Source organism: Mycobacterium paragordonae, assembly GCF_003614435.1.
GTDB classification, from domain to species: domain Bacteria; phylum Actinomycetota; class Actinomycetes; order Mycobacteriales; family Mycobacteriaceae; genus Mycobacterium; species Mycobacterium paragordonae.
In genome coordinates this window covers 2,571,591-2,686,933 of record NZ_CP025546.1, presented here as the reverse complement: position 1 = coordinate 2,686,933, position 115,343 = coordinate 2,571,591, and the positions used below count along the sequence as shown (strand labels likewise).

Sequence of the window (115,343 nt, the reverse complement as noted above, 5' to 3'; positions counted from 1 at the left end):
CCGCCAACCACCGCCGGTACCGCGCCGCCGGGCCCAGTCCGGCTGACAGCGCCACCACGCTCGATTCGTCGATCAAGGCCACGGCCGCGTGCCACAGACTGTCGAGATCGCGCTGGTCGGGAACGATCGCCAGCACCGAGTGACCGGCCGCGACGGTTTGCGCGGCCGCCTCGGCCAACCGGTCCGCCCACTGCTCCCCCGGCAGCGCCTGCCACACCGCGCGAGCGGCCCGAGATTGCGCCAGCGCATCCAGAAATTGACCGCCGCGACCGTAGCCCTGCCAGCCTGCGGGGTCCACCGGCTGCACCACCGGCAGGGCCGGAACCGCGGTGAGCTCCTTCTCGACCCTGGCATGGCGGGCCGGCACCGCAAGGCGCAGCACGTCCGGCCTGGTGCCCGCGTAACGGGCGGCGACCGCTTCGACCAGTCGCCGGATCTCCGGAGTGAGGACCGGTTCGGCGGACACGACCCGGTCCAGCCAGCCGAGCTTTCCTTGATGATCGGTGTCGTTGCGTCGTTCCAGGACGAACGCGTCGACCAGCCGACCGTGGAAACGCACCCGCACCCGTACCCCGGGCTGGGCGTCGTCGGACTGCTCGGGTGGCACCAGGTAGTCGAACTCGCGGTCCAGGTGCGGCACCGAGAGCATCGGCAGCACCCGGGCGATCGGCTCGACCTCGGCCACCGCGCCGGCGCTGTGCCGAGTTGCGCCGCCAGTTGTGTTGTCAGACAGGCTTTTTCTTGTCACGGTGGGTCAACCGTAACCGCGGGCAGCGACAACTAGCTCTCGGCGGACGCGGCAACGTCGGTGCGACCGAAGAAGAAGCCGGCGGTGATCAGGATCTCGGCGGCGGCATACGACCACCAGATCGGCACTGCCAATGCCTCGTTGCCCAGGATGAACCGGCTGATTGCGATCATCGAATCCGACGCCGCGAAGCACACCGCTCCGACGGCGGTCCACATGGTCGGCAGCTTGGCCAGCAGCGCCGTGCACACCATCGCCGACAGGACGGTGATGTAGACCGTCACCGGCAGGGTCAGGTTCTCCTTGCCGTTGTTCAGATGGGGCCAGAACCAGATCAGCATCGACACCGACGCCAGCACCATCACCGAGGCGGCCGCAATCCGTGGCCGGGTCGGAGTGACGTGAGGCACCAGGGCACCCAGAAAACAGATGTGGGCCAACAGGAATGAACCGAGGCCGAGCACGAACGACATCGTCCACCACGGGATCGCCAGCAACCAGTCACCACCGGCCGAGAACAGCAAGGCCGGTACCAGCCAGCGCCGCTCGCGGGCGACGGTGTGCGCGAACGCGGCGACCATCAGCAGCAGCGCCATCGACGCCTTGAACGGCGGCTGCAGAATCCAGTGTCCGGTGAGTTCACTGCCGGGCGGCAGCCGCAGTGCGATGACCGTCAGATAGACGCCGTAGGCGATTCCCGCCCAGCCGGCCGCCACCCAGCCGCCGACCATCAGACGGGATGCGTACGGTACGTCCATGCCGAATTTCGACAACCCCGCCTTGCTTCGGGGTAACGAGAAGCCCGGAGTCGATCCCATCCTGCTGAAGGTACTGGATGCGGTTCCGTTTCGGCTATCAACCGACGACGGAATCGACGCCGTGCGACAACGGCTCCGCGACCTGCCGCGCCGCGCGGTACACCCCGAACTGCGCGTCGAAAACCGCGCGATCGACGGCCCAGGGGGACCCATTGACATCAGAATCTATTGGCCAACAACGGATTCGGTTGCGCCAGTGGTGCTCTTCTTTCACGGCGGCGGCTTCGTGATGGGCGATCTGGACACCCACGACGGCACCTCCCGCCAGCATGCGGTCGGCGCCGACGCGATCGTCGTATCCGTGGACTACCGTCTGGCACCCGAGCACCCGTACCCCGCCGCGGTCGAGGATGCTTGGGCCGCAACGAGATGGGTCGCCGAGTTCGGGTCCGAGATCGGCGCCGACACCAGCCGGATCGCCGTCGCGGGCGACTCGGCGGGCGGCACCATCGCGGCGGCAGTGGCCCAGCGGGCCCGCAATGAAGGCGCGCCGGATATCGCCTTCCAACTGTTGTGGTACCCGTCCACGATGTGGGATCAGTCGTTGCCGTCATTCACCGAGAACGCCAACGCACTCATCCTGGACACGAAGGCCATTGCCGACTTCTCCCGTTGGTACGCAGGCGAAGTCGACATGTCCAACCCTCCGGCCGCCATGGCACCGGGGCGGGCGGAGGATCTGTCGGAACTGCCGGCCGCCTACATCGCCGTCGCCGGTTTCGACCCGCTGCGCGACGACGGCATCAAGTACGGCGAGCTCCTGGCCGACGCCGGGGTGCCTACCGAGGTGCACAACGCCGAGACCATGGTGCACGGCTACGTCGGCTATGCCGGTGTGGTGCCCGCGGCCACCGCCGCCATGGCGCGCGGATTGGCCGCATTGCGCGTTGCGCTGCACGGATAGTTGCCTGCGTGCATACCCTAGTTCCATGACGGACCCGACAAATGCCCGACCGGAAATCGATCCGCTGCTGAAAATGCTGCTTGATGCCGTTCCGCTGACCTTCAAAGCGTCCGACGGTGTCGAGGTCGCCCGCGCTCAGCTTGCCGCACTGAAGGCGCCTCCAGAGTTGCTGCCGGATCTGCGAATCGAGGACCGCACGATCGGTTACGGCGACCGCACGGACATTCCGGTGCGGGTCTACTGGCCGCCCACCGCGGCGCAGGAGAATCTGCCGGTGGTCGTCTTCTACCACGGTGGCGGCTGGGCACTCGGCGACCTGGATACCCATGACCACGTCGCGCGTGCCCATGCCGTGGGCGCCGACGCCATCGTGGTGTCGGTGGACTACCGCCTGGCGCCCGAACACCCCCACCCGGCCGGGGTCGAGGACAGCTGGGCGGCGTTGCAGTGGGTGGGCGAGAACGCCGCCGAGCTCGGCGGCGACCCGAACCGGATCGCCGTCGCCGGTGACTCGGCCGGCGGCAATCTTTCGGCGATCATGGCGCACCTGGCCCGCGACCACGGCGGACCGTCGGTCGTCTTTCAGTTGCTCTGGTATCCGTCCTGCATCGGCGATCGGACGCTGCCGTCGTTCACCGAAAACGCCAACGCCCACATCCTCGACGACGACGTTATCGACGCGTTCCTGAGCTGGTACGTCCCGCACCTCGATGTCAGCGACCACACCACGCTGCCAATCAACCTGGCGCCCGGTAACGGCGTGTTGGCCGACCTCCCGCCGGCGTTCATCGGCACGGCACACCACGATCCGTTGCGCGACGACGGCGCGCTGTATGCCGAGTTGCTCAGCGCCGCAGGCGTTCCGGTGGAGTTGGTCAACGAGCCGAACATGGTGCACGGTTACGTCAGCTTCGGGCTGGTGGTGCCGGCGGCCGCCGAGGCGACGAACCGGGGTCTGGCGGCGCTGAAGAAGGCGCTGTATCCCTGAGGCGGCTCAGCGTGAATACCCGCTGGGCGCAACGCCGTACCAGCGTTTGAACGCGTGCGAGAAGGTCGAGACCTCGGTATAACCCAGCCGCCTGGACACCTCGTCCACGGTCAACCCGACGTTGCACAGCAGGTCCACGGCCACCGCCGAGCGCGCCTCGTTCAGCAGGTCGCGAAACGACGTCCCCTCGTCGGCCAACCGGCGCCGCAGCGTCCGCGGATGCATGTCGAGTTCGCCGGCGATGTCGGAAAGCGTTGGAAATGAACCGGAGTCGCGGAACAGCTTGGTGCGCACCAGTGCGGTGATGCCACGTCGCTGCTCGTTGCGCTGCATCAGCACGTCGCACTGCGCGATACACATCTCCAAAGTGTGCCGATCGGCCTGCGGCAACGGCTCGTCGAACATCGCACGCGGGAAATGCAGCCGGTTGTGCGCCCGGCCGAACGCGACGTCGTGCACCGGAATCACCCCGAGCAGCGGGCGCAACAGTTCCTCGTCGACGGCGAGTTCGGCCGACACCTGGTCGGCGTACTTCTCGGCCACGGACATCGCGAAGCTCGTTGTCGTGGTGAGGATTCCGGCGATGTCGCGTTCGATGAAGAAGGTGCGCACATCGTCGGGCAGATGGCTTGCGTCGAGTTCGATCAGGCAGGCGTCGGCGGTCTCGAGGAAGGTGATGCCGATATGCATGGTGGTCAGCGCGAAATAGCGCATCGCGATACTGAGCAGTTCGCGCAGCGTGCCGCAGGACATCACCGCGAAGCCGAACAGGCCGAAGTGGGTGAGCGTGAACCGGCTTCCCACATCGATTCCCAAGCCGGTTCGGTCGGGAAGCCGGCTCTGCACCCGCCGAACCACCGCGATCTCTTCGAGTCCGCTGACCACCGCGTCCGGATCCTCGAGATCCGCCGGCTCGATCGCCGTGCCCGCCAATACGTCATCGACGGGAACCCCCCGCTCGCGGGCGACCTCGCACAGCACCCGGGTCGGATACACCGGATGCCGTACCTCAGCGGGCGGTGGCAGGTGCTGCATGTGTCCTAAAATCCCAACTCTGTGTCCCATAGTCTCATTACGGGCCGCGGTGGCCGTCCCTAGGGTGGAGCCATGGCCATCCTCACCGCCGAGCGGCCCCTGCGGGGCCCGGCCAGAAGGCTGAACACCTGGACGATGACCAGGGAAGCCCTCACCATCGGATTCGATGCCGGCGACGGCTTCCTGGGCCGGTTGCGCGGCAGCGATATCACCAGATTCCGTTGTGGCGGGAGGCGATTCGTGTCACTCAGCCATCCCGACTACGTGGACCACGTGCTGCACGAGGCTCGATTGAAATACGTCAAATCCAACGAGTACGCGCCGATCAAGGCCGCCGCCGGCATCAACCTGCTGACCGACGAAGGTGACTCGTGGGCCGGTCACCGCGGCGTGCTCAACCCCACCTTCGCCCGTCGCCACCTCAACGAACTCGTCGACCTGATGATCGACCCGATCGCCGACGTCACCGCCGCGCTGCCGATCGGCGAACGGTTCGACATGCACGAAACCATGGTCGAGACGACGTTGCGGGTGGTGGCCAATGCCCTGTTCAGCCAGGACTTCGGCCCGCTGATCCAGAGCATGAACGACCTGGCCACCCGTGGACTGCGCCGCGCCGAGAAGCTGGAGCGCCTCGGGCTGTGGGGCCTGATGCCGCAACCGGTGTACGACGCCCTGGTGTGGTGCACCTATTCGGGCGTGCACCTCCCCCCGCCGCTGCGGGAGGTCCAAGAGATCACCCTCGAACTCGACCGCGCGGTCAATGCGGTGATCGACCAGCGCCTGGCGGCGCCGACCGACTCCGCCGACCTGCTGAACGTGTTGTTGCGGGCCGACGGGGGGACGTGGCCGCGGCAGCGGGTCCGCGACGAGGCGCTGACGTTCATGCTCGCTGGTCATGAGACCACCGCCAACGCGATGTCCTGGTTCTGGCACCTGATGACGCTCAACCCGTCGGCCCGCGACCGGATGCTCGACGAGGTCGACGACGTGCTGGGCACGCGGCGCCCGACCGCCGCCGACCTGGGCAACCTCCCGTGGACCACCGCGTGCCTGCAGGAGGCGCAGCGGTACTACTCGGCCGTGTGGATCGTCGCGCGTGAGGCCGTCGAGGACGACGTGATCGACGGGCACCACATCCGCCGCGGGACCACGGTCGTCATCCCGATTCATCACATCCACCACGACCCGCGCTGGTGGCCGGACCCGGATACCTTTGACCCCGGCCGCTTCCTGGGCACGCGCGCGGCGATCGCAAGCGCGGCCGGGTCCGCGCGCTGCGGGTCGCCGCCATCGGGCCCGACTCGCCCCCGTTCGGCCTACCTCCCGTTCGGCGGTGGCCGGCGCATCTGCATCGGGCAGAGCTTCGCACTCATGGAGATGGTGCTGATCGCTGCGATCATGAGCCAGCGGTTTACCGTGGTCGGGGTGCCTGGCCATCCGGTCGAACTCGAAGCAACATTGACCCTGCGCCCCAAATACGGGGTCCACCTCATCGCAGAGAGCCGTTCATGACAAACACGCCCGACCACGAAGTCCTGATCGTCGGCGCCGGCTTCTCCGGCATCGGCGCAGCCATCAAGCTCGACGAGGCGGGATTTTCCGACTATCTGATCGTCGAAGCCGGCGACGGCGTCGGCGGCACCTGGTACTGGAACACCTATCCCGGTATCGCGGTGGACATTCCGTCGTTCTCCTACCAGTTCTCGTTCGAGCAGAGTCCGGATTGGTCGCGCACCTACGCGCCCGGGCGTGAGCTACGGGCCTACGCCGAACACTGCGTCGAGAAGTACGCGATCCGGTCCCGCATCCGCTTCAACACCAAGGTGATCGCCGCTGAGTACGACGAGCAGCACAGCCTGTGGCGGGTCCAGACCGACCCGGACGGCGAAATCACCGCCCGCTACATCATCAGCGCCAGCGGTGTCCTGACGGTGCCCAAGCTGCCCGACATCGACGGGGTCGACTCCTTCGACGGCATCACCATGCACACCGCCCGCTGGGACCACACCCAGGACCTGACCGGCAAGCGCGTCGGGATCATCGGCACCGGCGCCTCGGCCGTCCAGATCATCCCGGAGATTGCGCCGAATGTCGCGAGCCTCACCGTGTTTCAGCGCACGCCCATCTGGTGCTTCCCCAAGTTCGACGTTCCGCTGCCCGCACCGGCGCGCTGGGCGATGCGGATCCCCGGCGGCAAAGCGGTGCAGCGAGTGCTCAGCCAGGCCTTCGTCGAAGCGACGTTCCCGATCTCGGCGCACTACTTCAAGGTGTTCCCCCTGGCCAAGTGGATGGCCGCGGCCGGACGGCGCTATCTGCGTCAGGAGGTCGAGGACCCGGAGGTGCGCGAGCAACTCACGCCGCAATACGCGGTGGGCTGCAAGCGCCCAGGCTTCCACAACACCTATCTGTCCACGTTCAACCGCGACAACGTGCAGCTGGTCACCAAGCCCATCGACAAGATCACCCCGTCGGCGGTCGCCACCGACGACGGCACCACCTTTGACGTCGATGTGCTCATCCTCGCCACCGGATTCAAGGTGCTCGACAGCGACGACGTCCTGACCTACGCCGTCTCGGGCGTCGGCGGGCAGTCGTTGAGCCGGTTCTGGGACGAGCACCGCACCCAGGCCTACGAGGGCGTCAGCATCCCGGGGTTCCCGAACTTCTTCGCCGTGTTCGGGCCCTACGGTTACGTCGGGTCGTCCTACTTCGCGCTGATCGAGACCCAGACCCACCACATCCTGCGTTGCCTGAAACGGGCACGCCAACAGGGCGCGACGCGGGTAGAGGTCACCGAAGAAGCCAATGACCGCTACTTCGCCGAGATGATGCGCCGGCGCTACCGCCAGGTGTTCTGGCAGGACAGCTGCCGGCTGGCCAACAGCTACTACTTCGACAAGAACGGCGACGTTCCGCTGCGTCCTACCACTACCGTCGAAGCCTATTGGCGCAGCAGGCATTTCGATCTCGATGACTACCGGTACACCGGATAGCCCGAGTAGCCGGGTTCATTTCCGCCCCTGCAGGATCGCTTCGATATTGCGTTCGGCCAGCGCGGTGATGGTCATGAACGGATTGCAGCCGAGGTAGCCGGGCAGCAGCGACGCGTCGTTGACGTGCAGCTTGGTGTACCCCTTCACCCTGCCGTAGCCGTCGGTGGCCCTGCCCCGCACCACCCCGCCCATCGGATGAACCGTGTTGGCGGTGAAGACTTTTCCCTCGAAGAGGTCATCGCGGTAGTCGACGCCGTTGGCGTGGGTCACCCTGTCGAACACCGACTGTGCCCGGACGCGCAGGTGTTCGGTGTAATCGTCGGGCCAGTTGATGGCAACGGCGTTGGTCGCCCAGTTGTAGACGATGTCGGCGCGGTCCCCGGTACGCACCATCACGTAATAGCCGAGCGCATACGTCTCGACCGGCAGCGGTAGCGAGAACATGCTGGCGTACACCGGGTTGACCGGATCGTCGCGTCCATCGAGGTTGATCATTCCCATCAGCGATTGCTGGGTGCCGGCGGGATGGCCGGGCTGGAGCATGTGGGCGACCATGATGTCCCCGTTGTTGCCGTAGCCTCGGCCGATCTCCTCGCTCAGATCGGGCAGTGTGCCGGTTTCGCGCGCCCTCAGCAGCAATTCGGTGGTGCCGAGTACCCCGGCGCTGAGGTACAGTTCGTCACAACCGATTTCGTCGCGCCGGAGTTCGGCGCCGAACCGGTCGATCTGGCGGGTGGAAATCACGTACTCCCCCGACCGCTCGCGGCGGATCCCGGTGACCTCGGTCAGCGGCCGCAGCGTGACGTGGCCGGTTTTCAGGGCGGCAGCGAGGTAGGTCTGGTCGACACTGCCGAACCTGCCGTAGTTGTTCCCATACTGCTGCTCAAAATCGAGTGACGAGCGCGGAACCTCGCCCGCTTCTTCTCTTTTCATGTAGTCGAACGAGTAGGCGCTGCCGTTGTAGTCGACGCGGTAGCCCGCCGCGTCGGCGTACTGCCGGCCGACTCGTGCATATTGAAACCACGGGGTCCGCTCGAACCAATCCATGTCGCGATAACTGATGCGCAGCATCGTCTTTGCGCGCTCGATGTAAGTGTCGAGGAAGACCGTGGGGTCGATGTCGGGGAAGGCCGCGCGAACCTGGGCGAGCGTCGGGATCGCGGCGATGGCGGCGTTGATCATCGATCCGCCGCCGACGGCGACTCCGCGAAACACGGTGTGCGCGCCGTGGACAACCTTGTCACAGATGCCGGCCTGCACGGGTTGCCTGGACGGCGCGTTCCTGGCCACTTGCTCCATCGACACCCCGCGGAACGAGGGCACCAGGCTGGGTGGGACCGCGGTGAACCAGCCCGCGCGATTATCCGCGGGAAGCATTCGGGAGAAACGCTTTCCGTCGTCGTCGGCGGCTTCCCAGAGCCTGCCCTTCTCCAGAATCAGGGTGTTCACCCCGGCCTCGCCAAGACGCAGTGCGGTGACACCGCCGCCATAACCACTGCCTACGACGATCGCCCGGTAGTGGCTCTTGGGCCGTGCCCCAACCTCGTCGCGTCGTAACCCGAGCTCGAAAACACCCGCGCCCAGGGCGCCCACCCCCAAGCCGGCGGCTGCGCCAAGGAACTGTCGACGCGACAAGATCGTTCGGCGCGCTCTGCTGTCCATGTCGAACCGGCCCCCCTGTTCGCAAACTGACGTTCATAAGAACTACATTTGAAGATACTATAAGTATGTGAACTAGGGAATCATGGGGTCGTCAGTTGGTATTCAGGCGAAGTTACAGCCATGTCAATTTGATTTCAGCGGCGTAAGGGCGCGGCTAGCGCGGGGACCACAAGCGAACTGGCCCTGGCGGGACCCGAAGCGGTATGTGTGGCTTCTCGGCGCCGTCGTGCCGGGGTTGGTCGCCGCCTCGTGGCTGTTGGTGCGGCTTACCGGGATCTGTGAACTCTGGTGGTCAGGGCCCCTCCTGGCCTTCGGAGCCATACCGGTCCTGGACCACCTGCTCGGTCCAGATCCGAGCAACCCGCCCGAGAGCGCGCTGGCCTGGCTCTCGGGAGATCGCCTATACCGTTGGGCCACTTACCTTTATCTACCGAATCAGTACGGATCACTGATGCTGGCATGCTGGTTCTGGGCGGGCGGTGGTTGGGTGACCATGACCTTCGCCGACAAGTTCGGACTGATGATGACCGTCGGCCTCATCGGCGGTCTGGCCATCAACGCCGCGCACGACTTGGGTCATACCCGGGAACAGTTCGAACGGCGGCTGTCCAAGATCGCGCTCGCTCAGACCTGCTACGGACATTTCTTCGTCGAACACAACCGGGGACACCACGTCCGGGTGGCCACGCCTGAAGACCCGGCAAGCGCGCGGTTCGGCGAGAACCTCTACGCGTTCGTGCCCCGCTCGGTCGTGGGCGGAATGCGGTCGGCGTGGCGGCTGGAGGCCGGGCGGTTGGCCGGCCTTGCCAAATCGCCCTGGACTCTTCGCAACAACGTGCTGAATGCCTGGTTGCTCAGCATCCTGCTGTTCGCCGTACTCGCCGTGTGGTTCGGGCCCGAGGTCCTGCCCTGGCTGATCGGGCAGGCAATTATCGGCTTCGGACTGTTGGAGACGGTCAACTATGTCGAGCACTACGGACTGCGGCGGCAGAAGTTGCCCAGCGGCCGATATGAACGGGTGCGGCCGTCACACAGCTGGAACAGCAACACCGTGGTGGCCAACGTCTTTCTCTTTCACCTGCAGCGGCATTCCGATCACCACAGCAATCCGCTGCGCCCGTACCAGGCGCTGCGGCATGTCGAGGAAGCGCCTCAGTTGCCCGCCGGGTACAGCACCATGCTGCTGCTGGCGATGGTCCCGCCGCTGTGGCACCGGGTGATGGACCCGCGCGTGCTCGACTTCTACCGCGGCGACCTGCGGTTGGCCGCACTCAAACCGGATCGACGGCGCGCCGTGTGCCGCAGGCTACGCTCTACCGATGGCGAAAGTGTTCTCCCGTATCGACGAGTCGCTCCGCGCGTTCATTGCCGAACAGGCCATGTTCTTCGTCGCCACCGCCCCGTCTGAGGGCGGCCGAATCAACCTCTCGCCCAAGGGATACGCCGACACCTTCGCGGTGCTCGATGACCACACCGTCGCCTATGTGGATCTGTTCGGCAGCGGCGTGGAGACCATTGCGCATCTGCGGGACAACGGCCGCATCACGCTGATGTTCTGCTCGTTCACCCGAAACTCCCGCATTCTCCGGCTGTTCGGCACCGGACGTGTGCTGCGCCCTGACGACGACGAATTCGCCCGTGTGCGAGCTCATTTCGGGGAGCTGCGGTCCGGGGTGCGGGCTGCCATCGTCGTCGAGGTGGAACGGATCGCGGATGCGTGCGGCTTCGCGGTGCCCTACTACGAACTCGTCGACGACCGGCCGGTGCTCGACAACTATCACAGCAAGCAACCGCACGAGGCCTACGCCGGCACCATCGGCCGCAATCAGCACAGCATCGACGGCCTGGCCGGGCTGGACCCGGACCACCCGCTGCCGCCACGGACCCAGTAGCGCGAGCTGGGGGCACCTCCCGCTTGCGGGGGCACGCGCCGAAACGCTAGATGGCGCGCTTGAGGTCGTCGACCTTGTCCAGCTGCTCCCACGGCAATTCGATGTCGGTGCGGCCGAAGTGCCCGTACGCGGCGGTCTGCGCGTAGATGGGGCGCAGCAGGTCCAGGTCGCGGATGATCGCGCCGGGACGCAGGTCGAAGACCTCCGGCACGATCTTCTCGATCTTGACCGGGTCGACGATCGCGGTGCCGAACGTCTCGATGAACAGGCCGACCGGGGCCGCCTTGCCGATCGCATAGGCGACCTGCACCTCGACCCGCTCCGCCAGCCCGGCAGCGACGATGTTCTTGGCTACCCAGCGCATCGCGTACGCCGCCGACCGGTCCACCTTCGACGGGTCCTTGCCGGAGAAGGCGCCGCCACCGTGCCGGGCCCAGCCACCGTAGGTGTCGACGATGATCTTGCGGCCGGTCAGGCCGGCGTCACCCATCGGCCCGCCCAGCACGAACTTGCCGGTCGGGTTCACCAGCACGCGGGTCGAGGACGAGTCCAGGGTCTCGTGGCCCAGCTCGTCGAGCACGGTCTGCAGCACATGCCGGCGGATGTCGGGGTCCAGCGTCTTGACCAGGTCGATGCCGTCGGCGTGCTGGGTGGAGACGACCACGGTGTCCAGCCGCACCGGGACGTCGTCCTCGTATTCGATGGTGACCTGCGTCTTGCCGTCCGGGCGCAAGTAGGGCAGGGTGCCGTTCTTGCGGACCTCGGTCAGCTTCCGGGACAGCCGGTGGGCCAACGCGATGGGCAGCGGCATCAGCTCAGGGGTGTCGTTGATCGCGTAGCCGAACATCAGGCCCTGGTCTCCGGCGCCTTGGGCGTCCAGCGGGTCCGCCGCACCCTCGACGCGGGCCTCGTGCGCCGTGTCGACGCCCTGGGCGATGTCCGGGGACTGGGCGCCGATGCCGATGTTGACCCCGCAGGAAGCGCCGTCAAAGCCCTTCTCCGACGAGTCGTAGCCGATGTCGAGGATCCGCGCGCGGACCGTATTGGTGATGTCGGCGAACGCCTCCTTCGCCGTGGTGGTGACCTCGCCCACCACGTGGACCTGCCCGGTGGTCACCAATGTCTCAACCGCCACGCGTGAGCGCGGGTCGCCCGCCAGCAGCGAGTCGAGGACCGAGTCACTGATGGCGTCACAGATCTTGTCTGGATGCCCCTCGGTCACCGACTCACTGGTAAACAGTCGACCGTTCTCGCTCACCCTCGTACGTCCTTCCGTCCATGCCCGCCCAACTGTTAGTTAGGCGAATTATTTTTCAGTGCCTCCAAGCAAACCGGACCCGGCGGCCAGTCTGCAAATTCTCGGGGGTTCCCGACGGGCTACGCTGCCCGGCACACGTTATCTGTTTCAGGCCCCGTCCCCATGCAGGAACGTGGCGATCGCATCAACGATACGGCTCGCCATCAGAGTCTTGGATCCGTGCTGCAGCGCCGATTCGGTTCCGTCGGCAGCCAGCAGCCAGCCGTCGTTGCTGTCCACCTCGAACGCCCTGCCGTCACCGACGGCGTTGACGACCAGCAGATCGCAGCCCTTGCGCCGCAATTTGGCGCGGGCGTGAAAAAGCACGTCCCCGTTAGCGTCACCGGTCTCGGCCGCGAACCCGACGATGGCGCGCATGTTGGGCAACTGACCGTGTGAGCGGGCCTGCACCGCGCCGGCCAGCACGTCATCGTTGCGGACCAGTTCGATGGTCGGCGGGCCCTGGTCGCTCTTTTTGATCTTCGCGGTGGCAACCTGGGTGGGCCGGAAGTCGGCCACCGCCGCCGCCATCACCAGCACGTTGGCTTCCGGAGCGTGCTTGGACACCGCGCTGCCGAGCTGCTCGGCGGAACTGACGTGCACCACGTTCACCCCGGCGGGGTCGATGAGTCCCGCGGTGTGCCCGGCGATGAGCGTGACCTCGGCGCCGCGCTGGGCGGCCACCCGGGCCACGGCATACCCCTGCTTGCCGGAGCTGCGGTTGCCGATGAAGCGCACCGGGTCGATCGCCTCGCGGGTGCCACCGGCTGTCACCAGCACCTTGCAGCCCGCGAGGTCGTAGGGCAACGCGTCGTGGCGCTCCAGCAGCAAGTGCGCCAGGGTGGTGATCTCTTCTGCCTCGGGCAGACGCCCGGCACCGCTGTCCGCGCCGGTGAGGCGTCCGGAGGCGGGTTCCAGCACCACCGCGCCGCGGCGGCGCAGGGTGGCGACGTTGTCGACGGTGGCCGGGTGCAGCCACATCTCGGTGTGCATGGCCGGCGCGAACATCACCGGGCAGCGGGCGGTGAGCAGCGTTCCGGTCAGTAGGTCGTCGGCTCGACCGGCAACGGCCCTGGCAAGCAGATCGGCGGTTGCCGGGGCGACGACCACCAGATCGGCCTGCTGGCCGAGCCGGACGTGCGGGACCTCGGGAACGTCCTGGAAGACGCCGGTACGTACCGGCTCGCCGGACAGCGCCTCGAAGGTGGCGGCTCCGACGAAGCGCAGAGCCGAGTCGGTGGGTATGACCCGGACGCGGTGGCCGGCTTCGGTGAGCTGACGGACAACGGTGCAGGCCTTGTAGGCCGCGATACCGCCGGAAACGCCGACGATGACGCGTTTGGAGCTGCGCTCACTGCGCTGTCCCTCCATGGCGCGCCGGACCCTGTTACTCGCCCTCGGTGTGTTCGAGCAGGTCGGCGTGGATCTCGCGCATCGCGATCGAGAGCGGCTTCTCCTGCAGGCCGGGTTCGACCAAGGGACCGACGTACTCGAGGATGCCCTCGCCGAGCTGGTTGTAGTAGTCGTTGATCTGCCGGGCCCGCTTGGCCGCGTAAATCACCAGCGCGTACTTGCTCGAGACGCGGTCCAGCAACTCGTCGATGGGCGGGTTGGTGATGCCCAGCGGGGTGTCGTAGGCGCCGGCGACACCGGCCGACGGATCGAGCTGATCCACGGCTGGGACGGCGGCCAACGACGTGTCGGACTGCGGAATGGTCACGTAGAAATTCTCCTGGCACTCGGACGTTCGTAGTGCGTTCAAACGGTTTTGAACGGCGAAAAACTCGATTTTGAAAAGTCCTGGATCCGCTAAACGGAGTCAGGGACGTTTCCCACCAGCAAGGATACCAATTCGGCGCACGCAGACTCTAATCGACTGTTCACCACCACCACGTCGAAGTCGCCCTGCGCGGCCAATTCGACGCGGGCGGTGTCCAGCCGGCGCTGGATGACATCGGGCGTTTCGGTGCCCCGCCCGATCAGCCGGGCCTCGAGATCTTCCCAACTCGGCGGGGCCAGAAACACGGTCAGCGCCTCCGGCATGGCGCGTTTGACGGCGCGGGCCCCGGCCAGATCGACCTCGATGAGTACCGGAAAACCGGCTGCCGTGGCTGACCGTACTGGTTCAGCCAGGGTGCCCGACCGGTGCAATCCCCCGTGGATTTCCGCCCATTCCAGCAGTTCATCCTGATCGATCAACTGCTGGAAACGGGCGGGGCTGACGAAGTGATAGTCGACGCCGTCGACCTCCCCCGGCCTTGGTGCTCGCGTCGTGGCCGAGACGCTGAAGTGCAGGTCCGGTATCCGCTCACGCAGACACCGGACCACCGTCGACTTGCCGACCGCGGAGGGACCGGACAACACGACTGTTCTTCCGACAGGCGTCGTGCACTCCGGTCCCCCGCCGGCGCTCACCGGCGCTCCTGGGTCGGTTGCCCGACTAGGAGCCGAACTTTTCCAGCAGGGCCTTGCGCTGACGGTCGCCCAAACCACGCAGCCGACGGGTCGGCGCGATCTCGAGCTCGGTCATGATCTCCTGCGCCTTGACCTTGCCCACCTTCGGCAACGCCTCCAGCAGCGCAGAGACCTTCATCTTGCCGAGAACTTCGTCGCTCTCGGCGTCCTTGAGCACCTGGGTGAGGTTGGTGCCGCCACGCTTGAGCCGATCCTTGAGCTCAGCTCGTGCTCGACGTGCGGCAGCAGCCTTCTCCAACGCGGCCGCGCGCTGCTCGTCGGTCAACTGGGGAAGGGCCACGATTCCTCCGTCTCTCGTCGATATCTTCTCGGATACCTATCGATCTTCATTGTCTCGGCCGGGTACTCCAGCCAGCGCAGACGACCGTACCCACGCTTCCTGACGAAATCTAACCCGACCCCCCGGTTTCGGGGTCATTTGTCCAGCTTGGCACCGCCGCGACGCGCCCGGCACCCCCGCTCCGGCTACCGCTCAGCAACGTCAACGAACCGTCATACCGCGGACTGCGCCGGGCGCACCCGACCCGGCCCCGCTCCGGAAAATCGCTCTCACCTGGGGTTTTCCGAGCTTTCGGTACGTCACATCGGCGGCGGAGGCTGGCTGCGGCGTCCGTCGCAGCAGACAACCGCAGGTCGCAGTGCCGTGAATCACGCATTTGCGTGCCGCTTCGCGCGTGTCGCGCCGTCAACCGGCGTTGAGGTACGCGACGGCGTCGAGCATGCGCTCGGCGGCGGCACGCAGCTCAGCCACGCCGGGACCGGCCCGCAGCACCTCGCGTGACACCGCGGGCCACAGCTGGTGCGACGCCGCACCGCCAAGGCCGGCCAGCGCCTCGGCACGGCCGCCCTGAGCCCCAACACCGGGTACCAGGACGGGCCCGCCCAACTCGCTCAGGTCGGGGGCCTGAAGCACCGTCGCGCCGACGACGACGCCGACGGAACCGGCGCCGGCCCCCTGCTTCGCCCCCTGATTCGCCATAGCGACGTGATCCACGATCAGCTGCGCCACCGTGCGCCCGCCGGCGTCGGCACGCTGCACCGTCGGTCCCTCGGGGTTGGACGTGGCCGCCAGGACGAACACTCCGCGGTCGTGTGCCGCCGCGACTTCCAGCAGCGGCCGCAGCGAGCCGAAGCCGAGGTAGGGCGACGCCGTCACGGCGTCGGCAGCCAGCGGCGACTCGCCGGCCCACGCCGTCGCGTAGGCGGCCATCGTCGACCCGATGTCGCCGCGTTTGGCATCGGCCAGCACCAGCACGCCGTTGGCCCGCAGCGCGGCGGTGGTGCGTTCGAGCACCGCGAAGCCGGCCGATCCGTATGCCTCGAAGAACGCCACCTGCGGCTTGACGATCGCGAACCCGGCGTAGGCGTCGACGCAGATGTCGCAGAATGCGGCCAGGCCTTCGGGCGTTGCCGGCAGTTCCCAGGCTCGCAACAACTCCGGGTGCGGGTCGATGCCCAGACAGAGCGGCCCGCGACTCGACCGCGCCTGCGCCAGCCGAGCCCCGAACCCGGTCACCTTCTGGTACCGATGGCGCGGTGCAGCTCCTGCAGAGACTGCACATCGATGTCGCCGCGGATCCCGGCTTCGATCCCTTGCACGGCGGCCGAGGCGCCCTGCACCGTGGTGATGCACGGGATGTTGACTGCCACCGCCACCGACCGGATCTCATAGCCGTCCACTCGGGGACCCGAGTTGCCGTAGGGCGTGTTGATCACCATGTCGACCTCGCCGGCCCTGATCGCATCGACCGCGGACATCGCCGGACGCCCTTCCTGTGGTGCCTCGAAATGTTTCCGCACTTCGTCGCATGGAATTCCGTTGCGGCGCAGCATTTCCGCGGTGCCTTCAGTGGCCAGAACCCGAAAGCCCAAGTCGGCCAAGCGTTTCACCGGGAATACCAGTGATCGCTTGTCCCGGTTGGCAACCGAGACGAACACGGTGCCCTGCGCGGGCAGTGAGCCGTAGGCGGCGGTCTGACTCTTGGCGAAGGCGGTGCCGAAATCGCGGTCGATGCCCATCACCTCGCCGGTGGACTTCATCTCCGGACCGAGCAGCGAGTCGATCGCCGCACCGTCAGCGCGCCGGAAGCGGTGGAACGGCAGGACCGCTTCCTTGACCGCGATCGGGGCGTCGGACGCCACGTTTCCGCCGTCACCGGATGCGACCAGCAACCCCTCCTCCCGAAGTTGAGAAATGCTGGCGCCCAACATCACTCGCGCGCATGCTTTGGCCAGCGGGACAGCCGTGGCCTTGGAGACGAACGGAACCGTGCGGCTGGCGCGCGGGTTGGCTTCCAGCACGTACAGCACGTCGTCCTTGAGGGCGTATTGCACGTTGAGCAGGCCCACCACGCCGATGCCGTGCGCGATGGCCTCGGTGGCCTTGCGCACCTTCTCGATGTCGCTGCGGCCCAACGTGACCGGCGGCAGTGCGCACGCCGAGTCACCGGAGTGGACTCCGGCTTCCTCGATGTGCTCCATGATCCCGCCGATGTAGACCTCGGTGCCGTCGCACAGCGCGTCCACGTCGATCTCGACCGCGTCCTCGAGGAAGCGGTCGACCAGCACAGGATGTTCCGGCGAGAGTTCGGTGGCCCGGGTGATGTAGCCCTGCAGGGTCTCCTCGTCGTAGACGATCTCCATGCCGCGACCGCCGAGCACGTACGACGGCCGCACCAACACCGGGTAGCCGATGTCGGCGGCGATGCGGCGAGCCTGCTCGAATGTGGTTGCCGTGCCGTACTTGGGCGCGGGCAGACCGGCGGTGTTCAGCACATCACCGAACGCCCCACGGTCCTCGGCCAGGTCGATGGCTTCCGGCGGGGTGCCGACGATCGGCACTCCGGCGTCGGCGAGCCGTTGCGCCAGGCCGAGTGGGGTCTGGCCGCCCAGCTGCACGATGACCCCGGCCACGCCTGGTCCACCGGTGCCGGACTGCTCTTCCGCGTGGTACACCTCGAGCACGTCCTCGAACGTCAGCGGCTCGAAGTACAACCGGTCGGCGGTGTCGTAGTCGGTGGACACCGTCTCGGGGTTGCAATTGACCATGACGGTCTCAAACCCGGCCTCGCTCAACGTGGTTGCCGCGTGGACGCAGCTGTAGTCGAACTCGATGCCCTGCCCGATCCGGTTGGGGCCGGAGCCCAGGATGAGCACCTTGGGCCGCTCGGTCTGCGGGGCCACCTCCGTCTCGGCGGCCGGATCGAGTTCGTAGCTGCTGTAGTGATACGGCGTCTTGGCCTCGAACTCGGCCGCGCAGGTGTCCACCGTCTTGTACACCGGGTGGATGCCCAACCGGCTGCGCAGCGACCGCACCCCGTTCTCTCCGGCCAATTCCGGTCGCAGGGCGGCGATCTGCCGGTCCGACAGTCCACAGTGCTTGGCGTGCCGCAGCAGTTCCGCGTCCAGGACGGGGGCGTCGACGAGTTCGGCGCGCAGTGCCACCAGTTCGTCGATCTGGGCGACGAACCAGGGGTCGACACCGCTGGCCTGGGCCACCTGCTCCACCGAGCCGCCGAGGCGCAGCGCCAGTTCGATGTCGTAGAGCCTGCCCTCGGTCGGGGTCTGCAGCCGGGTCAGCACATCGTCGACTCGACCTTCCGCGCCCTCCGGGTCGCGGTGCGTCCAGAACCCCGCGCGGGTGGTTTCCAGCGATCGCATCACCTTGCCGAGTGCTTCAACGAAGTTGCGGCCCAACGACATTGCCTCACCGACCGACTTCATGGTGGTGGTCAGGGTGTCATCGGCACCGGGGAACTTCTCGAACGCGAAGCGCGGCGCCTTGACCACGACATAGTCCAGCGTCGGCTCGAAACAGGCGGGCGTTTCCTTGGTGATGTCGTTGACGATCTCGTCGAGGGTGTAGCCGATGGCCAGTTTCGCGGCGATCTTGGCGATCGGGAAACCGGTCGCCTTGGACGCCAGTGCGCTCGAACGCGACACCCGCGGGTTCATCTCGATCACGATGAGCCGGCCGTCTTTGGGGTTGATCGCGAACTGGATGTTGCAACCGCCGGTGTCGACGCCGACCTCGCGCAGGATGGCGATGCCCAGATCACGCATCCGCTGGTATTCGCGGTCGGTGAGCGTCATCGCGGGCGCCACGGTGACCGAGTCACCGGTGTGCACACCCATCGGGTCCACGTTCTCGATCGAGCACACCACCACCACGTTGTCGTGGCCGTCGCGCATGAGCTCGAGTTCGAATTCCTTCCAGCCGTAGATCGATTCCTCGATCAGCACGTTGGCGCTGGGGCTGGCGGCCAGCCCGGCACCGGCCATCCGGTCGACCTCCCCGACCGAGCGAGCCATGCCCGAACCCAGCCCTCCCATGGTGAAGCTGGGCCTCACCACCACCGGCAGACCGAGTTCGTCGACCGTCTCCCGCACTTCGTCCATCGTGAAACACACACGGCTGCGGGCAGATTCGCCGCCAACCTTGGCGACGATGTCCTTGAACTTCTGCCGGTCCTCGCCGCGTTGAATGGCCTCGAAGTCCGCGCCGATCAGTTCGATCCCGTAGCGTTCCAGCGCCCCGTTCTCGTAGAGGGCGACCGCGGTGTTGAGCGCGGTCTGCCCGCCCAGGGTGGCCAGCAGGGCATCGATCTTGTTTCCGCGCTCGGCCTGCTGGGCCATCACCCGCTCGACGAATGCCGGGGTGATGGGTTCGACGTAGGTGTGATCGGCGAACTCCGGGTCGGTCATGATCGTGGCCGGGTTGGAGTTGACCAGGCTGACCTGCAGCCCCTCAGCGCGCAACACCCGGCACGCTTGGGTCCCGGAGTAGTCGAACTCGCAGGCCTGGCCGATGACGATCGGCCCGGAGCCGATCACCAGCACGTGATTGAGGTCAGTGCGACGCGGCACTAGCGCTCTCCTTTCCAGGCGCGAGCGTGCGCAGTTGTACGGGATTTTCGGCGTGTCGCTGTACAGACACGCACGTTCGCGCAGAAGGGCATCAGCGGTTCCCTTCCATCAGGTCGACGAACTGGTCGAACAGGTATTCCGCATCGTGCGGCCCAGCGGCGGCCTCCGGGTGGTATTGCACCGAAAATGCCCGCCCGTCAACGAGTCTGACGCCCTCGACCACCCCGTCGTTGGCGCAGGTGTGGCTGACCTGTGCCGCTCCGAACGGAGTGTCGAAGGTCTGACCGGCCTCCCCCTCCAGCGCGAAGCCGTGGTTCTGCGAGGTCACCGCGACCCGCCCGGTGGCGTGGTCGATCACCGGGATGTTGATGCCGCGGTGGCCGAACACCATCTTGTATGTCGACAGCCCGAGCGCCCGGCCCAGGATCTGGTTGCCGAAACAGATTCCGAACAGCGGCATTCCGGCTCCCAACACCTCGCGGGTGAGCGCGACGATGTGGTCCGCCGTGGCCGGGTCACCCGGTCCGTTGGACAGGAACACCCCGTCCGGCTTGAGTTCGGCGATCTGGTCGAAGGTCGCCGACGAGGGCAGCACGTGGCTGCGGATCCCGCGACGGGCGAAGTTGCGCGGCGTGTTGGTCTTGATGCCGAGGTCCAGGGCGACCACCGAAAAGCGTTCGGTGCCTTCGGGTTCGACGACGTAGGTCTCGGGTGTGCTGACCTCGCCGGCCAGGTCGGCGCCCAGCATCGGCTGCTGGCCGCGGACCCGCTCGACCAGCTGCTCGGGCTCGGCCAGCGCCGCGCCGGAGAAGACGCCCGCCTTCATCGAGCCGCGGCTGCGTAGGTGGCGCACCACCGCCCGGGTGTCGATGCCGGCGATCCCGACGATGCGCTGGCGGACCAGCTCAGCCTCCAGCGTGCCGGTGGCGCGCCAGTTGGAGGCGCGTGGCGACGGGTCCCGCACCGCGTAGCCGGCCACCCAGATCTTGTCGCCGCGACTCTCGGCGTCCTCGCCATTCCAGCCGGTGTTGCCGATCTGCGGGGCGGTGGCCACCACGATCTGGCGGTGGTAGCTGGGGTCGGTCAGTGTTTCCTGGTAACCGGACATACCGGTGCTGAACACGGCTTCGCCCAGCGTCTCACCGATCGCCCCGAAGGTGGTGCCGGTGAAGACGCGGCCGTCTTCGAGTACCAGCAGAGCCTTGCTCATCTCCGGGGTCCCCTCATATCGCCACTCCTCACGCGGCCTCCTCCTCTATCCAATGCACGTACTCGTCGCGGTTGTCCGCGCGGAACCCGGTGTCGATCTCGGTGCCCGAGGGCAGCCGCCACCGGATCGCGAGGATGCCATTGCGGGCCGCGACCTTGCCGGCCACACCGCGCTCGGTCCGGATCGCGGTGATCGACTCCTGCGGGATCCAGATCGGTTGTGCGCGAATGCGTTCGACGAGAATTCCCTCGGGATAGCGAATCAAAACCGCCTTGCTGCGGTAGCCCAGGTCGCCGACGGCGACCCGGTCGTTCCAGGCCGGCGACAACGTCGTGCCGACGTACAGTCCCTGGGTGGTGACCGCCGGAGCGCCGACCGCGTCGGGCAGATCGGGCAGCTCGCCGATCAGCTCCACCTGCGCTTCGGCCCGGCGCCGCCAGCCCCGCATCATCAGGTGGATCACCACGGCGAGGAACACCACCAGCACGGCCGCGAAGATCAGCGATCCCACCAGGGTGCCTGAATTCATGCCGGGCTCTTCCCGTCCCGGGCGGTGATCTTGCCGCGCAGCAGTGTCGCCGTCACGGTGGCGGGCAAGGTGAGTGACTCGTACGGGGTGTTGGCCGAACGGCTGGCCAGCTCGTCCCCGCTGACCGTCCAGCTGCCCTCGGGATCAACGACGGTCAGATTCGCCGGCTCACCCACCTCGAGGGGACGGCCGTGGTCGGGCAGACCGACGATGCGGGCCGGGTTCTCGCTCATCACCCGGGCGACATCGCGCCAGTTCAGCAATCCCGGCTGCACCATTGTCTGCACCACCACCGACAGCGCGGTCTGCAGCCCCAGCATGCCGGGGCGCGCGGCGGCGAACTCGACACACTTCTCGTGCTCGGCGTGTGGTGCGTGATCGGTGGCCACACAGTCGATCACCCCGTCGGCCAGCGCCTGCCGCAGTGCCAGCGCATCGGACGCCTCCCGCAGCGGCGGGTTGACCCGATTGCGGCCGTCGTAGCTGGCCAGCCTGCCGTCATCCAGCAACAGGTGGTGCGGTGTGACCTCGGCGGTGATCGAAATACCTTGTTCCTTGGCCCATTTCACGATCTCCACGGTGCCCGCGGTGGACGCGTGGCAGATGTGCACCCGGGCACCCGCGTCGCGAGCCAACAGGGCGTCACGGGCGACGATGGATTCTTCGGCGGCCCTGGGCCATCCGGCGAGCCCGAGCCGGGCGGCGGTGGGCCCTTCGTGCGCGACGGCGCCGACGGTGAGCCGGGGTTCTTCGGCGTGCTGCGCGATCAGCACGCCCAGGCCGGTGGCGTATTCCAGGGCCCGGCGCATCACGAGCGGATCGTGCACGCAGATGCCGTCGTCGGAGAACATCCGCACCTGTGCGGCACCGGCGTGCATCATGCCCATCTCGGTCAGCTCGACGCCGGCCAGCCCGACGGTGACCGCACCGACGGGATGCACGTCGACCAGGCCGACCTGGCGCCCGCGGTGCCAGACATGGTCGGTCACCACCGGGCTGTCGGCGACCGGATTGGTGTTGGCCATCGCGAATACCGCGGTGTAGCCACCGAGAGCCGCTGCCGCCGAACCGGTTTCGATGTCTTCGGCGTATTCGCGGCCGGGCTCGCGCAAGTGGGTGTGCAGATCGACGAAGCCGGGCAGCAGCACCTGGCCGGTGGCGTCGATGACGTCGGCCGTGTCGGGAATCGGCAGGCCGGCGCCGATCTCCACGATCTGACCATCATCAACCAGGACGTCGACGCGGTCCCCTTCACCGTAGAGCCGCACGCCCCGAATCAGCACACTCATGCCGCGACTTCCTCCGCGCCGACCAGCACATGGAACAGCACCGCCATCCGCACATGCACTCCATTCGAAACCTGTTGCAGCACAGCCGATTGCGGCGAGTCGGCCACCGACGACGAGATCTCCATGCCGCGCAGCATCGGTCCGGGGTGCAGCACCACGGCGTGGTCGGGCAGCAGTGCCTGGCGCCGGGCGGACAGGCCGTACAGCGTCGAGTACTCCCGCACCGAGGGGAAGAAGCCGCCGTTCATGCGTTCGGCCTGGACCCGCAACATCAGAACGCCGTCGGCGGCGGGTAGTTCGGCGTCGAAGTCATTGGACACGGTGACCGGCCACCCCTCGACCCCGCGCGGCAGCAGCGTCGGCGGGGCGACCAGCACGACCTCGGCACCCAGCGTGTGCAGCAGCATGACGTTGGACCGCGCGACCCGGCTGTGCAGGATGTCCCCGACGATCACGATGCGACGGCCCTCGATGCCGCCGAGCCGCTGGCGGATGGTCAACGCATCCAACAGCGCCTGAGTGGGGTGCTCGTGCGTCCCGTCTCCGGCGTTGATCACCGATGGCGAACCGTCGGCGACCCTGGTCCAGTCGGCCAGCAGGTGCGCGGCGCCGGACGCGGGATGACGGATGATCAGCGCGTCGGCGCCGGCGGCCCGCAGGGTCAGCGCGGTGTCGCGCAACGACTCGCCCTTGCCCACCGACGACCCAGACGCGCTGACGTTGACCACATCCGCGCTCATCCACTTGCCCGCCACCTCGAACGACACCCGGGTGCGGGTCGAGTTCTCGTAGAACATCGTGACCACGGTGCGGCCGCGCAGCGTCGGCAATTTCTTGACGTCGCGGCCCACCAGCGCCTGCGCGAAACGGTCGGCGTCGTCGAGGATCGCGGTGGCCTCGTCGCGGGTCAGGTCGCCCGCGGCCAGCAGATGTCTTGGGGTCATCGGGTGATCACCACGCCGTCTCGTCCGTCGTCTTCCTTGAGTTGCACGTGCACGCTTTCGTTGCGTGAGGTGGGCACGTTCTTGCCGACGTAATCGGCGCGGATCGGCAGCTCGCGGTGACCGCGGTCGACCAGTACCGCCAATTGCACGGCCCGCGGCCGGCCGACATCGCGCAGCGCGTCGAGAGCGGAACGGGTGGAGCGCCCGGAGTACAGCACGTCGTCGACCAGGATCACCAGCGCGTCATCGATGCCGCCGGCCGGAATCGAGGTGTTTTCCAGCGGACGCGGCGGCTTGATCATCAGGTCGTCGCGGTAGAGCGTGATGTCCAGCGAGCCGTGCCCGACGTCCACCCCGCTGTATTCGGCGATGTTGGCGGCCAACCGGCTGGCCAGTGTCACCCCGCGCGTGGGAATGCCGAGCAGCACCACCCGGGTGGAATCGGGGTTGTCCAGCGCGGTCTTTTCGATGATCTGGTGCGCCATACGGGAAATGGTGCGACCGACGTCGGCCGCTGACATCAATTCCCGCGGATCACTGGCACCCATGCGAGATCTTGACCTCCTTCTCCGCCTCTCCGGACGGATCGTTAAAGGATGTCGACTTGCGGGGGCAGCCTAACACGGTCCGGCGGTCGGGGTGCGCGGTGGTGACCGGGTGCGCCCCAACCGGTTTCGTCACTTCAGCAACTTCTGCCCCAGGAGTCCCGGTCCGTCGAAGTGAAGTGTGAGCACACCAACTCGGGTGTGCGTCCACAGCGTCTTCCGGCCCAGAATGGCGCGGTCACCGCACGCCGGCGGCGGTGAACGCACATTGGATCGCCTCAGCCGAGCATCGTTCACGTCACCGGCCTACCCTGGCGGAAATGAGCTCTCCCAGTTCCTCCCCGCACATTGATTTCGACGCCCTCTACCGCGGCGAGAGCCCGGGCGAAGGCCTTCCCCCGGTGCACACGCCACCATGGGATACCAAGGCGCCCAAGGAAAACGTCGTCGCCTGGCACAACGCCGGCTGGGTCCACGGCGACGTGCTGGACATCGGCTGCGGGCTCGGCGACAACGCGATCTACCTGGCCAAGCAGGGCTATCACGTCACGGGTCTGGACATCTCCCCGACGGCGCTGATCACCGCCGAGCGGCGTGCCCACGACGCGGGTGTCGACATCCGGTTCGCAGCGGCCGACTCCACCAGACTCGACGGGTACGCCGACAGGTTCGACACCGTGATCGACAGCGGAATGTTCCACTGCCTGGACGACGACGGCAAGCGCGCCTACGCCGCCGCCGTGCACCGCGCCACCCGGCCCGGCGCGACCCTGTTGATCAGCTGCTTCTCCGACGCCAACCAGGCGAACGACGACTGGCCACGTCCGTCAGTGACAGAGAAGACCCTGCACGACGTCCTGGGCGGCGCCGGTTGGGACATCGACTCGGCCGATCAGGTCACGTTGAGCCGCGAGATGGACGGCGCGAACGTCGAGATGACTTTCTGGTACGTGCGCGCGTTGCGGCGCGATTCAGCCGGGTAGCCGAGCCAGGTCGGCAGGGTCGTACCCGCGGCGACCTTCGTGCGCCCAGGCGAGCAGATCCGGCGGTGCCAACTGGTTGATGCGGTCGTTGTAGCGCCGGTACTCGGCAGGGCCGAAGTAGTGTTGCCACTCCCCGCAGCCCCCGTTGCGGAAGAACCGCTCATTGCTGTGCCACATGCCGTCGGTGGTGTTCGGAGCCACTTCCTCGGCGCGTGACCGCATCGCATCCAGCGAGGCGTGCCGGGCCAGCTCCCGGGCCCGATCCTGACTGACGTCGTATCCCAGCACCGCGCCGAGCCGGATGAACTCACCGACCAGGTCTTGCTGCAGGTCGGCGTAATGGAACAGCGCGACATTGGGCAGCTGCCGACGTTCCCAGGTCTTGCCGAATTGATCCAGGATGTTCGCCAGGGTGCCGATTCCCCTGGGCGGCGCGAAACCCACTCCCGGGGGCGGGTGCGCCGGCCCCTCCATCCAATCCCGGAACTCTTCGATGGGGCCACGCTCGGCGGGCTCGTGGACGGGCTGGGGTCCAGGCGGGCCGTGCCGGTGGTGGGCGGGTACGGCGGCGTCGTGCAGCGTGCGCATCCGGTCCCGGTCCATGTTGGCGGTCTGGAACAACATCGATACCGCCGCATCGCGCGGATCCCGTCCGACGCAGATGTAGGTCACGCGATCGTCGAGGACGAGGCCGTCCAGCGGAGTGTGTGTCTTCATGAACCGGCGGTGGGTCTGGGCCTCGAGAACTCCCACCACTTCGTCGAGCGGCCGGATGGTCTGATCGAACCAGGGCGAGACGGTCGACAGCGGACCCGGCAGGGCCGGCCCGTCGAAAACGAGCAGGGAGACCAGGCGCTGCATCCAGGTCATCCCACATTTCGACGGCGTCGAAATGATGATGTCGCCCTCGCGCAACCGCAGTGCATCCCAACGCAGGTTGTCGCTCATCAACGAGCGGTACAAGACACGGGTCATGTCAGTCACCGCCGGATGATGTCGAAAAGGATGCCCTCGACGGTGACGCCCGGGGCGAAGGCGAACGCTATGCCCGTCGAGATCGGTTTGCTTGATTCCGCTTGTCGCACCATCATTTCCAGCACGAAGATCAGCGACACACTCAACATGTTGCCGAACCGGGCCAACACGTCCCAACTCTGCGCCGCGCGGTCGGCGGAGATGCCCAGTGATCGCACGGACTGCTCGATGATTTTCGGCCCACCCGGATGCACGGCCCACAGGTCGATGTCGGATTTGGCTAACCCGTTGTCCCGCAACACCTCCGCGATCACCGGTTCGACTCCGCGGTAGATGTAGTCGGGCAGATTCTCGGACAGCTCGCAGGTGATGCCGTTGTGATTGACACCGAGCACGATGCCGTCCTCGGCATCGTCGAGCAGCTGGGTGAAGCTGCTGCGGATCACCACGCTGGCCGCCGGCAGCGGCTGCTGTACCTGGCTGGCGCCGATCACCAGCGCCCCGCAGCCGTCGCCGAACAGGCTGTGGGTGACGACGTCGTTGATGTCGTCGGCGAAAACCGCGTTCACCGAGCACAATTCGATGCACACCACCAATGCCTTCATGCTCGGGTGAGCGCGCACATACGTCGCGGCGGTACGGATCGCGTTCATCGCGGCCGCACACCCCATGAAATTGATCACGACGCGCGACACCGAGCGGGACAACCCGAGTTCCTTGACGACCGCGACATCGACTCCCGGCGCGATGAATCCGGTGCTGGTGACGAACACCAGCAGCCCGATCTCGTCGGTCCGGTACTGGAGTCCGGCCAGGGCACGCCGGGCCGTGTCGACCGCCAGCGGCACCGCGTTGTCGAAGAACAGGTTCATCCGGTCCCGGATGGTTCCGGGACCGCGGCGGAAAGCGTCGAACTCCGGATTGAGCGGATCGACGGCCATCCGGCGGCTGCCGATCCGCGTCTTCGCATACAGCCGCGGAATCCGTTCCCGCTGTTCGGGGTCGGCGAAGAGACCGGCCACGTGGGCGGCGGCTGAGGTCTGATCGACTTCGCGCTGCGGGCCGCCGGTCGCGATGCCCTCGATGACGGCGACCGTCGTCGGTGGCGCAGGCGGCAACTGGGCCAGGTTGATTGCGGACTGCTCTGCGGGTGGCGACACGACGCCGCTCTCGGGCACGGTGCTCATACTGACCCGATTCCGACGAAACCGGCAGCGACGTAGTGGGCGCTCTCTTTCCAGGCCGCCGGCGACAAGTGCTCGCGCAGCACGCCCCACTTGTTCTCCCGGGCCACGCGGGACGGTGACAGCAGATACGTGCGGCACAGCTTGGGCAACCGGTCGGTGCAGAAACTCTTCGCGGGCAGCCACTCGACACCGGACTTGGCCGCTTCTTCGCGCAGCAGGTCCTCGGTGACGATGTTGGCGAATCCGCTGCGCTGGAACGGCAGTACGTGATGCACGCGGTGGGAACTCAACCCTGCCGACAGGAAGCAGTCGACGTAGCGGTTGCCGATGACCTTCAAGTCGTTGGCGTGCACGACCTGGTCGACACCCCAGTCCTGTCCGGCCACGTCATCGGCATCCTCGTCCTCGAATTCGTGGCTGGCCACGACCAGGAAGGTGCTGACCCACAACGTCGCCACGAATTGCAGGGCCCAGGCCCAGAAGTCGCCGGCCGCCAGAAAGATCACCATTTCCGTCACCAGCAGCAGGCGCACGCCTGACGAGCCGAAAAAGTGGGGCAGCGCGTTGCGCCAACTGCCATAGCCTTCCTCGACACCCACCTTGCGAGTCATGTTCCACACGTCCGCGATCCGGATTGCCATGCCGGTGACCAGGTGTCCGAACTTGTGCAGAGTATGCACCGGAACGCGAAACAGCCGCGGCAGCCGCATCATCATCGTGAAGACGTTCTTCTTGATGTCGACGTCGCTCTGGGTGTACGGATGGTGCAACAACGTGTGTCCGTCGGCGACCACCAACGCCAGGGCGATGTAGTTCAAGTCGAAGGTGTTGGAGAACACCCGGTTCATTCCGCGCTGGGCGCGGTGTAATGCGTAGTGGCCGTACCCCACCAGCGAGCTGCGCAGCAGAACCATCGCAATCACGAACGCCCACAGCGGCATCCACGTTGGGTGGAGAAGCCGCACACCCTGAACGGCAAAATAGGCGACGGCCAGCGCGGCGACCACGATGTTGAACAGCCGGTCCATCCACTTGATCCGGGCGGCCAGCGCGGGCTCTGTCAGCCGCGCCTTGACACGGTGCATCAGATCGTCTTTGTCGTCGAAGCGATATCTCGGGGTGTCGCGCCGGCTGTCGAAGTCGTCTTTGAACAGGAACGGCGGCGCGTTGTGCTTGGGGTGGATGTCGCGCGGAGTCGCGTCGCGGCCCAGTGCGTACTTGCGCTCGAGTATCCGCTCCACGACGGCCGGGTCGCGGTGGTACGAGGCGATAATCGCGGTGATATCGCGATTTTTGGTGCGCCCGATGAAGAAGGCGCCGCCCGGGTGCTTGGAAATCCAATCGCTGAGATCGTAGGCCCGCCCGTTGTACACCCACACATCCGGGAGCACCGGAGGCCCACCCGGCGGCGGCCCGAGATGTGGGCTCGGGCCACGCTCCTGAACGTCAGGGAGGTCGTTGGTCATTCGTGCTCCTGCGAATCTGTTGGGGTGAGATCGGCTGTACGCCGGCCTTCCCGGCGAACTGGCCCCAATAGTTAGAGCGCGGCCTCAAAGAATCCTCGGCGAATTCTCAAAGGACGAGCGGCTCGCGAAAACACCGCCACGCCAAGCACACTCACCCGACCTGAGCGTGCCCGGAATCCCCCGTGCCGTCAGCAGGCCGCCCCCGTCGCTGCCGATCGAGAACCACGGACGAGAACCGACCCGCAGTGCGGCCGCCATCGGCATGCCGCTCTGTCGGGCCGGTCCTCGATCCGGAGTTCACTTGTGGTGGTCCCGAAACCTGCTACCCGGCGGGGTTCGGAATGGTCACCGGCGCTCCCCAATTGGACAGCGTGATGGTGACGTGGCCCTGGTCCTTGTCGATCACCATTCGGACCAGGTATGCGCTCGGCGGCGTTCCCGGCGCACCCGGCGCCTTCACGTCGGCGATGTACAGGGTCACCGGGAGTGGCCCCTTCGCGTCCTTGCCGATCTGCGGCACCAGCGGGTCGATGATCGCCGCGTCGATGGTTCCCGTCACCTTGGTGGTGGCGACGCCGTCGATCGTTTCGCTGCCGCCGGACTGCGGGTTGGCGACCTTGCCGACCACCGCACCGATGCCCTTGTCCTTGTCCAAGACGACACCGGGGTCGTAGATCTTGTCCGCCGGCCCCACCGACGTGTAAGCCCCGGCTTCGTTCTTGGTGTACATCGTCTTGTTGGTGACGATGAACTGCTTGGGCACCGCCGGCGTCTTCGGCTGCAGCCTGATCATGGCGTCACCAACGGCCTGGCCGTTGCCCTCCGGCTGGTTGGTCACGTCAGCGTTGACCATTTCCATGGGCAGGGTGGTGATGTTGGTGGTCTGCAGGTTGACGTGAAGTGAGTGCAGCGCGGTGGTCGCCTTAGAGGCGTCCGTGACGAGTTGCTGCGCTTCCGGCGACGGGGCGGCGGATGTTCCGGATGCCCCGGAGGTCGCCCCGGACGACGTCGCAGCAGAGGTTCCCGATGAACCCGAAGTCTGGGAGGTCGCGGTTGAGGATTTGTGTCCACATCCGGCGATGGCCGCGACGAGCGCTGCTGCGAAGACGATCGCAACAACGGGCGTCGAGGGTCGACGGGAGACACGTCGGTGGGAGATTTGCGCTTGTGACATCAAGCCATTCATGGCCAGCCTTTGCTGAGTTATCCAACCGGTGGTGATGAGCAGCGAGTCGCTACCTTCGTCGTACGGTTTGAACGAGGCCCGGTAACCGGTCCCCGGCCAATGGTCGCGGATCTCGGTGACTGCACACCCGCACCCTGGTTCACCAGCAACGACCATGCAGTCCACCGCACGCCGCCGCCCTCTCAGCAGGTTCACCAGATAGCTTTTGCCGGAGAGCGCGACATTAACACGAGGCCGGTGCGCTGCAAACCGATTCGCCGAAGTAACTGTCGCCGGATCCGGGCCGCCGCTTCGGGCCTCGGCGATCTTTGCGGAGTTCACAAAGATTTCACGTGCGCGGTGAAGGTGATCCCACCTTCGAGGCGATTACTTCGAGGGGCTAACCTCATCCGGTGAATCTCGACGGCAATCAGGCGACGATCCGCGAGGTCTGCGACGCCGGGCTGCTGTCAGGAGCGGTCACCGTCGTCTGGCAGCGCGGAGAACTGTTGCAGGTCAACGAGATCGGCTACCGCGACGTCGAGGCCAGGCTGCCGATGCAACGCGACACGCTGTTTCGGATCGCTTCCATGACCAAGCCGGTCACGGTGGCGGTGATCATGAGCATGGTCGACGAAGGAAAACTCGCACTGCACGATCCGATCACCCGGTGGGTGCCGGAGCTGGCGAACATGCAGGTGCTCGACGACCCGCTCGGCGCGTTGGACCGCACCCACCCCGCCAGGCGCCCGATCCTGATCGAAGATCTGCTGACCCACACCAGCGGTATGGCCTACGGCTTCTCGGTACCCGGACCGATCGCGCGGGCCTACCTGCGGTTGCCGTTCAACCAGGGTTCGGACGTCTGGCTGTCCGAGCTGGCCGCGCTCCCCCTCGTTCACCAGCCCGGCGAAAAAATGACTTACAGCCACTCGACCGATGTGCTGGGCGTGATCGCGTCCCGCATCGACGGCAAGCCGCTCTACGAGGTGTTCGACGATCGGGTGCTGGGCCCGGTGGGGATGACGGACACCGGATTCTTCGTCAAGCCCGAGTCGCGATCGCGAGCGGCGACCATGTACCGCCACGACGAACACGACCGCCTGCAGCACGACGTGATGGGGCCCCCGCACGTCAAGCCCCCGTCGTTCTGCAACGCCGGTGGCGGGTTGTGGTCCACCGCAGAGGACTACCTGCGCTTCGCCCGGATGTTGCTGGGCGACGGTTCGGTCGACGGCGCGCAGGTGCTGTCGAAAGAGTCGGCGCGGCTGATGCGTACCGACCGATTGACGGACGAGCACAAGCGCCACAACTTCCTCGGCGCGCCGTACTGGGTGGGCCGGGGGTTCGGACTGAACCTGTCGGTGGTGACCGATCCCGCCAAGTCCACGCCGCTGTTCGGGCCGGGCGGCGTCGGGACGTTCGGCTGGCCCGGCGCGTACGGGACGTGGTGGCAGGCCGACCCGAGCGCGGACCTGATTCTGCTGTACCTCATCCAGTACTGCCCCGACTTGACCGCCAACGCCGCCGCGGCGGTCGCGGGCAACCCGGTACTGGCCCGGCTGCGGACCGCCCAGCCCAAGTTCGTTCGTCACACCTATCGCGCGCTCGGGCTGCTATGAGCGGCTACTCCTACGAACGACCGCCGACGCACCTGGACGGGCCCCGGCTGCTGTTGCGCCCGGCCGTCATCGAGGACGCCGACGAGATCTTTGAAAGCGTGTCGGGCGATCCCGAGGTCACCCGGTTCCTGTTGTGGAGCGCCCACCCCGATGCGGTCGAGACCCGCCGGGTGCTCATCGAGCAGCTCATCTCGACCAAGAACGACCGCAACTGGGTGATCACATTGCGCCACACCGGCGACATCGTCGGGCTGATCAGTTGCCGCCGCCCGGTGAGCCATTCGGTGGAAATCGGCTACTGCCTGGGCCGCAACTGGTGGGATATGGGCTACATGTCCGAGGCACTCAAGTTGGTGATGGCCGAGCATGCCGGCGACCCCAGCGTGTTCCGGGTGTGGGCGACCTGCCACGTCGACAACTCACGGTCAGCGCGGCTGTTGCAGCGTGCCGGCTTCGCCTTGGAAGGGCGGCTGCGCCGGCACGCGGTCTACCCCACAATGGGTCCCGACCCGCACGACAGCCTGATCTACGCCAGAATCCTGCGCTGAGTGCACCCTCGGGCCCCGAGGTGTCGAACTCACTGAGGGCGAGGGAATTTCAGTAGAAACTTGCTGCCTCGGTCTGTGACCAACACATTGCCCGCGGTGTCGACTGCGACATCGTAGGGATCGCGAAGGCCGTCCAACAACAAGTCGGTGACGGCCCGCGAATTCGTGTTCAGCTTCATGACTCGGTGATTGCCCGCATCGACGACATAGACATTGCCCGCGGTGTCCACCGCGACCCCTTCGGGATGCGATATGCCTTGAAACGGAAGCTCGCTCGTGCCGCCGCCAGCCGCGATCAGGAACACCCGACTATTGCGGGAGTCGGTGACAAATACGTTGCCCGCGCTGTCGACGGCGACATCTGTCGCCGAACCATTATCGGGAGCTTTGAAAAATTCGGTAGCGGTCTTGTCTTCGGCCGGCAACCTGAGCACCCGGCCGGACGATGATTGCGTCACGTACACGGTCCCGCCAGAGTCCACCGCTACGTTGAACGCCTCCGACCCACGCAGGGGCGTGGCGCCGGTCAGGGTCTTGTTTTCCGAGTACGAGTACACCCATAGTTGGCCACCATCGGTGACATACATCTTTCCGCTGTCGTCGATCGCCAGACCGCTGGGCGCCTTGAGCAGAGTACTGGGCACTTCAGTCTTTGCGTCGGTCAAGTCGGGCGCCATCCGAATTAGGCGACCGCCCGCCTGCGCCGACGGCGCGTTCGGCACTCCCGGCATGGGCTTCGTCGTTGTCGGAAGTCCCGGGAATCCTGGGACCGTCGACGGCCCTAGCGGCTCGATCGGGGTTATCGGCGTCCACTCCTGTTTGGGCGGGCCATCGCACACGTACACGGTGCCGTCCGCGCCCACCGCAACGCCCCCGGGATCGTTGAGTACGAAATATGGCACGTCGGGCAACGCCTCGGCCAACTTCGGTCCTTCGGGGGCCAGGACTGGCCGAATGCTCGTGACAGTGAAATAGAGTCCGACACCAAGGAGGAGCACCGCAGACGATGCCGACGCGAAAATCTTGCTACCTCCCCCCGGAATGAGGACCGCCGTCGAAGGGTCGTCCGGATCGTAATGGACCTCCACTTCGGTCCCGACCGCGTAGCGATCCAAGAGCGCCCTGTTCTGGGCGCGCGATTTCGCGGGATGGCCCGTTTGAAGGACGTCGCCGGAGTACTCAACACCCTTCACCTTGTATCGGTACTCGACGTTAACGACTTCACTTTCATAATCTGACTCGACCGCCGCGTGCGTCACGCAACCCGGCACGGTCGGCCAAGCATGACTGCGCTGACCCAGTCGCATCTGCCGAATAGCCTTGACCAGGAGCCACACGCCAATAGGCGTCGCGAACACGCCAAAAATGAGATAAGGCAAATGGCTCATCTGATCTCCGGCGAGTCTCGGAATCCGGCGGTTACCCGGCGACTGTCATCGCCGCACCGACTGCATCGAAGACGTACCGGATGGTCGTACCCCACCATGCCCGTCAGTTCACCTGCACCGAATGCTCGTTCGCCAGCATCGGAGCTTCGGGCGCCCGGGCCGGCTCGGACGATCCGTTGCCGGACACCTTGGCGGCGTGAGTCACCGCGGCACGAGCAGCCTCCGTGCGGCTCAACGCTTCCTGTGTGAACACCGACAGCCCGAGCTCATGGTTGTAGCCGTGGATCTCCTTGACGTCGAGTTGGGCCAGGAAGTACACGATCTCTTTGGACACCACCTGCCCGGGCACCAGCACTGGGAAGCCAGGCGGGTAGGGCACCACGAAAGTGGTGGACACCAACGTCTTTCCCTCGGCGATGCGTCGTCCCGCGGTGCCGATCAATACGTATTCGCGGTCCTTCTCCTCATACCCGGCGTAGAACGCCGAGCGGGTGTCGCCGTAGACGCTGCCCTCGTCGGGCCGGAAGGCCACGTCGAACTGGCTGAAGTCGGGCAGGTGCGGCAGGTCTTCGGTGATCTCTTCGACGCGGCGCTCGTGCAGTTTCCAGTCGGCGGCGCTGGCTGCGGCTTGGGTGCGATCGAAATCTGTTGCCACCCTGCGCAATACGTCGAGCAGGTGGTGAACGCTCGACCAGGTGACGCCGATGGTGAAGATCAGCAGCACGCTGTTGATCGACGTCTTGTTGATCTGAATGCCGAAGCGGTCCATCAGGATCTTCTCGCGGAAGTCGTAGCCGTTCATCCCGGTCTTGCCGAGGAACAGCGTGACCCGCGTCGGGTCCAGCACGAACTGGTCCGAACGCCAGGCCTCGTTCCACTCGTCGAGGGCGCCCTGCCTGACTTCGCGGTAGGAGCTGACATGCGAGGCCCGGTATTCCTCGGGCACCAGGTCGGACTCGTCGAGAATGCGGAACCACTTGCTGATCAACCGGTCTTTGCGGACCCGGTGCCGGAATACCAGGGCCATGTCGTAGACCTGCCGGACCAACTGGAAGCCTTCGATGTCGACCTGCCGGCGCGCCAGGTCCAGCGACGCCAGCAGTTGCTGGTTCGGCGACGTCGAGGTGTGCGTCAAGAACGCCTCCCCGAAGGCGTCGCGGGCCAGGGCGTTGAAGTCCTGGTCGCGCACGTGAATCATCGAGGCCTGCCGGAACGCGGACAGCGATTTGTGGGTCGAGTGCGTCGCGTAGACCCGTACCCGCGCTTTGGCGGGATCCGGCAGCAGTCGGTGATTGACCCACTCCTCGCGCGGCACCCCTTCCATCGTCGCTTTCCAATTGCGGTGTTCCTCAGCATATTCCGGTGAGGTGAGCATCTGCTCGAGCCGCTCGGCCGACACCATCGCGGTGCGCTGCCGGGCCCATGGCACGGCGGTCGCGAACGCGTACCAGGCCTCGTCCCACAGGAAGACGATGTCGGGCTTGATCGCCAGCACCTCTTCCATCACCCGCCGCGGGTTGTACACGACACCGTCGAAGATGCAGTTGGTGAGCAGCAGCATGCGCACCTTGTCCAGGTGCCCGGCCGCCTCGAGGTCCAGTAGCGCCTTCTTGATGGTGCTCAGTGGCACCGCCCCGTAGATGGCGAACTCCGGCAGCGCGTAGGACTCCAGATATCGGGGATAGGCCCCGGCCAGCACCAGCCCGTAGTGGTGGGACTTGTGGCAGTTGCGGTCGATGAGCACGATGTCGCCCGGCCGCGTCAACGACTGCACGACGATCTTGTTGGCGGTAGAGGTGCCGTTGGTGACGAAGTAGGTGTGGTTGGCGTTCCAGGTGACCGCGGCCTTGTCCATCGCCTTCTTGATGTTGCCGTGCGGGTCCAGCAGCGAGTCCAAACCACCTGAGGTGGTGGATGTTTCGGCCATGAAGATGTTGCGGCCGTAGAACTCGCCCATGTCCTGCAACGACTTCGAGTTGAAGATGCTGGCGCCGCGGGCGACGGGAAGCGCATGGAACTGGCCGACCGGTGCGGCGGCGTAGGCCCGCAACGCGTCGAAAAACGGTGTGGAGAAACGGTTCCGGAGCCCCGCGATCACCGTGCTGTGCAGGTCGGTGACATCGTTGAGCCGGTAGAAGGTGCGGTCGTAGACGTCTGGCTCGTCGTCGCTGCCGGCCGCGATCGACTCATCCGTGAGCAGGTAGAGATCGATGTGGGGCCGCAATTCGCGGATCCACTCGCCGCACTCGATCCAGTCGTGCGACCGGTCGGACACCCCGGTGTCCTCATTGCAGCCGAGCAGGGTGTTCATCAACGGCACCCGGTCCCGGGAACGCAGCGGCAGGTCGTGGCGGACGATCGCGGCCTGGATCTCACCGTTCAACGCGACCGCGGTGATCGCGTCCTCGACGCTGGGCGCCAGCAGGATCTCGAACTGGATGTCTTCGGCCGCATTTCGCAACTCGCGCAGCGCGTCGGCCAGGCAGTCCGGTGCCGTGCACGGCGCATCGTCGGCGAGCAGCACTGTGTAGAACTGCTGCTGTTTGGCCTGCGCCACCAGTTCCTGATCGGCCAGGGGCGCCGAAAGGTCGAATAACGCTGTGCGATCACCATATTCGGAGAGCAGCCGCACGGCCAGCGACACCTCCTCGGCGAGGCGTACGGTGGACAGGCTTTCCAGGTGGGCGCGGAAGGTAGCCAGGTTCGCCGCGCCGGGATAGAGCCAGTACCGCTCGTAGGCGCCGATGCGGTCCATCAGCCGCTTGACCTTGGCCAGGTCGTGGGTCTTGTCGAGCCCGGCCAGGTCGACCTCGGCCAGGTGGCGGCAGGCGTCGTCGAGCAGGTTCCAGGTGTCGATGCGCGTGTATGACGGATTGGCCACCGCCGCAAGGGCAGAGACGCGAAGCCGTCGCTTGGGGGCACTGTCTCGATTCATGTCGTCACCTGTTCTCGAGCGTCAATGCAGCTCGTAGGTATCGCGGGAAAGTTCAAAGTAGTGGCCGGACCCGTTGTCGGTACACGAGATGCCCGATTGCTGACTTTCGCAGGTTACCGAGTTGAGCGAGCGACTCTGGCCGTATTGAAGGACTGGGTACCCGGTGCCGCGGACGGTGTCGCTGTGGCAGGTCATCTTGGCCGCGCTGCCCTGCCGCATGCTGATTCGGTCCCCGAACGCTCCCATGCAGGGCGTCGGGCGCGCCGGCGCCGCCCATGCGTGGTCGCTGATCTCGCACTCGACAAGGGCCGAACCGTCCAACAACCCCATCGCACAGTCGATGTTGCCCGACGGTGTCTGGAAGAAATCGAAGCCGTCGGCATGTGCGGTAGCCGGAGCCATCAGCCCCAGCGCCGTCCCGGCGCAGGCCAGGATGGCCGGGGATTTGATTGACTTCACTGTCGACAGCTTTCCGTTGGTAACCAACGGCCATTGTGTCGCGCCCGCGCGCAAAGCGCGATCATTTCGATCGGGAATTTTGACTGCCCGGAATCCGGTGCGGGGTCAGCCGTCCAACTCGTCGTCGCTGTCGATGATCTGTCGATTGCCTTTGCTCAGCGGGTTTTCCATCCACTTGAACAGGGGAAGCTGCGGCAGTTCGAAGCGCCGACCGGGGAGATCGGTGACGTCGCCGAGCGAACGCACCACGCCCTGGGTCAGGCCCATGATGGCCGCCATCACCGGCAGCAGCGGTTGCAGCGGCTTGGCGGCGGTCCGCACTGTGCTGATGCGGCGGGCCAGGATCAGGCGTTCGACCGTGTGGTAGACCGCGGCACCTACGCCCAGGCCGAAGATCGCCAGCACCGAGGCGAGGATGGTCCAGCCGAACGCGGCGCTGATCACCGCTCCCACGACCACCGTCACCGCCGCCAGGACGGCCAGCACGACACGCAGTTCGAGCCGGGTCACGAGGCACCTCCTTGCATGGCGCGGGCGGCCGCGCGGATCTGCGGCGTCACCAGCATGACCTGGCCCAGCACGCCGTTGATGAAGCCCGGGGATTCATCGGTGGACAGTTCCTTGGCCAACTCCACAGCCTCGTTCACGGCGACCGGCTCCGGCACATCGTCGGCGTACAGCAGCTCCCACACGGCGACCCGCAGGATCGCGCGGTCCACCGCGGGCAGCCGGTCCAGCGTCCAGGACTGCAGGTGCGAGGTGATGAGCTCGTCGACGTGCGCCGCGTGCTCTGACACACCGCGGGCGACGACAGCCGCGTACGGAAGCAGTGCGGTCACGTCCGGGTTGGCCTGCGTCAATGCGGTGCGCATCTCGACCATCTCGACCGGGCTCAGGCCGCGTGCCTCCGCTTCGAACAGCACGTCGACAGCGCCTTTGCGCGCCTGATGCCGGCCTTTAAAAGGGCGCGAGGGGCGCGACGGCCGCTGAGCCCGTTGTTGCTTGCCCGCGCTTTCATCCTGCATGGTCAGGTGTTGACCCGCCCCAGGTAGCTGCCGTCGCGGGTGTCCACCTTGAGCTTGTCGCCGGTGTTGATGAACAACGGCACCTGAATCTCCGCGCCGGTCTCCACGGTCGCCGGCTTGGTGCCCGCGCTGGAGCGGTCGCCCTGCAAGCCGGGCTCGGTGTGGGAGACCACGAGTTCGACGGACACCGGCAGCTCGAGGTAGAGCGGCGCACCGTCGTGGAACGCCACCTGTACCGGTAGCCCCTCCAGCAGGAACCGGGCGGCGTCGCCGACCAGCGACTCCGGCAGCGGGTGCTGCTCGTAGTCCTGGCTGTCCATGAAGACGAAGTCCGAGCCGTCGCGGTACAGGTAGGTGGTGTCGCGGCGGTCGACGGTGGCGGTGTCGACTTTGACGCCCGCGTTGTAGGTCTTGTCGACGACCTTGCCGGACAGCACGTTCTTCAGCTTGGTGCGCACGAAAGCCGGGCCTTTACCGGGTTTGACGTGCTGGAACTCGGTGATGGTCCACAACTGGCCGTCGATAACCAGGACCAGTCCGTTCTTGAAGTCAGCAGTGCTCGCCACAGTCGGTAAATCTCCTACAAGATGGCCAGTTCCTTCGGGAACCGGGTCAACAATTCCGGGGTCTGCCCGGGGTGATGCGGGGTGTTGCTGGGCACCACCAGGGTGTCCTCGATGCGGACACCGCCACGGCCCGGTAAATAGACGCCGGGCTCCACGGTCACCACGGAGCCCGCAAGTAGTGTACCGGCGGATGTCGCCCCGATGCCCGGCGCTTCGTGTATCTGCAGGCCGACTCCGTGTCCCAGGCCGTGGCCGAAGTGGTCGCCGTAGCCCGCGTCGGCGATCATCTGTCGTGCGGCCCCGTCGACATCGCGCAGCTCAACGCCCGGGTGCAAGGCCTCCCGGCCCGCCCGCTGGGCCTGCGCGACCAGCTCGTAGATCTCCAGCTGCCAGTCGGCAGCGTTGCCCAGCACAAAGGTGCGGGTCATGTCGGAGTGATAGCCGGCGACCAGAGCGCCGAAGTCGATCTTGACGAAATCGCCGGATGCCAGCACCGCGTCGGTGGGCCGGTGGTGCGGGATCGCCGAATTCGGCCCGGCCGCCACGATCGTCTCGAACGAGATCGCGTCGGCGCCGTGGTCGAGCATCAGCCCTTCCAGCTCGCGACTCACCTCACGCTCGGTACGTCCCGGCCGCAGCCCGCCGCTCTCCACCAGGTCGGTCAGCGCGGCGTCGGCGGCTTCACAGGCCAGACGCAGTAACGCCAGCTCCCCGGCGTCTTTGATTTCCCGCAGAGTCTCTACCGTCCCGGACGCCCGCACCAGTTCGGTGTTGCAGCCGTCCAGTTCGCCGGCCAGTGCGTCCAAGCCGTCAACGGTGACCACATGGCTTTCGTAGCCCAGCTTCCCGACGCGGTCCTGACCGGCCCGGCCGGCCAGAGAGCGTCCCACGGCACGCTCGATGGCCACCTCCAGATCGGGCGCCTGCTGGGCCGCCTGGGTGCGGTAGCGACCGTCGGTGGCCAGCACGGCCTCGCGGTCGTCAGCAAACACCAGCAACGCGCCGTTGGACCCGCTGAAGCCGGATAGATACCGCACATTTATCAAGTCTGTGACCAGCATCGCGTCTAGTCCTGCGGCACTGATTTTGGTTTTCAGGTTGTGTCGGCGCTGGGAATGTGTCACGACCCTTGACCGTACTCGCTACGCTGTTTGCCCATGAACAAGTGGATGCTGCGTGGATTGGTCTTTGCCGCCGGGATGGTCGTTCTTCGCCTGTTTCAAGGGGCGCTGATCAACGCGTGGCAGACCCAGTCGGCGCTGATCAGCATAGTGCTGCTGACGATTTTCATAATCTGCGCCGCGGTGTGGGGCCTTTTCGACGGCCGCGCCGACGCGAAGGCCAACCCGGACCCCGACCGACGCGAGGACCTGGCCATGGTCTGGTTGCTCGGCGGGTTGGTGGCCGGTGTGGTCAGCGGTCTGGTGGCCTGGATCATCGCCCTCTTCTACAAGGGCATCTACACCGGCGGTTTGCTCAACGAGCTAACTACTTTTGCGGCATTCACCGCGCTGATCGTGTTCTTGTTCGCGATCGTCGGGGTCGCAATCGGGCGCTGGCGCATCGACCGCAACGCTCCCCCGGTCGAGAAGCCCGACCACGACCCGAATCGCGACCGCTCCGCCGACACCGACGTGTTCTCTGCGGTGCGCGCGGACGACAGCCCCACCGGTGAGATCAGGACGCCTGGCGCTCAGACCGAGGAGCGGACGTCGTCGGTGGCGACCGTCGAGCGCGAACGTGAAACACCCACCGAGACGATCCGCACCGGGCAGCACGGCAGCGAGGACAAGACCGAGGTCATTCGCACCCGCGACCACAGCGATGACGCCAAGACCGAGGTGATCCGCACCGGCGACCACGGCGGCGACGACGCCAAGACCGAGGTGATCAACCTCGACAAGCCGGATAAGAAGTAGCTAGCCGGCGGCCAGGTACCGCAGGGCCAGCAGATAGCCCTGCACCCCCAGGCCCACGATCACCCCGGTCGCGACCGGACTGAGGTACGAGTGGTGCCGAAACTCCTCGCGGGCGTGGACATTCGAAATGTGGACCTCGATCAGCGGGGCGCTCAGTTCCGCGCAGGCGTCGCGCAGGGCCACCGAGGTGTGGGTCAGACCGCCGGCGTTGAGGATCACCGGCTCGGACGCGTCGGCGGCCCGGTGGATCCAGTCCAGCAGCTCGGCCTCGCTGTCGCTTTGCCGCACAACGACTTCCAGGCCGAGTTGGGCGGCTTCGGCTTCGATCAGGGCCACCAGGTCGTCATGGGTGGTGCTGCCGTAGACGGCGGGCTCCCGCTTACCGAGCCGGCCCAGGTTCGGTCCGTTGATCACATTGATCGTCATGGCGCGCACACTCCCGCGTAGGCCGTCACCAGCAGACCCGGGTCGGGTCCCACCAGCCGGCCCGGTTTGGCCAGTCCGTCCAGGACCACGAAGCGTAATACTCCGGCGCGGGTTTTCTTGTCGCCCGCCATGTATTCCAGCAGCTGGGGCAGCGCGTCCGGGTCGTAGCTGACCGGCAGGCCCAGCGACGTCAGAATGTCGCGGTGGCGGGCGGCGGTGGCGTCGTCGAGGCGGCCGGTGAGCCGGGCGAGTTCGGCCGCGAACACCAGTCCCACCGACACCGCGGCGCCGTGGCGCCACTGGTATCGCTCGCGGCGTTCGATCGCGTGGGCCAACGTGTGGCCGTAGTTCAGGATTTCCCGCAGTTCGGATTCTTTCTCGTCGGCTGCGACCACCTCGGCTTTGACCGCGATCGCCCGCCGGACGAGTTCGGGTAGCACCTCCCCCTCGGGGTCCAGCGCCGCCTGCGGGTCGGCCTCGATGAGGTCCAGGATCACCGGGTCGGCGATGAAGCCGGCCTTGACCACTTCGGCCATGCCGGCGACGATCTCGTTGTGCGGCAACGTCTTCAGCGTCGAGAGATCGACCATCACGGCCAGTGGCTGATGAAACGCGCCGACCAGGTTCTTGCCCGCTTCGGTGTTGATGCCGGTCTTGCCGCCGACGGCGGCGTCGACCATGCCGAGCAGGGTGGTCGGCACGTGCACGATCGAGACGCCCCGCAGCCAGGTGGCCGCCGCGAATCCGGCGACGTCGGTGGCGGCCCCGCCGCCCAAACTGACCAGGGCGTCCTTGCGCCCGATTCCGATGCGGCCCAACACTTCCCAGATGAAGCCCACGACTGGCAGCTCTTTACCCGCTTCGGCGTCCGGAATTTCAACGCGGTGTGCGTCAACCCCGTTGTCGGCCAACCGAGTTCGTATCTTCTCCGCGGTGTGCGCGAGCACCGGCTGGTGCAGGATGGCGACCTTGTGCCGGCCGGCGAGTTGCTCCAGCAGTTCGTCGATCAGCCCGGTGCCGATCACCACGGGGTACGGCGGGTCGACGGCCACCTCGACGGTGACCGGTGCGTTGTCTGTCATTTGGTGGCCTCTACCGAAGTCGGGGTCTGCAGTCGCGACACGATGTAGCGGACCACCGCGCCGGGGTTGCGGCGGTTGGTGTCCACCCGGATCGTCGCGACCCGGCGGTACAGCGGAATGCGTTTGGACATCAGTTCGCGGAACTTCTCGGCACGGTCGGGCCCGGCCAACAGTGGCCGCACCGTGTTGCCGCCGGTGCGCCGCACGCCTTCGGCGGCACTGATCTCGAGGTAGACGACCGTGTGACCGGCCAGCGCCGCGCACACCCCCGGGCTGGTGACCGCGCCACCACCCAGCGACAGCACGCCGTCGTGCTCCTCGAGCGCCGCACGGATCACCTCCTCCTCGATGCGGCGGAACTCCGGTTCGCCGTCGGTGGCGAAGATCTCGGCGATGGTGCGGCCGGTCCGCTGCTCGATGGCGGCGTCGGTGTCGAGCAGGCCGACCCCGAGCGCCTTGGCCAGCCGACGCCCGATGGTCGATTTGCCGGAACCCGGCAGGCCGACGAGTACCGCCCTGGGAGCCATGTCCGGCTAGCTTCCGGCGGCCCGGGCGGCGGGCGCCTCCCGCTCGGCGACCGTGCGCTGGTAGGACTCGATGTTGCGGCGGGTTTCGGCCAGCGAATCGCCGCCGAACTTCTCCAGTGCCGCGCGGGCGAGCACCAGCGCCACCATGGTCTCGACGACCACTCCGGCGGCCGGCACCGCGCACACGTCTGAGCGCTGGTGGATGGCGACCGCTTCGTCGCCGGTGGCCATGTCGACGGTGGCCAGTGCCCGCGGCACGGTGGAGATCGGCTTCATCGCCGCGCGCACCCGCAGCGGCTGGCCGTTGGTCATGCCACCTTCGAGCCCACCGGCCCGGTTGGTCGAGCGGACCACCCCGTCGGGCCCCGGGTACATCTCGTCGTGGGCCCGGCTGCCACGACGGCGGGCGGTTTCGAAACCGTCACCGACCTCGACGCCCTTGATCGCTTGGATGCCCATCACCGCGGCGGCCAGCTGGCTGTCCAGCCGGTTGTCGCCGCTGGTGAATGAACCCAGGCCGACCGGCAGGCCCGATGCCACCACCTCGACCACGCCACCGAGGGTGTCGCCATCCTTCTTGGCCGCCTCGATCTCGGCGATCATCGACCTCTCAGCGTCTTCGTCATACGCGCGGACCGGGCTGGCGTCGATAGCGGCCAGGTCTTCCGGGCGCGGCGGCGGGCCGGCATACGGCTCTGACGCGCCGATGGAGATGACGTGCGAGAGCACCTCGACGCCCAGCGCCTGGCGCAGGAACGCCCGGGCGACGGTGCCGGCCGCGACACGGGCCGCGGTTTCGCGGGCACTGGCACGCTCCAGCACCGGGCGGGCGTCGTCGAAGCCGTACTTGAGCATGCCGGCGTAGTCGGCGTGCCCCGGCCGCGGACGGGTCAGCGGTTCATTGCGCGCGCTGTCTGCGAGCTGGGCCGGGTCGACGGGGTCGGGGGCCATCACGGTTTCCCACTTCGGCCACTCCGTGTTGCCAATCTCGATCGCGATGGGCCCGCCCAGCGTGACGCCGTGCCGTACGCCCGACAACATGGTCACCGCGTCGCGCTCGAACTTCATCCGGGCACCCCGGCCGTAGCCCAGGCGTCGGCGGGCCAGCTCGTCGGCGATTTCGGTAGACGTCACCTCGACGCCGGCGACCATGCCCTCGACCATGGCCACCAACGCGCGGCCATGGGATTCCCCAGCAGTGATCCAGCGCAACACCCGAACATCTTCCCACGTGCGCGGCGATGTCCTTTCACACCCTTGAGTCTGCGGCGAGGGCGAAGACGTTCGAGTGAGGGCTGCCACAGACGCAGAGTCAGCGCCGGGCCGCACGTCGCTACGTGTCGTTACCCGAGGGCCAGCGCCGCCGTCCACGCCGTCGCCAGGCACATCGACGGTCCGTGCGGCACGGTGGACATCCGCAATATCAGCCCGGCCACGGCGGTCAGCAGCGGCGCGGCCAGCGCCGCCAAAAACCACACCTCGAAACCGAGGCAACCGGTCAGGCCACCGAGCCCGACCGCGAGCTTGACGTCTCCGGCGCCCATGGCCGTCGGCGCCGCCAGATACACCACGAGATACACCGCCATCAGCGCCAACCCACCCGCCAGCGCCTGCGTTCCGCGACCCGCCAGCGCCGCCCCGATCAGGATCGCCGCCCCGCCGGGCAGTGTCAGCAGGTTGGGCAGCCGCCGCTGCCGAAGGTCGTAGTAACTCAGGGCGACCAGCCAAGCCGCGACGATCCCGATCCGCATGCGCGGCAGGCTAGATCAATTCCTCGAGTGCGCAAGTCATCGCCTCGCGAGGGGCCGGCATCCCGGTGAACTGCTCCACCTGCGCGAACGCCTGGTGCAGCAGCATCTGCAGGCCGCTGATCACGCGGCCGCCGGCGGTCTGCACCGCTGCGGCCAACGGGGTGGGCCACGGGTAGTAGATGGCGTCCAACAGCACCGGGACCGCAGCGAAGGCCTCGGCGTAGCGCGCGGCGACGTCGGCGGGCAGCGTGCTGACCAGCACCTGTGCGCCGGCCACCGCATCCGTCAGCGCGTCATCGTCCAGGCCGCAGTACGTCGTCGCCACCCCCAAGCGGGCGCCCAGATCGACCAGCCGGGCGGCCTTGTCCGGGTTGCGGGCCACCACCGTGATGCCGGTGACCCCGAGCGTGGCCAGCCCCACAACGGCCGCCGGGGCCGTGCCACCCGAACCGGCCACCAGCGCACGCCCGGACGCCTGCCCGAGCGCGCCCGCCACGCCGTCGATGTCGGTGTTGTCGGCTCGCCATCCGCGCGCCGTGCGCACCAGGGTGTTGGCGGACCCGACCTGCTCGGCGCGCGCGGTGCGTTCGTCAGCGAACCGCAGTGCGGCGAACTTGCCCGGCATGGTCACCGACACGCCGACCCACTCGGGGCCGAACCCGCCGACCACGCCGGGCAGTTGCTCGGCGGTGCACTCGATGCGGTCATAGGTCCAGTCGTCGAGGCCGAGCGCGCGGTAGGCGGCCAGGTGCAGCTGTGGGGACTTCGAATGCGCGATCGGCGAACCGAGCACCCCAGCCTTTCTAGCGTGCGGAGTCGAGGACACCGTTGCGCTTGGCCAGTTCGATGTTCGCCAGATGCTGCTGATAATCCCGGGTGAACAGCGTGGTCCCCTGGGCGTCGATGGTGACGAAGTACAGCCAGTCACCCGCCGCCGGATGCTCGGCCGCACGCAGCGCGTCCACCCCTGGTGAGCAGATCGCGGTGGCCGGCAGGCCTTCGGACATGTAGGTGTTCCACGGGGTCCGCTGCGCGCGGTCGGCGTCGCTGGTGGCGACCTCCCGACGGTCCAGCGGATAGTTGACCGTCGAGTCGAACTCCAGCTTCCGGTGTTCATGCAGCCGGTTGTAGATGACCTGCGCGACCTTGGTGAAGTCCTGCACGTTGGCTTCCTGCTGGACCAGCGAGGCCACCACCAGGATGTCGTAGGGCGACAGCCCGATCGCCTTGGCCGTGTCCTCCAACCCTGAGGTCAGGTATTCCACGGTTCCGGCGCTGATGAGGCTGGCCAGAATGGTTTCCGCCGAAGCCGCCGGGTCGATGTTGAAGGTGCCGGGCGCGATCAGGCCCTCCAGCCGGCGGTGGTCGGTGCCCAGCTCACCGACCGGCTCGACAGCCCATTTCGGCACCTGCAGCGCCGCCGGAGTGCTCTTGCTCGCCGAGGCCTTGAGATCGGCCAGCGACACGCAGCGCTGGTTCCCGTCCAGATCCACGCATGTCGCGCGCGAGATCAGGGTCAGGATCCCGGGAGTCGTTTTATTGGTCTTCATGTCGGTGGTGTCGTCGAGCTGACGCCCCTCCGGAATGACCAGCTTGCCCACCCGGCTGTTCGGGTCGGCCAGCCGCGACACCGCGTTGGCCGCCGGAATCTCGGTGCGCATTCGGTAGTACCCCGGCTGAATCGACGAAATCGCCGCGTTGCCGTGGGCGGCGTCGACGAACGCCCGCACGGTGCGCACCACACCCCGCTTGAGCAATGTCTCGCCCACCGCCGTGGTGGAATCGCCGGACTGGATCTGGATCACGACGTCCTGCTTGCCGGCGCCGGTGTAGTCGTCATCGTTGCCCGAGAAGACGTGCCAGAGTTTCGTGCCGACGACGACGGCGGCCACCACCACGACGACCAGCAGCCCGGCCGCGAACCCACCGGCGGCGCGGCGCCGACGACGGGTGCGCTGCTCCTTCTTGCGGTCGGCGCGGGTGCGGCGGTGCCTACTCGGTCCCACCGCCACAGGCCTGGCTTTTTCCCGCTCAGACATCGGCCGCCTCGTTGTCGGCAGGCCCCGTGATCAGCGCACGACGCTGATCCAGCCAGCCCTGCAGGATTGCCACGGCCGCAGCTTGGTCGATGACCGAACGCTGCTGCCTGGCCTTGATGCCCGCGTCCCGCAGCGACCGTTGCGCGGTGACCGTGGTCAACCGCTCGTCAGCGAGCCGGACCGGGGTCGGCGCCACCCGTTCGGCAAGAGCGTCGGCGACCTCGATGGCGTCCTGTGCCGACTGGCCGATGCGGTCGGCCAGGGTGCGGGGCAGTCCAACGATCACCTCGACGGCCTCGTATTCGGCGGTCAGCGTGGCCAGTCGGCGCAAGTGTCTGCCGGACCGGTCGCGTCGCACGGTCTCCACCGGGGTGGCCAGGATGCCGTCCGGATCGCTGGCGGCCACACCGATACGTACGGTGCCCACGTCGACACCGAGGCGCCGCCCCCTGCCGGGGTCTGATTCGCCCGGCCGGTCAGGCTGGCGCTGCGGCGATCGCAAGGGCGGCGAAGCCGGACGCGGCGGGTCGCCGCCCTGTGACTGCGGCGATCGCAAGGGCGGCGGAGCCGGGCGCGGCGGGTCGCCGCCCTGTGACTGCGGTGATCCGATCACTCAAGCGACCCGCGCTATCACGGCGATCTCCGAACGCAGCGCGTCCAGCGCCGCGTCGATGCCGGTCGGGTTCTTGCCCGAACCCTGAGCCAGGTCGGCCTTGCCGCCGCCACGGCCGTCGACGCTGCCGGCGAGCTGTTTGACCAGTTCATTGGCATTGAGGCCGAGGTCCTGAGCGGCCGGGTTGGCGGCCACCGCGTACGGGACGGTCGATCCGTCCCCCTCGGCGATCAAGGCGACCACCGCGGGATCGCTGCCCAGCTTGCCGCGAATGTCGCCTGCCAGGGAGCGCAGGTCTGCGGCCGTCATGCCGGCCGACATCCGCTGTGCGACCACCCGGACATTGCCGATGCGCTCGGCCCCGGCGGCGGCGTTCGTGGCCGCGGCGCGGGCGCCGGCCAGCCGCGCACGTTCGAGTTCCTTCTCCGCCGCCTTGAGCCGTTCCACCAGGCTCGCGACCCGGGCCGGCACCTCCTCGGACGGCACCCTCAGCGACGACGCCAGGCCCGCCATCAGCGCGCGTTCCTTGGCGAGGTGCCGGAACGACTCCAGCCCGACGTAGGCCTCCACCCGGCGCACCCCGGAACCGATCGAGGATTCGCCGAGGATGGTCACCGGCCCGATCTGCGCCGTGTTGTGCACGTGGGTGCCACCACACAGCTCCAGCGAGAACGGGCCACCCATCTCGACGACCCGCACCTGGTCGGGGTAGGCCTCGCCGAACAGCGCCATTGCGCCCATGGCCTTGGCCTTCTCGAGTTTCTCGAGGAAGGTGTGCACCTCGAAGTCGGCCTGAACGGCCTCGTTGGTCACCTCTTCGATCTGGTTGCGCTGGTCCTCCGACAGCGGTCCCTGCCAGTTGAAGTCGAACCGCAGGTAGCCCGGACGGTTCAAAGATCCGGCCTGAACGGCGTTGGGGCCCAACACTTGTCGCAGCGCGGCGTGCACCATGTGGGTGCCGGAGTGGCCCTGGGTCGCGCCCTTGCGCCAGCCCGGGTCCACCGCGGCGACCACAGTGTCGCCCTCTACGAACTCGCCGGACTCGACGTTGACCCGGTGAGCATGCAGCGTTTTCGCGATCTTCTGCACGTCGGTGACCGCGGCGCGGGCGCTGGCTCCCGACCCGGTGCCGCTAATGCTGCCCGCGTCGGCGATCTGGCCGCCCGACTCGGCGTACAGCGGCGTGCGATCCAGGATCAACTCCACCCGATCGGCATTGATCGCATCGGCGTGCGCCACCACCGGGACCCGCTTGCCGTCCACGAAGATGCCGAGAATTCTTGCCTCGGAGGTCAATTCGTCGAAACCGGTGAACTCGGTGGGTCCGGCGTCGACCAGTTCCCGGTAGGCGGTCAGGTCGGCGTGCGCGTGCTTGCGCGCGGCGGCGTCGGCCTTGGCGCGCCGGCGCTGCTCGGCCATCAGTTCCCGGAAGCCCGCCTCGTCGACCGTCAGGCCGGATTCGGCGGCCATCTCCAGGGTGAGCTCGATCGGGAAGCCGTAGGTGTCGTGCAGGGTGAAGGCATCCGAGCCGGAGACGACCGTGGCACCCGAGGACTTCGTGGTACCGGCCACGTCGTCGAACAGCTTCGAGCCCGAAGCCAGGGTGCGGTTGAACGCGGTCTCCTCGGCGACCGCGATGCGGTTGATCCGCTCGAAGTCATTGGCCAGCTCGGGGTACGACGGGCCCATCGCGTCGCGCACGGTGGCCATCAGGTCACCCACGATCGGGGTGTCGATCCCGAGCAGCTTGGCCGACCGGATGACCCGCCGCAGTAGCCGGCGCAACACGTACCCGCGGCCGTCGTTACCGGGGCTGACACCGTCGCCGATCAGAATGGCCGCGGTGCGGCTGTGGTCGGCGATGATCCGGTAGCGCACGTCATCGGCGTGGTTTCCGACGTCATATCCGCGGGGCGCGCGCCCGGCGACGAGGTCGATCACCGGACGCAGCAGGTCGGTCTCGTAGACGTTGTGCACGTTCTGCAGCACCAGCGCGATGCGCTCGACGCCCATGCCGGTGTCGATGTTCTTGCGGGGCAACGGTCCGAGAATCTCGTAGTCCTCTTTGGAGGTGCCCTCGCCGCGCTCGTTCTGCATGAACACGAGGTTCCAGACCTCGAGGTAGCGGTCCTCGTTGGCGATGGGGCCGCCGTCGACGCCGAATTCGGGACCGCGGTCGTAGTAGATCTCCGAGGACGGACCGCACGGGCCGGGGATGCCCATCGACCAGTAGTTGTCGGCCATGCCGCGGCGCTGAATGCGCTCGGCCGGCAGACCCGCAATGTCGCGCCACAGCTCCGCGGCCTCGTCGTCATCGAGATAGACTGTGGCCCAGAGCTTTTCGGGGTCGAGGCCGTAGCCGCCGTCGGCGACCGGATTGGTCAGCAAGGCCCAGGCCAGCTCGATGGCGCCCCGCTTGAAGTAGTCGCCGAAGGAGAAGTTGCCGGCCATCTGGAAGAAGGTGTTGTGCCGGGTGGTGATGCCCACCTCGTCGATGTCAGGAGTGCGGATGCACTTCTGGATGCTGGTGGCCGTTGCATACGGCGGTGTGCGCTGGCCGAGGAAGAACGGCACGAACTGGACCATGCCGGCATTGACGAACAGCAGGTTGGGGTCGTCGAGAATCACCGAGGCGCTCGGAACCTCGGTGTGACCTGCCTTCACGAAATGACCAAGGAACCGCTTCCTGATCTCGTGTGTCTGCACTGTGCTTCTTCCTTAATTTCCTGGGCTCGGTGGCGAGAGTCGGGTATCAGCCTATTCGCCGGAACTGGCCGCCGAACACGCAATTAGGCCCGCTAAGCCTTCCATCTAGCCTTTGACGAAGCTCAACCGGACCGACCGCCGCGGATTATCGCGGTTCAGGTCGACCAGCACGACGCTCTGCCAGGTGCCCAACAGCGGCTCGCCGCCGCTGACCGGCACCGTTACCGAGGGCGAAATGATCGCCGGCAGCACGTGGTCGGCGCCGTGGCCCGGCGAGCCGTGCGAGTGCCGGTAGCGGTCGTCGCGGGGCAGCAACCGCTCCAGCGTGTCCACCAGGTCGTCGTCGGACCCGGCGCCGGTCTCGATGATGGCCACCCCGGCGGTCGCGTGTGGGACGAAGACATTGCAAAGGCCGTCCGCGTGGTTGCCGCAGAACTCGCGCACCGCGTCGGTGAGGTCAACGATCCGGCGACGCGCGGTGTCCACATCCAGCACATCCGTATCCATCCGGACCAGCCTACGGGGCTTGATCAGCCGCCGGTGCCGGAGGAAGGTGGTGGTGGACCGGTGGCGCCGCCGGTGGCGCTGCCCCGACCGAGAGGAGGGGTCGATCGTGTTTGCACGTTCCACAACCATCCAGGCGCAGCCATCGTCGATCAACATGGGCATCGAATACGTTCGCGACGTGGTCATGCCGGCCCTCGATGAGATGGAGGGCTGCCTGGGCCTCTCGCTGTTGGTCGATCGCGAGTCCGGCCGATGCATCGCCACCAGCTCCTGGGAAACCGAATCGGCGATGCAGCGCAGTGCCGAGCGGGTGTGGCCGGTGCGCTACCGCGCCGTCGAGATCTTCGGAGGCAGCGCCGTCGTCGATCAGTGGCGCATCGCGGTGCTGCATCGCGATCACCGCTCCGGCCCCGGCGCCTGTGTGCGGGCCACCTGGCTGCGGACCCGGCCCGAGCAGTTCGAGCGCGGCATCGACTACTACCGGTGGGCGGTACTGCCGGCCATCGAGGATTTCGAAGGCTTCTGCAGCGCCAGCCTGATGGTCGACCCGACGTCGGCGCGGGCCGTGGTGTCGGTGACCTACGACAGTCACGAAGCGATGGACCGCTGCAGCGAGTCGGCCCGCTCGATGCGGACGGCGATGATGCGTGATCTCGGCGTCGATCAGGACGACGTCGGCGAGTTCGAGCTGGCGCTGGCTCACCTGCGGGTGCCCGAGCTGGTCTGATAGGCGGGTTCCCGACCCTGCACCATCGCCGGGAAAGTCCGAGTACAGCTCGCCTCATCGGCAGGCTCGAGGGACAGGCGACCGATGCAGCTCAGGGCAACGCGTCGCCCGGAAACCCCAGACAGGGGTGCACCTGGTAGCTGAACACGCCAGCGGCCACCCCCGGATCCTCGTCCATGAGAGCGGTCGCTTCGCCAACCGTCGCCGCGAACACGCCCACTCCGCACACGTCGGAGTCGTCGGTGACGGGCAACACCACCGCCAGCACGCCGCCGTCCCGCAGCCCGAAGTTGCGGCGGCCGTGTTCCCAGATGATCGCGGGCGTGGTGTCGTTCAGGTAATTCGGTCCCCGCTTGAGGATGACGACGCTGTAGCCCTTGGCGGTGGGCAGCAATTGATTCATCTCGTCGTCGGTGAAAGTTCTCATGACCGCCCCCGCCTCCCGCGGATGATCGCGCGCAACCGTTCCAGGCGGCCGCCTATCTCTCGTTCGGCGCCTCGCCCGGTCGGCTGGTAGTAGTCCACACCCACCAGTTCGTCCGGTGAATACTGTTGTGCCACAACGCCATCGGGGTCGTCATGGGAGTACTTGTAGCCTTGCGCGTTGCCCAGCTTCGCCGCACCGGAATAGTGCCCGTCGCGCAGATGAGGCGGCACCAGGCCGGCCTTACCCGCTTTGATGTCGCCCATCGCGGCGCCCAGCGCAGTCGTGACCGCGTTGGATTTCGGTGCGGTGGCCAGGTGGATCGTGGCGTGGGCCAGGGTCAGCTGCGCTTCGGGCATCCCGATCAGCGCGACTGTCTGCGCGGCGGCGACCGCGACCAGCAGCGCCGTCGAATCCGCCATGCCGATGTCCTCGCTGGCCAGGATCATCAGTCGCCGGGCGATGAACCGGGGATCCTCCCCCGCCACCAGCATCCGGGCCAGGTAGTGCAGCGCCGCGTCGACGTCCGAGCCGCGCACCGACTTGATGAAGGCGCTGACGACGTCGTAGTGCTGATCGCCGTCCCGGTCGTAACGCACCGCGGCCCGATCCAGCGACTGCTCGATGGTTTCGACGCCAACGTGATCGGAAGCTTCGGAAGCCACTTCGAGTGCGGTCAAGGCGCGTCGCGCATCGCCGGCAGCCAGTTGCACCAGCAGTTCGACGGCCTCCGGCGTCACTGTCACCTTGCCGCCCAATCCACGCGGGTCGTCGATCGCCCGCTGCACCACTGCGCGGATGTCGTCGGGGGTCAACGCCCGCAGCTGCAGAATCAGCGATCGCGACAGCAACGGCGCGACGACGGAGAACGACGGATTCTCCGTGGTGGCCGCCACCAGCAACACCACCCGATTCTCCACCGCGGCCAGCAGCGCATCCTGCTGGGTCTTGGAGAACCGGTGCACCTCGTCGATGAACAACACCGTCTGCTCACCGGAGAGGACGCCGAAACGGGCCTTTTCAATCACGGCCCGAACATCTTTGACACCGGCCGACAACGCCGACAGCGCCTCGAAGCGCCGCCCGGTGGCTTGTGAGACGAGTGCCGCCAGGGTCGTCTTCCCGCTTCCCGGCGGCCCGTAGAGGATCGCCGAGGCGACACCCGATCCCTCAACCAGGCGGCGCAACGGCGACCCGGCCGCCAGCAGATGGTCCTGCCCCACCACTTCGTCGAGCGAGGCCGGCCGCATCCGTACCGCCAGCGGGGCGCCGGCACCCGAAACGCTCAACGCGGGGTCGGTCGATTGCGGCGCACCGGGCAGGTCGAACAGACCGTCGGACACGACTTCAGGCATACCACGCACCGCGGACACGCCACTGACAGGCAAGCCGGCCGCCAACCAATGCGAGCATCCGGGACGCACATTTGCTAAGTTCCCGTTTGCTACGCCCCGATCTTCCAGAGCGAACTACGAGGCACCTAGGAAAGCCATGAGCCAGCCGCCAGAATATCCAGGCAACCCGGCCGACCCTCAGGGCGGCAACCCGCAGGGCTACCCGCCCCAACCGCGTCACAGCGCTCCTCCGCCGCCACCTCCCGGGTACGGGGCGCCGCCTCCACCGCCACCGGGCTACGGCGCACCTCCGCCCCAGCCGGACTACGGACAACAGAGTTCCGGCGGCTACCAGGCTCCCGGCTACGGCACGCCGCCTCCTCCCCCGCCACCGCCGGGTTACGGCGCCCCGCCACAGGGTTACCCGCCCCAGGCCGGATTGGGCGGCGGCCCGGGTGGTCAGCCGTTCAGTGTCGGCGACGCCTTCAACTGGTCGTGGGGCAAGTTCAAGAACAACGCCGTCGCGCTGGCCGCGCCGGTCGGCATCTATTTCCTGATCATCGCCGCCGTCATCGGGATCCCGCTCGGGATCGCGTTCGCGACCGCCGAGACCACGACCACCACCACGGACTACGGGTACGGCGTCAGCTACGAGTCGAGCACCACCGACTTCGGACTGATCAGCTGGATCGTGATGACGGTCGGCATCATCCTCGCTCTCGTCGTCGCGGCGTTCCTGCAGGCGGGTCTGACCACGGCCAGCCTGGACCTCGCCGACGGCCGTCCGGTCAGCATGGGGACCTTCTTCAAGCCCCGCAATGTGGTCGGCGTGCTGCTCACGACCCTGCTGATCGTGCTCGCCTCCTCGCTGTTGTCCTGCACCATCATCGGGCCGCTGGTGATCGCCTTCTTCACCCAGTTCGCGGTGCCCTATGTCGTCGACAAGTCGCTTTCGCCGATCGACGCCATCAAGGCGAGCTTCGCGACCGTGCGCGCCAACATGGGACCCAGCGCGTTGTCCTGGCTGGTGCAGTACGCGGCGGTGGCCGTCGGCCAGATCGCCTGCTACGTCGGCCTGGTGGTGGGAGCTCCCGTCGCGGCGCTGGTCCAGATCTACACCTACCGCAAGCTGACCGGCGGCCACGTCGCCGAGCTGGAGCAGGCCGGTGCCCCCGGTCAGCCCGGCGCCCCCGGCCAGTACCCGCCGGGCCCCCCGCCCGGGCAGTACCCGCCGCCGCAGCAGTATTCATAGCTGCCGGCACCCGCCGCTACCAGCGGTAAAGCGACCGAAACAGACCGTTCACACGGAGCGGCCTGACAAGCGAATAACAGCCGCCCGCAACGCAAGCCACCATAGGCGCGCGCTGCGGGCGGCTGTCTCTTGTGATGGGATCAGCGGTTATGAGCATCAAAGTTGCACTGGAGCACCGCACCAGTTACACCTTTGACAAGCTGGTCCAGGTCTGTCCCCACGTGGTGCGGCTGCGCCCGGCTCCGCATTCACGCACGCCGATCGAGGCCTATTCGCTGCGGATCGAGCCGGCCGAACACTTCATCAACTGGCAGCAGGACGCGTTGGGCAATTTCCTGGCGCGGCTGGTGTTCCCCAAGCCCACGCGCGAAATGACCATCACCGTCGGCCTGATCGCCGACCTCAAGGTGATCAACCCGTTCGACTTCTTCATCGAAGACTGGGCCGAGACCTGGCAGCCGGACAAGTCGATGTACCCGAAGTCGCTGGCCGACGACCTGGAGCCGTACCTGCGTCCCGTCGACGAGGACGGCGAAGGATCCGGGCCCGGGGACCTGGCGCAGGCCTGGGTGCGCAACTTCTCGGTGCCCGAGGGCACCCGCACCATCGACTTCCTCGTCGCACTGAACAGGGCCGTCAACGTCGACGTCACCTACAGCCTGCGGATGGAACCCGGCGTACAGACCCCGGACTTCACCCTGCGCAGCGGCGTCGGCTCCTGCCGCGATTCGGCGTGGTTGCTGGTGTCGATCCTGCGCCAGCTGGGGCTCGCCGCCCGGTTCGTCTCGGGATACCTGGTCCAGCTGGCCTCCGACGTCGAAGCGCTGGACGGGCCGTCGGGGCCGGCCGCCGATTTCACCGACCTGCACGCCTGGACCGAGGTGTACATCCCGGGCGCGGGCTGGATCGGACTGGACCCGACGTCGGGGCTGTTCGCCGGCGAAGGACACATCCCGCTGGCGGCCACCCCGCACCCGGCGTCCGCGGCGCCCATCACCGGAAGCACCGAACCGTGCAGCTCGGTGATGGAGTTCTCCAACACCGTCACCCGCGTCCACGAGGACCCGCGGGTCACGCTGCCCTACACCGACGACGCGTGGCAGACGATCTGCGCGGTCGGCCACCACGTCGACGAGCGGCTGGCCGCCGGCGACGTCCGGCTGACCATCGGCGGTGAACCGACGTTCGTGTCGGTGGACAACCAGGTCGACCCGGAGTGGCGCACCGCCGCCGACGGACCGCACAAACGGAAGCTGGCCTCCGACCTGGCTGCCCGGTTGAAGGCGCAGTGGGCGCCGCAGGGCCTGGTGCAGCGCAATCAGGGCAAGTGGTACCCCGGCGAGCCGTTGCCGCGCTGGCAGATCGGGCTGTACTGGCGCACCGACGGCCGCCCGTTGTGGACCGACGAGGCACTGCTGGCCGATCCCTGGGGCGCCTCCGACCGCGAGCCGGTCGAGATCGACACCGCCCACGACGTGCTGGCCGGGATAGCAGCGGGCTTCGGACTCCCCCTGTCCCAGGTTCGCCCGGCCTTCGAGGACCCACTGGCCCGGCTGGCCGCCGCGGTCCGGTTACCGGCGGGCGATGCGGTAATCCCCGACGACGACCTGGCCGACGACGCCGACACGCGCCGGTCGGAGTTGCTGGCGCGGCTGGATGAGGCCGTCACCGCTCCGTCGGCCTTCGTGCTTCCCCTGCACCGCCGCGACGACGGCAGCGGCTGGGCCAGCGCCGACTGGCGGTTACGCCGGGGCCGACTGGTGCTGACCGAGGGCGATTCGCCCGCCGGTCTGCGCCTGCCGCTGAACTCGATCAGCTGGAACCCGCCGCCGGCGTCGTTCGACGTCGATCCGGTGGCGATCAGCGACCCGCTGCCCCCGGCCGCGCCCGATCAGGCGGTGCTCGTCGAGCCGCACAACGCCCCGACGACCGCCCTGGTCGCCGAGGTGCGCGACGGCGTGCTCTACGTGTTCATGCCGCCCACCGAGGCGCTGGAAGACTTCGTCGATCTGATCGCGCGCATCGAGTCCGCCGCGGCGAAAGTCGACACCCCGGTGGTCATCGAGGGGTACGGCCCGCCGCCGGACCCGCGCCTGACGTCGACGACGATCACGCCCGACCCGGGGGTCGTCGAGGTCAACGTCGCACCGACCGCCAGCTTCGACGAGCAGCGCCGGCAACTGGAAACCCTGTACGCGCAGGCCCGGCTCGCGCGGCTGTCCACCGAGTCGTTCGACATCGACGGCACCCACGGCGGCACCGGCGGCGGCAACCACATCACCCTGGGCGGGGTTACGCCCGCCGATTCTCCGCTACTGCGCCGACCGGACCTGCTGGTATCGCTGCTGACCTACTGGCAGCGGCACCCGTCGCTGTCCTACCTGTTCGCCGGCCGGTTCATCGGAACCACCTCACAGGCGCCCCGGGTCGACGAGGGCCGCGCCGAGGCGCTCTATGAACTGGAGATCGCCTTCGCGGAGATCGCGCGCCTGAGCGCCGGTGGGGCGGCCAAGCCGTGGGTGACCGACCGTGCGTTGCGCCATCTGCTCACCGACGTCACCGGCAACACCCACCGCGCCGAGTTCTGCATCGACAAGCTCTACAGCCCCGAAGGCGCGCGCGGCCGGCTCGGACTGCTGGAACTGCGCGGTTTTGAGATGCCGCCGCACCTGCGGATGGCGATGGTGCAGTCGCTGCTGGTGCGCTCGCTGGTGGCGTGGTTCTGGGAGCAGCCGCTGCGCGCCCCGCTGATCCGGCACGGCGCCAATCTGCACGGGCGATACCTGTTGCCGCACTTCCTCATTCACGACATCGCCGACGTGGCGGCGGACCTGCGCGCCCAAGGTATCGCGTTCGAGACCAGCTGGCTGGACCCGTTCACCGAGTTCCGGTTCCCCCGGATCGGCACCGCCGTATTCGACGGCGTGGAGATCGAGTTGCGCGGCGCCATCGAGCCGTGGAACACCCTGGGCGAGGAGTCGACCGCCACCGGCACCGCCCGCTACGTCGACTCCTCGGTCGAACGCGTCCAGGTCCGTGTCATCGGCGCCGACCGGCACCGCTACGCGGTGATCTGCAACGGCTACCCCGTCCCGCTGCTGGCCACCGACAATCCCGACATCCACGTCGGCGGGGTGCGGTTCAAGGCCTGGCAGCCGCCCAGCGCGCTGCACCCGACGATCTCCACCGATGTCCCGCTGCAGTTCGAGCTCATCGACCTGACCGCCGGGACCTCCCGCGGTGGCTGCACGTACCACGTCGCCCATCCGGGCGGGCGCGCCTACGACGAGCCGCCCGTGAACGCCGTGGAAGCCGAGTCGCGCCGCGCCCGCCGCTTCGAAGCGGCCGGCTTCACCCCCGGCAAGTTCGACCTCGCCGGGCTGCGAGAGAAGCAGGCCCGATTCCTCACCGACATCGGCGCGCCGGGCATCCTCGACCTGCGGCGCGTGCGTACCGTGCAGCAGTAATGGCGCTCCCAGATTTCTCGGTCGGTGACCGCTACGACGTCGACCGCCTGCTGGCCGGTTACCGGACCGCGCGCGCCCAGGAAGCCCTGTTCGACCTGCGTGACGGACCCGGCGGCGGCTACGACGAATTCGTCGACGCCGACGGTGACGTGCGCGCCACCTGGTCCGAGTTGGCCGACACCATCTCCCAGGGCGGCCGGGCCGGGCTGGCCCGGATGCGTTCGGTGGTGCACAGCCTCATCGATCACGACGGCATCACCTACACCGGTGTGGACCCGACGCGCGAGGCCCCGCCCGCGCCCGGCCACGGTCCCGAGCCGGGGCCCTGGAGCCTGGACACGCTTCCACTGGTGGTGTCCGCCGCCGACTGGGAGGTGCTGGAAGCCGGGCTGGTACAGCGCTCCCGCCTGCTCGATGCCGTGCTCGCCGACCTGTACGGGCCGCGCAGCCTGCTCACCGAGGGGCTGCTGCCGGCCCCGTTGGTGTTTGCCCATCCCGGCTATGTGCGCCCTGCCAACGGAATCAAGGTGCCCGGCCACCACCAGCTGTTCATGCACGGCTGCGATCTGAGCCGGCTGCCTTGGGGCGGGTTTCAGGTCAATGCCGACTGGACGCAGGCGCCGTCGGGTGCCGGTTATGCGCTGGCCGACCGCCGGGTGCTGGCGCACGCGATTCCCGACCTGTATGAGCGCATCGCTCCGCGGCCGACCACGCCGTTCGCCCAGGCGCTGCGGCTCGCCCTGATCGACGCCGCGCCCGATGTGGTGCAGGACCCGGTGGTGGTGGTACTCAGCCCCGGTATCTACTCCGAGACGGCGTTCGACCAGGCGTATCTGGCCACGCTGCTGGGCTTTCCGTTGGTGGAGAGCGCCGACCTGGTGGTGCGCGAGGGCAAGTTGTGGATGCGTTCGCTGGGCACCCTCAAACGCGTCGACGTGGTGTTGCGGCGCGTGGACGCGCTCTACGCAGACCCGCTGGACCTGCGCGCCGACTCGCGGCTCGGCGTCGTCGGCCTGGTGGAAGCGCTGCACCGCGGAACGGTCACGGTGGTCAACACGCTGGGCAGCGGCATCCTGGAAAGCCCTGGGCTGCTTCGCTTTCTGCCCGAGATGGCCGAGCGCCTACTCGGCGAAGAGCCGCTGCTGCCCACCGCGCCGGTCTACTGGGGCGGCATCCCCAACGAACTCTCCCACCTGCTGGCCAACCTGTCGTCGCTGTTGATCAAACCTACCGACGGCGGGGAAACCCTTGTCGGGCCCACGCTTTCGTCGGCGCAGTTGGCCGAATTGGCGGCGCAGATCGAGGCGGTGCCGTGGCGGTGGGCGGGCCAGGAGCTGCCCACGTTCTCGTCGGCGCCCACCGACCATGCCGGCGTATTGTCCTCGGCGGGAGTGGGAATGCGACTGTTCACCGTCGCCCAGCGCAGTGGCTACGCGCCGATGATCGGCGGCCTGGGCTACGTGGTCGCGCCTGATCCTGACGCCTATACGCTGAAAACCGTTGCCGCTAAGGATATCTGGGTCCGGCCAACGGAGCGGGCGATCGCCGAGAAGGTGATCTCGCTGCCGTCGGCGCCGCCGACCGCCGCGTCCGGGGCGGGCAGATGGACCGTCAGCTCGCCGCGCGTACTTTCCGACCTGTTCTGGATGGGACGGTACGGCGAGCGTGCGGAGAACATGGCCCGGCTGCTGATCGTGGCGCGCGAGCGCTACCACGTCTACCGCCACCACCAGGACACCGAAGAAAGCGAATGCGTGCCAGTCCTGATGGCCACGCTGGGGCAGGTCACGGGGACCGACACCGGGGCGAGCGGCGACGGCGACTCGGACAAGGCCGAGATGATCGCCGTGGCCCCCTCGATGCTGTGGTCGATGACCGTGGACCTGGACCGGCCCGGTTCGCTGATCCAGTCCGTGGAAGGGCTGGCGCTGTGCGCGCGGGCGGTACGCGACCAGTTGTCCAACGACACCTGGATGGTGCTGGCGAACGTGGAGCGCGCAGTGGCATTGCGGTCCGACCCACCGCAGTCACTGGCCGAGGCCGATGCGTTGCTGGCTTCGGCGCAGTCGCAGGCGCTGGCCGGCATGCTGACGCTGTCCGGGGTGGCGGGCGAGTCGATGGTGCACGACGTCGGCTGGACGATGATGGACATCGGCAAACGCATCGAGCGGGGCCTGTGGCTGACCGCGTTGCTGGCCGACACCTTGACCGCGGTGCGCAGCACCGTCGCCGAACAGTCTGTCGTCGAGGCGATGCTCGAGGCCTGCGAGTCGTCGGTCATCTATCGGCGGCGCACGCTGGGCAAGATCAGCGTTGCCGCGGTGACCGACCTGATGCTGTTCGACGGACAGAACCCGCGGTCACTGCAATTCCAGTTGGAGCGGCTGCGCATCAACCTCAAGAACCTGCCCAGTTCGACGGGTTCGTCGCGGCCGGAACGGATCGTCGACGAGGTCAGCGCCCGGCTGCGCCGTTCGGATCCCGCTGAGCTGGAAGAGATCACCGACGGCAGCCGCGAGGAACTGGCGGAGCTGCTGGGCGCCGTGCACGCCGGGCTGCGGGACCTGTCCGACGTGATCACCGCGACGCAGCTGGCCCTGCCCGGCGGTATGCAGCCGTTGTGGGGCGGGCCGGACGAGCGCCGCACCATGCCGGCCTAGGTCGCCCGGCCTGCGCGAGCAGACACAAAATCGTACGGGAGTGCATGCTCCAAGAGGATTTTGCGTCTGCTCGCGCCAAGAGTGGTGCGCCCCTTCCGACATTTCTCACAATTTGTGAGAAATGGGTGCTACGGTGAACCCATGGCCGATTACGAGTTCTTCACTCTCGATACCGACAGCGGTGCACTGACAACCGAACCGATCGAGGTATTCGCCTATCCGATGGGAGACGTGACGGTGCGTCGCACCGGCGACTCGGAACTCACCTCCGGCCTTCAGGCGCTGTGGGTTCGCACGCCGGCTCCCGATTGGTCGGTCGTCTTCAACTGGGCCTCCCTCGTCGCCAGCGCCGCCCGCCGCGTGTTGGTGATGCCGTACCTGCCCAGCGCACGGGGCGACAAGGACCTGCCCAGCCCCGCCCGGACGAACGCCCGACTGGCGGCGCTCTCCGGCATCACCGACATCATCGCGGTCGACCCGCACTCCCCGGTGTGGCTGGACGCGATGACCGCGGCCAACCCGGCCGTCGGGCGCTGGGAACTCGACCTGGCCGCGATCGTCAGCGATGCGGTGACCGGCAGCGGTCCTTACCAGGGGGTCATCGGGCCGGATGCCGGTTCACGAGGACGTGCCTCACTGGTCGCCGACCGACTCGGGCTGCCGGTCTTCATCGCCTCTAAGTCACGGGACCAGGCCACCGGAAAACTCAAGGGGTATCACCCGCCCGATGGCGTGCTGGACGGCCGCTATCTCGTGGTGGACGACATCTGTGACGGCGGAGGCACTTTCGCGCTGCTCCGGGCAGCGATACCAGCGGACGTGTCGCTGGACCTGTGGGTGACCCATGGCGGGTTCACCGGTCCGGAGCGCTCTCACCAAGCGCTGTCCGGATACCAGTGCGTCTACACCACCGACTCTTTGCCGAGCGCCCGGGGCGGACCCGTCCGAGCCACAGATCTGGCTCCGCATGTCAGCGAGACCTTACGCCGCATCGCCACCAATCTTGAAGGGGCACAATGATGAACGACAGGCAGGATCGCGCGCTGGACACCCTGCTGGCCACCGACGCGTACAAATTGGACCACCGCCGCCAATACCCGAAGGGCACCGAGTTCGTCTACTCGAACCTGACCGCGCGCGGAACGCGGCTGCCCGACGTCGATGCCACCGTATTCTTCGGGCTGCAGGCATACCTGCGCCAACTGCAGCAGCGCTGGCAGGTGTTCTTCGACCTTGCGCCCGACGAACTCGACGCGGTGCTGACGGCATACGAGCAGTTCGTCACGGCCCTACTGGGGCCGAATGATATTGGTGCCGAACACTTCCGGCAGCTGCACACGCTGGGTTATCTGCCCCTGCGGGTGAAGGCGGTCAAGGAGGGCGCCTTGGTCCCCCTGCGGGTGCCCTACCTGACGGTCGAGAACACCGACAGCCGATTCTTCTGGCTGACAAACTATCTCGAGACCGAGCTGTCCGCTCAGCTGTGGCAGCCCATCACCAGCGCCACCCTCGCGTGGCGTAACCGCACGCTGCTGGACCGGCGGGCGGCGTTGTCCGGCGATGAGGACGCGGTGAAGTTCCAGGGCCACGAATTCGCCTATCGCGGCATGACCGGCACCGAAGCGGCGGCCGCATCCGGAGCCGGGCATCTGCTGAGCTTCTGCGGAACCGACACCCTGCCCGCGATTCGCTATATCCAGCAGTATTACCCGGGAAACGACGGCGAACTGATCGGTGCCAGTGTCCCGGCCACCGAGCACTCGGTGATGTGCGCCGGCGGCCAGGACGGCGAGCTGCAGACCTTCGACCGTCTGTTGCAGCTGTACCCGGCCGGCACGCTGTCTGTCGTCTCCGACACCTGGAACCTGTGGCGCGTGCTCACCGAGTACCTGCCCGCCCGGGCCGACGAGATCAGAAGCCGCAACGGCAAACTCGTCATCCGGCCCGACTCCGGAGACCCCGAACTGATCCTGTGCGGTGATCCGAACGCTCCCGCCGGCACCCCGGAACAACAGGGCGTGGTGCGGCTGCTCGCGGAGACATTCGGGACCGTCAGGAACGACAAGGGCTATCGCGAACTCGACCCGCACGTCGGCGCGATCTACGGCGACTCGATCACCTACGAACGCGCCGACGCGATCACCCGAAACCTGATGGATCAGGGCTTCTCCTCCACCGCAGTCGTTTTCGGTTTCGGGTCCTACACCTACCAGTACCAGACGCGGGACACGTTCAAGATGGCCGTCAAAGCCACCTGGGTCCAGGTCGACGGTCAGGGCCGCGACATCCTCAAGGATCCGATCACCGACGACGGCTCCAAGAAGTCGGCCACCGGTCGCCTCTCCGTGCGCCGCCGCGACGACGGTCGCCCTTACCTGATCGAACACGCCGACCACGAATGCGACGACGAGTTGCAGATCGTCTTCGAGAACGGACAACTGCTGCGCAGCCACACCTTCGCCGAAGTGCGGGCAAACCTGCGGCGCGACAGCGTGATCCGCGAGGGGTGGACCCGCACGTGACGCAAACCTGGCTGAGCGTAGACGTCATCGCGCTCACCGAGGACGAACCGGTGCCGCGCCTGGTACTGATCCGGCGCGCCGGGACCCCGCACCGCGGCGCGACCACGTTGCCGGGAGGACTGCTGGCCGCCGAGCACGGTGAAACCGTCGAGCAGGCCGCCAGGAGGATCGTGCGCGAGAAGGCCGGCGCCGAGATCACCAGTGGCGTCGCGATTGTCGACGTGGTGAGCGACCCGCTGCGTGACGAACGCGGGCACACGGTGTCGATCGTCGTGGCCGCCCGTGTCGCCGCAGGTACCGGAGGCGCCGTCCCGGTCACCGACATACCCGACGGAATGCCGTTTCAGCACACCGAAATTGCGCGTGCCGCACTCGCGCGGATCGGCGAGCGGCTGCTGACCGACGCGAGCACCACCTACGCCCTGCTCGGCCCGGAGACGACGTTCGTGCAGACCTGTGCGCTGCTGCGGGCCTGCACGTCGATCACCGACACGGCCGCACGAGCACGCCTGGACCGCTCACCGCTGTTCACGCGGACCGACCAGTTTCACAAGCACGCCGGGTCAGGCCGGCCCGCCCGCGTCTATCACCGGCAGCCCGCCTAACTCGGCGAGCTCAGGTGGCGGCCTGCAGCTGCGAGGTCACCTCTTCGATCACGGTGTGTACGAACTGCATCTTGTCCAGCACCGCCGGCGGCAGCACAAAGGGGTAAAGGTCGTCGTGTCCCATCGACCGGTTCACCATGTTCAGCGACCAGGACAACGGCAGCCACATCTCGATGATGGTGGGAAAAGCGCTGGGCCCCAAGGGCGGCCGGTCGAACGTGGCGGCCGCCGGGGCCAGCCCGCAGGACGCCGAGGTGTCCAGCGTGTCCCGGATGTGCAGGTAGTGCGCGAACGTCTCGGCCCAGTCTTCGGCCGGGTGCATGGTCGCGTACGAGGAAACGAAGGTCTCCTGCCAGCCCTCCGGCGCCCCCTGGCTGTAATGACGGTCGAGCGCCGCCTGGTAGTCGGCGTCGGGGTCACCGAACAATTCGTTGAACCGCTGCAGGTACTCCGGTGACCGGACCAGCCGGTAAAAGTAGTAGTGCCCCACCTCGTGGCGGAAGTGCCCGAGCAGGGTGCGGTACGGCTCTTCCATCTCCACTCGCAACTGCTCGCGGTGCACATCGTCGCCCTCGGCGAGATCCAATGTGATGACGCCGTTTTCGTGTCCGGTGATCACGTTCTCGTGCGCGCTGGACAGCAGCCGGAACGCGAGTCCATAGTCCGGATCCTGGTCGCGCCCGATGATCGGCAGGTTCAACTCGTGCAGCTCGGCGACGAGCCGCCGCTTGGCCGCCTCGGCGCGGGCGAACTCCGCCAGCCCGACGGTGTCCTGGTCGTTGGGACGCTCGATGGTCAGCGCGCACGACTCGCACAGGCCGCCGGGCTGGCCGACCGGAACCAGCCAATTGCATTCGGCCACAAAGAGGTTGGCGCACAGCTGGTATTCGTTGGCGGCCACCGCGCCGGCGTGGTCGCTTTCTTCGCCGCCTTTGGCGATCACCAGCAGCGCCATCTGGTCCAGGGAGAACCCCAGGGCACTGTGGCAATTGAGGCACTCCGAATTCTCGAACGCCAGACGCTGGCCGCAGTTGGGGCAATGGAAGTCACGCATGCAGCGCATCTCCTTCGAACGGGACGACGTCGACGCCGACGTCGATCACGCTGCGTTCCGAGTTGGTGTAGATGATGCCGCGCAACGGCGGCACGTCCGCGTAGTCGCGGCCGCGTCCCACCACGATGTAGCGCTGGTCAACCAGCTGGTCGTTGGTGGGATCAAGGCCCAGCCACTCGAACTGACCCGGTTGCTGCGGCGTCCACACCGACGCCCAGGCGTGGGTGGCGTCAATGCCTATCATTCGATCCTTTCCAGGGGGTGGGTCGGTAGCCAGATAACCGGAGACATAGCAGGCCGCCAAACCATGGGCGCGCAGGCAGGCGATCGCCAACCGCGCGAAGTCCTGGCATACCCCTTCCCGGGCCGTCAGAACCTCATTTACCCGCGTGGAAACCGTGGTCGAGCCCGAACGGTAAGTGAAATCACGGAAAATTCGCGACGCGAGGTCGCGCAGCACCTCGACGAGCGGACGTCCGGGCTCGAAGCTGGGCGCCGCGTAGTCACGAACCTCGTCGGTGATTTCCGGTGGCGTCAGGTCCAGGGCGAAGTCGCTCGCCAGCGCCCCCTGTGCGCCGTTGGGTCGCGCGTTCTCCCACGGTTGCAGGGCCGGCCCGGTGCTGTAGATCCCGGACGCCTGCGGGGCGACGTCGACGATCGAGTCGCTGACGATGGTCAGGGCCCGGTGCGGCTCGGTGACGTGGAAGTACGAACTGATGTTGCCGTACGTGTCGCGGCTGGTGGAACTGTCGGCCGGGGCCGGGTCGATGATCAGTTCGTGTGCAACGCAGTGCTGGCGCAGCGAGTCTCGCGGTGTGAGGAATCCGCGCCCGTATGAGCTGGTCACGACATCGGAGTAGCGGTATTCCGTGCGATGGGTGACGCGGTACCGTTTCGCGGCCGGCGGCGCCGACCAGCCGTTGAATTCCTCGGACGGCTCCTCAGGCGGCAAGACGAACCTCCCTGTCGGCGAGTGGCGGCAAGCGTAGCTCACACCGACAGTCTGTACCGCAAGGTCTATCTTCGCCTCGAATGGGAACCCTAAGGTGTGAACGGCGGAAAGGAGTTGGCCCGTGCAGGGACACGAAATGAGGTCGCTGGCCGACCTCGCCGGCGAAGGCACGCGGGTGCTGACCACGCTGGTCCGTGATGTGCATCACGGCATCGCCAGTCGGGTTTTCACCTCGATAGGTCCGGCGGCCAAGCCCGTGCAGGTGATTCATGACGCCACTGCTTCCACCATCTACAGCATGGTCGACGGGGCCGTGCGGGGCTCGCTGTATGGCGCGGGCGCGCTGGCGGCGCACACCTTGAGCAACGACGACGAGACCGTGCTGGCGCGTCCACGCGTCGCGGGTGCGATCGCGGCGGTGAACGGAATCTACGGCGACGAGATGACCAACCGGAAGAACGGTTTTGCGCTCTCGATGCAGGTCCGGCGCAAAGGACAGCCGGTGGAGCTCACCGCGGACTCGATCGCGAAGGCGTTTCCCAAACCGACCGGCCGCATCGCGGTGTTCGTGCACGGCTGGTGCATGACCGAACGGTCATGGTGGCGCGCGCCGCGAACCGGCGAGACGCTGCGTCCCTACGGCAAACGATTGCGCAAGGACCTCGACTTCACTCCGGTGTTCGTGCGCTACAACAGTGGTCACCACATCTCGGAGAACGGCCAGGCGCTGGCCGACGTGCTGCACCGGCTGCACGAATTGTGGCCGACGGCAGTCGAAGACGTCGTTCTGATCGGCCATTCCATGGGTGGTTTGGTATCCCGCAGCGCATGTCATTACGGACGCGACCGGGACCATGCGTGGACCGACGCCGTTCGGCACGTGGTGTGCCTGGGTTCCCCCCACCTGGGTGCCGACCTGGAAAAGGGCGTCAACATGGCGGCGTGGGCGCTGGCGAAGCTGCCCGAGACGCGCGGCTTGGCGGCATTTCTGAACACCCGCAGCGCCGGGGTGAAGGATCTGCGGTACGGCGCCCTGCTCCATGAGGACTGGCGCGACTGCGACCCGGACGAGTTCCTGCGCGACCGTTGCCAGGAGGTGCCCTTCCTACCGCACGCGGTCTATCACTTCGTCTCGACCACGGCCGCGCCCCGCGCGGTCGGACTGATCATGGGCGACCATCTGGTGCGCCCCAAGAGTGCGGCAGGCGTGGGTCGATCACGTAAGGTTCCGTTCGAGGCCGCCCACGGTCTCACCCTGACCGGCTTGAACCACTTTGACCTGCTCAACCATCCGTCGATCTACGACAAGCTGCTGGCGTGGCTCGCCCACTCCCCGGCACTGGCGCAGTCCGAATCGGTCGGTTAGGGCCGCCGAAAGCGAGACGCGCAATGAGCCAGCTGAGTGGCAAAACCGCACTTGTCACCGGCGGCAATTCGGGCATCGGCCTGGCGGCCGCCCAGCGGTTGGCGGCCGAGGGCGCGCATGTCTTTCTGACCGGGCGTAACCAACAGACGATCGACGCCGCGGTGGCCTCGATCGGCGCCAATGCGACCGGCATTCGCGCCGATGTGTCGAGCAATGACCAGCTGGCGGCCATCGTCGCCGCGATCGAGTCCCGCGGAAACGGGCTCGACGTGCTGTTCGCGAACGCCGGCGGCGGAGCGTTCGCGCCGTTGGGTAAGATCACCCTCGAACAGTTCACCGACACCTTCATGACCAACGTCGGTGGCACGCTCTTCACCGTGCAGGCGATGCTGCCGCTGCTCAACCGCGGTTCGTCGATCATCCTGACCGGTTCCACGGCCGCCTACAACGGGACGCCCGCATTCAGCGTCTACGCCGCAACAAAGGCGGCAATTCGCTCGTTCGGCCGCACCTGGGCTGCCGAACTCGTGAGCCGCGACATCCGCGTCAACACCGTCGTCCCGGGACCGGTCGAGACGCCGGGCCTCAAAGGTCTGGCGCCCGCCGGCCAGGAGCAGGAACTCCTGGACGGCGAAGCGGCGAAGGTTCCGATGGGCCGTCTCGGCCGGCCGGAAGAGATCGCGGCAGCGGTCCTCTTCCTCGCCTCGGATCAAAGCAGCTTCATGACGGGGACGGAAATGTTCGTCGACGGCGGTGCCGAACAGATCTGACCGCCCCGGGTTCGCCACGCGCGCGCCTGTGCCGCGAAGTCGCGAACAGCGCGCGTTTCACGCCGCGCAATTTCGAATAACGTGCCGAACTGGGCGTTTGGAGCGCACAATCGAAGCGTGGCCACCTGGGAAGACGTGGCCCGCGTCGTCGGTGACCTGCCGCTGACCACCGAGCAGTCACCGCGCGATTGGCGGGTGGGCAAGAAGTTGCTCGCATGGGAGCGACCGCTGCGCAAATCCGACATCGACGCGCTGACCCGCGACGGGGTGCAGCCGCCGCCGGGCGACATTCTGGGTGTGCGGGTACCGGATGAAGGGGTGAAGTTGGCGCTGGTCGCCGACGAGCCGCGGGTGTACTTCACCACCCCGCACTTCGACGGTTACCCGGCTGTGCTGGTCCGGCTGGCCGAGATCGCGGTCGGTGACCTGCGCGAGTTGATCACCGAAGCGTGGCTGACGCAGGCTCCGAAACAGCTGGTCAAGGAGTTTCTGGCGAAGTCGTCATGACGTCCGTTGGATCACCTGCTGCAGGTCGTCGGCGCAGCCCGAAACCACGTCGGCGACCACTACTTCGGCGTGGTCGCGGGCACCGGACTGCAGCACGGTGGCGTGGCGGCGCGCGGCGGCCAGGTGAGCCGCCGCGGCTGTGGGATCGGCATCGGCAAGTCCGGTCGCCAGGGCAAGTTCGCTTACTGCTGCCCGCAGGGAGGGCGCGACCGCCCGCCCGAGCGGACGGGTGACCGAGCGCGCCAGGTGCAGCACGCAGCTGGCAAACAGACCCAGCTGCGCGGATTGCGCGTCAATGTCTCGAATCGTGCCGCGCGAGGCCCACCGACGAGGCGCACGACGCACCGCCACCTCAGCCGTGGACCGGGCCTCGATCAGTGCCCCGACCTCTTGATGGAGGTGGTCGGAGACGGTCCTCAGCCAGTCGGGACTGCGGGTGTCGGCATCCTCGAGAATCCCGGCCGTCTGCACGAGCGTCTCGTGCGCCGCGGCCAGGACGGCCGCACGCGCATCACTGAGCAGGCGCTTCGGGTCGGCGGGGAACAGCACGAGGGCGAACACCAGCGCCAGCCCGCCCCCGATCAGCGAATCGAAGAGGCGCTCGGTGACCACGATGCCGGTGTGGGAGAACACCAGCACCAAGATCGAAGAGACGGCGGTCTGGTTGACGAACATCAATCCCTGACCGATGGCGCCGCGACCGACCAGAATCGCGACCGACAGCGCAATGCAGACCGCCACACCGATCGCGATCGGTCCGGCACCGAGAAAGCCCACCGTCCCGCCTCCTACCGCGATGCCCAGCGCGACGCCGACCATCATCTGGGTGGCACGTCGCGCGCGCAGCACGTTGCTCGCCGACATGCACACCACCGCCGAGATCGGCGCGAAGAACGGTTGCTGGTGGCGCAGCAGATCGTGCGTCAGGTGCCAGGCCAGCGCGGCGGCGACCGATGTCTGGGCGATCGGCCACAACGCGGCGCGTAATCGGTGAACAGCGGCCGTTCCCTCGCCGGCCGCCCCGGCCAGCAGCGAAGTCTTCACCTCGTCTGCTTACCCCACGACGGAGTAACCTGCGATGGGTGCCGCTGAAGAACGGCGAACGGGTCGCCGACTACACCATCGTCGGGTGGTTGGGCGCTGGCCCCCTTGGCGACGTCTACCGAGCCACCCATCCCACGTCGCCGCACGAGTTGGCCCTGAAAATCCCTTTCACGACCACCTCTCAGGACCGGGCCTTCGGCATGCGCTTCCAGCGGGAAGGCTCCGTCGCGCTGCGGATCACCCATCCGAACCTGGTTCGGCTGCATGACATCGGCGAGTTTGACGACAAGGTTTGGGCTGCAAGGGATTACGTGGACGGCACCAGTGTGGCGGAACTGATCGCGCAGCGCTACCCGCAGGGCATGCCCGAACGCGAGGTGTGCGCCATCGTCAACGCGGTCGCTGACCCGCTCGACCACCTGCACCGAAGCGGCTGCCTACACCGGGGTGTCAAACCCACGAACATTCTGGCCACCTCCCAACGGCGAATCCTGTTGTCCGACTTCGGGACCGGTAGCCAACTGGGCAACGACGGCCCCACTCTGGCGGCACTGCCGTACCTGGCACCCGAATTGGCCACCGGCGCCGACGGCCCGCTGGCCGACCAGTATGCACTGGCCGCCAACGCTTTCTATCTGTTGACCGGCGCCCCGCCCCCACCGCTGGCCACGCGGCCGGCGCGGGTCAGCGACCATCGCGCCGAACTGAGTCACCTCGATCGATTGTTCGCCAAAGCGCTATCCCCTCAGCCCGACAGCCGATTTCGCAGCTGCGGAGAGTTGGCCGCTGAACTGACGGCGCTGGCGAATTAGGCGCGGCGCAGTTCGAACAGCGGGATGACTCGGTCGGTTTTCGCCTGGTACTCGGCGAAGCCCGGTGCCGCCGCGGTGATCTGCTCGAAGATGGCGTCACGCTCGGCACGATCCAGTTCGTGCGCGGTGACGTCGAACGCCTCGGCGCCGACTTCCACCTGCGCCTGCGGCCGGGCGCGCAGGTTGTGCACCCAGGCCGGGTCGACCGGCGCGCCGGCGAACGACCCGATGATGATCAGCCGGCCGTCGATGCGGAAATAGGCCAGCGGCGCGATGCGGGGCTGGCCTGACTTGGCACCGGTGGTGGTGAGCAGCAACAGGTCGGCATTGGCGAACTGGCCGCCGACCTTGCCGCCGTTGGACCGGAATTCGTCGACGATGGTGTTGTTGAATGCCTTGATGGATTCGGTGTCCGGGGTATCAGTCATATTGCGCCGCTCTCCCCCGCAGGCGGGAGGTGCCCCCACCTCATCGCTGCGCGCTGCATCGTCGCCGACGCTCATGCCCCGTCAACTGCTTTGGGTTTGAAATCTATTCCCGATTCTTTGCGCTGCTGAGCCGTGATGGGCGCCGGCGCATCGGTCAGCGGGTCCACGCCCCCGCCGGTCTTGGGGAACGCGATCACCTCGCGGATCGAATCGACGCGGGACAGCAGCGCGTTGATCCGGTCCCAGCCGAACGCGATCCCGCCGTGCGGCGGCGCGCCAAAGGTGAACGCCTCCAACAGGAATCCGAACTTCTCCTCGGCCTCGGCCTGATCCAGGCCCATCACCGCGAACACCCGTTCCTGAATGTCGCGCCGATGAATACGGATCGAACCGCCGCCGATCTCGTTGCCGTTGCAGACGATGTCGTAGGCATCGGCCAGCACGGCGCCGGGGTCGGCTTCGATGCTGTCCTCGTGCTCGCGCTTGGGAGAGGTGAAGGCGTGGTGCACCGCCGTCCAGGCCCCTGCGCCGACGGCCACGTCACCGGACGCGGTGGCGTCCTCGGCGGGCTCGAACAGCGGAGGGTCGACGATCCAGACGAACTTCCAGTCGTCCGGGTCGATCAGTCCCAGCCGGTGGGCGATCTCGATGCGCGCGGCGCCCAATAGCGCCCGGGAGGTCTTTACCGGCCCTGCGGAGAAGAAGATGCAGTCGCCCGGGTTGGCACCGACGTGGCCGGCCAGGCCGTCGCGCTCGGCATCGGACAGGTTCTTGGCCACCGGCCCGCCCAGCGTCCCGTCCTCACCGACCAGCACGTAGGCCAGGCCGCGGTGGCCGCGCTGCTTGGCCCACTCCTGCCAGCCGTCCAGCGTGCGCCGCGGTTGCGAGGCACCGCCGGGCATCACGACGGCGCCGACGTACGGCGCCTGGAACACCCGGAATGTGGTGTCCTTGAAGAACTCCGCGCATTCGACCAGCTCCAGCCCGAAGCGCAGATCGGGTTTGTCGGAGCCGAACCGGCGCATCGCGTCGGCATACGTCATCCGCGGGATGGGCGTCGGGATCTGGTAGCCGATCAGCGCCCACAGCGCGGACAGGATCTCCTCGGAGACCGCGATGACGTCCTCGACGTCGACGAAGCTGAGTTCCATGTCGAGCTGGGTGAATTCGGGCTGGCGGTCGGCGCGGAAATCCTCGTCGCGGTAGCAGCGCGCGATCTGGTAGTACCGCTCCATCCCGGCCACCATCAGCAGCTGCTTGAACAGCTGCGGGCTCTGCGGCAGCGCATAGAACATCCCGGGGTGCAGCCGCGCCGGAACAAGGAAGTCGCGCGCGCCTTCCGGCGTCGACCGGGTAATCGTCGGCGTCTCGACCTCCACGAAGTCGTGCCGGCCGAGCACCTCACGCGCGGCGGCATTGACCTTGGAACGCAACCGGATTGCGGCGGCCGGCCCGTCGCGGCGCAGGTCCAGGTAGCGGTACTTCAGCCGCAGCTCCTCCCCCGCGGGCTCATCAAGCTGGAACGGCAGCGGCGCGGATTCGCCCAGCACGGTCAGCGAGGTGACGTTGACCTCGATGTCCCCGGTGGCGATGTCGGGGTTCGCGTTGCCTTCCGGACGGATCTCGACGACACCGGTGACCGCGATGCAGAACTCCGAGCGCAGCCGGTGCGCCTGGGCCAGCACCTGTCCCGCTTCCAAGGCGTCGCGGAACACCACCTGGGCGACACCGGACGCGTCGCGGAGATCGATGAAGATGACACCGCCGTGGTCGCGGCGGCGGGCCACCCACCCGGCCAAGGTCACCTGCTGCCCGGCATCGCCGTCCCGAAGCGATCCCGCGGCGTGGCTGCGCAGCACAAATACTCCTTTACACCGGGTGAGATTGACTGCCCAGTCTAGAGGGCCGGTTGATTTGCCCGATCCTGCCGGTACTTTTAGCTGCATCGCAACCGATATTGCTCTCGTGGGCCCCGGCGCCGTTGGCACGACCGTGGCGGCGCTGTTGTATGCGGCCGGAAACCGGGTGCTGCTCTGCGGCCACCGTCCGCGTGACGGCATTGAGCTGCGCCCGGACGACGCCGAACCGATCGTGGTCCCGGGCCCGGTGCACACCGATCCCGATGCGGTGAGCGGTCCGGTGGACGTGCTCATCCTCGCGGTCAAAGCCACCCAAAACGCCGCCGCGGCCGGCTGGCTGGCCCGGCTGTGCGACGAGAACACCATCGTCGCCGTCCTGCAGAACGGCGTCGAACAGGTCGAACAGGTCGCGCCGCTGTCGCCGTCTCCGCACGTCATACCGGGCAGCGTGTGGTTCTCGGCCGAGACCCAGCCGGCCGGCTGGGTGCGGTTGCGCGGTGAGGCCGCGCTGGTGGTGCCCACCGGGCGCGCGGCGGAATCGTTCGCCGAGCTGCTGCGCGACGCAGGATGCCAAGTGGAGTGCAACCCCGACTTCGTCACCGTCAACTGGCGCAAGCTCCTGCTCAACGCGCTGGCCGGACTGATGGCATTGTCGGGCCGACGCTCCGGCATGTTCCGCCGGGACGACGTGGCCGAACTGGGCCGCCAATACATGGCCGAGTGTGTGGCGGTGGCGCGCGCCGAGGGCGCCCAACTCAGCGACGATGTGGCCGAGCAACTGGTCGAGTCCTTCCGCGCGGTACCGGAAGACATGGGCACTTCGATCCTGACCGACCGGGAAGCACACCGCCGGATGGAATGGGACCTGCGCAACGGCGTGATCGTCCGCAAAGCCCGCGCGCACGGGTTGCCCACCCCGATCAGCGACGTGGTGGTGCCGCTGCTCGCCGCGGCCAGTGACGGGCCGGGTTAGGTTTGCAGGCATGCATCCCTGCGAACGCGTCGACCTGAGCTTCATCGAGACGGCGCCCTACCGCTTCCGCAACAGTGTCGACCTGGCCATCACGCCCGAGCAGCTCTTCGAAGTGCTGGGTGACGCCGAGTCCTGGCCGCGCTGGGCCAAAGTGATCACCAAGGTCACCTGGACCAGCCCGGAACCCCGGGGCATCGGCACCACCCGCGTCGTGGAGATGCGGGGCGGCATCGTCGGGGACGAGGAGTTCATTGCCTGGGAGCCGTTCACGCACATGGCATTCCGGTTCAACGAGTGCTCCACCAAGGCGGTCGCCGCGTTCGCCGAAGACTACCGGGTCGACGTGATACCCGGCGGCTGCCGGCTCACCTGGACGATGGTTCAAAAGCCGGCCCGCGGTGCCGGGCTGGGCATGGCTGTGTTCGGTCCACTGCTCAACCTGGCGCTGCGCCGATTCCTGCGCAACCTGCGCACTTACACCGACACCCGATTCGCCGCCACACAGCAGCGATAGGCTGTGTCGGCGCGGTTGAAACTCTAGTTCCGGGGAGCGTGCGATGACCTTCAACGAGGGTATGCAGATCGACACCAGTTCCGCGACGTCCTCGGGCGGCGGCGGGATGGGCCGGATGGCCATCGGTGGTGGTATCGGCGGCCTGCTACTGGTGGTGGTGGCCATGCTGCTCGGTGTCGACCCCGGCGGAGTGATCAGCCAGCAGCCGCTCGACTCCCGCGAGGACGTGGCTCCCGGTTTCGACCTGAGCCGCTGCAAGACCGGCGCGGACGCCAACAAATACGTGCAGTGCCGCGTGGTCGCCACCAGCAACTCGCTGGACGCGGTGTGGAAGCAGCTGATGCCGAAGTACACCCGACCGCACCTGCGCCTGTTCAGCGGCCAGGTGAGCACCGGCTGCGGGCCGGCCAGCAGCGACGTCGGGCCGTTCTACTGCCCGGTGGACAAAACGGCCTATTTCGACACCGACTTCTTCCAGGTGCTGGTGACCCAGTTCGGTTCCAGCGGTGGACCTTTCGCGGAAGAATACGTGGTGGCACATGAGTACGGCCACCACGTGCAGAACCTGCTGGGGGTGCTCGGCCGGGCGCAGTCCGGAGCGCAGGGCGCCACCGGCAGCGGGGTTCGCACCGAGTTGCAGGCTGACTGTTACGCCGGGGTGTGGGCGCACTACGCCTCCACCGTCAAGCAGGACAGCACCGGGCAACCGTTTCTGCAGCCGTTGAGCGACAAGGACATTCAGGACGCGCTGTCGGCGGCCGCGTCGGTGGGTGACGACCGGATTCAGCAGCAGGTGAACGGGCGGGTGAACCCGGAATCCTGGACGCACGGTTCATCTGCGCAGCGGCAGAAGTGGTTCACCACCGGGTACTCGACCGGCGAGCCCAACAAGTGCGACACGTTCAACACCAACGATCTGGGGTGAAGCTCGAGCATCCGATCACGGTAGGCACCGCCGAGTTCAACGCTGACCAGCATTCCTACTACGACTGGATGCGCCGGGAGGCGCCCGTCTACCGGGGCAGGCTGGCTTTGCGGCCACCCGGCCAGGACGTCTACTTCATCTCCCGCTATCGGGATTGCCTGAACCTGGTCACCGACCCGCGGATCCGCCGGGTGCTCGACGGCGCCGCCGAGGACACCTCGGTGGTCCCCGAGGCCATCCGCTTGCTGACCACCGACACCATGGTCTATCAGGACGACCCGTCGCACCTGCGACTGCGCAAGCTGGTGAGCCGGCCGTTCACGCCGCGCGCGATTCAGGGGCTGCGGGAGCGGATCCGTACCGTCGCCCGTGAGTTGCTCGACGGCTTCGAGCCGGGGCAGCGCATTGAACTGCACCAGCAGTACGCGCTGCCGGCCCCGACCACGGTGATCAGCGAAATGGTCGGTGTCTCAAGCGAAGACCGGCCAACGTTCTACAGCTTCATCGAGCAGTTGTTCGACGCGATGCTGAACCACAACGCGGCCGGCGCCGGCGAACAGATGGAGGGCTTCGTCGCCTACCTGCGCGAGATGGTCGAGCAACGACGGGCCGATCCCGGTCAGGACATCATCACCGAGTTGATCACCGCCAGGGAAGATGGCGGACTCACCGATGACGAAATCGTCGCGATGGTGTTCCTGCTCATCACCGGCGACTATCAGACCACCCCGAACGTGGTCGCCAACGGCATAGCGGCGCTCCTCACCCACTCCGACCAACTTCGCTTATTGCGGAAGCATCCCGAACTGATCAGCAGTGCCGTCGAGGAGATCCTTCGCTACTCCGGCACCGTCGGCGGCACCGAAGCCACGACGTTCGCCGGCGAGGACATCACCTTGCATGGAGTCACGATCCCGCGCGGCGCCATGGTGACGACGCTGCTGACATCGGCCAACCGCGACCCAGCACAGTTCCCCGACCCCGACCGCTTCGACATCACCCGCAGCCCCAACGACCACCTTGCATTCAGCCGAGGCACCCACTTCTGCCTCGGCTCACACCTGGCACGGCTGGAGACCGGGATCATCATCGGCGAGCTGATCAACCGCTTCCCGGATTTGAGGCTTGCGGTTGCACCGGAAGAGCTGCGCCTGCAACCGATTCCGTTGCTCAACCGGTTCGACGAAGTGCCGGTGATCCTGGGCTGAAGCTCACGACCCGGCCAGCAGGTCCTGCAATTCGGCACGCCCCTGCCCGTCCAGCGCCAGCAACGGTGCACGCGGGTCGCCGACCGGGAAGCCCAGCAGATCCAGACCGGCCTTGACGGTGGTGGGCAGCCCGCCCGCAACGATGAACTGCAACAACGGCTTGAGGTCGTCGTAAAGGAGCTGCGCCTTCTCGAGATCGTCCGCGCGCACCGCGTTATACAGGTCGATGCACGGCTGCGGGCGCAGATTCGGTGCGGCCGTGCACCATCCGGACGCTCCCACCTTGAGCGCGTCGAGCACCAGCGGATTGCTGCCGTTGTAGAAGGGCAACTCGCCACCGCTGAGTTCGGCGATGCGCCGCATCCGGGTCAGGTCACCGGTGGACTCCTTCACCATGGTGACGTTGTCGATGTTGTCGAACATGGTGACCAGCAGTTCGGGGCTCATGTCCACACCACTGGTGGCCGGGTTGTTGTAGGCCATGATCGGGATTCCGATCGACTCGCCGATGCTGCGGTAGTGCTGAGCGATCTCGCGATCGGTGAGCCTCCAGTAGGAAACGGGCAGGATCATCACCGCGTCGGCGCCGGCCTGCTCCGCGTACCGGGCGCGCCGAATTGTGTTGGCGGTGGTCAGATCTGACACTCCGACCACCACCGGAACCCGCCCGTTGACGGCGGCCATCGTGGTGTCGACGACGGCGTCGAACTCGGATTCGTCGAGGTAGGCCAATTCGCCGGTGCTGCCCAGCGGCGCGATCGCATGCACGCCGGAGGACACCAGCCGGTCGACGAGCGCGGCCAGCCGGTCTTTATCGATGCCCGACGTATCGGCGGTGAACGGGGTGATCGGGTAGGCGATGATGCCGTGGATTTCGGGCACGGTTCCTCGAATTCAGTTGGCGGACGGAGGATTCAGGACGTCGGGGTGCCGCACCAGCGCGCGGCGGGCATAGTAGGCGAAGTTGGCCCGGCTGCGCGCCGGCGTCAGCGTCCAGTCATGGGCTTCCCGGGCCAGTTCCTCTGGCAGTGCTTTGACGGTGCCCGCGGCCATGGCGGCGAGTTGGAGCTTGGCGGCGCGCTCGATCAGTACCGCCAGCGAACACGCCTCCTCGACACTGGCGCCGGCCACCACCTGCCCGTGATGTGCCAGCAGCGCGGCTTTCTTGTCGCCCAGTGCGGCGGTGATGATCTCGCCCTCCTCGTTACCGACCGGCACGCCGGGCCACTCAGCCAGGAAGGCGCAATCGTCATAGAGCGGGGTGGTGTCCATGTGCGAGACGATCAGCGGAACCTCCAGCATCGACAGGGCTGCCACATGGAAGGGATGCGTATGCACGATGCAGTGGACGTCGGGTCGCGCGCGATAGATCCAGCTGTGAAAACGGTTGGCCGGGTTGGCCATTCCGGAACCTTCCAGGACATTGAGATCCTCGTCGACCAGCAGCAGGTTGTCCTCGGTGATCTCGTCGAATCCCAGCCCCAGCCGCTGGGTGTAGTAGGTGCCGGGCTGTTCGGCCCGTGCGGTGATCTGACCGGCCAGGCCGGAGTCATGGCCGGCGTCGAACAGAGCGCGGCAGGTGAGCGCGATCTTCTGGCGAGTGGTCAGCCGCGCACCCGCACTCTCGGCACTTTCGGCGCTTTCGGCGTCCAGGCGTTCCTGGGCGCGCCGCATCAGTTCGGCCTTCGAATGGGTGAACGTGGTTGCCATCAACGACTCCCTCGATCGGGAATGTGTGACACAATATTAGCACTATAGGAAACTTTTGTGTCATGAGAGGTTTGGTTCCATGACCGCCTTGCTGCGGACGGTGCGCCGGCAACGCCGCCTCACCCTCGAGCAACTCGCCGACCGCACCGGCCTGACCAAGAGCTACCTGTCCAAGATCGAACGCGGCCACAGCACACCGTCGATCGCGGTGGCACTCAAAGTCGCGCGGGCCCTCGACGTCGACGTCGGACGGCTGTTCTCCGATGATGCCGCCGACGAGCAGATCACCGTCGACCGCGCCGATCCGTCCGCCGGGCGCTACCGCGCCCTGGCCACCCATCTGCTGGGCAAATCCATGTCACCCTTCGTGGTGCGACCGACCGGACGCGCCTCCGACGATCCGCATCCCGAGCACATCGGACAGGAATTCGTCTTTGTGTACAGCGGGGCGGTCGAACTTACCTACGGCGACCGCGTTATTCCACTGGGCCCCGGCGACAGCGCCTACTTCGACGCCTCCGTCGGCCACCGGCTCAGGGCTGTCGACGGCGAACCCGCCGAGGTGGTCGTCATCACCAGCCCGGCTTGATGGTGGCGACAAGCAGCGCGCGGCTGCGCCGAGCTAGCGATCGCCACGGGCCCGTAGGTTCTGTGTCCCCCAACCGGGGGACACAGGTCGAGCCCATCGTGGGATACACATTTAGCTAATGTGTAACGAGAATAGCGTTACACATTGACATATTCCGTCACTGTGTAATGATAAAGGTCAGTCATCGATATTCAGAGGAGAACGATCGTGTCCCACGAAACCCTGTTCGCGGCCGAGGAGGCGACCTACGGATTGATCTCGTTCGTCGTCGACGAGATCGCCGACTGAGAACGGCCCGCAGGCCGGTGGGAGCTGATCGTCCCCACTGGCCCGTGTGCGCACATCCGACCCCTTAGATTCGGAACCCCTATGTCTCGTGACAACACACCCGCCGGCCCGATAACTCGCGACGGCAGCCTGGTCGAGATCTACCGACGCGTGTCGGTGACCGACGAAGTCAACCTCATCACCGCCCTACTCGAACCCGGCGGCTCGGTACTCGATCTGGGCTCCGGCGCGGGACGAATCGCGAATCCATTGGCCGACAATGGCTTCCAGGTAACCGCGGTGGACGATTCCGCCGACATGCTCAATCATGTGCGTGGCGCGAAGACCGTTCAGGCCCGCATCGAGGACCTCCGGCTACCCGCAAAATACGACGTCGTGCTGCTGGCCAGCAGTCTGGTCAACTACCCGGATGTGGACGCGCGCCGAGGTCTGCTGGCCACGGTCGCCCACCACCTCAAACCGACCGGCAAAGCCATCATCCAGTGGCGGCCACCGGACTGGTTCAGCCAGCGGCCCGCCGGCAACTATCACCGCGCCGACGGCGACATGAAACAAACGATGACCATTCTGCAGAACGACGGCGACGTCGTCCTCGGCGAGTTCACCCTGGAGTACGGCGGCCAGAGCCTGACCCAATCGTTTGAAGCTCATCGTGTCAGCGTCGACGAGTTCCGCTCATTGCTCGACGAGGTGGGGCTGGTACTGGACACCGCTGACCCGGATTCCTCCGAATGGCTCACCGCCTCCGCACGGAGTTGACCCATCCGGTGGACGCGCCCGTACGTCGTTCGGAGGACCGCGATTGGGTCCGTTCGTAGGCTGCCAGTAACCGAGGGTTGCGTTGCACCATTGAGGCTCAATGACATTGAGCGAAAGGTGGTGTGTGCGCCCATGGCACACGATGTTCTGTTCTGCGACGAAGAGGCCTCGTACTCGTTCTTGAGCTTCGCCGTCGGCGAGATCGCGGACTGATCACGACTGACGACGCCGGCGGGACCGCATTCCTCCCGCCGGCGTTTGTCGGTCTACTACCAGGGCCGCGTCGAGCAGGTCACGCCGGTGGTAGCACTTCGGGTGTCCACCACCTGGCCGTCAACGGCAATCTCGCAGCGCAGCTCCGGCGTACTTCCCGAGCCGCAGTCCGGCCAGTGGCAACCGCCGCTGGCGCTGACGAAGGCCCATTGGCTCGGGTTCGCGAGAGTGGCGGTGTACACCAGCGGCTGATCGGCGCTGAAGCTAGCCGCCACGGTGGTCAGAAACTGCGAGGAGTTCGCGTCGAACGCCCCCTGGCTGGGCGGATCGGCGTTCATGTACCGGACGTTGCCGGTGAGGTTGCCGGTGGTGGTGATCGTGTAGGTCACCTGGTGGCCGGCCGGGTCCGCGTGCGCGGTCGGGCCGACGGCCACGAAGGCCGCGCCCAGGAGTCCCGCGGCGACCGCGCTTGCCAATTTGTGCACGTTCGTCATATCGGAGACGCTACCGGATTCGTTACCTGCCCAAATCGGGCAAACGTCTCTACCATCTAGCTGTGCCCACAGCCTTCGTGTTGTCCGGTGGTGCCAGTTTGGGAGCAATCCACGTGGGGATGCTGCGCGCCCTGGCCGACGAAGGCATCACCCCGGACCTGATCATCGGCACGTCCGTGGGCGCGGTCAACGGCGGCTGGCTCGCTTCCCGGGCCGATGCCGCCGGTATCCGCGGGCTCGCCGATCTGTGGGTGTCGTTGACGCGACAGCAGGTGTTTCCCGCTCACCCGCTGTCGGGTGTGCTGGGTATGTTCGGGCGCCGGACGCACCTGGTCCCCAATTCCGGTCTGCGCCGCATTCTCATCGAGAAGCTGCAGTTCACCCGGCTCGAGGATGCGCCGATTCCCCTGCACGTGGTGGCGACGGACGTGGTCTCGGGCACCGATGTGTTGCTGTCGTCGGGCGACGCGGTGGACGCGATCGCCGCCAGCGCCGCCATTCCGGGAATCTTTCCGCCGGTGAAGATCAACGGACGCGATCTGATGGACGGTGGTGTCGTGAACAACACACCGGTCTCACACGCCGTTGCCCTCGGCGCCGATCGGGTGTGGGTGTTGCCCACGGGCTACTCCTGCGACCTGCCCGCGACGCCGACGTCGGCGGTCAACATGGCGCTGCACGCCATGACCATCGCCCTGAATCACCGCCTCGCGGACGACATCTCTCGCTATGAAACCGCGTGTGAGCTGCATGTCATTCGTCCGTTGTGCCCGGTCAGCATCTCCGGATCCGATTTCTCGCACGCGGCGACCTTGATCGAGCGCTCGCATGCCGCGACCCGTGAGTGGCTGGCGGCGCACCCGCCGTCCACCGGGCAGGCGGCGTTGCTGGAACCGCATCGCCACTAGGCGCCGGGCGCGGGCCCAGTTCTGGCGACGTTCACCCGCGTCGGGTATGAAGCACCCCATGAGCGACGATCCGGAACAGGGCGAACCGGCGGCATTCAGCCGCCGCACCCTGATCACGACCGCTGCGGTGGCCGGTGTTCTCGGCGCGGGCGCCGGGGTCGGCGGCGCCGCACTACTGCGGTCTAATCGCGCGGGCGTCTGGTCGCAGCCGGATCGCGGCGGCGCGCCGCCGGTCGAAGGGTTACATCTGCAGTTCGGTCGGGATGCCGGCACCGAGGCGGTGGTGTCCTGGCACACCACCGACGCGGTGCGCAATCCGCGGGTCATGCTGGGCGCGCCGACGTCCGGATTCGGCAGCACGGTGGCGGCCGAGACCCGGACCTACCGAGATGCCAAGTCCAACACAGAGGTTCGCGTCAATCACGCGCGGCTGACCGGCCTTCAGCCGGACACCGATTACATCTATGCCGCGGTACACGACGGTGCGCAACCCGAGCTGGGGACCTTGCGCACCGCACCGACCGGACGAAAGCCCTTCCGCTTCACCAGCTTCGGCGACCAGTCGACACCGACGCTGAGCACCCTGACCGACGGCCGGTATGTCAACGACCACCTCGGATCGCCGGCGGCCGGCGACACGACGGCGGCGATCGAGCGAATGGCGCCGCTGTTCAATCTGGTCAACGGCGACCTGTGCTACGCCAACCTGGCGCAGGACCGGATCCGCACCTGGTCGGATTGGTTTGTCAACAACAGCCGTTCGGCCCGTCACCGGCCGTGGATGCCGGCCGCCGGCAACCACGAGAACGAATTGGGCAACGGCCCAGTCGGTTACGGTGCCTACCAGACGTACTTCTCGGTGCCGGACTCGGGAGCCAGTTCGGAATTGCGCGGCCTGTGGTACTCGTTCACCGCCGGGGCGGTGCGGGTGATCAGCCTCAACAACGACGACGTGGCCTATCAAGACGGCGGTAACTCGTACATCCACGCTTATTCGGGTGGCGAGCAGAAGCGTTGGCTCACTGCCGAATTGGAGGCGGCCCGGCGTGACCGCGGTATCGACTGGGTGGTGGTGTGCATGCACCAGACCGCCATATCGACTGCGAAGGCCAACGGGGCAGACCTAGGGATCCGTCAGGAGTGGCTGCCGCTGTTCGACCAGTACCAGGTCGATCTGGTGGTGTGCGGGCACGAACACCACTACGAGCGGTCGCATCCGTTGCGCGGCACCATGGGGACGGACACCCGGACGCCGATCCCGGTCGACACCCGGGGTGACGTGCTCGACGTGACCAAGGGCACGGTGCACCTGGTCATCGGCGGGGGCGGCACGTCGCACCCGACCAACGGCTTGTTCTTTCCCGACCTGCGCTGCCAGGTGATCACCGGAGTGGGCGCGTTCGATCCCGCAGTCGGGCGCAAGCCGCCGATCTATGTGATGGAGGACGCGCCGTGGTCGGCGTTCCGCGATCGCGACAACCCTTATGGCTTCGTGGCTTTCGACGTCGACCCGGGTACGCCGGGCGGCCGGACGTCGATCAAGGCGACGTACTACGCGGTGCGGGGACCCTACGGCGCGGTGGTGCCGATCGACGAGTTCACATTGACCAAACCGCGCGGAGGCTAGAAGAGCGCTTCCTGCAGCGGCTCCGGGTTTGCCGCGACTTCGGCCGGCGGTGCCGACGGCCTGGGGTCGCTGCCGAGCCGGTACTTGGCGATCAGCGGTCGGGCGCGCTCGCGGAGCATGTCCCGGTAGCTCTGCGGCAGATACGCGCCGCGGCGATACAGGTCGCGGTACCGGCCGGTGAGCTCCGGGTGCGCGCGGGCGAGCCAGGCCATGAACCAGCCCCGGGTAGCACCGCGGAGGTGCAGCCCGAACACGGTCACGCTGGTGGCGCCGGCGGCGGCGATCTGCCCTAGCAACTCGTCGAGGTGCTCGGCCGAATCGGTGAGGTGTGGCAGCACCGGCGCGACCATCACATGGCAGCCGAGGCCGGCGTCGCGAATGGCGGCGATGAGCGCCAGCCGGGCCTGCGGCGTCGGCGTGCCCGGCTCGACGTCGCGGTGCAGCTCCGGATCGGCCACCGCCAGTGAGATCGCCACCGACAGCGGAACCTGCTGAGCCGCTTCAGATATCAGCGGCAGGTCGCGGCGCAGCAGGGTGCCTTTGGTGAGGATCGACATCGGTGTGCCTGACGCGGCGAGCGTGGTGATGATGCCGGGCATCAGCGCGTAGCGGCCCTCGGCGCGCTGGTAGGGGTCGGTGTTGGTGCCGAGTGCGACGGTTTCGCGTTGCCAGGACGGCCGCTTGAGTTCTTTTTCCAGCACGTCGGCGACGTTGGTCTTGACGACGATCTGGGTGTCGAAATCGGTGCCGATGTCGAAGTCCAGGTACTCGTGAGTGGGGCGGGCGAAGCAGTAGCGGCAGGCGTGAGAGCAGCCCCGGTAGCCGTTGACCGTGTAGCGGAAGGGCAGGGCGGACGCGTTGGGCACTTTGTTAAGCGCCGACTTGCACAGCACCTCGTGGAACGTCATCCCCTCGAATTGCGGCACCCGCACGCTCTTGACCAGGCCTAATCGCTGCAGGCCGGGCAATGCCCCGTCGTCGACGGGCGACCCGTTGACCGCCACCGCTTGACCTGCCCAGCGCATACTTCCATTCGAACAATAGTTCGATGCCGCGTCAAGTGGTTCTCGCGCTTCTCGCGCGAGAGCCCTCCCGCTAGGGCGGAGGGCCTGTCGCAAGAGCCCACCCCGCGAGGGCGCGCAAATGTACGCGGTTTACGGCGTGTCCCCGGCAACACGCGGGCGCTCGCCACCGGGTCGGGGTGTAACCCGCGCCTCCACTCCCGCGAGGGTGCGCAGATGTACACGGTTTACGGCGTGTCCCCGGCAACACGCGGGCGCTCGCCACCGGGTCGGGGTGTAGCCCGCGCTCCCACCCCGCGAGAGCGCGCAAATGTACGCGGTTTACGGCGTGTCCTCGGCAACACGCGGGCGCTCGCCACCGGGTCGGGGTGTAGCCCGCGCTCCCACCCCCGCGAGGGCGCGCAAATGTACGCGGTTTACGGCGTGTCCTCGGCAACACGCGGGCGCTCGCCACCGGGTTGGGGTGTAGCCCGCGCTCCCACCCCCGCGAGGGTGCGCAGATGTACAGCATCTACGGCGTGTCAACGGCAGTCTGTGCACGCTCGCCGCAGAGCAGCCCAGACCCGGCAGCGGCCACATCCCCGCAGCGGGCTACAAACGCGAAAGCACCTCAGCGACAACCGAGTCCACCGGCACCGACACCTGCTCCCCCGACCCGAGGTCCTTGACGCCGATGGTGCCGGCATCCAGATCCCGGTCCCCCGCAACCAGGGCCACCCGTGCGCCGGAACGGTCGGCCGCACGCATCGCACCCTTGAGCCCGCGGTCACCGTAAGCCAGATCGAAGCGCACACCGGCGCCCCGCAGCTCCGCACCCAGCACCGCCAACCGCAGCTTCGCCGCCTCACTTAACGGCACGCCGAACACCTCACACCGCGCCGCGGTCCCCACACTCTTGCCCTCGGCGCGCAGCGCCAGCAGCGTCCGGTCCACGCCGAGGCCGAAACCGATGCCGGAAAGGTCTTGCCCGCCAAGTTCTTTCATTAGCCCGTCATAACGGCCGCCGCCGCCGATGCCGGACTGCGCGCCCAACCCGTCGTGCACGAACTCGAAGGTGGTCTTGGTGTAGTAGTCCAGACCGCGGACCATGCGCGGGTTGATGACGTACCGCACGCCCAACGCATCCAGGTGCGCCAAGACGGTGTCGAAGTGTTGTTTGGCGGCATCGGAGAGGTGATCGAGCAGCACCGGCGCGTCGGCGGTCATCGCCTTCACCTCGGGACGCTTGTCGTCGAGCACCCGCAGCGGGTTCAACGCAGCCCGCTGCCGGGTCTGCTCGTCAAGATCGAGGCCGAAAAGAAAGTCCTGCAACAATTCCCGGTACTGCGGGCGGCAGCTCTCGTCGCCCAGTGAGGTGATCTCCAACCGGAAGCCGTCCAGGCCCAACGACCGGAAGCCGGCGTCGGCGACGGCGATCACCTCGGCGTCCAGCGCGGGGTCGTCTACCCCGATGGCTTCGACGCCGACCTGCTGTAGCTGCCGGTAGCGGCCGGCCTGGGGGCGCTCGTAGCGGAAGAACGGGCCCGCGTAGCACAGCTTTACCGGCAGCGCGCCGCGATCCAGGCTGTGCTCGATCACCGCACGCACCACACCGGCGGTACCTTCGGGCCGCAGCGTCACCGAGCGGTCGCCGCGGTCGGAGAAGGTGTACATCTCCTTGGACACCACATCGGTGGACTCGCCCACCCCGCGGGCGAACAGCGCGGTGTCCTCGAAGATCGGCAGCTCGATGTGGCCGTAGCCGGCCCGCCGGGCGGCCGAGAGCAGCCCGTCGCGCACCGCGACGAACTCCGCGGAATCCGGCGGGATGTAGTCCGGAACACCCTTGGGCGCAACGAATTCCGTCACGGGCTCAAGCCTTCGATGAACGGGTTGTACCGACGTTCGGCGCCGATGGTGGTGGAGTTGCCATGTCCGGGTAGTACCACGGTCTTGTCGTCGAGCACCAACAGTTTATTGACGATCGAGCGCAGCAGGTCACGTCCGCTGCCGCCGAACAGGTCGCTGCGGCCGATGGAACGCTCGAACAAAGTGTCGCCGCTGAACACCACGTCAGCCTCGTTCTTCGCGGCCTGCAGGATGCGGAAGCACACCGATCCGCGGGTGTGCCCCGGGGTGTGGTCGATGTTGACGGAGATGCCGCCGAGGTCGATCTTGTCGCCGTCGCGGTCCAGTTCGACGACCTGCTTGGGCTCCCGGAAGAACGCGCCGGCGAAGACCTGCGCGACCCGCGGCCCCATGCCGTAGATCGGGTCTTTGAGCATGAACCGGTCCTCAGGATGGATGTAGGTGGGGCACCCGAAGGTGTCCGAGACCTTCTGGGCGGACCACATGTGGTCGATGTGGCCGTGGGTGATCAGCACCGCGGCCGGGGTCAACCGATTCTTGTCGAGAATCTGCCGCAACTGGCCCATCGCACGCTGGCCGGGGTCGACGATGATGGCGTCGGCGCCTGGCCGCTCGGCCAGCACGTAGCAGTTGCACTGCAACATCCCGGCCGGAAATCCGGTGATCAACACGGTCCCAGTTTCCCATCCCGCAAGCCATGGAAAGATAGCGGCCGTGCCGACCAATCAGCAGCGACGTGCGACAGCAAAGCGCAAACTCGAGCGGCAGCTGGAGCGCCGCGCCAAGCAGGCCAAAAGGCGCCGCATCCTGACGATCGCCGGGGGCGCCGTCGCCGCCGTGGCGGTGGTGGCGGCCGTGGTGGTCGCCATCGTCGTCAGCAAGGACGACCACAAGGGCAACCCCACGGCGTCGACCACGTCGAGCAGCGCCGCGCCCAGCTCGTCGGCCGCGGGCCTGCCTCCGGTGCAACTCGGCAACGCGGTGCCGTTGCCGCAGTTCAAGGCGCCGGCCAACCTGGGCGCCAACTGCCAGTACCCGGCGTCGCCGGACAAGGCCGTCAAGCCTGTCAAGCCGCCGCGGACCGGCAAGGTGCCCACCGAGCCGGCTCAGGTGAGCGTCAGCATGGTGACCAGTCAGGGCAACGTCGGCCTGATGCTGGCCAACAACGAATCGCCCTGCACGGTGAACAGTTTCGCCAGCCTGACCAACCAGGGATTCTTCAAGGACACCAAGTGCCACCGGCTGACCACGTCGCCGTCGCTGTCGGTGCTGCAGTGTGGCGACCCGAAGGGCGACGGAACCGGCGGCCCGGGTTACCAGTTCGCCAACGAATACCCGACCAACCAGTACCCCGCCAATGACCCCAAGCTCAAGGAGCCGGTGATCTATCCGCGCGGCACCATTGCGATGGCCAACGCTGGGCCCAACACCAACAGCAGCCAGTTCTTCCTGGTCTACCGCGACTCGGCCCTGCCGCCGGAATACACCGTTTTCGGCAAGATTCAGGACGACGGTCTGGCCACGCTGGACAAGATCGCGGCGGCCGGTGTGGCCGGCGGCGGTGAAGATGGCCCACCCGCCGTGGATGTGACCATTACTTCGATCCTGCTCGACTAACGTAGAGCCCCGGGGTCGGCAGCGGCTTACCGGGAGGAGATTCGTGGCCGAGAGCTCGTTCGGTCGGTACCAACTGCAGGGGCTGTTGGGACGAGGCGGCATGGGGCAGGTCTACCGCGCCTACGACACCCAGACCGACCGCATCGTGGCCATCAAGCTGCTGCCACCGAATCTGGCCGAGGACAAAGAGTTCGAGCACCGGTTCCGCCGCGAGGCGCGCACGGCGGCCAGCCTCAACGACCCCCACGTGGTGCCCATCCACAGCTTCGGTGAGATCGACGGGCAACTCTACGTCGACATGCGACTGGTCGAGGGGCGCGATCTGGCGAAGTTCATCGCCGAGAACGGCGGCCGGCTCAGCCCGGCGCAGACTGTCGCGATCATCGAGCAGACCGCGGCCGCTCTGGACAGTGCGCACCAGGTGGGGCTGGTGCACCGCGACGTCAAGCCGTCGAACATCCTGGTCGCCAAGGCCCGCAACTTCGTCTACCTGATCGACTTCGGCATCGCCCGCGCCACCACCGATACGGCCCTGACGCAGACCGGGCTGACGATGGGCACGTTGGCCTACCTGGCACCCGAGCGCTTCCGGGGCATCACAGATCCCCGTGCGGACGTGTACGCACTGGCCTGCACGCTCTACGAGTGCCTCACCGGCGCGCGGCCCTACCCCGGCGACAGCTTCGAGGAGCAGATCTCCGGGCACCTGCACGCCCCGCCGCCGCGTCCGACGGCGATCCGTCATGACATACCGCCGGCCTTCGATGCGGTGGTTGCGCGCGGGATGGCCAAGGACCCGCAGGCCCGGTACCAGACGGTGACCGAACTCGCCGATGCCGCCCGCGCCGCGCTGGGGGGCGCCGGCATGGCGCTGCCTCCCCCGCCGCCCGCCGAGGCGCACACCGGGTTGGCGCCGTCGAGCACGGCTCCGGAAGTGCCGGCGCCGGACAAGGCCAGTAGGACCATGCTGATCGCGACTGTCGCGGGTTCGGGACTGCTGTTGGTCCTGGTGGCTGCACTCGTTGCGATCTTTTCCAGCGGGGACGACAACGGCTCGAACAACCCGACGACCCACACCACCGTGACGACCACCAGCCGGGCGCCCGAGACGACGACCGAGACGTCGACCGACGTGGGCGACACGTCAGGAGTCGAGCAGAACGGCACCAACGACACCCCGACCGAGTCGGGTACGCCTTAAGAGGCCTCAGGAAGCCTCAAGAAGCGGACGTCACCCGGTACACGTCGTACACACCCTCGACATTGCGCACCACGTTCAGCAGATGCCCCAGATGCTTGGGGTCACCCATCTCGAAGGTGAAGCGGCTGATCGCCACCCGGTCACCTGAGGTGGTGACCGACGCCGACAGGATGTTCACCTTCTCGTCGGCGAGCACCCGGGTGATGTCCGACAGCAGGCGGTGGCGGTCCAGCGCCTCGACCTGAATCGCCACCAGGAACACCGATGACGCCGAGGGCGCCCACAGCACCTCGATGATGCGCTCGGCCTGCTGCTGCAGCGATGCGGCGTTGGTGCAGTCGGTGCGGTGCACGCTGACGCCGCCGCCCCGGGTGACGAACCCCATGATCTGGTCGCCCGGCACCGGGGTGCAGCACTTGGCCAGCTTGGTCAGCACGCCCGGCGCCCCAGGGACCGAGACGCCCACATCTTCGGTGCTGCGCGGCCGCCGCAGCATCGTCGTCGGGGTGGACCGCTCGGCCAGTTCCTCCTCGGCCTGGTCGATACCGCCGAGCTCGGCCAGCAACCGCTGCACCACATGGCGAGCCGAGACGTGCCCCTCGCCGATCGCGGTGTACATCGCCGACACATCGGTGTAGTGCAGCTCGCGGGCAACCGCGGCCATCGACTCACCATTAACCAAGCGCTGCAACGGAAGTCCGCCCCGGCGCACCTCGCGGGCCATGACTTCCTTGCCGGCTTCCAGCGCCTCCTCACGGCGCTCCTTGGCAAACCACTGCCGGATCTTCGACTTCGCCCGCGGCGACACGACGAACTGCTGCCAGTCCCGCGACGGCCCGGCGTTCTGGGCTTTCGAGGTGAAAACCTCGACTACTTCCCCATTTTCGAGCTTGCGCTCCAGCGCCACCAGTCGTCCGTTGACCCGGGCGCCGATGCAGCGGTGACCGACTTCGGTGTGCACCGCGTAGGCGAAGTCCACCGGCGTGGATCCCGTCGGCAGTGTGAAGACGTCACCCTTGGGTGAGAACACGAAAATCTCTTGTACCGCAAGGTCGTAACGCAAGGACTCCAGGAACTCGCCGGGGTCGGCGGCCTCCCGTTGCCAGTCGAGCAGTTGACGCATCCAGGCCATGTCGTCGATCTCGGCGGCGGCATGCGGGTGCGGAACACCGTTGCGGCCCTTGGCTTCCTTGTAACGCCAGTGGGCGGCGATACCGAACTCGGCCGTCTTGTGCATGTCGCGGGTGCGTATCTGCACCTCCAGCGGCTTGCCCTCCGGGCCGACGACGGTCGTGTGCAGCGACTGGTACACGCCGTATCTGGGCTGCGCGATGTAGTCCTTGAACCGTCCCGCCATCGGCTGCCACAGCGAATGCACCACGCCCACAGCGGCATAGCAGTCGCGGATCTCATCGCACAGGATGCGGATGCCGACCAGGTCGTGGATGTCGTCGAAGTCGCGGCCCTTGACGATCATCTTCTGGTAGATCGACCAGTAGTGCTTGGGCCGGCCCTCCACCACCGCCTTGATCTTCGATCCGTTCAGGGTGTTGGTGATCTCGGTGCGTACCTTGGCCAGGTAGGTGTCGCGGGACGGTGCGCGACCGGCGACCAGCCGGACGATCTCCTCGTACTTCTTGGGGTGCAGGATCGCGAACGACAGGTCTTCCAGCTCCCATTTGACGCTGGCCATGCCGAGCCGGTGCGCAAGGGGCGCAATCACTTCCAGCGTTTCGCGGGCCTTGCGGGCCTGCTTCTCCGGCGGCAGGAAGCGCATGGTTCGCATGTTGTGCAACCGGTCGGCCACCTTGATCACCAACACCCGCGGGTCGCGCGCCATCGCGGTGATCATCTTGCGGATCGTCTCGCCCTCAGCGGCGCTGCCCAGCACGACCCGGTCCAGCTTGGTCACGCCGTCGACGAGGTGGCCCACCTCTTCACCGAAGTCCTCGGAGAGTTGCTCGATGGTGTAACCGGTGTCCTCGACGGTGTCGTGCAACAAGGCGGCCACCAACGTCGTGGTGTCCATGCCCAACTCGGCGAGGATGTTGGCGACGGCCAGCGGGTGGGTGATGTAGGGGTCGCCGGAGTGCCGGAACTGGGTGGCGTGCCGTTGGTCGGCCACCTCGTAGGCCCGCTGCAGGATCGCCAGATCCGCTTTCGGATAGACCTCCCGGTGCACCGCGATCAGCGGCTCCAGAACCGGGTTGATGGCGCCGCTGCGCGCGGTCATCCGTCGCGCCAGCCGGGCGCGGACCCGCCGGGACGCGCTGGTTGTGGTCTTGAGCGGCTCTACCGGCGGCTCGGGAATCTCCGCGACGGGCAGCGGTTCGGTCGGCGGCGCGGCAGCCTGCAACGTGCTCTGGTCTTCCGCCACGTCAGTCACCTCCGCTTAGAGGATATCCGGTCCGTCCGGGTCGTTCAGTGATCCGGTGCCTCGCCAGGGCGGGCTTCGTGGTGTGGCCGGCCGGCGGTGCGGCGGTCTTCCTTCATCTCGGATTCGAACAAGTGCCGCATACCACCCTGCAACGCGTCGCGGACCTGGCGCTCGTGATCCCGGAACACCGACCAGTAGTCGTCGTCGAACTCCTCGACGATCTGGAAGGTCCACCGTCCCTGCAACACGTTGCGGCCCACCATGTCGTCCTCGAGCCGTTGGGCGATGTCGTCGTGTCCGGCGGCACGCAGTTTGTCGCAGGCCTCGCCGAGTAGCAGATCGGCGTGTCCCATGAGCTGGTGAAACGAGTACAGGTGGCCGCGCGCCCGCTCCACCCACTCCAGCGCTTCGGTCACCGCCCCGACCGCTTCCACGGTGGCATCACTCACCCCGGCGGGCCGCGGTCGCGGGTTCACCGCACCCTGCACATCCTCGCCACTCATTCAGGCTCCCCTCGTGTCTGCAGAACTCACGCCCGGCTGAGGCTGTGCAGGGGCAGCGGCGCGATCGCGTCGCGGCCGCCCAGCGCCTCCAGCTCCATGACCACCGCCGCAGCGGTGACGTCGGCGCCGACCCGCTCGAGCAAGCGCTGCGCGGCGGCGACGCTACCCCCGGTGGCCAGCACGTCGTCGATGACCACGACACGCAGACCCACCAGTTCGATCCCGTCGGCGGGGATCTCGATGGTGGCCGCGCCATACTCGCGCTGATAGTCCTCGCTGAGCACCGGCGGCGGCAGCTTGCCGCCCTTCCGGATGGCCAGCACGCCGGTGCGCAGCCGGGTGGCGACGGCCGCGGCCAGCAGGAAACCGCGCGAATCGATGCCGGCGACCAGGTCGGCGCCGCTCGCGACGTCCGCCAATCCGTCGGTGATCGCGGCTAGCGCGTCCCTGTCGGCGAACACCGGGGTGAGGTCGCGAAAAAGTACGCCAGGTTCCGGGAAGTCAGGGACAGTGCGGGCCAGGGCCGTGATCATGGCAGGAACACTGCTCACCGCAACCTCATTGCATCAGGGCCCATCGGTCCATGTTCCAGCCGACCCCCCAACGCGTGGGATTGCGGCTCACCGCGTACATCTTCTTCGACATCAACAAGGTGCGTTGCTGCCGGTACAACGGCAGGGTCGGCATGTCGCCCCACAGAATCGGGGCGCCTTCGGCCAGCAACCGAGCTCGCTCGGCAGGGTCCGCCGAGACCGCCAGCGCGCCGATGATCCCGTCCACCTGCGGATTCGCGTAGCCCGACAGGTTGTTCCCGTTGCCGCTGTGCAGGTCGTAGGCATCCATCGACGACGATCCGGTGGACCCGCTGCCGCTGGCTCCCCCGGTGCTGGCCAGCAGCACGTCGATCTTCCCGTCCCGCAGCGCCTGGGGCCCCGAGGTGTCCAGGGTCACGTTCGACACGGTGATTCCGGCCGGCGCGCACGAGGCGGCGATGGAACCGACGGTGGCGGCCAGGCGCGCGTTCGGCCCGCGGTAGCCGATCCGCACCGTCAGCGCGGCATTGTTAAGCGCGGCCCGCGCGGCGTTCGGGTCGGCCTTGCTGAATTGGGCGGCCTCGTTGGCGCCCTCGGCCGCGGACAGTGCATCCTCGGCCGCCGGCGACAGCCGCGAGTTGGCGATCGGCACACCGGCGTCGCGGGCGATCGCGTCCCGCGGGGTGCACAGCGCGAACGCGTGCCGGGCGGCGCTCGTCGCAAGCGGGCCCTGCGCCGCGAAGATCAGCTGCTGGATTCCGGCCGACGGGGCATCGGCACGTTCATAGTTGTCCGGCGTGGCCAGCGCCCCCGACGACCCGGCCGCCACATCGACGACGTCGACGCTGCGGTTGTTCACCCGGTCCTGGATGTCAGCGCCCTGCGGCCACACCGTGATCCGCTTGGTGATCGCCTTGGCGCCCCACCACCGGTCGTTGGCCACCAGCACCACCGCGCCGCCGTCCAGCACCCGCTCGATCTTGTACGGCCCGGACGACGGGAAACGCTTGAGGTCGATGCCCGGCTTGAGGTCCCAGGTGCTGTTCCACACCTTCGCGACCTGTTCGACCACCGCGCCCTTGTTGGTCAGCAACGCCGTGGTGATGTCGGTGCCGAGGGTGTCGTAGATGACGTGTGACGGCATCATCGAGGTCGCGGTGAACAGCTGGGTGTAGTCGACGACGCCGCGGTCCGGAATGAAGGAGACCCGGGCCTTCTTCTGGCCGGGTGTGCACTCGATGTTCGCGATGTCGACGTAGCCGGCCTGGGTGGCGGCGTCGAACCCGCCGAACCGCCCGGACTGCGCCGCCCATGCCAGCACGAGGTCGTCACACGTCACCGGCTTGCCGTCGGAATAGATGGCGTTGTCCGCGATCTGGTAGTCGAGGACGAGCGGAGAGCCGCCCACCACCGAGATGGTGCCGAAGTCGTGGTCGGCGACGACCTGCCCGTCGGGCCCGTGGTAGCCGAACCCGGTGAGGGTCCGCGCGAATGCCTGGGCGCCCGCCGAGGCAGCGCCGATCACCGTGTTGGCGTTGTAGGTGGACAGAACGCCGTCCACCACGTAGTCGACCCTGCCCGCGGCACTGCCCGAGCAGGCGCTCAGGGTGGCCGCGATCAGCACGGCCACGCCGGAGGCCAGCATCGCTGCACGCCAGCGAGACCAGATGGACATGCGGCCTACCGCTTGCCGGCGTTTCGCTTGCCGGTGGGGCGCCGGGTGCCGGTGGGACGCGCGGGTCGCGCACCGGGTGCCGGTTTGTTGGTGGCCGCAGGCTTGCTGAAGGTGGCGGCCTCGGTGGCCTGTTCCGTGGTTGCGGTGTCGTCGGCGTCGTCGGTGTCGTCGGTGTCGGCGGGCTTACCGGGCTTGGCGGGCTTGGCGGGTTTGTCCGTGGCGGCCGGCTTCTCGGTCGCCGGTCCGGCGTTGCGCCGGCGCAGCACCCGGCGGGTGTGGGTGCGCACCAACTCGGTGCGTTCGCGCAGCGTGACCAGCAGCGGCGTGGCGAAGAAGATCGACGAGTAGGTGCCGATGATGATGCCGATGAGCTGCACCAGCGCCAGGTCCTTCAGCGTGCCGACGCCCAGAAGCCAGACCGCCACCACCATCAGCGCCAGCACCGGCAACACCGAGATCAGGCTCGTGTTGATCGACCGCATGAACGTCTGGTTGACGGCCAGGTTGGCCTGTTCAGCGAAGGTGCGCCGGGTGGTGTGCTGGAAGCCGTGGGTGTTCTCTTCCACCTTGTCGAACACGATGACGGTGTCGTAGATGGAGAACCCGAGGATGGTCAGCAGCCCGATCACCGTCGCGGGGGTGACTTCGAAGCCCACCAGGGCGTACACCCCTGCTGTGACTGTGATGTCGAAGATCATGGCCGCCAGCGCCGACAGCGTCATGTAGCGCTCGTATCGCACGGTGATGTAGACGGCGACCAGCACCAAGAACACCACCAGCGCGATCACCGCCTTCTTGGTGATCTGGCCGCCCCACGTTTCCGACACCGCCGCGTCGCTGATGGCCTTCTTACTGGGATTCCCGTCGGGCCCCTTGGGGTGGAACGCGTCGAACAGCGCGTTGCGCAGCTTCTCGGTCTGCTCGTTGGACAGGGTTTCGGACCGGATCTGCACGGTGGCCGACGAACCCTTGCCGACGGTGACCACCGATTCGGGGTCTTTACCGATGGCGCGGTGGAACACGTCTTCGACCTGGGTGACCTGGGCGGTGCCCGACGCACCCGCGGAGGGCATCGAGACGGTGGTGCCGCCCTTGAAGTCGATACCGAAGGTGAACCCCCGGATCAGAATCGCCAGGATGGCGATCGCCATGATCGATCCGCTGACGCCGTACCAGAGCTTGCGCCGCCCGACCACCTCGAAGGCACCGGTGCCGGTGTACAGCCGCGAGAGGAAACTGTGTTGCGGCCCAGTGGTTTTCGAGTCGTCGTCGAGTTCGATGACTTCGGTCTTGGCTTCGGTCTTGGCTTCGGGCTTGGACGCCATGGCTTAACCCCGTCCCGTCTTGGCTGCCGAACTCGACGCCCGGCGCTCGCGTGCGACCTGCTGAACTGCGCCCAGGCCGTTGTACGCCGGCTTGCCCAGTCGCGCAGATTTAGAGGCGAGATACACCAGCGGCCAGGTCACCAGGAATACGACGACGAGGTCGAGGATGGTGGTGAGGCCCAGGGTGAACGCGAATCCCTTCACCTGTCCGATCGCCAGGAAATACAGCACGGCGGCCGCCAGGAACGTCACTGCGTTGCCGGACACGATCGTCTTGCGGGCCCTTGCCCAACCGCGCGGTACCGCCGACCGGAACGAACGACCTTCGCGTATCTCATCTTTGATGCGTTCGAAGAACACCACGAACGAGTCGGCGGTGGTGCCGATGCCGATGATCAGACCCGCGATCCCGGCCAGGTCCAGGGTGTAGTTGATGTACCGGCCCAGCAGCACCAGGATCGCGTAAACCATTGCGCCAGAAGCGACCAACGACAACGCGGTGAGCACCCCGAGCACCCGGTAGTAGAGCAGTGAATACAACAGGACCAGCAGCAGGCCGATCCCGCCGGCGATCAGGCCGGCCCGCAGCGACGTCAAACCCAGTGTCGCCGAGACGGTTTGGGCTTCTGAGGACTCAAACGACAACGGCAGCGACCCGTACTTCAGGACGTTGGCGAGCTGCTTGGCGGTCGCCGCGCTGAACGGTGGATCACCGCCGCTGATCTGGGTGCGCCCGCCAGGGATCGGCTCCCTGATCATCGGCGCGCTGACCACCTGCGAGTCCAGCGTGAAGGCGGTCTGAGTGCCGGTGTGCGCGGCCGTGTAGTCGGCCCAGACGTTGGCCGCGGCACTCTTGAACTGCAGGTCAACCACGTAGCCCAGGCTGCTCTGATTCATCCCGGAGGTGGCGTCCTGGATCTGGTCGCCGCTGATGATCGACGGCGCCAACAGGTAGGCCGTCTTGTGGTCGGTCGAGCAGGTGACCAGCGGCAACTTCGGATCGTCATTGCCGGCCAGGATGTCGTCCTTGTCGCAGCGGGTGGCTTCGAACTGCAGCGCGATCATCTGGATGTATTGGCTGGTGTTCTGCCGCCACTTCTTTTCCTGCGCGATGCGCTCGGCCAGATCCTTGCGTGGGTCCGGGGCCGCCGGTGCGTCGGTGGGCGGCGCCTCGCCCGTGGGCGACGGCGAGGGGGCCGGGCCGGGCGCCGGCGCGGGGGTGGACCCCGGCGCGGGACTGCCAGGCGCGGGACTGCTGGGCGCCGGACTCGGCGCCGGCGAGGGGCTGGGCGCGGGATCCTGCGGGTAGGGCCTGGGCTGTCCACGCGGTGGCGCCGGAGCGGGGGCGCCGGACTGCGCCGGGGCGGGTGCCGAAGCACCGGGCGCGCCGGGGGCGGGCGCCGGTCCACCTGGCGCGGGAGCCGGTGCGCCGGGAGCACCCGGGGCCGGGGCGGGGGCCCCTGGGGCGGGGGCGGGAGCGCCCGGCTCGCCGCCGGACGGTTGCTGCCCGGGCTTGGGCTCCTGGGGCGCCTTCTGCGCCGGCATCGAGTTGAGCACCGGCCGGATGTAGAGCCGCGCCGTCTGGCCCAGGTCGCGGGCCTCGTTGCCGTCGCTGCCGGGCACCGTGATGACCAGATTGTCGCCGTCGACGACGACTTCCGAGCCGGAGACGCCCAGCCCGTTGACTCGGGAGCTGATGATCTGCTGAGCCTGCGCCAGCGCGTCCCGGCTGGGTCGTGAACCGTCGGGAGTCCGCGCGGTCAGCGTGACCCGGGTGCCACCCTGCAGGTCGATGCCCAGCTTGGGCGTTGTCTTCTTGTCCCCGGTGAGAAACACCAGCAGGTAGACGCCGACGAGCATGAGCAGGAACACGGACAGATAGCGGGCAGGCTGCACCGGCGCCGAAGACGATGCCACGTTCCTTCTGTCTCCTTGAGAATCGGTCTTGAGGATCCATCCAGCCCTGGACAGAGCCTCCGAAAAGACTACGTGCCGCGTTCCGACGGATTTCGCGCGCGCGGCAGTCGGAGTGGGTCAGGAATCCTTGATGACGCGGCCGGACTCCGAGTCGGTGGGCTCGTCCTCGCCTACCTCCAATGCGGTGCTCTTGACCTCATAGTCCTCGTCGTCATAGTCCTCATCGTCGTCGGGCAGGATCCGGTCCCGCACGGCCAGCTTCATCCACGTCGTGACGACGCCGGGTGAGATCTCGAGGTCGACGGTGTCGTCGGTGAAGCTGACGACCGTCGCTTCCAGTCCCGATGTCGTGTGCACGCGGTCCCCCGGCTGCAACGACTCGTGCAGGTCGATGGTGGCCTGCATCGCCTTGCGTTGCCGCCGCGACGCGAAATACATGAACCCGCCCATGATGAGCAGGAACGGCAGGAACAGGACAAAACTCTCCATCAGAAACGCCCGTCTTTCATATCGGTATTGCTCGAATTCCCCCGCACAATCCGGGGCCGGCGCCGGTCTGAACCGGGCACACTCACGTCGCTAGGGGTCCAGTCTGCCATTCGCGCAGGTCGCAAACCGACCGGCATCGGCCCGGCCGGCGGCGGGCACGGCTGAAGCCGCTCGCGCGCCGGTCACCGGCTAGGCTTTGGATCGCGACGTGACCTGCGCGTCCGCGGGAGGAGGAGTCCGTGGCCAGCCTCGAGCAGAGCCGTCATTTGGCCACCGAAATCCCTGGTCCCGCCTCCTTGGAGTTGAACAAGCGGCGGACCGCCGCGGTCTCGCACGGCGTGGGAGTCACGCTGCCGGTGTTCATTGCGCGCGCCGGTGGCGGCGTCGTGGAGGACGTGGACGGCAACCGGCTCATCGACCTAGGCTCCGGTATCGCGGTGACCACGATCGGCAACGCCGCCCCACCCGTCGTGGAGGCGGTACGCCGGCAGGTCGCGGAATTCACTCACACCTGCTTCATGGTGACGCCGTACGAGGGGTACGTCGCGGTGGCCGAGGAGCTGAACCGGATCACCCCGGGTGAGGGCGAGAAGCGTTCGGTGTTGTTCAACTCCGGCGCCGAGGCGGTCGAGAGCTCGATCAAGGTCGCGCGCTCATACACCGGCAGGTCTGCCGTCGTCGCCTTCGACCACGCCTACCACGGCCGGACCAACCTGACGATGGCGCTCACCGCCAAGTCGATGCCCTACAAGAGCGGGTTCGGCCCGTTCGCGCCGGAGATCTACCGGGCTCCGCTGTCCTATCCCTACCGGGACGGCCTGCTGGACAAGGAACTGGCCACCGACGGCGAAAAGGCCGCGGCCCGCGCGATCAGCGTGATGGACAAGCAGGTCGGCGCGAAGAACCTGGCGGCGGTCATCATCGAGCCGATCCAGGGTGAGGGCGGGTTCATCGTCCCGGCCGAAGGCTTCCTGCCCGCGCTGCTGCGCTGGTGCCGGGAGAACGACGTGGTGTTCATCGCCGACGAGGTGCAATCGGGGTTTGCGCGCACCGGCAAGATGTTCGCCTGCGAGCACGAGGGCATTCAGCCCGACATCATCGTGACGGCCAAGGGCATCGCCGACGGGCTGCCGCTGTCGGGAATCACGGGCCGGGCCGAGGTCATGGATGCCCCGCATGCGGGCGGCCTGGGCGGGACGTTCGGCGGCAACCCCGTCGCGTGTGCGGCGGCGTTGGCCACCATCAAGATGATCGAGTCCGACGGCCTGATCGAGCGGGCGCAGGAGATCGAGCGCGTGATCACCGAGCCGCTGCTGCGACTGCAGGCGGGCGACGACCGGGTCGGTGACGTGCGTGGGCGCGGCGCCATGATCGCGATGGAACTGGTGAAGTCCGGCACGTCCGACCCCGACCCCGAGTTGACGACGCGGTTGGCGACCGCGGCGCACGCCGCCGGGGTGATCGTGCTGACCTGCGGAATGTTCGGCAACATCATCCGGCTGCTGCCGCCGCTGACGATCAGCGACGAACTGCTGACCGAGGGCCTGGACGTCCTGACGGGGTTGTTCGCCGACCTCTGAGCGGCTGGGCCGCCGTCGAGACTGACAGCAGGCACACCCTCGCCGGCGTGTCTTGTGCGGCGGTTCAGTGTCGCGGCGCATCAGGCGAGGCGCTCGCCCAGAAGTCGACCAGTGTCCGAGCGACCGTCTGCGCATCGACCAGCAGTGGCGCCACCCGGCCGCCACCTCGCACCACGCCAACCCGCGCGTCGCGCATCGCGGCGCAGGCTGCCCGGGCCTGGTCCGGCGGCCAGCCTTCGTCGTCGTCGTGAGCGGCGAGCATCAGGGTCGGCGCCGCGATCTGCGGTAGTCGGTCGTGCAGGCCTGGGCGTTTCAGCATCATCGAGCGCACGGCGTGGTACATCCCGAGCCGGTCGGCCTCGCGGAATGCGTCCATCACCTCGGCCGATCCGTCCGGTCCCAGCAGCGCTTCCGACAGCGGATCGCAGACGAGTTTGATCGGCCCGAAGAGCCGATACAGCGCCACCAGAGGCCAGCCCTTCGTGACACGAAATCGGGCCTCGGTGCCATGCACGGGGGTGCCGATGGTGGTGAGCGTGCGGATCCGCTGAGGTTGCCCTGCGGCCAGCACGATTCCGACGTGACCGCCCCAGGCGTTGCCCACCCAGTCCACCGGCTCGTCGACACCGATGCGGTCCAGGACATCGGCGGCCGCCCGCGCGCATTCATCGAAGGTGAAGTCGCGGTTGAGCGGTTCGCTGCGCCCGTGTGACGGACCGTCAACGGCGATGACGGTCCGGTCCGGCACCAGTTCGGCCAGCGCGCCGATCAGCGGAACCCACGACCGGGAGTCGAGAAACAGGCTGTGCCACAGGATGGTCACCGGTCCCGTACCTCGGCGCAGCACGTGCAGCCGCCCCACGTCCGTCTCGACAAACTCGTCCGTCAGGCTGGTCATGATCGCTCCATTTACTTCGGAACCCGAAACTTCGGTATCCGTAGTATCTTCGGGAACCATGGCGACGTCAAGTGATCTCCCCGCGGATCGGCAGGCGATCGGCCAGCTGCTGGTGCGACTGACGCGACAGTTCCGCACCGATCTCGCGGCGCCACACGCCGAGCAGGGCTACGGCGACGTCCGGGACCCGCACTTACAGATCTTCGGCAACGTCCGGATGGGCGGCATCCGACTGACGGAGCTGGCAGCGCGGGCGCAGTTGAGCCTCGCCGCGACGTCTGAGCTGGTCAACGACCTCGCGGCACTGGGATACCTGACTCGCCGCGCCGACCCGGACGACGGTCGCGCCAAGCTCATCGACCTCACCGACCGTGGGCGGCGCCTGCTTGCCGATGCCGGCGATCGAGTCGCCGACATTGAGGCGCGGTGGTCGCAATTGGTGGGTGCCGACGACTTCGCGCACATGTGCGCAACCATGCAGCGACTGCTCGACGCGCTCGACCCGGCCGATTCCCGGGCCTGAGGTTGGTGGCGCAATTCACAGGCAACATGCAGCGGTTCCTCATTGAGGAATATCTTTACTTTAGCTAACGTTCTTTCTGTCAGCGCAGTGCCGCGCCACCTAGATTTCATTCTTCTCCAGTTCATTTCAAAGAGGATCTGATATGACGACCACCCAAGAGGAGCGGATCGCCCGCCGCGCCGAAGAGCTTGCTGCCACCGACCCCCAGTTCGCCGCCGCCCAGCCGGATCCGGCGGTGGCCGAGGCGTTGGAGAACCCGGACCTGCGGCTCCCCCAGGTCATCCAAACCGTGGTCGACGGTTACGCCGACCGGCCGGCGCTGGGCCACCGGGCCGTGGAGTTCGTGGCGGACCCGGCGACCGGGCGCACCGCGCTGACTCTGCTCCCCCGCTTCGAGACCATCACCTACCGCGAACTCGGCGACCGGATCGCCGCGGTCGGCCGCGCCCTGGCCGACGCCGTGCAGACCGGCGACCGGGTGTGCGTGCTGGGCTTCAACAGCGTGGACTACACCACCATCGATATGGCGCTCGGCCAGATCGGCGCGATGTCGGTGCCGCTGCAGACCAGCGCGGCGATCGCCCAGCTGCAGCCGATCGTCACCGAGACCGAGCCGGCCCTGATCGCGGCCAGCGTGAACCAGCTGACCGACGCCGTCGAGTTGATCCGCGGCGCCGCCCAGGCGCCCGCGAAGCTGGTGGTCTTCGACTACCACCCGCAGGTCGACGACGAGCGGGAGGCCTTCGACGGCGCAGTGGCCGCCCTGTCGGGTACCGGCGTGGCGGTCGAGACGCTGTCCGACGTCCTGCAGCGCGGCACCGATGCGCCGGCGCAACCGCACGCGGAACTGGCCGAAGACGCACTGGCCCTGTTGATCTACACCTCCGGCAGCACCGGCGCTCCCAAGGGCGCGATGTACCCGCAGCGCAATGTCGGCAAGATGTTCCGCCGGTCCGCCAAGAACTGGTTCGGACCGACCGCCGCGTCGATCACCCTCAACTTCATGCCGATGAGCCACGTCATGGGACGCGGCATCCTCTACGGCACGCTGGGCAACGGCGGCACCGCCTACTTCGCCGCCAAGAGCGACCTCTCGACGTTCCTGGAAGACCTGGCCCTGGTGCGTCCCACCGAGATGAACTTCGTGCCACGCATCTGGGAGACGCTGTACGGCGAATTTCTGAGTGAGGTAGACCGCCGGTTATTGGACGGCGGTGACCGCGCCGCCGTTGAGGCCGAGGTACTGGTGGACCAGCGGGAGAACCTGCTCGGCGGACGCTTCATCTTCGCGATGACCGGCTCGGCCCCCACCTCCCCGGAGTTGAAGGCCTGGGCGGAGTCGCTGCTCGAGATGCACCTTTTGGACGGCTACGGCTCCACCGAGGCCGGCATGGTGTTGTTCGACGGCGAGGTGCAGCGCCCGCCGGTGATCGACTACAAGCTGGTCGACGTGCCTGACCTGGGCTACTTCACCACCGACCGGCCCTACCCGCGCGGCGAGTTGCTGCTCAAGACCGAGAACCTGTTCCCCGGCTACTACAAGCGCCCGGAGATCACGGCCAGCGTGTTCGACGAGGATGGCTACTACCGCACCGGCGACGTGGTCGCCGAGGTCGCCCCGGACCAGGTCCGCTACGTCGACCGCCGCAACAACGTGCTCAAGCTGGCGCAGGGTGAGTTCGTCACCGTCGCCAAGCTGGAGGCGGTATTCGGCAACAGCCCGCTGATCCGGCAGATCTACGTCTACGGCAACAGCGCGCACCCCTACCTGCTGGCCGTCGTGGTGCCGACCCAGGACGCACTGGCGGCCCACAGCGTCGAGGCGCTGAAGCCGATGATCGCCGATTCGCTGCAGAGCGTGGCGAAAGAGGCGGGTCTGCAGTCCTACGAGGTGCCGCGCGACTTCATCGTCGAGACCACCCCGTTCACCCTGGAGAACGGTCTGCTGACCGGCATCCGCAAGTTGGCGTGGCCGAAGCTCAAGGCGCACTACGGCGAGCGGCTGGAACAGCTCTACGCCGACCTGGCCGCCGGCCAGGCCAGCGAGCTCAGCGAACTGCGGCGCGGCGGCGCCGACGGGCCCGTGCTGGAGACGGTGAGCCGGGCCGCGGCCGCGATGCTGGGCACCGCGAGCAGCGACCTGTCCGCGGACGCGCACTTCACCGACCTCGGCGGAGACTCGTTGTCCGCGTTGACCTTCGCCAATTTGCTGCAGGAGATCTTCGGGGTCGAGGTGCCGGTCGGCGTCATCGTCAGCCCGGCCAACGACCTGCAGGCGCTGGCCGCCTACATCGAGGCCGAGCGGCAGCCCGGCTCCAAGCGGCCGACGTTCGCCTCGGTACACGGGCGCGACGCCGTCGAGGTGCACGCCAGTGACCTCACGCTGGACAAGTTCATCGACGCCGACACCCTGGCCGCAGCGCCCAGCCTGCCGGCACCGAGCGAGCAGGTGCGCACCGTCCTGCTGACCGGAGCCACCGGCTTCCTGGGCCGCTACCTGGCGCTGGAATGGCTGCAGCGGATGGCGCTGGTAGACGGCAAGGTGATCTGCCTGGTGCGGGCAAAATCGGACGAGGACGCCCGCGCCCGGTTGGACGCCACGTTCGACAGCGGAGATCCCAAGCTGCTGGCCCACTACCGGGACCTGGCCGCCAAGCACCTCGAGGTGCTCGCGGGTGACAAGGGCGAGGCCGACCTGGGCCTGGACCGGCAGACCTGGCAGCGGCTGGCCGACACCGTCGACGTGATCGTCGACCCGGCCGCGCTAGTCAACCACGTGTTGCCCTACAGCCAGCTGTTCGGGCCGAATGCGCTGGGCACCGCGGAGCTGATCCGGTTGGCGCTGACCAGCAGGATCAAGCCCTTCAGCTACACCTCGACGATCGCGGTGGGCGGCGGGATCGCGCCGGGTGCGTTCACCGAGGACGCCGACATCCGACAGATCAGCGCGACGCGCCAGATCGACGACGGCTACGCCAACGGCTATGCCAACAGCAAGTGGGCCGGCGAGGTGCTCCTGCGCGAAGCGCACGATCTGTGCGGCCTGCCGGTCGCGGTGTTCCGCTGCGACATGATCCTGGCCGACACCACCTGGGCGGGTCAGCTCAACGTTCCGGACATGTTCACCAGGACGATCTTGAGCCTGGCTGCCACCGGGATCGCGCCCGGTTCGTTCTACGAACTGGACGGCGAAGGCAACCGGCAGCGCGCCCACTACGACGGACTGCCGGTCGAGTTCATCGCCGAAGCAGTCGCGGTGCTCGGGGCACAGAGCGGCGACGGGTTCGCGACCTATCACGTGATGAACCCCTACGACGACGGCATCGGCTTCGACGAGTTCGTCGACTGGATGATCTCGGGAGGAAGCGCTATCCAGCGCATCGCCGACTACGGCGAGTGGTTGCAGCGGTTCGAGACCACCCTCCGCGGCCTGCCGGAGAAGCAGCGCAATGCCTCCCTGCTGCCGCTGCTGCACAACTACCAGAAGCCGGAGAAGCCCATCAACGGTTCGATCGCTCCCACCAACGTGTTCCGCACCGCGGTACAGGAGTCGAAGATCGGTCCCGAGAAGGACATCCCGCACGTCACACCGGCGATCATCGCCAAGTACGTGAGCGATCTGCGGCTACTCGGGCTGCTGTAATCGCCACACTAGGCAGGCGTTCGGTCCTTTGGGCCGGGCGCCTGCTTTGCGTCGATGGAGACTCTTCTTCGTTTGACGGCCGGTACAGGGGGCAGTCTTAGTCCTATGTCCCCCCCGTCAAATCACGATCTTGCCGTGCGGATGGCCGAGCTGTCTCGTCTGGTCGCCGCCCCTCGGAAGGCTGAGGACATTTTCACGGAAATCTCCGCGGCCGCGGTGGAGTTGATCGAAGGCGTCGACACCGCCGGAATTCTCCTGATCAAGAAGGGTGGCCAGTTCGAATCCCTCGGCGCCACCGACGAGCTGCCCCACGAACTGGACCAGCTCCAGCACACCCTCAAGGAAGGGCCGTGTATCGAAGCGGCGTTGGACGACGTGCTGGTACGCACCGACGACTTTCGGCGTGAGACGCGATGGCCCGCCTACTCCGCTGCCGTCTGCAAACTGGGGGTGCTCAGCGCTCTGTCCTTCCGCCTCTACACCCACGAGCGCACCGCCGGCGCGCTGAACTTATTCGGATACGAACCAACTACATGGGACACCGAGCGGCAGACGATCGGCATGGTGCTAGCCGCTCATGCGGCCGCCGCGCTAATGGCTAGTCACCAGAGCGAGAACCTGCAGTCCGCGGTGGCCAGCCGGGACCGCATCGGCCAGGCCAAGGGCATCATCATGGAGCGTTTCGGGGTCGACGACGTGCGCGCGTTCGACATGCTGCGACGGCTGTCCCAAGAGAGCAACACCACGCTGGTCGAAATTGCCCAGCGGGTTATCGACACCCGCGGCAACCACTGAGCGGGCGGACCGGCCACGGTTGTCGCCGGTGGCCGGCCCGCTCGTGGGAACTCAACCCTGCGGGTGGGGCCACCTCAGATATGCGTTGCTGCGTCCGGCTCCGACGCGCTCCCGCGGACGACGGACATCCCGCCAGCGCCGCGGGTCATTTTCCGGCGCAACCTGGTCGCCGCGCGGCTTGGTCACCGCTTCTGAGGCCGGTGCGGTCACGGCCGCGTTGTCTGGCGCAAGGCGGGCCTCGGCGGGCACTGGCTGGACAGCTGCAGAGTGCGCGACCGGCGCCGGAATGTCGCGCGCCAAGCGGGCAAAGGTGCGGGCCATCGCAAATCCGCCGATCAGGACGATCAGCACGCCCAAGCCGGTGAAGTAGGAAAGTTCGAGCGCGGCACGCTTGCGTTCGGTGGCACCGGCGGGATCACCGACCGCGCCGAGGTGTAGCAGCGGCGCCACGCGCGGACCTATGACGAACCAAGCGCCGGCCAACACCGCCAGCAAGCCGCCGAGCGTCGCGGTGACGCGGTTCCGGGAAGCGATCAGAGATAGTCCGCCAAGAACCGCCGCCGCGCCGGGAAGCACTTCGAACCAACCGCGGGCGGTGGTCCATGCCCACTCCTGGGCAGGGGTGTAGGCGAAGTTGAAGCGCGGCCCCAAGAATGGGACCAGCGCCCCCCACGCACCGGCAAGGACCAGCAGTAATCCGCTGACAGCGCCGCGGGAACGGGGCATCTGCAGCCCGCCTGGGTGTTCAAGCTCTGCATTTTTCATGGCCGGCGGGTACCCGACATCGCTCCAAATAACCGGCAATGCCGACAAGATCACGGCGCCGGCGACGACGACTCCGGATCCGTCCGCGTAGGCACGACGCTGCGTCGCCGGTCGCTTCCACGCGCTCCCGTCCGCGGCAGGAAGGAGGTTGCTGCGAGACGGGAGCATATCCAGTGATCGGCAGGATAAATTGAAAAGTGATTCTAAAAAGAGCTCAACACATTGTTCGCGCGTCGATCAAAGGCGACCGGCTGACACCACGAAGGGGCGACGAGCGACTTTCCAAACAGCTTGCACAATATGCTTTTACGCGCGTTTGCACTGCTTGGGGATCTTTCGACGGCGACCGCCGCAGCTGCGGGTGCGGGTATTAACAACTCCGGTGGGCGCGGCGGAGTCAGTCCTGGAAGCGGGGGCAAGGGCGGCGACAGCTTCTGGCGCACCAACCTTGAGACGCCGGTTCCGGGAAACCCTGGTACACGGGCTACTTAAACCCCGGAGTGGCGAAACACCCACCCCTGGAAGCGCGCCCGACCATCTGTCGGGACGGCATCATCGTCGCCGACTAGCAGCGAGGGCGAGCTTCAGGGGTGCGACACCGGCGCCCGATGCCGCCGGAACAGCCCGCCCCGCCGGTGTTCCGTCTCGTCGGCCGGCGCCGCGAACCGGTCCCGCGGCGTGGTCAACGCGTCGGTCGACACCTCGCGTTCGGGCTCGACCAGCCCGCTGTATTGCGGCTCGGCCGGCGCGTGCTCGACCGGCTGCGCGACGGGCTCGACGGGGCGCACGTCCCGCGCCAGCCGGAACGCCATGCGGGCCAGCGCCGCCCCGGCCAGGAACGCGATCAGGACGCCCAGTCCCGAGAAGTACGCGAGTTCCACCGCGACGCGCTTGCGATCGGTGGCCCCCACCGGGTCACCGACCGAGCCGATGCCCGACAAAGGCGCGAACGTCCGGCCGACCACGAACCAGGCCCCGCCCAGCGCCGCCAGCCAACCGCCGAGCATGGCGCTACCGCGATTACGCGAAACGATGAGCAACAGGCCGCCGACCGCAGTGGCCACACCAGGCAGTACCTCCAGCCAACCGCGCGCGGCGGTCCAGGCCCGGCCGGGGGTGTAAGCAAACTCGAAGTTCGGGCCGATGAAGGGGATCAGCGCTCCCCAGACGCCCAAAATCACCAGTAGTAGTCCGATCACGGCGCCACGCGAGCGCGGGATTCGTCCCCGGGTGGGGCGGTCCTCGATGGTTTTCATGACATCTCCCTCGATAGGTACCGGGGTGGGTACCCGGACCCCGAGGCGTTAAAGCAGCTGTCTTCGGTTCGGGTGCGCCGAAGCGGGTGATATCACCGGCGATATCGCGATTCGCACGAGGTTGTGCCAAGCTCCGCCGTGACTGATGTTTCTGGTGTTACGCCAGTAAACGAATCAGCAGCAGCACGATCGCAATCACCGGAAACAGACCCTGCGTCACGGCCGCACGCGCCTTATCCCGCGCCGAGATCAGCAGCACCACCGCGGCCGCCGCCATCGACCCGACGCCGGCGAAGACCAGCGCCGCCCCGACATCATGGTGCCCGGTGAACATCGCGGCGATGCCGATTCCGGACACGATCGCGAGGAACAGGTTGTAGAACCCCTGGTTGAACGCCAGCAGCTTGGTCGTCTCGGCCTCCTCGGCCGTGGTGCCGAAGGTCGCCCGGGTGCGCTTGGAGGTCCACGTCAACGACTCCATCGTGAAGATGTAGACGTGCAGGACCGCGGCCAGCGCGGCGAAAATCAGAGCGGCGGTGAGCATGTGCGTCCTTACCTTTCTTGAAGGGTGGTCGTTGCCCTTAGCTCTAGGCTTCGAATTGCCCAGGGACGTCGGGTATGGCTTGCATGTGGTTGCTGTATTTGATGGCCGAGGAGGATTGGCCGCCCGTCGTCCCGCAACGACTCGACCGCTAATTGAGAGATGCGATTTGATCGCTGTGTAAGGACACGTCGGCGTGGTCGTCTGCTGGGTTGGTAGCGATGACAACGATCACGGAGGTGGCTGTGAGACAACAAGTCTGGGCCGGTGTTGACGCCGGTAAATCCGACCACCATTGCGTGGTCATAAACGTCGAAGGGATTCAGCTGCTGTCGCAACGCGTCGTTAACGACGAAACGGCGCTGCTGGATCTGATTGGAGCCGTGACGGCGCTGGCCGACGGCGGTGACATTACGTGGGCGATCGACCTCAACGCCGGCGGCGCCGCGTTGCTGATTACCTTGCTCATCGCCTCCGAGCAGCGGTTGCTCTACATTCCCGGCCGCACCGTCTACCACGCCTCGGCCGGCTATCGCGGCGACGGCAAAACCGACGCCAAAGACGCCGCCGTCATCGCCGACCAAGCCCGGATGCGCCGTGATCTGCAGCCGCTGCGGCCCGGCGATGACATCGCCGTCGAGCTGCGCATCCTTTCCAGCCGGCGCACCGATCTGGTCGCCGATCGAACCCGGGCGATCAACCGGCTGCGAGCCCAGCTGCTGGAATACTTCCCCGCTTTGGAGCGCGCCTTTGACTACAGCACCAGCAAGGCCGCACTGATCCTGCTGACCGGCTACCAGACCCCCGACGGGCTGCGCCGCGCAGGCCCTGCCCGGCTGACGGCCTGGCTTGCTAAACGCAAGGCGCGCAACGCCTCTGCCGTCGCAGCCAAAGCCATCGAGGCCGCCAACGCCCAGCACAGCATCGTGCCTGGTCAAAACCTCGCCGCCACCATGATCGCCCGGCTGGCCAAGGAGGTGATGGCCCTCGACACCGAGATTGGCGCGACTGAGACGATGATCGAGGACCGATCTCGCCGCCACCGCCACGCCGAGATCATCGTGAGCATGCCCGGCTTCGGCGTCGTGCTCGGCGCCGAATTCCTCGCCGCCACCGGAGGCGAATTGAGCGCCTTCGACTCCGTCGACCGCCTGGCCGGCGTGTCCGGGCTGGCACCAGTACCGCGCGATTCCGGGCGCATCAGCGGCAACCGCAAACGCCCCCGCCGCTACGACCGTCGCCTGCTGCGCGCCTGCTATCTGTCCGCCCAGATCGCCATCCGCACCGATACACCCTCGCGCAACTACTACGACCGCAAAAGATCCGAAGGCAAAACCCATACCCAAGCCGTCCTCGCCTTGGCCCGCCGACGCCTCAACGTCCTCTGGGCCATGCTGCGCGACCATCGGCCCTATCAACCCACCGCGCCTAACACTGCGGCGGCTTGACAACTTCATTGAGATTCCTCCTAGTCGAACAGCCCGGGCTGCGAGACCCCGGCGGGCGGCGTCATGCCCAGGTGCGTCCAGGCCAGCGCCGTGGCCACCCGGCCTCGCGGCGTGCGCGCGACCATACCGGCGCGCACCAGGAAAGGCTCGCACACCTCCTCGACCGTCGCAGCCTCTTCGCCCACCGCCACCGCCAGCGTCGAGACGCCCACCGGACCGCCGCCGAAACTGCGGGTCAGCGCGGACAGCACGGCCCGGTCCAGCCGGTCCAGTCCCAGTTCGTCGACGTCGTAGACCTCCAGGGCGGATTTGGCGACGTCCCGGGTGATGATGCCGTCGGCCCGCACCTCGGCGAAGTCACGCACGCGGCGCAGCAACCGGTTGGCGATCCGCGGGGTGCCCCGCGAGCGGCGCGCGATCTCCGCCCCCGCTTCGGCGCCCAACTCGATCCCCAGGATGCCGGCCGAGCGGGCCAGCACCCGCTCCAGCTCAGCGGGCTCGTAGAAGTCCATGTGCGCGGTGAAGCCGAACCGGTCGCGCAGGGGGCCCGTCAGGGCGCCGGACCGGGTGGTCGCCCCGACGAGCGTGAACGGCGCGACCTCCAGCGGAATCGACGTCGCGCCGGGGCCCTTGCCGACCACCACGTCGACCCGGAAATCCTCCATCGCCAGGTACAACATCTCCTCGGCGGGCCGCGCGATGCGGTGGATCTCGTCGATGAACAGCACGTCGTGTTCCACCAGATTGGACAGCATGGCGGCCAGGTCGCCGGCGCGTTCCAAGGCCGGCCCCGAGGTCACCCGCAGCGAGGTCCCGAGTTCGGCGGCGATGATCATCGCCAACGACGTCTTGCCCAGTCCGGGCGGCCCGGACAACAGGATGTGATCCGGGGTGCCGCCGCGGTTCTTGGCCCCTTCGATGACCAGTTGCAGCTGCTCGCGCACCCGTGGCTGACCGATGAACTCCCCCAGCGAGCGCGGCCGCAGGCTGCCGTCGATGTCGCCCTCACCCACAGCCAGGGCCGGCGAGACGTCGCGCTCGTCGAAGTCCTCGGGATCGCTCATTTGGCCTTACCCAGCAGCGACAACGCGGCCCGCAACGCCGTCGACGTGGAAGCGTCCCGGTCGGCCGCCAGCACCTTGTCGGTGGCCTCCTCTGCCTGCTTGACCGCAAAACCCAACCCGACCAGCGCCTCCACCACCGGCCCGCGCACGGCGTGACCGTTCAGCGCCGGTGCTGCGCCGGACCCGGCGACCAGGCCCACCTTGTCGCGCAATTCCAGCACCATCCGTTCGGCACTGCGCTTGCCGATGCCAGGCACCCGGGTGAGTGCGGTGACGTCGCCGTCGGCCAGCGCCTGGCGCAGCGCCGTCGCGTCGTGCACGGCCAGCGTCGCCATCGCCAACCGCGGCCCGACACCCGAAACCGACAACAGCGTCTGGAAAAGGTCGCGGGTCTCGGCATCGCAGAACCCGTACAGCGTCATGGAGTCTTCGCGCACGATCATCGCGGTGATCAGCCGCGCCTCGCTGCCCGACCGCAGGGTGGCCAGCGTCGACGGCGTCGCATTCACCCGATAGCCGACCCCAGCGGCCTCGATCACCGCGTGGTCCAGCGCCACCTCCAGCACCTCACCGCGCACCGAGGCGATCATCGGACGGCCTTCACCTTGGCCAGGTACTTGCTGCGCTGCTGCGCCGCCTGAGCCTCGGCGGCGGCCATCCGGGCCAGCATCGGCGCCCGCCAGCAGTGGCAGATGGCCAGCGCCAACGCATCGGCGGCGTCGGCCGGGGTGGGCTTGGCCTGCAGCGCCAGGATTCTGGTGACCATGGCGGTGACCTGCGCCTTATCCGCGTTTCCATTGCCCGTGACCGCCGCTTTGACCTCACTCGGCGTATGGAAGTGCACGTCGATGTCGCGCTTGGCGGCGGCCAGCGCGATCACGCCGCCGGCCTGCGCCGTACCCATCACCGTGCTGACGTTGAGCTGGGAGAACACCCGCTCGATAGCGAGCACGTCCGGGTGATGGGTGTCCAGCCAGTGATCGACGGCGTCGCTGATCGCCAGCAACCGGCGGTGGAGCGGATCGCCGGACGGAGTGCGCACCACGTCGACGTCCAGGGCGGTGATCTGCCGCCCGCGCCCGCTTTCCACCAGCGACAACCCGCACCTCGTCAAGCCGGGGTCGACGCCCATCACCCGCACCGCAGCTCCCCACTTGTCAGGGCCGAGTCGTCAGGGCCGAGTCGTCAGCCATAGGTCCGAACAGCTGTTCGATAGCCTAGCCGCTGCGTGCGACATCACCGGTGAAGGACACGCGGCGGTGAGTTACGTTATGCGCACTACGGAAGGGTCGGCGTGGGAGCACAACTCATCGTGATCGCGGTGGCGCTGTTCATCGCGTCGCTTCTCGTTCTCGTCTACGCACTCAAGAGGGCACCGACGACGCCCAAGACTCCCAAACCGAGGCAGGACCCGCTCGCGTTCAGCACCCCGCAGGAATTCGGGCCCCGCCAGCTCGGCCCCGGCGCCATCGTCAGCCACGGCGGCACCGACTACGTGGTCCGCGGTTCGGTCACCTACCGCGAAGGCCCGTTCGTGTGGTGGGAACACCTGCTCGAGGGTGGTCCCGAAACAAGCAGCGAGCCGGTCTGGTTCAGCGTCGAGGAGGACGACGGCCGACTCGAGCTGGCCATGTGGTTCAAGCGCACCGATCTCGACCTGCAGCCCGGCGGCCAGCACACCGTCGACGGCATCGCCATGCACGAAGTGGAGCGCGGCCACGCCGGATACACCACCGAAGGCACCACCGGCCTGCCGGCGGGCGGCGAGATGGACTACGTCGACTACGCCAGCGCCGACAAGAACTCGCTGCTCTCCTTCGAACGGTGGGCGCCGGACATGCCCTGGGAGATATCCACCGGCAAGACCGTCCTCACCGGCGAGATCACCGTCTACCCCGCACCCGCGGGCTGACTGAGGTGCCGCTTCACCACCTCGCGGTAGCTCCGGCCGACGTGTCCGGGGCCCGGCTGGCGTTGGCACTCAACAAGACGGCACCGCCCACGCTGGCCAGCTACCGACTGGAACATCCCCGCGGTGGTGCGCTGGTGCTGGGCGTCCTGGGCGCGTCGCACGTCGTCACCGTCGAGCACGGCACCGACCGGTTCTCCGAGCAGGTCTCGTGCGCGGCCGGCGACGGTCTGCCTGCGCACGAGGACGCTCCCGGCTATCACCTTGAATCGCAAAGCGAGACGCACGGTGAAACCAGCTTCCGCGCCCTGGCCGGGGACTTGCGCGACCGGTGCGCCCGCGAACCCGGCTGGCTGGGGGGCTTGTTCCCTGGGGACGACGCCGCGCTGACCGCGCTGACCGCCGTTCCCGACGGTGACGGCTGGCGGTGGCAGACCTGGCACCTCTACCCCACCGGCACGGGCGGGACGGTGGTCTACACGGCAAGCCGGTGGCATCCTTGACCCGCAACCGCCTGCTGCTGGTTGCCAGCGGGCTGGCGCTGGCCGCCACCATCTCGCTGGTCACCGGAATCGTGCTGCTGAGCCGGGATGTCGGCTCCTACATCGCCGGGCACTTCCAGGAGTATGCCCACGACGCGAACGCCAACCGGTACGCGTGCTCCGGGCCGCCGAACCAGGTGGCCGACACCCTGGCCCACTACAAATCGCCTGCGGCGCGGGCGTCCAACGGCGGCAACGAATATCTGCGGTACAGCGACTACGTCGTGATCGTCGGACCGGACGGCACCCGGCCCTGCAGCATCCGGGTCGAAGACCTGGGCGCGGGGTACAGCCACGGCTCCTATGTCTTCCTCGGCCCCGGGTTCACCCCCGGATCCCCATCCGGTGGCTCGGGCGGCAGACCCGGCGGCCCGGGCGGCGTCAAGTAGGCACTCGCAAAGGAGGACTGTCATGTACTACAGCGCGGTGGAGTTCGGCAGCGTCAGCCTCGATCCGATCCTGCGCGGGGCCGTCGCTACGGTCCTCTACTTTGCGGTCGGTATCGCGGTGCTGATCGCCGGGTTCCTGATGGTCGACGTCCTGACCCCCGGAAACCTGCGTCAGCTGGTGTTCATCGAGCGCCGGCCCAACGCCGCCATCCTGGCCACCGCGATGTACGCGGCGCTGGGCACCGTCATCATCGCGGCAATCAACACCAGCTCCAACCAGCTCGGCGAGGGCCTGCTCGGTGTGGCGATCTACGGCGGAATCGGCGTCATCCTGCAGGGACTCGCTCTGGTCATCTTGCGAATCGCGGTGCCGGGCAACTTCCACGAGCATGTCGAGGAACCCACACTGCATCCGGCGGCGTTCGCCACAGCGGCGATGCTGCTGGCGGTGGGAGGGGTCAACGCGGCCGCGTTGCTATGACGACAACCGCTGCGGCCGAACCCGTTTCGCCATCGCTGGGGCGGTGGCGAGCCGTCCTGCTGGCCGCGGTCGCGGCGTGTGCGGCCTGCGGGATCGTCTACGAACTGGCCATGCTGACGCTGTCGACCAGCCTCAACGGCGGCGGCATCGTGGCGACGTCCCTGATCGTCGCGGGATACATCGCCGCCCTCGGACTTGGTGCGCTGCTGATCAAGCCGCTGCTGGCGCGCGCGGCGATCACCTTCATCGCGGTGGAGGTGCTGCTCGGCATTGTCGGCGGTCTGTCAGCTGCAGCCCTGTATGTCGCCTTCGCGTTCGTCGACGGGTCGACGCTGGTGCTGGCGGTGAGCACGGCGCTGATCGGGTGTCTGGTGGGCGCCGAGGTACCCCTGTTGATGACGCTGCTGCAGCGAGGGCGGGAGCCGGGCCAATCCGATTTGCCCACCGACACCGGGCGCACGCTGGCCAACCTGAACGCGGCTGACTACCTGGGCGCACTGGTGGGTGGGCTGGCCTGGCCGTTCCTGCTGCTCCCGCACCTGGGAATGATCCGCGGGGCGGCGGCCACCGGCATCATCAACCTGCTGGCCGCGGCGATCGTCGCGGTGTTCCTGCTGCGCCGGGTCGTTTCGGGGCGGCAGCTGGCGGCGGCGCTGACGGCGCTGGCGGCGGCGCTGGCCTTATTGGTGACGCTGCTGGTGCGCGCCCAGGACATCGAGGTCTCCACCCGCCAGCAGCTCTACGCCGACCCGATCATCGCCCACCGGCATTCGGCGTACCAGGACATCGTGGTCACCCGCCGCGACAACGACATGCGCCTGTACCTCGACGGCGATCTGCAGTTCTCCACCCGGGACGAATACCGCTACACCGAAAGCCTGGTCTACCCGGCGCTCGGGGGCGGCGCCCGTTCGGTGTTGGTGCTCGGCGGCGGTGACGGGCTGGCAGCGCGCGAACTGCTGCGCCAGCCCGGGTTGCAGCGCATTGTGCAGGTCGAGCTGGATCCGGCGGTCATCGAGCTGGCACGCACCACCATGCGCGACGCCAACGGCGGGTCACTGGACAACCCTCGGGTGCGGGTGGTGATCGATGACGCGTTGAGCTGGCTGCGGGGCGCGCGGTCGGACCGCTTCGATGCGGTGATCGTCGACCTGCCCGATCCCGACACTCCCGTGCTGGGCCGGCTGTATTCGACCGAGTTCTATGCGCTGGTTGCGGGGGTACTGAACCCGGGCGGCCTGGTGGTGGTGCAGGCGGGTAGCCCGTTCTCGACGCGAACGGCCTTCTGGCGCACCGTCTCCACCATTCATTCCGCCGATTTCGCCGTGACGCCATATCACGTGTACGTGCCCACATTCGGCGACTGGGGTTTCGTGCTGGCCTGGCGCGGCGAGGCCGCGCCGGTGGCGGCTCTGCCCCGCGAGGTCCCGCCGTTGCGTTACCTCGACCAGCGGGTGCTGGACGCCGCGACGGTGTTCTCCGATGATGTGCGGCCGCGACCGGTCGAGCCGTCGACGCTGGACAATCCACGGATCGTCGAGGACATGCGGCGCGGGTACGACTGAATCAGCCGCCGCCCTGAGCGCCGGCGCCGCCCTGACCGCCCGAGGTTCCGTTCGGTAGGCCGCCGGGAACCGCAAACCCGGGGATTTCTCCGTCGCCGCCGAAGCCGCCGGCGCCGCCGCCGCCGCCTTTACCGCCGGAGCCGCTGCCGAAGGGCGGAGCGATGCCGTTGCCGCCGTTGCCGCCCCGGCCGCCGGTGCCACCCGCGCCGCCGAGGCCGAACGAACTGCCTTTGCCGCCGCCCCCGGCGTTGCCGCCGATGCCGCCGTCACCGGCGTCGAAGAGGACGGACGCGTCGGCGCCGTTGCCGCTGTCGCCGCCGTTGCCGCCTCGGCCGCCGAAGCCCTGCAGGCCGGTGCCGCCCACTCCGCCGGTGCCGCCACGGGCGCCGTCGGCGTTGTTGCCGACCCCACCGTCGCCGCCGCGGCCACCGTTGCCGGCGTTGCCGCCGTTGGCTCCGGTGCCGCCGTTACCGCCGGTGCCACCCTGCCCGCCGGCGGGGTGGACGACCCCGCCCACGTTGCCGCTGCCGCCGTTGCCGCCGTTGCCGCCCTGGCCGCCGGTGCCCTGAACGCCGACGCCGCCGGTGGCGCCCTGGTTGACGCCCGTGCCGCCGCCGATGCCGCCGGCTCCGGCGGCACCGCCCAGGCCGCCATCGCCACCGCGGCCGCCCTGACCCGCCTGGGGCCGGCCGGAGGTCGAGTCGCCGCCGTTGCCGCCGTTGCCGCCGGTACCACCGGTGCCACCGGTGCCGCCCTGGCCACCGGCGCCGCCCTTACCGGTGGCGCCGTCCTTGCCGCCGCCGATGACGCTGCCCTTGCCGCCGGCACCGCCCTCACCGCCGCTGCCACCCTGCCCGCCTTGCCCCCCGGTGCCGCCGGTCTGCGCGTTGCCGCCGTCGCCGCCGCCCGGCCCCTGGCTGCCGCCGTTGCCGCCGGTGGTCCCTTTTCCGCCGCCGCCGCCCTTACCCCCGGCACCACCGGTACCGCCGTTGCCGCCATCGCCGCTGACCAGACCGCCGTTGCCGCCGACACCGCCCTTGCCGCCCGTTCCGCCGGTGCCGCCGATCGAGGCGGTCGAGCCGTTGGTGCCCGTGCCACCCGCCCCGCCAGTGCCGCCGTCGCCGCCGTTGCCGGCGATGCCCGCGTGGCCGCCCGCGCCGCCGGTGCCGCCTGTTCCGGTGGCGGTGACGCTGTCGGCGCCGGCGCCACCCTTGCCGCCGTTGCCGCCGCTGGTTCCGGAGTTGCCGGCACCGCCCTTGGCGCCCGGGCCCGCGCCCGCACCGCCGCCGGCGCCACCGGCGCCACCCTCGCCGCCGGCCCCCCGGTCACCGCCGTTCCCGCCCGCGCCGCCGGTGCCGT

The 115,343-nt window shown here is 67.5% G+C and carries 105 protein-coding genes and 1 pseudogene (2 of these 106 cut by a window edge); 41 read left to right on the top strand and 65 right to left on the bottom strand.

Annotated features, from left to right (window positions below; genetic code table 11):
* Both C0J29_RS12600 and C0J29_RS12595 read right to left on the bottom strand, forming a co-directional pair.
* Nucleotides 1-649: the 5' end (the start) of a primosomal protein N' gene (locus tag C0J29_RS12600; RefSeq protein ID WP_065164078.1), read on the bottom strand. 1,295 nt of this gene lie to the left of the window's left edge; 649 of the gene's 1,944 nt are visible here — the first part of the coding sequence; the start codon lies at nucleotides 647-649; its stop codon lies beyond the left edge, outside the window.
* 131 nt (nucleotides 650-780) lie between these two features.
* Nucleotides 781-1,506, bottom strand: coding sequence for a lysoplasmalogenase (locus C0J29_RS12595; protein WP_120792525.1), 726 nt, complete (start codon nucleotides 1,504-1,506; stop codon nucleotides 781-783).
* Here C0J29_RS12595 and C0J29_RS12590 point away from each other — a divergent pair.
* Entirely contained in the window at nucleotides 1,505-2,470 is a 966-nt protein-coding gene (locus C0J29_RS12590) for an alpha/beta hydrolase (RefSeq protein ID WP_120792524.1), read from the top strand. The two genes, C0J29_RS12595 and C0J29_RS12590, sit on opposite strands and share 2 nt — an antisense overlap.
* A gap of 25 nt (nucleotides 2,471-2,495) precedes the next feature.
* Complete coding sequence (locus tag C0J29_RS12585) at nucleotides 2,496-3,458, top strand: alpha/beta hydrolase (protein ID WP_065042612.1); 963 nt, start codon at nucleotides 2,496-2,498, stop codon at nucleotides 3,456-3,458.
* Between the two features lie 6 nt (nucleotides 3,459-3,464).
* Here C0J29_RS12585 and C0J29_RS12580 read toward each other — a convergent pair whose 3' ends face one another.
* Nucleotides 3,465-4,493, bottom strand: a complete 1,029-nt coding sequence (locus C0J29_RS12580) for an AraC family transcriptional regulator (RefSeq protein WP_065042613.1) — start codon at nucleotides 4,491-4,493, stop codon at nucleotides 3,465-3,467.
* A 72-nt stretch (nucleotides 4,494-4,565) separates the two neighbouring features.
* On the opposite strand from C0J29_RS12580, the gene C0J29_RS12575 reads away from it, so the two are divergent.
* Together C0J29_RS12575 and C0J29_RS12570 are read left to right on the top strand one after the other, a co-directional pair.
* Nucleotides 4,566-6,008: a cytochrome P450 gene (locus C0J29_RS12575; protein ID WP_120792523.1), complete on the top strand. Its 1,443-nt coding sequence runs from the start codon at nucleotides 4,566-4,568 to the stop codon at nucleotides 6,006-6,008.
* The gene (locus C0J29_RS12570) at nucleotides 6,005-7,489 is read left to right on the top strand and encodes a flavin-containing monooxygenase (RefSeq protein ID WP_065164067.1); all 1,485 of its coding nucleotides are present in this window, start codon (nucleotides 6,005-6,007) and stop codon (nucleotides 7,487-7,489) included. The genes C0J29_RS12575 and C0J29_RS12570 overlap by 4 nt, the downstream gene beginning before the upstream one ends.
* 15 nt (nucleotides 7,490-7,504) lie before the next feature.
* Here C0J29_RS12570 and C0J29_RS12565 read toward each other — a convergent pair whose 3' ends face one another.
* Nucleotides 7,505-9,151, bottom strand: a complete 1,647-nt coding sequence (locus tag C0J29_RS12565; RefSeq protein WP_120792522.1) for a GMC oxidoreductase — start codon at nucleotides 9,149-9,151, stop codon at nucleotides 7,505-7,507.
* A gap of 82 nt (nucleotides 9,152-9,233) precedes the next feature.
* Here C0J29_RS12565 and C0J29_RS12560 point away from each other — a divergent pair, with 82 nt between their 5' ends.
* Both C0J29_RS12560 and C0J29_RS12555 read left to right on the top strand, forming a co-directional pair.
* On the top strand, nucleotides 9,234-10,559 hold the full coding sequence (locus C0J29_RS12560) for an alkane 1-monooxygenase (protein ID WP_082994284.1): 1,326 nt from the start codon (nucleotides 9,234-9,236) through the stop codon (nucleotides 10,557-10,559).
* Nucleotides 10,471-11,043, top strand: a complete 573-nt coding sequence (locus tag C0J29_RS12555) for a pyridoxamine 5'-phosphate oxidase family protein (RefSeq protein WP_065164065.1) — start codon at nucleotides 10,471-10,473, stop codon at nucleotides 11,041-11,043. Before C0J29_RS12560 ends, C0J29_RS12555 begins: the two co-directional genes overlap by 89 nt.
* Nucleotides 11,044-11,089: 46 nt before the next feature.
* Here C0J29_RS12555 and metK read toward each other — a convergent pair whose 3' ends face one another.
* The 12 genes from metK to pyrR form a co-directional block, all read right to left on the bottom strand.
* Complete coding sequence (gene metK / locus C0J29_RS12550; protein WP_065164064.1) at nucleotides 11,090-12,301, bottom strand: methionine adenosyltransferase; 1,212 nt, start codon at nucleotides 12,299-12,301, stop codon at nucleotides 11,090-11,092.
* 147 nt (nucleotides 12,302-12,448) lie between these two features.
* Entirely contained in the window at nucleotides 12,449-13,711 is a 1,263-nt protein-coding gene (gene coaBC / locus C0J29_RS12545; protein WP_120792521.1) for a bifunctional phosphopantothenoylcysteine decarboxylase/phosphopantothenate--cysteine ligase CoaBC, read from the bottom strand.
* Between the two features lie 16 nt (nucleotides 13,712-13,727).
* A complete protein-coding gene (gene rpoZ / locus C0J29_RS12540; protein ID WP_065042690.1) occupies nucleotides 13,728-14,060 on the bottom strand; it encodes a DNA-directed RNA polymerase subunit omega in 333 nt (110 codons plus the stop codon).
* 89 nt (nucleotides 14,061-14,149) lie between these two features.
* Nucleotides 14,150-14,755, bottom strand: coding sequence for a guanylate kinase (gene gmk / locus C0J29_RS12535; protein WP_120792520.1), 606 nt, complete (start codon nucleotides 14,753-14,755; stop codon nucleotides 14,150-14,152).
* Nucleotides 14,756-14,780: 25 nt separating this feature from the next.
* Entirely contained in the window at nucleotides 14,781-15,095 is a 315-nt protein-coding gene (mihF, locus tag C0J29_RS12530; protein ID WP_036355303.1) for an integration host factor, actinobacterial type, read from the bottom strand.
* Between the two features lie 405 nt (nucleotides 15,096-15,500).
* On the bottom strand, nucleotides 15,501-16,331 hold the full coding sequence (gene pyrF, locus C0J29_RS12525) for an orotidine-5'-phosphate decarboxylase (RefSeq protein ID WP_120792519.1): 831 nt from the start codon (nucleotides 16,329-16,331) through the stop codon (nucleotides 15,501-15,503).
* Nucleotides 16,328-19,681 carry a carbamoyl-phosphate synthase large subunit gene (gene carB / locus C0J29_RS12520; protein ID WP_120792518.1) on the bottom strand — a complete coding sequence of 1,118 codons (3,354 nt, stop codon included), beginning with the start codon at nucleotides 19,679-19,681 and terminating at the stop codon, nucleotides 16,328-16,330. The genes pyrF and carB overlap by 4 nt, the downstream gene beginning before the upstream one ends.
* Before the next feature lie 91 nt (nucleotides 19,682-19,772).
* Complete coding sequence (carA, locus tag C0J29_RS12515) at nucleotides 19,773-20,891, bottom strand: glutamine-hydrolyzing carbamoyl-phosphate synthase small subunit (protein ID WP_065042624.1); 1,119 nt, start codon at nucleotides 20,889-20,891, stop codon at nucleotides 19,773-19,775.
* Between the two features lie 28 nt (nucleotides 20,892-20,919).
* A complete protein-coding gene (locus C0J29_RS12510) occupies nucleotides 20,920-21,420 on the bottom strand; it encodes a PH-like domain-containing protein (protein WP_065042625.1) in 501 nt (166 codons plus the stop codon).
* On the bottom strand, nucleotides 21,417-22,709 hold the full coding sequence (locus C0J29_RS12505) for a dihydroorotase (RefSeq protein WP_065042626.1): 1,293 nt from the start codon (nucleotides 22,707-22,709) through the stop codon (nucleotides 21,417-21,419). The genes C0J29_RS12510 and C0J29_RS12505 overlap by 4 nt, the downstream gene beginning before the upstream one ends.
* Nucleotides 22,706-23,653: an aspartate carbamoyltransferase catalytic subunit gene (locus C0J29_RS12500; protein ID WP_065042627.1), complete on the bottom strand. Its 948-nt coding sequence runs from the start codon at nucleotides 23,651-23,653 to the stop codon at nucleotides 22,706-22,708. The genes C0J29_RS12505 and C0J29_RS12500 overlap by 4 nt, the downstream gene beginning before the upstream one ends.
* The gene (gene pyrR, locus C0J29_RS12495) at nucleotides 23,650-24,201 is read right to left on the bottom strand and encodes a bifunctional pyr operon transcriptional regulator/uracil phosphoribosyltransferase PyrR (RefSeq protein ID WP_065042628.1); all 552 of its coding nucleotides are present in this window, start codon (nucleotides 24,199-24,201) and stop codon (nucleotides 23,650-23,652) included. The genes C0J29_RS12500 and pyrR overlap by 4 nt, the downstream gene beginning before the upstream one ends.
* Before the next feature lie 317 nt (nucleotides 24,202-24,518).
* Between pyrR and C0J29_RS12490 the strand changes: the two genes are divergently transcribed.
* Nucleotides 24,519-25,181 carry a class I SAM-dependent methyltransferase gene (locus tag C0J29_RS12490; protein ID WP_120792517.1) on the top strand — a complete coding sequence of 221 codons (663 nt, stop codon included), beginning with the start codon at nucleotides 24,519-24,521 and terminating at the stop codon, nucleotides 25,179-25,181.
* Here the strand turns inward: C0J29_RS12490 and C0J29_RS12485 are convergent.
* The 4 genes from C0J29_RS12485 to C0J29_RS12470 form a co-directional block, all read right to left on the bottom strand.
* Nucleotides 25,170-26,156, bottom strand: coding sequence for a sulfotransferase domain-containing protein (locus C0J29_RS12485; RefSeq protein WP_174814838.1), 987 nt, complete (start codon nucleotides 26,154-26,156; stop codon nucleotides 25,170-25,172). The genes C0J29_RS12490 and C0J29_RS12485 overlap by 12 nt on opposite strands.
* A gap of 5 nt (nucleotides 26,157-26,161) precedes the next feature.
* Nucleotides 26,162-27,343: a type III polyketide synthase gene (locus C0J29_RS12480; RefSeq protein ID WP_120792516.1), complete on the bottom strand. Its 1,182-nt coding sequence runs from the start codon at nucleotides 27,341-27,343 to the stop codon at nucleotides 26,162-26,164.
* On the bottom strand, nucleotides 27,340-28,809 hold the full coding sequence (locus C0J29_RS12475) for a fatty acid desaturase (RefSeq protein WP_120792515.1): 1,470 nt from the start codon (nucleotides 28,807-28,809) through the stop codon (nucleotides 27,340-27,342). Before C0J29_RS12475 ends, C0J29_RS12480 begins: the two co-directional genes overlap by 4 nt.
* 322 nt (nucleotides 28,810-29,131) lie before the next feature.
* Complete coding sequence (locus tag C0J29_RS12470; protein WP_065042691.1) at nucleotides 29,132-29,995, bottom strand: LppX_LprAFG lipoprotein; 864 nt, start codon at nucleotides 29,993-29,995, stop codon at nucleotides 29,132-29,134.
* 392 nt (nucleotides 29,996-30,387) lie between these two features.
* On the opposite strand from C0J29_RS12470, the gene C0J29_RS12465 reads away from it, so the two are divergent.
* Nucleotides 30,388-31,596 (top strand): serine hydrolase domain-containing protein, encoded by a 1,209-nt coding sequence (locus C0J29_RS12465; RefSeq protein ID WP_120792514.1) that lies wholly within the window; start codon nucleotides 30,388-30,390, stop codon nucleotides 31,594-31,596.
* Nucleotides 31,593-32,144 (top strand): GNAT family N-acetyltransferase, encoded by a 552-nt coding sequence (locus C0J29_RS12460; RefSeq protein ID WP_120792513.1) that lies wholly within the window; start codon nucleotides 31,593-31,595, stop codon nucleotides 32,142-32,144. Before C0J29_RS12465 ends, C0J29_RS12460 begins: the two co-directional genes overlap by 4 nt.
* 29 nt (nucleotides 32,145-32,173) lie before the next feature.
* On the opposite strand, the gene C0J29_RS12455 is transcribed toward C0J29_RS12460, so the two are convergent.
* From C0J29_RS12455 to C0J29_RS12425, 7 genes and pseudogenes are all read right to left on the bottom strand, one after another.
* Nucleotides 32,174-33,532, bottom strand: coding sequence for a DUF3592 domain-containing protein (locus tag C0J29_RS12455; RefSeq protein ID WP_120792512.1), 1,359 nt, complete (start codon nucleotides 33,530-33,532; stop codon nucleotides 32,174-32,176).
* A gap of 202 nt (nucleotides 33,533-33,734) precedes the next feature.
* Nucleotides 33,735-36,467, bottom strand: a pseudogene (locus C0J29_RS12450) (aminotransferase class I/II-fold pyridoxal phosphate-dependent enzyme); the annotation flags it as partial.
* 21 nt (nucleotides 36,468-36,488) lie between these two features.
* The gene (locus tag C0J29_RS12445; RefSeq protein WP_082994281.1) at nucleotides 36,489-36,926 is read right to left on the bottom strand and encodes a DUF6636 domain-containing protein; all 438 of its coding nucleotides are present in this window, start codon (nucleotides 36,924-36,926) and stop codon (nucleotides 36,489-36,491) included.
* 105 nt (nucleotides 36,927-37,031) lie between these two features.
* The gene (locus C0J29_RS12440) at nucleotides 37,032-37,436 is read right to left on the bottom strand and encodes an antitermination protein NusB (protein ID WP_065042637.1); all 405 of its coding nucleotides are present in this window, start codon (nucleotides 37,434-37,436) and stop codon (nucleotides 37,032-37,034) included.
* Nucleotides 37,433-37,951: a transcription antitermination factor NusB gene (gene nusB, locus C0J29_RS12435; RefSeq protein WP_120792509.1), complete on the bottom strand. Its 519-nt coding sequence runs from the start codon at nucleotides 37,949-37,951 to the stop codon at nucleotides 37,433-37,435. The genes C0J29_RS12440 and nusB overlap by 4 nt, the downstream gene beginning before the upstream one ends.
* 2 nt (nucleotides 37,952-37,953) lie before the next feature.
* On the bottom strand, nucleotides 37,954-38,517 hold the full coding sequence (gene efp / locus C0J29_RS12430; protein ID WP_065042639.1) for an elongation factor P: 564 nt from the start codon (nucleotides 38,515-38,517) through the stop codon (nucleotides 37,954-37,956).
* A 14-nt stretch (nucleotides 38,518-38,531) separates the two neighbouring features.
* Nucleotides 38,532-39,641 carry a M24 family metallopeptidase gene (locus C0J29_RS12425; protein WP_065042640.1) on the bottom strand — a complete coding sequence of 370 codons (1,110 nt, stop codon included), beginning with the start codon at nucleotides 39,639-39,641 and terminating at the stop codon, nucleotides 38,532-38,534.
* A 33-nt stretch (nucleotides 39,642-39,674) separates the two neighbouring features.
* Between C0J29_RS12425 and C0J29_RS12420 the strand changes: the two genes are divergently transcribed.
* The gene (locus tag C0J29_RS12420) at nucleotides 39,675-40,436 is read left to right on the top strand and encodes a B-4DMT family transporter (RefSeq protein WP_065042641.1); all 762 of its coding nucleotides are present in this window, start codon (nucleotides 39,675-39,677) and stop codon (nucleotides 40,434-40,436) included.
* On the opposite strand, the gene aroQ is transcribed toward C0J29_RS12420, so the two are convergent.
* The 10 genes from aroQ to C0J29_RS12370 form a co-directional block, all read right to left on the bottom strand.
* Nucleotides 40,437-40,862, bottom strand: coding sequence for a type II 3-dehydroquinate dehydratase (aroQ, locus tag C0J29_RS12415; protein ID WP_370530852.1), 426 nt, complete (start codon nucleotides 40,860-40,862; stop codon nucleotides 40,437-40,439).
* Entirely contained in the window at nucleotides 40,859-41,944 is a 1,086-nt protein-coding gene (gene aroB, locus C0J29_RS12410; protein ID WP_065042642.1) for a 3-dehydroquinate synthase, read from the bottom strand. The genes aroQ and aroB overlap by 4 nt, the downstream gene beginning before the upstream one ends.
* A complete protein-coding gene (locus C0J29_RS12405; RefSeq protein ID WP_120792507.1) occupies nucleotides 41,941-42,471 on the bottom strand; it encodes a shikimate kinase in 531 nt (176 codons plus the stop codon). Before C0J29_RS12405 ends, aroB begins: the two co-directional genes overlap by 4 nt.
* A 6-nt stretch (nucleotides 42,472-42,477) precedes the next feature.
* Nucleotides 42,478-43,686 (bottom strand): chorismate synthase, encoded by a 1,209-nt coding sequence (aroC, locus tag C0J29_RS12400; protein WP_065042644.1) that lies wholly within the window; start codon nucleotides 43,684-43,686, stop codon nucleotides 42,478-42,480.
* Nucleotides 43,687-43,814: 128 nt separating this feature from the next.
* A complete protein-coding gene (locus C0J29_RS12395; RefSeq protein ID WP_065042645.1) occupies nucleotides 43,815-44,222 on the bottom strand; it encodes an A24 family peptidase in 408 nt (135 codons plus the stop codon).
* Between the two features lie 10 nt (nucleotides 44,223-44,232).
* A complete protein-coding gene (locus C0J29_RS12390; RefSeq protein ID WP_120792506.1) occupies nucleotides 44,233-45,048 on the bottom strand; it encodes a shikimate dehydrogenase in 816 nt (271 codons plus the stop codon).
* Entirely contained in the window at nucleotides 45,026-46,261 is a 1,236-nt protein-coding gene (gene mltG / locus C0J29_RS12385; protein WP_120792505.1) for an endolytic transglycosylase MltG, read from the bottom strand. The genes C0J29_RS12390 and mltG overlap by 23 nt, the downstream gene beginning before the upstream one ends.
* Nucleotides 46,254-46,763: a Holliday junction resolvase RuvX gene (gene ruvX, locus C0J29_RS12380; RefSeq protein ID WP_065042694.1), complete on the bottom strand. Its 510-nt coding sequence runs from the start codon at nucleotides 46,761-46,763 to the stop codon at nucleotides 46,254-46,256. Before ruvX ends, mltG begins: the two co-directional genes overlap by 8 nt.
* A 111-nt stretch (nucleotides 46,764-46,874) precedes the next feature.
* Nucleotides 46,875-49,580, bottom strand: a complete 2,706-nt coding sequence (alaS, locus tag C0J29_RS12375; protein ID WP_120792504.1) for an alanine--tRNA ligase — start codon at nucleotides 49,578-49,580, stop codon at nucleotides 46,875-46,877.
* Nucleotides 49,581-49,685: 105 nt separating this feature from the next.
* Nucleotides 49,686-50,075 carry a secondary thiamine-phosphate synthase enzyme YjbQ gene (locus tag C0J29_RS12370; RefSeq protein WP_172834799.1) on the bottom strand — a complete coding sequence of 130 codons (390 nt, stop codon included), beginning with the start codon at nucleotides 50,073-50,075 and terminating at the stop codon, nucleotides 49,686-49,688.
* A 118-nt stretch (nucleotides 50,076-50,193) separates the two neighbouring features.
* Here C0J29_RS12370 and C0J29_RS12365 point away from each other — a divergent pair, with 118 nt between their 5' ends.
* Nucleotides 50,194-50,814, top strand: a complete 621-nt coding sequence (locus C0J29_RS12365) for an antibiotic biosynthesis monooxygenase (RefSeq protein ID WP_065042695.1) — start codon at nucleotides 50,194-50,196, stop codon at nucleotides 50,812-50,814.
* A 91-nt stretch (nucleotides 50,815-50,905) separates the two neighbouring features.
* Here C0J29_RS12365 and C0J29_RS12360 read toward each other — a convergent pair whose 3' ends face one another.
* A complete protein-coding gene (locus tag C0J29_RS12360) occupies nucleotides 50,906-51,241 on the bottom strand; it encodes a YciI family protein (protein WP_120792503.1) in 336 nt (111 codons plus the stop codon).
* The gene (locus C0J29_RS12355; protein ID WP_120794699.1) at nucleotides 51,238-52,593 is read right to left on the bottom strand and encodes a replication-associated recombination protein A; all 1,356 of its coding nucleotides are present in this window, start codon (nucleotides 52,591-52,593) and stop codon (nucleotides 51,238-51,240) included. The genes C0J29_RS12360 and C0J29_RS12355 overlap by 4 nt, the downstream gene beginning before the upstream one ends.
* Before the next feature lie 136 nt (nucleotides 52,594-52,729).
* Here C0J29_RS12355 and C0J29_RS12350 point away from each other — a divergent pair, with 136 nt between their 5' ends.
* The 6 genes from C0J29_RS12350 (at nucleotide 52,730) to C0J29_RS12325 (ending at nucleotide 63,078) form a co-directional block, all read left to right on the top strand.
* The gene (locus C0J29_RS12350; RefSeq protein ID WP_065042651.1) at nucleotides 52,730-53,824 is read left to right on the top strand and encodes a DUF2189 domain-containing protein; all 1,095 of its coding nucleotides are present in this window, start codon (nucleotides 52,730-52,732) and stop codon (nucleotides 53,822-53,824) included.
* 149 nt (nucleotides 53,825-53,973) lie between these two features.
* Entirely contained in the window at nucleotides 53,974-57,291 is a 3,318-nt protein-coding gene (locus tag C0J29_RS12345) for a transglutaminase family protein (RefSeq protein ID WP_120792502.1), read from the top strand.
* Nucleotides 57,291-59,951, top strand: a complete 2,661-nt coding sequence (locus C0J29_RS12340) for a circularly permuted type 2 ATP-grasp protein (protein ID WP_120792501.1) — start codon at nucleotides 57,291-57,293, stop codon at nucleotides 59,949-59,951. The genes C0J29_RS12345 and C0J29_RS12340 overlap by 1 nt, the downstream gene beginning before the upstream one ends.
* 141 nt (nucleotides 59,952-60,092) lie before the next feature.
* A complete protein-coding gene (locus C0J29_RS12335; RefSeq protein WP_120792500.1) occupies nucleotides 60,093-60,971 on the top strand; it encodes a phosphoribosyltransferase family protein in 879 nt (292 codons plus the stop codon).
* Nucleotides 60,971-62,473 (top strand): nicotinate phosphoribosyltransferase, encoded by a 1,503-nt coding sequence (locus C0J29_RS12330; protein WP_120792499.1) that lies wholly within the window; start codon nucleotides 60,971-60,973, stop codon nucleotides 62,471-62,473. The genes C0J29_RS12335 and C0J29_RS12330 overlap by 1 nt, the downstream gene beginning before the upstream one ends.
* Entirely contained in the window at nucleotides 62,470-63,078 is a 609-nt protein-coding gene (locus C0J29_RS12325; protein ID WP_242460420.1) for an NUDIX domain-containing protein, read from the top strand. Before C0J29_RS12330 ends, C0J29_RS12325 begins: the two co-directional genes overlap by 4 nt.
* Nucleotides 63,079-63,088: 10 nt before the next feature.
* Here C0J29_RS12325 and C0J29_RS12320 read toward each other — a convergent pair whose 3' ends face one another.
* Both C0J29_RS12320 and C0J29_RS12315 read right to left on the bottom strand, forming a co-directional pair.
* Entirely contained in the window at nucleotides 63,089-64,132 is a 1,044-nt protein-coding gene (locus C0J29_RS12320; RefSeq protein WP_120794698.1) for a zinc-binding metallopeptidase family protein, read from the bottom strand.
* Nucleotides 64,125-65,084: a transglutaminase family protein gene (locus tag C0J29_RS12315; protein ID WP_120792497.1), complete on the bottom strand. Its 960-nt coding sequence runs from the start codon at nucleotides 65,082-65,084 to the stop codon at nucleotides 64,125-64,127. Before C0J29_RS12315 ends, C0J29_RS12320 begins: the two co-directional genes overlap by 8 nt.
* Before the next feature lie 121 nt (nucleotides 65,085-65,205).
* Here C0J29_RS12315 and C0J29_RS12310 point away from each other — a divergent pair, with 121 nt between their 5' ends.
* The 3 genes from C0J29_RS12310 (at nucleotide 65,206) to C0J29_RS12300 (ending at nucleotide 67,727) form a co-directional block, all read left to right on the top strand.
* Nucleotides 65,206-66,450: an esterase/lipase family protein gene (locus C0J29_RS12310; RefSeq protein WP_120792496.1), complete on the top strand. Its 1,245-nt coding sequence runs from the start codon at nucleotides 65,206-65,208 to the stop codon at nucleotides 66,448-66,450.
* Nucleotides 66,451-66,473: 23 nt separating this feature from the next.
* Complete coding sequence (locus tag C0J29_RS12305) at nucleotides 66,474-67,220, top strand: SDR family oxidoreductase (protein ID WP_120792495.1); 747 nt, start codon at nucleotides 66,474-66,476, stop codon at nucleotides 67,218-67,220.
* 117 nt (nucleotides 67,221-67,337) lie between these two features.
* Nucleotides 67,338-67,727 (top strand): MmcQ/YjbR family DNA-binding protein, encoded by a 390-nt coding sequence (locus C0J29_RS12300; RefSeq protein ID WP_065162725.1) that lies wholly within the window; start codon nucleotides 67,338-67,340, stop codon nucleotides 67,725-67,727.
* Here C0J29_RS12300 and C0J29_RS12295 read toward each other — a convergent pair.
* Nucleotides 67,722-68,771, bottom strand: a complete 1,050-nt coding sequence (locus C0J29_RS12295) for an FUSC family protein (protein WP_120792494.1) — start codon at nucleotides 68,769-68,771, stop codon at nucleotides 67,722-67,724. The genes C0J29_RS12300 and C0J29_RS12295 overlap by 6 nt on opposite strands.
* 38 nt (nucleotides 68,772-68,809) lie before the next feature.
* Here C0J29_RS12295 and C0J29_RS12290 point away from each other — a divergent pair, with 38 nt between their 5' ends.
* Nucleotides 68,810-69,583 carry a serine/threonine-protein kinase gene (locus C0J29_RS12290; RefSeq protein ID WP_162951445.1) on the top strand — a complete coding sequence of 258 codons (774 nt, stop codon included), beginning with the start codon at nucleotides 68,810-68,812 and terminating at the stop codon, nucleotides 69,581-69,583.
* Here the strand turns inward: C0J29_RS12290 and C0J29_RS12285 are convergent.
* Nucleotides 69,580-70,011 (bottom strand): nitroreductase family deazaflavin-dependent oxidoreductase, encoded by a 432-nt coding sequence (locus tag C0J29_RS12285; RefSeq protein ID WP_120794696.1) that lies wholly within the window; start codon nucleotides 70,009-70,011, stop codon nucleotides 69,580-69,582. The genes C0J29_RS12290 and C0J29_RS12285 overlap by 4 nt on opposite strands.
* A gap of 71 nt (nucleotides 70,012-70,082) precedes the next feature.
* On the bottom strand, nucleotides 70,083-71,870 hold the full coding sequence (gene aspS, locus C0J29_RS12280) for an aspartate--tRNA ligase (RefSeq protein ID WP_065162723.1): 1,788 nt from the start codon (nucleotides 71,868-71,870) through the stop codon (nucleotides 70,083-70,085).
* An 85-nt stretch (nucleotides 71,871-71,955) separates the two neighbouring features.
* On the opposite strand from aspS, the gene C0J29_RS12275 reads away from it, so the two are divergent.
* The 4 genes from C0J29_RS12275 to C0J29_RS12260 are packed head-to-tail and all read left to right on the top strand — an operon-like array spanning nucleotide 71,956 to nucleotide 75,490.
* A complete protein-coding gene (locus C0J29_RS12275) occupies nucleotides 71,956-72,843 on the top strand; it encodes an oxidoreductase (protein ID WP_277950741.1) in 888 nt (295 codons plus the stop codon).
* Nucleotides 72,844-72,853: 10 nt separating this feature from the next.
* The gene (locus C0J29_RS12270) at nucleotides 72,854-73,357 is read left to right on the top strand and encodes an SRPBCC family protein (protein WP_120792493.1); all 504 of its coding nucleotides are present in this window, start codon (nucleotides 72,854-72,856) and stop codon (nucleotides 73,355-73,357) included.
* A gap of 43 nt (nucleotides 73,358-73,400) precedes the next feature.
* Nucleotides 73,401-74,282, top strand: coding sequence for a KPN_02809 family neutral zinc metallopeptidase (ypfJ, locus tag C0J29_RS12265; protein ID WP_065042664.1), 882 nt, complete (start codon nucleotides 73,401-73,403; stop codon nucleotides 74,280-74,282).
* The gene (locus C0J29_RS12260) at nucleotides 74,279-75,490 is read left to right on the top strand and encodes a cytochrome P450 family protein (RefSeq protein ID WP_120792492.1); all 1,212 of its coding nucleotides are present in this window, start codon (nucleotides 74,279-74,281) and stop codon (nucleotides 75,488-75,490) included. The genes ypfJ and C0J29_RS12260 overlap by 4 nt, the downstream gene beginning before the upstream one ends.
* Nucleotides 75,491-75,493: 3 nt before the next feature.
* Here the strand turns inward: C0J29_RS12260 and C0J29_RS12255 are convergent, their stop codons facing one another.
* Both C0J29_RS12255 and C0J29_RS12250 read right to left on the bottom strand, forming a co-directional pair.
* Nucleotides 75,494-76,372 (bottom strand): dihydrodipicolinate synthase family protein, encoded by an 879-nt coding sequence (locus C0J29_RS12255; protein WP_120792491.1) that lies wholly within the window; start codon nucleotides 76,370-76,372, stop codon nucleotides 75,494-75,496.
* A 12-nt stretch (nucleotides 76,373-76,384) separates the two neighbouring features.
* Complete coding sequence (locus C0J29_RS12250; RefSeq protein WP_120792490.1) at nucleotides 76,385-77,200, bottom strand: aldolase; 816 nt, start codon at nucleotides 77,198-77,200, stop codon at nucleotides 76,385-76,387.
* A gap of 79 nt (nucleotides 77,201-77,279) precedes the next feature.
* Between C0J29_RS12250 and C0J29_RS12245 the strand changes: the two genes are divergently transcribed.
* Together C0J29_RS12245 and C0J29_RS12240 are read left to right on the top strand one after the other, a co-directional pair.
* Nucleotides 77,280-77,789, top strand: coding sequence for a helix-turn-helix domain-containing protein (locus C0J29_RS12245; RefSeq protein ID WP_120792489.1), 510 nt, complete (start codon nucleotides 77,280-77,282; stop codon nucleotides 77,787-77,789).
* Between the two features lie 369 nt (nucleotides 77,790-78,158).
* Nucleotides 78,159-78,836 (top strand): class I SAM-dependent methyltransferase, encoded by a 678-nt coding sequence (locus C0J29_RS12240; RefSeq protein WP_120792488.1) that lies wholly within the window; start codon nucleotides 78,159-78,161, stop codon nucleotides 78,834-78,836.
* Between the two features lie 269 nt (nucleotides 78,837-79,105).
* Here C0J29_RS12240 and C0J29_RS12235 read toward each other — a convergent pair whose 3' ends face one another.
* Entirely contained in the window at nucleotides 79,106-79,543 is a 438-nt protein-coding gene (locus tag C0J29_RS12235) for a hypothetical protein (RefSeq protein WP_065162720.1), read from the bottom strand.
* 62 nt (nucleotides 79,544-79,605) lie between these two features.
* On the opposite strand from C0J29_RS12235, the gene C0J29_RS12230 reads away from it, so the two are divergent.
* Nucleotides 79,606-80,451 (top strand): patatin-like phospholipase family protein, encoded by an 846-nt coding sequence (locus C0J29_RS12230; RefSeq protein WP_120792487.1) that lies wholly within the window; start codon nucleotides 79,606-79,608, stop codon nucleotides 80,449-80,451.
* A 58-nt stretch (nucleotides 80,452-80,509) separates the two neighbouring features.
* On the top strand, nucleotides 80,510-82,078 hold the full coding sequence (locus tag C0J29_RS12225) for a purple acid phosphatase family protein (RefSeq protein ID WP_120792486.1): 1,569 nt from the start codon (nucleotides 80,510-80,512) through the stop codon (nucleotides 82,076-82,078).
* Here the strand turns inward: C0J29_RS12225 and C0J29_RS12220 are convergent.
* From C0J29_RS12220 to C0J29_RS12210, 3 genes are all read right to left on the bottom strand, one after another.
* A complete protein-coding gene (locus C0J29_RS12220) occupies nucleotides 82,075-83,103 on the bottom strand; it encodes an Rv2578c family radical SAM protein (RefSeq protein ID WP_120792485.1) in 1,029 nt (342 codons plus the stop codon). The two genes, C0J29_RS12225 and C0J29_RS12220, sit on opposite strands and share 4 nt — an antisense overlap.
* Before the next feature lie 588 nt (nucleotides 83,104-83,691).
* Complete coding sequence (hisS, locus tag C0J29_RS12215) at nucleotides 83,692-84,948, bottom strand: histidine--tRNA ligase (protein ID WP_120792484.1); 1,257 nt, start codon at nucleotides 84,946-84,948, stop codon at nucleotides 83,692-83,694.
* Complete coding sequence (locus C0J29_RS12210; protein ID WP_065042676.1) at nucleotides 84,945-85,619, bottom strand: MBL fold metallo-hydrolase; 675 nt, start codon at nucleotides 85,617-85,619, stop codon at nucleotides 84,945-84,947. Before C0J29_RS12210 ends, hisS begins: the two co-directional genes overlap by 4 nt.
* Before the next feature lie 43 nt (nucleotides 85,620-85,662).
* Here C0J29_RS12210 and C0J29_RS12205 point away from each other — a divergent pair, with 43 nt between their 5' ends.
* Nucleotides 85,663-86,565, top strand: a complete 903-nt coding sequence (locus C0J29_RS12205) for a peptidylprolyl isomerase (RefSeq protein WP_120792483.1) — start codon at nucleotides 85,663-85,665, stop codon at nucleotides 86,563-86,565.
* A gap of 43 nt (nucleotides 86,566-86,608) precedes the next feature.
* On the top strand, nucleotides 86,609-87,766 hold the full coding sequence (locus tag C0J29_RS12200; RefSeq protein ID WP_065165096.1) for a serine/threonine-protein kinase: 1,158 nt from the start codon (nucleotides 86,609-86,611) through the stop codon (nucleotides 87,764-87,766).
* Between the two features lie 16 nt (nucleotides 87,767-87,782).
* On the opposite strand, the gene C0J29_RS12195 is transcribed toward C0J29_RS12200, so the two are convergent.
* From C0J29_RS12195 to yajC, 7 genes are all read right to left on the bottom strand, one after another.
* Nucleotides 87,783-90,143 (bottom strand): RelA/SpoT family protein, encoded by a 2,361-nt coding sequence (locus tag C0J29_RS12195; RefSeq protein ID WP_065042679.1) that lies wholly within the window; start codon nucleotides 90,141-90,143, stop codon nucleotides 87,783-87,785.
* 44 nt (nucleotides 90,144-90,187) lie between these two features.
* Nucleotides 90,188-90,646 carry a hypothetical protein gene (locus tag C0J29_RS12190; protein WP_120792482.1) on the bottom strand — a complete coding sequence of 153 codons (459 nt, stop codon included), beginning with the start codon at nucleotides 90,644-90,646 and terminating at the stop codon, nucleotides 90,188-90,190.
* 26 nt (nucleotides 90,647-90,672) lie between these two features.
* Complete coding sequence (locus C0J29_RS12185; protein ID WP_120792481.1) at nucleotides 90,673-91,179, bottom strand: adenine phosphoribosyltransferase; 507 nt, start codon at nucleotides 91,177-91,179, stop codon at nucleotides 90,673-90,675.
* Between the two features lie 25 nt (nucleotides 91,180-91,204).
* Entirely contained in the window at nucleotides 91,205-92,854 is a 1,650-nt protein-coding gene (locus C0J29_RS12180) for an ABC transporter substrate-binding protein (RefSeq protein ID WP_120792480.1), read from the bottom strand.
* Between the two features lie 5 nt (nucleotides 92,855-92,859).
* Nucleotides 92,860-94,179, bottom strand: a complete 1,320-nt coding sequence (gene secF, locus C0J29_RS12175) for a protein translocase subunit SecF (RefSeq protein WP_120792479.1) — start codon at nucleotides 94,177-94,179, stop codon at nucleotides 92,860-92,862.
* A 3-nt stretch (nucleotides 94,180-94,182) separates the two neighbouring features.
* On the bottom strand, nucleotides 94,183-96,096 hold the full coding sequence (gene secD / locus C0J29_RS12170) for a protein translocase subunit SecD (protein ID WP_120792478.1): 1,914 nt from the start codon (nucleotides 96,094-96,096) through the stop codon (nucleotides 94,183-94,185).
* A 117-nt stretch (nucleotides 96,097-96,213) separates the two neighbouring features.
* Nucleotides 96,214-96,585: a preprotein translocase subunit YajC gene (gene yajC / locus C0J29_RS12165; RefSeq protein ID WP_120792477.1), complete on the bottom strand. Its 372-nt coding sequence runs from the start codon at nucleotides 96,583-96,585 to the stop codon at nucleotides 96,214-96,216.
* A 239-nt stretch (nucleotides 96,586-96,824) separates the two neighbouring features.
* On the opposite strand from yajC, the gene gabT reads away from it, so the two are divergent.
* Complete coding sequence (gene gabT, locus C0J29_RS12160) at nucleotides 96,825-98,165, top strand: 4-aminobutyrate--2-oxoglutarate transaminase (RefSeq protein WP_120792476.1); 1,341 nt, start codon at nucleotides 96,825-96,827, stop codon at nucleotides 98,163-98,165.
* 64 nt (nucleotides 98,166-98,229) lie between these two features.
* Here the strand turns inward: gabT and C0J29_RS12155 are convergent, their stop codons facing one another.
* Nucleotides 98,230-99,063, bottom strand: coding sequence for an alpha/beta fold hydrolase (locus tag C0J29_RS12155; protein ID WP_120794694.1), 834 nt, complete (start codon nucleotides 99,061-99,063; stop codon nucleotides 98,230-98,232).
* A gap of 58 nt (nucleotides 99,064-99,121) precedes the next feature.
* Here C0J29_RS12155 and C0J29_RS12150 point away from each other — a divergent pair, with 58 nt between their 5' ends.
* The 3 genes from C0J29_RS12150 to C0J29_RS12140 all read left to right on the top strand — a co-directional run bounded on the left by C0J29_RS12150 (nucleotide 99,122) and on the right by C0J29_RS12140 (nucleotide 104,024).
* Nucleotides 99,122-99,586: a MarR family winged helix-turn-helix transcriptional regulator gene (locus tag C0J29_RS12150; protein ID WP_120792475.1), complete on the top strand. Its 465-nt coding sequence runs from the start codon at nucleotides 99,122-99,124 to the stop codon at nucleotides 99,584-99,586.
* Nucleotides 99,587-99,728: 142 nt separating this feature from the next.
* Nucleotides 99,729-103,229: a carboxylic acid reductase gene (gene car / locus C0J29_RS12145; protein WP_120792474.1), complete on the top strand. Its 3,501-nt coding sequence runs from the start codon at nucleotides 99,729-99,731 to the stop codon at nucleotides 103,227-103,229.
* Between the two features lie 105 nt (nucleotides 103,230-103,334).
* A complete protein-coding gene (locus C0J29_RS12140) occupies nucleotides 103,335-104,024 on the top strand; it encodes an ANTAR domain-containing protein (RefSeq protein WP_120792473.1) in 690 nt (229 codons plus the stop codon).
* Nucleotides 104,025-104,075: 51 nt separating this feature from the next.
* Here C0J29_RS12140 and C0J29_RS12135 read toward each other — a convergent pair whose 3' ends face one another.
* The 3 genes from C0J29_RS12135 to C0J29_RS12125 all read right to left on the bottom strand — a co-directional run bounded on the left by C0J29_RS12135 (nucleotide 104,076) and on the right by C0J29_RS12125 (nucleotide 106,589).
* Nucleotides 104,076-104,789 (bottom strand): hypothetical protein, encoded by a 714-nt coding sequence (locus tag C0J29_RS12135; RefSeq protein ID WP_120794693.1) that lies wholly within the window; start codon nucleotides 104,787-104,789, stop codon nucleotides 104,076-104,078.
* A gap of 584 nt (nucleotides 104,790-105,373) precedes the next feature.
* On the bottom strand, nucleotides 105,374-106,045 hold the full coding sequence (locus C0J29_RS12130; RefSeq protein WP_120792472.1) for a hypothetical protein: 672 nt from the start codon (nucleotides 106,043-106,045) through the stop codon (nucleotides 105,374-105,376).
* A gap of 157 nt (nucleotides 106,046-106,202) precedes the next feature.
* Nucleotides 106,203-106,589, bottom strand: a complete 387-nt coding sequence (locus tag C0J29_RS12125) for a DUF1304 domain-containing protein (protein WP_120792471.1) — start codon at nucleotides 106,587-106,589, stop codon at nucleotides 106,203-106,205.
* Nucleotides 106,590-106,831: 242 nt separating this feature from the next.
* On the opposite strand from C0J29_RS12125, the gene C0J29_RS12120 reads away from it, so the two are divergent.
* Complete coding sequence (locus C0J29_RS12120) at nucleotides 106,832-108,034, top strand: IS110 family RNA-guided transposase (RefSeq protein ID WP_208659350.1); 1,203 nt, start codon at nucleotides 106,832-106,834, stop codon at nucleotides 108,032-108,034.
* A gap of 20 nt (nucleotides 108,035-108,054) precedes the next feature.
* Here C0J29_RS12120 and ruvB read toward each other — a convergent pair whose 3' ends face one another.
* The 3 genes from ruvB to ruvC are packed head-to-tail and all read right to left on the bottom strand — an operon-like array spanning nucleotide 108,055 to nucleotide 110,239.
* Nucleotides 108,055-109,098: a Holliday junction branch migration DNA helicase RuvB gene (gene ruvB / locus C0J29_RS12115; protein ID WP_120792469.1), complete on the bottom strand. Its 1,044-nt coding sequence runs from the start codon at nucleotides 109,096-109,098 to the stop codon at nucleotides 108,055-108,057.
* On the bottom strand, nucleotides 109,095-109,688 hold the full coding sequence (ruvA, locus tag C0J29_RS12110; protein WP_120792468.1) for a Holliday junction branch migration protein RuvA: 594 nt from the start codon (nucleotides 109,686-109,688) through the stop codon (nucleotides 109,095-109,097). Before ruvA ends, ruvB begins: the two co-directional genes overlap by 4 nt.
* Nucleotides 109,685-110,239, bottom strand: coding sequence for a crossover junction endodeoxyribonuclease RuvC (gene ruvC / locus C0J29_RS12105; RefSeq protein ID WP_120792467.1), 555 nt, complete (start codon nucleotides 110,237-110,239; stop codon nucleotides 109,685-109,687). The genes ruvA and ruvC overlap by 4 nt, the downstream gene beginning before the upstream one ends.
* Nucleotides 110,240-110,392: 153 nt before the next feature.
* Here ruvC and C0J29_RS12100 point away from each other — a divergent pair, with 153 nt between their 5' ends.
* Genes C0J29_RS12100 through C0J29_RS12080 form a run of 5 tightly spaced genes read left to right on the top strand, consistent with a single transcriptional unit; the run spans nucleotide 110,393 to nucleotide 113,984 of the window.
* Nucleotides 110,393-111,010 carry a DUF4178 domain-containing protein gene (locus C0J29_RS12100; protein ID WP_120792466.1) on the top strand — a complete coding sequence of 206 codons (618 nt, stop codon included), beginning with the start codon at nucleotides 110,393-110,395 and terminating at the stop codon, nucleotides 111,008-111,010.
* A gap of 5 nt (nucleotides 111,011-111,015) precedes the next feature.
* Nucleotides 111,016-111,510 (top strand): DUF2617 family protein, encoded by a 495-nt coding sequence (locus C0J29_RS12095; RefSeq protein WP_120792465.1) that lies wholly within the window; start codon nucleotides 111,016-111,018, stop codon nucleotides 111,508-111,510.
* On the top strand, nucleotides 111,507-111,938 hold the full coding sequence (locus tag C0J29_RS12090) for a DUF4247 domain-containing protein (protein ID WP_120794692.1): 432 nt from the start codon (nucleotides 111,507-111,509) through the stop codon (nucleotides 111,936-111,938). Before C0J29_RS12095 ends, C0J29_RS12090 begins: the two co-directional genes overlap by 4 nt.
* A gap of 22 nt (nucleotides 111,939-111,960) precedes the next feature.
* On the top strand, nucleotides 111,961-112,419 hold the full coding sequence (locus tag C0J29_RS12085) for a DUF350 domain-containing protein (protein ID WP_055578324.1): 459 nt from the start codon (nucleotides 111,961-111,963) through the stop codon (nucleotides 112,417-112,419).
* Entirely contained in the window at nucleotides 112,416-113,984 is a 1,569-nt protein-coding gene (locus C0J29_RS12080; protein ID WP_120792464.1) for a polyamine aminopropyltransferase, read from the top strand. The genes C0J29_RS12085 and C0J29_RS12080 overlap by 4 nt, the downstream gene beginning before the upstream one ends.
* 1 nt (nucleotide 113,985) lies before the next feature.
* On the opposite strand, the gene C0J29_RS12075 is transcribed toward C0J29_RS12080, so the two are convergent.
* Nucleotides 113,986-115,343 carry the 3' end of a PE family protein gene (locus C0J29_RS12075; RefSeq protein ID WP_120792463.1) on the bottom strand. Its footprint extends 2,821 nt past the window's final position, so only the last 1,358 of its 4,179 coding nucleotides appear in the window; the start codon falls outside the window, past its right edge — the gene reads right to left on this strand; its stop codon occupies nucleotides 113,986-113,988.

Bases quoted from the DNA above. Each gene is read 5' to 3' on its own strand.
- C0J29_RS12590 (WP_120792524.1), top strand. From the start codon at position 1,505: ATGCCGAATTTCGACAACCCCGCCTTGCTTCGGGGTAACGAGAAGCCC.
- C0J29_RS12595 (WP_120792525.1), bottom strand. From the start codon at position 1,506: ATGGACGTACCGTACGCATCCCGTCTGATGGTCGGCGGCTGGGTGGCG.
- C0J29_RS12585 (WP_065042612.1), top strand. From the start codon at position 2,496: ATGACGGACCCGACAAATGCCCGACCGGAAATCGATCCGCTGCTGAAA.
- C0J29_RS12580 (WP_065042613.1), bottom strand. From the start codon at position 4,493: ATGCAGCACCTGCCACCGCCCGCTGAGGTACGGCATCCGGTGTATCCG.
- C0J29_RS12575 (WP_120792523.1), top strand. From the start codon at position 4,566: ATGGCCATCCTCACCGCCGAGCGGCCCCTGCGGGGCCCGGCCAGAAGG.
- C0J29_RS12570 (WP_065164067.1), top strand. From the start codon at position 6,005: ATGACAAACACGCCCGACCACGAAGTCCTGATCGTCGGCGCCGGCTTC.
- C0J29_RS12565 (WP_120792522.1), bottom strand. From the start codon at position 9,151: ATGGACAGCAGAGCGCGCCGAACGATCTTGTCGCGTCGACAGTTCCTT.
- C0J29_RS12560 (WP_082994284.1), top strand. From the start codon at position 9,234: ATGGGGTCGTCAGTTGGTATTCAGGCGAAGTTACAGCCATGTCAATTT.
- C0J29_RS12555 (WP_065164065.1), top strand. From the start codon at position 10,471: ATGGCGAAAGTGTTCTCCCGTATCGACGAGTCGCTCCGCGCGTTCATT.
- coaBC (WP_120792521.1), bottom strand. From the start codon at position 13,711: ATGGAGGGACAGCGCAGTGAGCGCAGCTCCAAACGCGTCATCGTCGGC.
- carA (WP_065042624.1), bottom strand. From the start codon at position 20,891: ATGAGCAAGGCTCTGCTGGTACTCGAAGACGGCCGCGTCTTCACCGGC.
- C0J29_RS12510 (WP_065042625.1), bottom strand. From the start codon at position 21,420: ATGAATTCAGGCACCCTGGTGGGATCGCTGATCTTCGCGGCCGTGCTG.
- C0J29_RS12505 (WP_065042626.1), bottom strand. From the start codon at position 22,709: ATGAGTGTGCTGATTCGGGGCGTGCGGCTCTACGGTGAAGGGGACCGC.
- C0J29_RS12500 (WP_065042627.1), bottom strand. From the start codon at position 23,653: ATGACCCCAAGACATCTGCTGGCCGCGGGCGACCTGACCCGCGACGAG.
- pyrR (WP_065042628.1), bottom strand. From the start codon at position 24,201: ATGGGTGCCAGTGATCCGCGGGAATTGATGTCAGCGGCCGACGTCGGT.
- C0J29_RS12490 (WP_120792517.1), top strand. From the start codon at position 24,519: ATGAGCTCTCCCAGTTCCTCCCCGCACATTGATTTCGACGCCCTCTAC.
- C0J29_RS12485 (WP_174814838.1), bottom strand. From the start codon at position 26,156: ATGACCCGTGTCTTGTACCGCTCGTTGATGAGCGACAACCTGCGTTGG.
- C0J29_RS12480 (WP_120792516.1), bottom strand. From the start codon at position 27,343: ATGAGCACCGTGCCCGAGAGCGGCGTCGTGTCGCCACCCGCAGAGCAG.
- C0J29_RS12475 (WP_120792515.1), bottom strand. From the start codon at position 28,809: ATGACCAACGACCTCCCTGACGTTCAGGAGCGTGGCCCGAGCCCACAT.
- C0J29_RS12470 (WP_065042691.1), bottom strand. From the start codon at position 29,995: ATGAATGGCTTGATGTCACAAGCGCAAATCTCCCACCGACGTGTCTCC.
- C0J29_RS12460 (WP_120792513.1), top strand. From the start codon at position 31,593: ATGAGCGGCTACTCCTACGAACGACCGCCGACGCACCTGGACGGGCCC.
- C0J29_RS12455 (WP_120792512.1), bottom strand. From the start codon at position 33,532: ATGAGCCATTTGCCTTATCTCATTTTTGGCGTGTTCGCGACGCCTATT.
- nusB (WP_120792509.1), bottom strand. From the start codon at position 37,951: ATGCAGGATGAAAGCGCGGGCAAGCAACAACGGGCTCAGCGGCCGTCG.
- C0J29_RS12420 (WP_065042641.1), top strand. From the start codon at position 39,675: ATGAACAAGTGGATGCTGCGTGGATTGGTCTTTGCCGCCGGGATGGTC.
- aroQ (WP_370530852.1), bottom strand. From the start codon at position 40,862: ATGACGATCAATGTGATCAACGGACCGAACCTGGGCCGGCTCGGTAAG.
- aroB (WP_065042642.1), bottom strand. From the start codon at position 41,944: ATGACAGACAACGCACCGGTCACCGTCGAGGTGGCCGTCGACCCGCCG.
- C0J29_RS12405 (WP_120792507.1), bottom strand. From the start codon at position 42,471: ATGGCTCCCAGGGCGGTACTCGTCGGCCTGCCGGGTTCCGGCAAATCG.
- C0J29_RS12395 (WP_065042645.1), bottom strand. From the start codon at position 44,222: ATGCGGATCGGGATCGTCGCGGCTTGGCTGGTCGCCCTGAGTTACTAC.
- mltG (WP_120792505.1), bottom strand. From the start codon at position 46,261: ATGTCTGAGCGGGAAAAAGCCAGGCCTGTGGCGGTGGGACCGAGTAGG.
- C0J29_RS12360 (WP_120792503.1), bottom strand. From the start codon at position 51,241: ATGAGAACTTTCACCGACGACGAGATGAATCAATTGCTGCCCACCGCC.
- C0J29_RS12355 (WP_120794699.1), bottom strand. From the start codon at position 52,593: ATGCCTGAAGTCGTGTCCGACGGTCTGTTCGACCTGCCCGGTGCGCCG.
- C0J29_RS12350 (WP_065042651.1), top strand. From the start codon at position 52,730: ATGAGCCAGCCGCCAGAATATCCAGGCAACCCGGCCGACCCTCAGGGC.
- C0J29_RS12345 (WP_120792502.1), top strand. From the start codon at position 53,974: ATGAGCATCAAAGTTGCACTGGAGCACCGCACCAGTTACACCTTTGAC.
- C0J29_RS12340 (WP_120792501.1), top strand. From the start codon at position 57,291: ATGGCGCTCCCAGATTTCTCGGTCGGTGACCGCTACGACGTCGACCGC.
- C0J29_RS12335 (WP_120792500.1), top strand. From the start codon at position 60,093: ATGGCCGATTACGAGTTCTTCACTCTCGATACCGACAGCGGTGCACTG.
- C0J29_RS12330 (WP_120792499.1), top strand. From the start codon at position 60,971: ATGAACGACAGGCAGGATCGCGCGCTGGACACCCTGCTGGCCACCGAC.
- C0J29_RS12320 (WP_120794698.1), bottom strand. From the start codon at position 64,132: ATGCGTGACTTCCATTGCCCCAACTGCGGCCAGCGTCTGGCGTTCGAG.
- C0J29_RS12305 (WP_120792495.1), top strand. From the start codon at position 66,474: ATGAGCCAGCTGAGTGGCAAAACCGCACTTGTCACCGGCGGCAATTCG.
- C0J29_RS12285 (WP_120794696.1), bottom strand. From the start codon at position 70,011: ATGACTGATACCCCGGACACCGAATCCATCAAGGCATTCAACAACACC.
- C0J29_RS12270 (WP_120792493.1), top strand. From the start codon at position 72,854: ATGCATCCCTGCGAACGCGTCGACCTGAGCTTCATCGAGACGGCGCCC.
- ypfJ (WP_065042664.1), top strand. From the start codon at position 73,401: ATGACCTTCAACGAGGGTATGCAGATCGACACCAGTTCCGCGACGTCC.
- C0J29_RS12250 (WP_120792490.1), bottom strand. From the start codon at position 77,200: ATGGCAACCACGTTCACCCATTCGAAGGCCGAACTGATGCGGCGCGCC.
- C0J29_RS12245 (WP_120792489.1), top strand. From the start codon at position 77,280: ATGACCGCCTTGCTGCGGACGGTGCGCCGGCAACGCCGCCTCACCCTC.
- C0J29_RS12240 (WP_120792488.1), top strand. From the start codon at position 78,159: ATGTCTCGTGACAACACACCCGCCGGCCCGATAACTCGCGACGGCAGC.
- C0J29_RS12235 (WP_065162720.1), bottom strand. From the start codon at position 79,543: ATGACGAACGTGCACAAATTGGCAAGCGCGGTCGCCGCGGGACTCCTG.
- C0J29_RS12225 (WP_120792486.1), top strand. From the start codon at position 80,510: ATGAGCGACGATCCGGAACAGGGCGAACCGGCGGCATTCAGCCGCCGC.
- C0J29_RS12220 (WP_120792485.1), bottom strand. From the start codon at position 83,103: ATGCGCTGGGCAGGTCAAGCGGTGGCGGTCAACGGGTCGCCCGTCGAC.
- C0J29_RS12190 (WP_120792482.1), bottom strand. From the start codon at position 90,646: ATGAGTGGCGAGGATGTGCAGGGTGCGGTGAACCCGCGACCGCGGCCC.
- C0J29_RS12185 (WP_120792481.1), bottom strand. From the start codon at position 91,179: ATGATCACGGCCCTGGCCCGCACTGTCCCTGACTTCCCGGAACCTGGC.
- C0J29_RS12180 (WP_120792480.1), bottom strand. From the start codon at position 92,854: ATGTCCATCTGGTCTCGCTGGCGTGCAGCGATGCTGGCCTCCGGCGTG.
- secF (WP_120792479.1), bottom strand. From the start codon at position 94,179: ATGGCGTCCAAGCCCGAAGCCAAGACCGAAGCCAAGACCGAAGTCATC.
- yajC (WP_120792477.1), bottom strand. From the start codon at position 96,585: ATGGAGAGTTTTGTCCTGTTCCTGCCGTTCCTGCTCATCATGGGCGGG.
- C0J29_RS12155 (WP_120794694.1), bottom strand. From the start codon at position 99,063: ATGACCAGCCTGACGGACGAGTTTGTCGAGACGGACGTGGGGCGGCTG.
- C0J29_RS12150 (WP_120792475.1), top strand. From the start codon at position 99,122: ATGGCGACGTCAAGTGATCTCCCCGCGGATCGGCAGGCGATCGGCCAG.
- car (WP_120792474.1), top strand. From the start codon at position 99,729: ATGACGACCACCCAAGAGGAGCGGATCGCCCGCCGCGCCGAAGAGCTT.
- C0J29_RS12140 (WP_120792473.1), top strand. From the start codon at position 103,335: ATGTCCCCCCCGTCAAATCACGATCTTGCCGTGCGGATGGCCGAGCTG.
- C0J29_RS12135 (WP_120794693.1), bottom strand. From the start codon at position 104,789: ATGAAAAATGCAGAGCTTGAACACCCAGGCGGGCTGCAGATGCCCCGT.
- C0J29_RS12130 (WP_120792472.1), bottom strand. From the start codon at position 106,045: ATGAAAACCATCGAGGACCGCCCCACCCGGGGACGAATCCCGCGCTCG.
- C0J29_RS12125 (WP_120792471.1), bottom strand. From the start codon at position 106,589: ATGCTCACCGCCGCTCTGATTTTCGCCGCGCTGGCCGCGGTCCTGCAC.
- ruvB (WP_120792469.1), bottom strand. From the start codon at position 109,098: ATGAGCGATCCCGAGGACTTCGACGAGCGCGACGTCTCGCCGGCCCTG.
- ruvA (WP_120792468.1), bottom strand. From the start codon at position 109,688: ATGATCGCCTCGGTGCGCGGTGAGGTGCTGGAGGTGGCGCTGGACCAC.
- C0J29_RS12085 (WP_055578324.1), top strand. From the start codon at position 111,961: ATGTACTACAGCGCGGTGGAGTTCGGCAGCGTCAGCCTCGATCCGATC.
- C0J29_RS12080 (WP_120792464.1), top strand. From the start codon at position 112,416: ATGACGACAACCGCTGCGGCCGAACCCGTTTCGCCATCGCTGGGGCGG.